Origin of the sequence: Pseudomonas sessilinigenes (assembly GCF_003850565.1) — a bacterium.
GTDB classification, from domain to species: domain Bacteria; phylum Pseudomonadota; class Gammaproteobacteria; order Pseudomonadales; family Pseudomonadaceae; genus Aquipseudomonas; species Aquipseudomonas sessilinigenes.
The window spans coordinates 3,063,359-3,178,701 of record NZ_CP027706.1 but is presented as its reverse complement, the minus strand read 5'-3'; the positions used below and the strand labels follow the sequence as shown (position 1 = coordinate 3,178,701).

The window sequence follows — 115,343 nt, the reverse complement described above, 5'->3', positions numbered from 1 at the left end:
CATGGCCAGGGCATTGGCGACCCGTCCCAGGGCGACATCCCCCATGTCCTGGTGGCCAGCAAGCCCCGCCAACTCGCTGGCGAGCAAGGCCTTGAGCAGGGCCAGGCCCGCGGCCACGCAGATCGCCTCGCCACAGGCACGCATCGTGGTAAAGATCCCGGTGGCCATGCCCGCCCGCTCCACGGGCACCACACTGACCGACAGATCGTCCATCAGTCCCCATGGCAGTCCGGTACCGATGCCGATCACCAGCAGCGGCCAAAGCAACGCCGCGCCCGGCTGCCCCACAGGGACCAGGCTCAACCAGAACAGACCGAGTGCGGCAATCACCAGGCCCAGGCACGCCAGGCCAGCGGCGCTGTACCAACGCACCAGCCAGCCTGCGGCAAACGGCACGATGGCCATCGGGGCCGACAAGGCAATCATCATCGCCCCGGCCCGCCAGGGTCCCAGCCCTTCGATACCAATCAGGCGCAACGGCAAGAGAATCAACAGCACGATGAAACAGACCGCCGTCGCCACCGGCAGCAGCTGGATGCCAACGAAGCGCCGGTAGCCGAACAGGCTCAGGTCCAGCATTGGCCGCCGGTGCCGCTGCTCCACCCGCACGAACCCCCAGAGACAAGCTGCAGCCCCACCCAGCAACCCCAGGACTGGCAAGCTGCCCAGGCCATCCTCGGGGACTTGCATGATGGCGAACGTCAGACACACCAGGAAAGCACTGAAGGTCAGGCCCCCCAGCTTATCCAGGGCCTGGGCCTCGGGATCGCGGGTCTCCTGCATATGCGGTACACCGAAGATCAGCACGGCAGCACCGATGATTGCTCCCAGCAGGAAGATCGCCCACCACCCCACCTGTTGCACCAGGGCTCCGGCGATGACCGGCCCGCTAGCGAGGCCAATGCCAAAGGCACTGCCCAACAGGCTGAAGGCACGGGTACGCGCCCGGCCCTCGAATGCCTGGGCCAGGGCCGCCGCACCACCGGCCATGGCCAAGGCGGCCGCGATGCCCTGCAAGCCACGCAACAGATCGAGCATCCAGACATCACGACAAAAACCGATCAGCAACGAGAACAGGGTGAAGCTGGCCATGCCCAGGCTGAAGATACGCTTGCGGCCATAACGGTCGGCCAGGGTCCCGGCCAGCATCACCGAGCTGCCAAAGCTCAGGGCAAAGGCATTGATCACCCAGGCCAGGGCGGTCGGGCTACCACCCAGGGCCTGTTCGATGGCCGGCAGTGCCATGGCCGGGCCGGTGTACTCCAGGGGCAGGATGAGGCCCGCCGCACAAACGGCGAACAACAGCCAGTAACGGTCGGCAGCAGAGGCAGGACGAGAGCTGGAAGGCATGGTGACAGGCTCGGGATTCAAGGAATCCTCGATGCTATTGCTGCACTTTTCGCATTGACATGCCCGCCCGATCAAAAGCAAATTGCACAATGCGCAAAACTCAAGATAACGCCGCCTGGCGTATTTTCTTCCGGGTGGTGGAACGCGGCAGCCTGACCCTGGCGGCCGACGACCTGCACCTGGAGCCCTCCTCCGTCAGCCGCCAGCTCACCGCCCTGGAGCATCGGCTCAATACCCAATTGCTCAATCGCAGTACCCGTAAAGTTAGCCTGACGCCGGCCGGAACCCGGGCTTACGAACACATGCGGCCGTTGCTCGAAGCAATGGACGCCCTGCTTGGCAGCCTCGACCAGAGTGCGACCGAGCTTTCCGGCCGCCTGCGGGTCAGCGCCCCGGTTGCCCTGGGGGAGCATCACGTGAGTGCCTGGCTCGCCGACTTCCAGGGCCAGCATCCACAGCTGACCCTGGACCTGGTGCTTTCCGACCGGGTCCTGGACCTGATGGCAGAAGGCATCGACGTGGCCTTGCGCATCGGCCACCTGCCCGCCTCCTCCCTGGTGGCACGTCCCCTGGGGCAACTGTCCCACGGTGTGTATGCCAGCCCAGGCTACCTGCAAAGCCATGGCACCCCGCTCCAGCCTGCGGACCTCCCGGCCCACCGGGCACTGGTTTACTCGTGGATGACCGAACACAACCCGACGCAGCTCACATTCAAGCACCAGGCAGAAGTGGCGAAGGTCGAACTCGATGCGCGTTTCTTTCTCAACAACCTCGGCGCCATTCACCGCGCCCTGCTTGCCGGCGCCGGGCTGCACGCAGGCCCGGACTGGTTGCTGGGCCCATCGGCCAGGCGCGGCGAACTGGTGCGCCTGCTACCCCAATGGCAGTTGCCGACGCTGCCGGTGAACCTGGTGCGCCTGCACAATCGCTTCGTTCCGCAGCGGATCAGTGCCCTGTGCGATTGGTTGGACCACTGCTGGCAGCAACTGCCGGATGTCCACTGATCGCCTGCACCCTCGGGCTCAGCGCCGATGGGCCAGGGACCGCACCAGGCGATCGCCAACCGACTGTACGCATTGGACCAGCACGACCAGCACCACCACGGTGGCGAACATCACCTGGTTGTTGAAACGCTGGTAGCCATAACGAATAGCCAAGTCCCCCAGGCCGCCGCCACCGATGACCCCAGCCATGGAGGAAAAGCCGATCAGCAGCACCAGGGTCAGGGTCAGCCCCGCCAGGAGGGTCGGCAGCGCCTCGGGCAACAAGGCCTTGAAGATCACATGGCCGATGTGTCCTCCCATCGCCAGCACCGACTCCACCCGGCCCTTGTCCACTTCCTCCAGGGCGTTCTCGACGATCCGGGCAAAGAACGGAAACGCCCCGATGGTGATGGGCACCACGGCAGCCGTACTGCCCAGGGTGGTGCCCACCACCATCCGCGTCAGGGGAATCAGGGCGATCAGCAGCACCACGAAAGGCAAGGAGCGTCCCAGGTTGACCAGGGTGCCCAGCAGGCGATTGAGCCGCACCATTGGCAACAATCCTTGCGGACGGCTGACGAATAGCAGCACCCCCAGTGGCAAGCCGATCAACGCGGTGAACAGCGCCGCCAGCAGCACCATGTACAGGGTTTCGCCCGTGGCCGTCAGCAGCAGCTGCGCCAGCTCTTGCCAATCGAGGCCGCGGTTCACAGGCGCTCACTCCGAATGCCCCGCTGAACCAATGCGCTCAACAGGTGATTGAAGCGACTGGCGTCGGAACCTGCGGCACCGACCCGCAGGCGCCCTATCCGCCGGCCGGCCACGGACTCGACACCCGCTGCCAGGACCCGAAGCGGCACGGCCTGCTGGCCACTGAGCTGCTCGAGCAAGGGCGCGGCGCGCTGGTCGTCGAAAAAGGTCAGTTCGGCCTGGAGCTGATCGCCGGTAACCGGCAGGTTGTAACCTGGTAATAGCGCCCGCCCAAGCACGGACTGCGGGTCCGCCAGCAGCGACCCGATCGGCCCGCACTCCACCAGCCGTCCCTGGTCCAGCGAAGCAGCATGGGTGCAGATCGAGCGCACCACGTCCAGCTCATGGGTAATCAGCACGATGGTCAACCCTAGCTCTCGGTTGATTCGAGCCAGCAGCTGCAGGATCGAGGTGGTGGTTTCCGGGTCCAGGGCGCTGGTGGCTTCGTCCGACAGCAGATAACGCGGGCCAACGGCCAGGGCCCGGGCAATGCCCACGCGCTGTTTCTGCCCCCCGGACAGCTGCGAGGGAAAAGCCTGGGCCTTGTCTTCCAGGCCCACCAGTTCGAGCAGTTCCAGCACCCGGTTGCGGCGCTGCTCGCGGGCCAGGCCGGCGATTTCCAACGGCACCGCGACATTGTCCAGCACCGTGCGCGAATGCAGCAGGTTGAAACCCTGGAAGATCATGCCGATCCCTTGGCGCTGGCGACGCAGCTCAGCCCCGGACAAGCGCCCCAGGTCTCGTCCATCGACCAGCACCCGTCCACTGCTGGGACGCTCCAGCAGGTTCAGGCAGCGCAGCAGGGTCGACTTGCCCGCGCCACTGCGCCCCAGGATGCCGTAGATCGAACCCTCGGGAATGCTCAGCGAGACCTGCTGCAACGCTGGCGCCTGGCCTTCGCCGTACACCTTGCTGACCTGTTCGACCTGGATCATGGCTGCGGCTCCGTGACCGGGATGACCGAGCCGGAATAGGTCTGGGCAATGAACCTGGCCACGTCGGGCGAATTGAGATCCTTGGCCAAGCGGCGAATGCGCGGATCATCCTGGAGCCCGGGGGTGGTCACCAGGATGTTGGCGTAGGGGTTGTGTTCGGCCTTCTCCAACCCCAGGGCATCCTTGGCCGGCACCAGCCCGGCCTCCAGGGCGTAGTTGCCGTTGATCACCGCCAAGTCCACATCCTCGAGGGCCCTGGGGATCTGTGGCGACTCCACTTCCAGGATCTTCAGTTGCCGGGGGTTCTCGGCGATGTCCCTGGGCGTGGCCTGATCGCGCGCCGGATCATTGAAACCCGGCTTGAGACGGATCAATCGATAGTCCTGCAACAGGTACAAGGCACGGCTGAGATTGGTGACGTTGTTAGGCACCGCCACCGTGCCGCCCAGGGGGACCTGCTCGAGCCCCGGGTGGCGGTGTGAATAGATCCCCAGGGGTTCGATATGCACGCTGGCGGCCACCGCGAACGGCTGCCCCAGGGCTTGTTCCTGGGACTTGAGGTATGGCAGGTGCTGGAAGTAGTTGGCGTCCACGTCACCGTGGGCCAGCAACTCATTGGAGTTCACACCGTTGGGGATCTCGATGACCTTCAGCTCCAGCTGCGGATCGAGCTTTTGCACATAAGCCAGGATCTGGGCGTGCGGCACCGGGTCGGCGGCCACCCGCAGCGGCTGGGCAACGGCGGTCGCCAGCAGCGACCCCGAACTGGCCAACAGGGCCAGGGCGAGCAGGTTCTTCTTCAGCATTGGCTAGGTCCTTGTGATCAACGGATTGGCTCAGGCACCCAGCGCGTCGGGCACCAGCACATCGGCATAGAAGCGTCGGGCCACATCAGGATGGGAACGCAAGCGCCCCTTGAGGTAGTTCCAACCGACATCGCGGAACAACGGGTTATCAGGATCGCTGGCAGGCCCGCGGGCCTCGCGCTGCAGGGTTTCGGGCAACGGGTACAACGGCACTCGGGCATCCAGCCGGGCTCCCAGGAAAAACGCGATGGACAGGCGCTCGCGATCCGCTGGCGGCGATAGCACCCTATGCACCGTGGCCCGCAGGTAGCCGTGGGTGGCCAACTCCAGAAGCTCCCCGATGTTGACCACCAGTGTGCCCTCCCGGGGTGGCGCATCGATCCAGCGCCCTTCTTGTACTTCCACTTGCAGGCCATCCTGATGGTCCTGCAGCAGGAAACTCAGGAATCCGGAATCCTTGTGGGCCCCAACGCCCTGGTTGCCCTGTCCCGGAGCCTGGCCCGGGTAGCGAATCAGCTTGATGTGTTCGTTGGGGCTTTCACCGTACAGCCCATCGAAAGCCTGTTCCGGCAGCGCCAAGGCCTGGGCGAATGCCCTGAGCAAGCGCAGGGACATGCTGGTCATCGCCTGCTGCCACTCCAACAGCAATGGCTTGAGTTGCGGTAGCTGTCGCGGCCATTGATTGGGCCCTTGCAGGCGAGCCCAGGGCGGACTTTGCGGGTCCCGGGCCAGGACCTGGCGCTCGGCGCCGAGATCGAACTGCTCACGCAGGTCCGGCCGGCCACGGGTGATTTCCGAGGCGGCACGGGTGTAGCCACGAAAGTGCGGCGAGTGGATCATGTCCACCGCTGCTTTATCGGCCTCGGACAAGGCGAAGAAGGCCCGGGCCTGCTCCTGTACCTGGCTCAGCAGGCGGCTGTCGATGCCATGCCCGGTGAGGTAGAAAAAACCAACGTCCCGCGCGGCCTGGCGCAAGTCATCGAGAAAGGCCTGGCGGCGCTCCCGGGGAGCATCCAGCTGGGCCAGGTCCAGGACAGGCAAGGCGGTGATATCGAGCGAAGGCGGCATGTTCCACTCCCCTGTGAATGACCACGTCCGAAGGCACCGCCTCAGAGCTTGGCGATGGAGACCTCGGTGGACTTGACGAAGGCGATGACCTCACTGCCGACCTTGAGCTCCAGGTCCAGCACCGATCGGGTGGTGATCACTGAGGTGACAATGCCCGAGGCGGTCTGTACGTCGATTTCCGAGACCACCTGGCCCTGGTGGATCTCCTTGATCACACCCTTGAACTGATTGCGTACGTTGATCGCTTGAATGGTCATGCTGGAACTTCCCTTGTTGAGAGCGGACTCAGGACTTGAGCGGCTGGTGCTAAACATGCACCTTCGGCAAAAGCCTTCAAAGGAATAAATAATTAGTATTTTATTCTTTTTGGAAATATAAAATGCCAGGCTGGATTTCTCGGCCTTCCCTGCCAGGGCCCCGGAATGCCGTCTTGACCATTGCCAATCGCTTTGCTTTTCTGTGGCCCTCGCCCACCCGCTTGCCAACGACACCAGGAGGTAGCCATGCGCAAATTGCCGCTCGCAGATAGACAAGTCCCGGTCATTGGCCAGGGCACCTGGCGCATGGGCGAGGATCGCGGACGACGCCAACAGGAAATCGCCGCGCTACGCATGGGTATCGACCTGGGGATGACCCTCATCGATACCGCCGAAATGTATGGCGAAGGTGGCGCCGAAGAAGTCGTCGGCCAGGCCATCAGCGGCCGACGCGATGAAGTATTCCTGGTCAGCAAGGCCTACCCGCACAACGCCAGCGCCAAGGGCCTGCCCCTGGCCTGCGAGCGCAGCCTGAAACGCCTGGGTTGCGAGGTCATCGACCTGTATCTGCTGCATTGGCGCGGCCAGCATCCTCTGGCCGAGACCGTCGAGGCCTTCGAGCGCCTGCGCCAGGACGGCAAGATTCGCCGTTGGGGGGTCTCCAACTTCGATGTGATGGACCTGGATGAGCTCGGCACACCGGCCTGCGCCAGCAACCAGGTGCTGTACAACCTGGAGTCCCGGGGGATCGAGTTCGACTTGTTGCCCATCTGCCAGCAGTTACGGATGCCGATCATGGCTTACTGTCCGATCGGCCAGGGCGGCGCCCTGCTCGCCGAGCCGGCCCTGCAGCAAGTGGCCCAGCGGCACGGGGTGACGACGGCCCAGGTGGCCCTGGCCTGGCTGCTGCGCCAGGAAGGCGTACTGGTCATCCCCAAGGCCGTGCATCCCGAGCATGTCCGACTCAACGCCCAGGCCTGCGAGCTACAGTTGCAGGCAGAGGACTTGCAAACCCTGGACCTGGCCTTCCCCGCCCCCCGACGCAAGCAGCACCTGGAAATGGTCTGACCTCCTACCGGCCCTGGCCAGGGGGTATTGCAGACACTCTGGCCAGCGACACACATGAGCCGTAGCTGTCACTTTTAACAAAACTACTTTGTACCCGACAATTTGAGAATTGTCTGATCCCTGTCTGGCATACCCCCCATTTACAGTGGCGGGCATGAGATTAAAAAGCTATCTGCATCAGATCAATCCACTATTTTCCTCCCCTGAAGCAGTTCGCAGGCTGCTACGTATCGTTGCGCTGGTTTTCCTGATCGGGCTGCTGGGCGCGGTCTACAACTTCATGCGCTCCACCCTCAACAACGAGCTTTCTCAGCGACGCAGCTACATGAGTAGCGCCATTGCCGAGGCCCAGACCTTCTTCACCTCCCGCGAGGCCTTGCTGGAAAGCCTGAGCCTGTCGGCCGTGCACAAGCCTCAGGCAGCCACCGGTTTCGACTCCACCGAAGAAGTCCACCTGAAGCTGGGATCACCAGAAGAAGACCATTGGGGCGTATGGCTCACCCGGCGCATGCGCGACTACCTCAAGAGCAAACAGTTGACGCTGCTCTACGTCCACCCTGGACAAAAACCCGAAGTGCAGTACCTGTTCAACCCGCGCCCCGAAACCTCTCATCTACCGCTGTCGCTACTCGCCAGGCTGACCGCCTTGAAGCCTGGGCAGACACCCCCGGGTGAAGAGGTATGGTTGATGGACCAGACCTCGATCTCTGCCAACCTGTACATCTTCACCCGCCTGGACGAACGCTTCGCCGACTCTGGTTGGTTGGGTCTGGAAATGGACGGCGCCAGCGTTTCTGATGCCCTCAGGAACCGCAGTGCAGGCGAGTTCATGATGTTCAACTCCCTGGGCGGCGTGCTTCTGGGCAGCTCCTCAAGCGCGCCACTGGCCGAGGCCATACGGCAGGTCAAGGGCGATAGTTTCTTCGGCGTCCTGAGTGGCGACTGGTGGTCTGAACACTTGGTGATGCGCAAGCAGCTAGGTTCCTCGGGTTGGCAACTGGTCTATTTCTTCGAGCTGCGAACCCTGCTCGAGAACCTGCTGCCGCAACTGATCGCTGCCGTGCTCATCAGCCTGTTCGGCATGGCACTGATCTGGCTGCTGACCCACTGGATAGAGATACGCGTGCTCGCCCCAGCCATGCACCGGATCCAGGCCCTTATCGAAAGCGAGGCATTCAGCCGCGACGTGATCCAGATTGCCCCGGTAGCCCTTTGTGTCCTGCGCCGCAGCGATGGCCGGCTGGTACTGGAAAACACCCTGTCCCAACAGTGGCTGGGCAACAGCAGCGAACGCGAGCAATTGTGTCCCGGCTGGATCGAGCAAGCCTTCGATCCAGGACGCGCAAACAGCACCGACTACTTTGAAACCGCAGACGGGCGCCACCTCTATCTCAGCTCGGCGCCCACCCGCTACAAGGGCGAAGACGTGTTGTTCTGTGCTTTCAGCGATATCAGTGCGCGCAAGCAAATCGAGGCGACCCTGGAGGAAGCCCGGCGCCTGGCCGACATCGCCAACGAAGCCAAGACCTTGTTCCTGGCGACCATGAGCCATGAGATCCGTACGCCCCTGTACGGAGTCCTCGGCACCCTGGAGCTGCTTTCCCGCACCCCGCTGGACAACCAGCAAAAGGATTACCTGCGGGCCATCGAGGGCTCTTCCGGGACCCTGTTGCAGTTGATCTGCGACGTGCTCGATGTCTCCAAGATCGAAGCCGGACAATTGGCCCTGGAGCTCAGCGAATTCAACGCCCTGGACCTGGTGCACGAGATCGTCCAGGGCTACGCAGCCGCTGCCCAGGCCAAGGGCCTGCAACTCTATGCGTGCATCGATCCACAGTTGCCGGAGTTGCTGGTCGGCGATGTCACGCGGATTCGCCAGATCCTCAGCAATTTGCTGAACAACGCGGTGAAGTTCACCGACTCCGGACGTATCGTCCTGCGCGTTCGGGTCAACCGCCACGAAGACGAGCACGACAGCATCGTCTGGCAGGTTTCCGACACTGGCCGTGGTATCGCCCAGGGCGACCAGGCGTTGATCTTCCAGCCGTTCTACCAGTCCGAGGGCAATACCAACGTCATCGCCGGTACCGGACTGGGGCTTTCGATCTGCCAACGCCTGACCCAGCTGATGAATGGCAACATCCGTACGGTCAGCGAGTTGGGGTTGGGCAGTAGCTTCACCTTGACCCTACCGCTGGAAACTCCCACCACGCCACCCCGCCCCCCGACTATCGGCGCCTTGCTGCCACAGATCATCTATGTCGTGTCGCCAGTACGCGAGCTGGCCGAATCGGTGGCCGGGTGGTTGCGACGCTGGGGCGCTCGGGCCCAGCCTTGCTCGCCCAACGTGGTCGGCATCAATCGCGACACGCTGCTCATCGAATTGCACCCGGGCCCGTTGGAGCGCCGGCTGGAGCCCGACTGGCCAGGCCCACTGGTGCTTGCCAGTGGCGACGGCCATCAGGAGACCCGGAGCCAGGATGGTATCTGGCAAGTCAACTGCAACAATCTGCGCGCCCTCCACCAGGCGGTCGGCCAGGCCCAGGGCCTATGGTCGAAACCGGGCCAGGAACACCCCGACAGCCGCGAACTCAAGCCGCTTCACCTGCATGTGCTGGTAGCCGAGGACAACCTGATCAATCAACTGATCCTCAAGGACCAACTGGAAGAACTCGGTTGCAGCGTAGAGTTGGCACGCAACGGTGAAGAGGCCCTCGCCATCTGGAAAAGCGGCCACTTCGACCTGGTCCTGACCGATGTGAACATGCCCAAGATCAATGGCTATGAACTGGCCAGGGAACTACGCCGGCGGGACGCTGCGATTCCGATCATCGGCGCCACCGCCAACGCCATGCGCGGTGAAGAGGAGAAGTGCGCCGAAGCCGGGATGAACCACTGCCTGGTCAAGCCCTTCGCCCTGAGGGCCTTGTTCAACTATTTGTCGATTTATGCACGAACCGCCCGTGACGCCCCGGGCCTCGCCGACCAGAACCCAACATGACCGACTCCGCCTTCGACTGCGTTCCTGGCCCTGGATAAACCCTCCGGCAGCCACGTCCGAACCTGGCGCCGAATGACCTGCCGCCATCCTGGGTGACGCCACAAGGATGCAGGGCCGGTGGCTCAATGTCCTTTCGCCCTTTACCTGTAGCGCTAAATGCCTTGTTGAAATTGAAGCCGCGATACCTGAGCCCACAAACCTGTTTGGTGAATGAGTGATGAATGACAGCGCAGCCCTCTTGAAAAGCCCGGCTCGCAAGCCATTGTGCGTGTACCCCGTGCTGCTGGCGCCACTGAGCCTGGCACTGCTGCTGGGGACCATGTACTGGACAGTGGCTCGGTCGATCGATGAGCAATCCGGCAACATCAGGTTTCATTTCACCCGGCTGATGGAACACATTCAGGAGCAGGAACTGTTTCTCAGGCGAGTAGCCGCTTATGACCCGATCGACTTGTCGGGCAGAAATACCGGCGACTTGCATGAGCTCAGCCATTTACTGGCGCAATCCCGGGACTGCGAAAACTGGAACATCCCACGCTCGCCGACAACGTCTCTCGCCCTCGATCCGGCGCTGCGCCAGATACCTCGTATCTTCGCCCTCGGCTTGCAGCTCTCGAGCCTCTACCAGGCCTTCTGGTCCTCATCACGCAACCAGACACCGCGAGCCTTTATGTTCAACTCGTGCGGTAACCTCGATATCGCCGCCTTGGCCACACAAAATGACCGCAACGGCTCTGGACACGTGGCCTCGCTGGCGATGCTGGAGTTGGGCCAGGCAACCCTGGAGAAGGGGTGGCCTGCGAGCCACCAGGTTCGCTGGCGACAATACCCCGGTTCCCAGGCGCTGGGTTTGCGCCCAGGCATGCTGGCCTACATCAATTTGCATATGGGCTCCGCTCAGCGCCCTTTCTCTGCAAATCAAGGCGAGACACGAGTCGCCTCGTTGTTGGAGCTCGATGACATCCAGAACGTCGAACGCCTCAAGGATTCGACAGCCTACGACGCACTCACCCTGGTCGATCCCGCGGGTAACATCCTGGTCGGCTCTCGAGAACCGACCGAGTCCCTGCACGAAGGCCTGAACGTTGGCTGGCAAGGCATGACCCTGAAGCTCACCAGTCACACCCCCGCTCTCTGGACCGGCTTCTACAACATCAGCTACCGGGAGCTCTACAGCCAAGCGTTGTGGGCCCTGGCCAGCCTGCTTGGCCTGATGGCCGGAGCCGTGGCCTGTGGCTGGAGTGCCAGTCGCTGGTATCGCGCCTGGGAACAGGCACCTCACCCCCTGGCGCAACAGAGCGTTGCTGAAAGTGAAGCCTTCAACCGCACGGTCATCGAAACCTCGCCCACGGGCCTGTGCGTGCTGGGTCGGGAAGACTTCAAGGTCCTGCTGGAAAATCCCCTGGCCCGGCAGGAAGCCATTACCAGTGACCTGCTGGCACTGCTGGAGCAGGACCCACAGTGCATCGACGGCACGGAATCGTGCCTGATGATCGAAGGGCGGTACCTGCAAGTCAGGTTCGCCGCCACACGCTACCAGGACCAGGAGGCGGTGCTCTGCGTTTTCAATGACATCACCTGGCAAATCAAAAGTGCCCAGGCCCTTGAGCAAGCAAGGAGCTCGGCGGATGCCGCCAATCAAGCCAAGGCCCTGTTCGTGGCCACCATGAGCCATGAGATCCGTACGCCCTTGTACGGCGTGCTCGGGACCCTGGAGCTGTTCGGCCTGACAGCGCTGGACCCACGCCAGGCCGACTACCTGCAAACCATCCAGCGTTCCTCGGGTGACCTGCTGCAATTGATCAGCAACGTCCTGGACCTCTCCAGGATCGAATCAGGGCAGATGAAGATAGAACCGGTGGAGTTCTGTCCCCTGGATCTGTTGGAGGACCTCCTGCGCACCCATGCAGCCCTCGCCGAACATCACGGGATACTGCTTTATGGATGCATCGACCCTGGCCTGCCCGCGCTGCTGCAGGGCGACGCCGAACGGATCCGCCAGATTCTCGGCAACCTGCTGGACAATGCACTGAAGTTCACCGACAGCGGCCGGGTGGTGCTGCGGGCCAGGGTATTGGAACTGGACGAGCAGCAAGCCAGCATCGAATGGCAAGTCACCGATACCGGCATCGGCATCTCGACGGAGCAACAGAAGCATCTATTCGATCCGTTCTATCAAGTGCGCGACACCTCGACACAGGCTGGGGCCGGCCTGGGCCTGGCGATCTCCCGCCACCTCTGCGCCCTGATGGAGGGACACATGCAGGTAACCAGCGAACCCGGCCTGGGCAGCAGTTTTTCCATGCGCCTGCAGCTACCGCGCCTGGCAGGCGCCTTACCCGGCCTCCAGTCATTCCCCGATGGGCCGCCCGTGTATGTCCGGGCACCGATACCCGAGTTGCTCAAGAACACCTGCGAATGGCTCGAGCGCCTGGGCATCCAAGCCTCTGCGGTGCCTACTGATTGGGACGAACAACCGCAGCACCCGTTGCTCATCGACATGCTGCCCCGGGACACCCTGGTCTCGTGGCCCGGCCTGTGCATCAATGCCGTCGGTAACGCGAGCCCGGGCGAGCCAAGGACAGTCGATGCCCACGATATTCGTGCCATTGCCCAAGCGGCCTCGCGTTCCCGGCAAGGCCTGCCCCTGCCCAGCGCCCCCCGCCAGCCTGAAGCCCTACGGCTGTTGAACCTGCATGTACTGGTAGCCGAAGACAACCCGGTCAACCAGGCGATCATCCTGGAGCAGCTACACACCCTGGGCTGCCAAGTCACCCAGGCGAGCAATGGCGCACAGGCGCTGGAACATTGGCAACCGCAATTGTTCGACCTGGTGCTGACCGACGTGAACATGCCCGTGATGAACGGCTATGAACTCGCCCGACAGTTGCGCGGCCAAGACCTGCAACTGCCCATCATCGGTATCACCGCCAACACCTTGCGTGAAGAAGGCCAGCGCTGCCTGGCGGCGGGCATGAACAGCTGGCTGGTCAAGCCCATCGACCTGCAAGGCTTGTACGAGCAGCTCACGCGACTCTGCCCAGTGGGCGCCGAAAAGCCTTCTCACCCCGCCAGCCCGGCACCTTCGCAGACTGCCAGCCCTCCTGAGGAACTCCTCTGCAGCACGACGCTAGCCACTGGTGAACACATTCAGATTTCACAGCGCATGCGCCCGTTGTTTCTCCAGACCATGGACCAGGACCTGCGACAGCTGGATCGGGCGCTGCATCAAGGTGACCTGCAGGCCGCCGCCGAACGCCTGCACAGCATTGCCGGGGGCCTGGGTGCGGTTCGGGCCAGCACCTTGTCCAGGGCCTGTGCCGAAATGGAATGTCGCCTGCTGGAATCCCCATCGAACCCACAACTGGTGGTACAGACCAGGCAACTGATGCGACAGCTATCCGAACTGCTGTCGCTGCTTGCATGACGACCCGCGGTATGCAGGTCGTTTCTCGACCTGTCATTCTTATTCTCTAACGTGTCTATTACACGAGTGCATTTCTCATGGAAAAGCTCAAAGTCATCATTGCTGACGATCACCCTATCGTGCTGCTCGGAGTCCGTGAGCTGATGGAGCGCGACGAGCGTTTCGAAATCGTGGGTGAAGCCGTGTGCTCCAGGGACTTGGTCCAGTTGCTGGAAACCCGACATGTAGACCTGATCATCACCGACTACAACATGCCTGGAAGCTCGCCCTACGGCGACGGCCTGAAGCTGGTGGAATACATCAAGCGCAACTTTCCGCACCCGCAGATCTTGATCCTGACCGTGATTTCCAACTCGTTGATCCTGGCCCGTCTACATGAGCTAGGAGTGGTGGGCGTGATCCAGAAGAACCAACTGCATGAGGAAATCCAGCTCGCCCTGAGGGCCATCGCCCAGAAAAGCGCCCACCGGAGCCACACCTCCCTCATCCGCTCGGTACCAGAATCGAATGTGGCGATCGATGAACGTATCTCTACCCTCTCACCCAAGGAATTCGAGATACTGCGGCTGTTCGTCTCCGGCAAAAGTGTCAGCGACATTGCTCGTACCCAGAATCGCAGCTCGAAGACCATCAGTGCGCAGAAGATATCCGCCATGCGCAAGCTGGACGTGCAAAGTGACCTGGACTTGCTGACCTATTGCATTGGTCGCAACCTCTTCAACTGACCCCTGTCTCTGAAAGGAATCAACCAGCATGAGCTCTACAATGCCCATCACCAGCGACCTGCTGGAACTGCAACGCCTGCAAGGCACCTGGGAGCAGGTCGAAATGGAGGACAGCGGCATACTCAATCCTCCTGACGAGCACAGCGCTCCAGGCGCCCAGACCCGGATCGAGGGCCAGAACTTTCGCGTGGTGACGGTAGACGGCCAGCTGTTGCTGGCTGGCAGCTTCACGCTCGACAGCAGCACCGATCCCAAGTCCATTACCTGGGTCGATTCGATCGGAGCCGATGCCGGGCAACCGCTGCCGGCCAGCTATCAGTTGACCGACGATGAGTTCGTGTTCATTGCCGCCGACACTGGCCAGCCACGCCCGACGCGGTTCCAGACTGGCCCCGGCCAGACCCTGCGTCGTTTTGTCAGGGCTCGCCAGGGCCATTGATACTTGCCGCGAAGCCTGGTGCCAGGCAGTACCGCGCCCATAGGGTTCAACACAACGCCGCCGGCCGGCCATGGGCTGTCCTGCGGCGTTGTCTATGGCGCGATGGCCCACCAGCGCGGCAGCAACCGCCGCACCCTGGGCTCGTTGAAACGATCGTCGATGAGCATCAGCACCCCACTATCGGCCTGGCTGCGAATCACCCGGCCAGCCGCCTGCACCACCTTCTGCAAGCCGGGGTACAGGTACGTGTAGTCATAACCGCAGCCGAACAGTTCGCCCATGCGCTGCTTCATCTGTTCGTTCAATACATTGAGTTGCGGCAGGCCCAGGGTGGCGACAAAGGCACCGATGAGCCTCGAGCCCGGGAGGTCTATGCCTTCACCGAAGGCGCCACCGAGCACCGCAAAACCGATGCCCTGGCCCTCGACCTGGAACTTGCGCAGAAAATCCTCGCGGGCGGCTTCATCCATGCCTCGTGCCTGCAGCCACAAAGGAATGTGTGGATGTTCCCGGGCCAGTAATTCAGCCACCTGTTGCAGGTAATCGAAGCTGCTGAAGAACGCCAGGTAGTTTCCCGGACGTGCCGCGAACTGGCGGGCCATCAGCTCGACAATCGGCCCCAGGGACTGTTGGCGGTGGGCATAGCGCGTGGAGATCCGCTTGACGATATGGACTTCCAACTGCGTGGCCGCGAACGGCGACTCGACATCCACCCACACGCTATCCTCGGGCAGCCCCAGCAGGTCCTGGTAGTAATGCCTTGGATTGAGGGTCGCGGAAAACAGCACCACGCTGCGGGCGGCCTCCATCCGTGGGCGCAGTAGCGCGGCCGGCACCACATTGCGCAGGCTCAGGCATGACAGGCTGCGCCGGGCACTCAAGGTGCGCTTGCTGACATCGAAGATGAATGGCTGCTCATCGAACAACTCCGCCACCCGGGCGAACTGCAACAGCTCGAAGTACCAGCCCTGCAACCCACTTTCCACCCCCTGGGGGTGCTCGGCGAAGTAGTCGCCCAAGGCGGCGATGCACAATCCCAAGGCCTTGAGCCAGGCAGCGGGGATGCCTTGGTAGACCTGGTAAGGCACGAGCTGCTCCTTGTGCAGCGCGTTCCACTCCCGGTTCAACCGTTGCAGGGATGACTTCAACGCTTGTGGGGCGCTCTTGCGCACTTGGGCCAGTTGTTGCTGGTCGAGACTGGCGCTGTACATGCCGCGTCCTCGCTCTACCAGGTTGTGGGCCTCGTCCACCAGTACCGCCAGGCGCTCTTGAGCGGCCTGGGCCAGCCCGAACAACAGGGCGCTGGAGTCAAAGTAGTAGTTGTAGTCAGCCACCACCAGGTCACTCCAGCGCGCCATCTCCTGGCTCAGGTAGTAAGGGCAGACCTGGTGCTCCAGCGCCACTTGGCGCAGGGCCTGGCGATCGAGCAGCGGCACCTGGACCGCCGCCTGGCGGGCAGCGGGCAAGCGCTGGTAGAAGCCCTTGGCCAGGGGGCAGGATTCGCCATGGCAAGCCTTGTCCAGGTATTCACAGGCCTTGTCCCGGGCCACCAGCTCCAAAACTCGCAAGGGCAATCCGGGCTGCTGGGCGAACAGCATTCGCGCACCCTCCAGTGCCAACTGCCGCCCCGGGGTCTTGGCCGTGAGGAACAACAGTTTGTCCAGCCGTTGCGGGGCCATGGCCTTGAGCATGGGAAACAGCGTGCCCAGGGTCTTGCCGATACCGGTGGGAGCCTGGGCCAGCAGGCAACGGCCGGTACTGACCGCCTTGTACACCGACTCGGCCAGGTGCCGCTGGCCGGGGCGAAACTGCCCGTGGGGGAACCGCAGCTCGGCGGTCCCCTGGTCGCGCAGTGCCCGATGTTGCAGTTCCTGTTGCGCCCAACTGAGGAATATTGCGCATTGCTGGTTGAAGAACGCCTGCAACTGCTCGGCACTGTGCTCTTGCACAAAAGCCGTTTCCTCCTCGCTCTGGATATCGAAATACACCAGCGACACCCGGATCGCCGGCAGTTGCAGGCTCTGGCAGAGCAACCAGGCATAGACCCGGGCCTGGGCCCAGTGCAGTTGCCGGTGATTGTCGGGCATGCGCGCCAGGTCGCCGCGGTAGGTCTTGATCTCCTCCAGCAGGTTCTGCTGCGGGTCGTAGCCATCTGCCCGGCCCTTGACCAGCAGCTCGCCATAGCGGCCTTCCACGGGCACTTCGCTTTGGTAATCGGGGCTGCGCCGGGCAGCCACGGTACGGTGCCCGAGCATGCCCTCCTGGGCGCTGGGCGATGGCGTGAAGCGCAGGTCAAGATCACCGCTCTTGGCACTGAACTCGCAAAGCGCCCGCACCGCAACGCGGTAGCTCAAAGACTAGGCTCCCGCCATTGCACGTAGCACACGGCCACCGGCATCCCATGCTCCTGGCAGAAGTCCAGCCAGCGCAATTGGTTGTCCTGCAGGCGATCCCCCGGGCCCTTGACCTCGATCATGCGGTAGGTCCTGTCCTCGGGCCAGAACTGGATCAGGTCCGGCATGCCCGCACGATTGGCCTTGATATCCAGCAACAGGCGCTCGAACCAATGCTTGAGGTGCGCAGCCGGCAGGCAGTCCAGGGCCTGCTCCAGCAGTTCCTCACTCAAGGCGCCCCAGAACACGAAGGGCGATTGCAAGCCCCATTTGCTCGCGAAGCGCTGGCGAATGCTGTCGCGGTAACGACCGTCGTCCAGCTCATCCAGGCAGGCCTGGAACAGCTCGCTGCGGCGCTCGTGGAAGTCCTCGCTCAAGAGATCCACCGGCCCACGCTGGAACGGGTGGAAAAAGGCCCCAGGCAACGGCGCGAAGATCGCCGGCCAGCACAGCAGCCCGAACAGAGAGTTGATCAGGCTGTTCTCCACGTAATGCACCGGTGCATGGGCCTGCTGCAGGTGCGCCTGGACCACCTGCTCCACCGCCAGGCTTTCATCCTCGCGGGGCAGGCACAGGTCCAATCGCGTTACCTCTGGCCTGCTGGGCCGGGCGACCACCGGCCCTCCCAGCTTGCGCCGCAGCCTGGGCAGCACGCGAGCGAGCTGCTGGGCCTCGGCGGCACTGTGCGGCGCGGCCCAGGCCTGCTCGGCCAGCGCCAGGGCCGCGGAGTATTCGTCGCTACGCTCCAGCACCCGGATCAGGCGCAAGCGCGCTCCGGGATAGGTGCACTGCTGGTAGATCTGATGGGCCAGGGGCCAGTGTGCCAGGCGCTCGCAATGCTGGCCCAGCAGGAACAGCAACTTGCTGCGGCGCTTGTGCAGCCAGGGGTTGGCACTCTCGAAGGCAACCACCAGTGCCAGTACCTCGGGCAATGGATGTCCGGCCTCGAATGCCTCCTGGCAGCGGTGCAGGTAGATGAAGCCGTCCACATCGTCGCGGCTGCGCAAGCCGCGAGCCTGGGCATCGATCTCGACCTTTTCGTAGCTGTAGATCCCCAGGTCCGCCAGCACGAATTCCGACCAATCCTGGTAGAGATTGCCGAAGAACATCAGGCGCAGGCGATCACACAGGGTCATGATCGTCAGGCTGAACAGGCGGTCCCCAAGTCCGGGGCACCATTGGGCAAATGCCCGGGGTTGCGGGTACAACGCCTGCAAGATTTCCCGCCACTGATCCTTGCGTGCCTTGGCCGGCAACGCCTGGGCACTGAAGCACTGCTGGAGCTCGGCCTTTTGCAACAGGCCGAACAATTCGTCTACCGCCAGCGGCGCCTGCTCATCGACCCAGCCCAGCTCCAGCAATGGCGCCAGGGCCCGGGCGCTGTCGCCGATCTCCGGGTAGGCTAGCCTGCTCAAGCGAAAGTGGTGCCCCTTGCGCATCACCATGCGGACCAGCAATGCCTGGGAGGGCTGTTCGAGCACGGAGAAGTCGGCGATGAAGCGTTGCTCCTCGGCGCTCAAGACATCGGCATAGCGCTGGTCCAGCCAGCTCAGCACCTGCTGGAAGTTGTGCAGGTAATACAGGGGGTTCTCGAGAGGGTTGGAAGTCACAGGAAAAAGGCGCCACGGCGGGATGGATACTGGTTATGCGTACAGATAACAGCGAGCGCCCCAGCCTGGCAAATAGTATTGGATAAATGGTGGAGAGAAGATTTTTATGGGCAACCAGCGAACTTTCGTCGTCTTCACGACACCAAGGCCCAGGATTATAGTGTCCGATACCGCCCGGATGCCCCATTAGAGATAGAGGTCTGCATGAACATGAAGAAACTGGCCCTGCCCCTGGCCATTGTCGGCACCCTGGCCCTGGCTGGCTGCGCCTCCCCTACGGTGGTCACGCTGCAGAACGGGACCCAGTACCTGACCCGTGACAAACCCAAGACCAAGAGCGCCGATGGCTTCTACGAATTCCAGGACATTTCCGGCAAGACCATCCGGGTCAAGGCGGACGATGTCGCCACGGTCCGCCAGGAAAAATAACACCCGCGCCCGGCTCAGGGCGACCAGGGCAACCCCGCCTGCCCCCGCTCACAAAACACCCCCATGGCCTTGCCACGCCTCACCAGCTCGTCACGCAGTTGTCGACAGCGCGCACGCTCCCTGGCATTGGCGTTGTCGATGCTGATATTGCCGGTGCTCTCCGGAGGCCGGTCGTCTCCCAGGCGTAGCTGCAACGCCGGCTGTTCAGGTTCCAGATGAAAACGTGCGGGGGCCGGAGCCTGGCCCATCGACGACCCCGCCTGCCCGGCCGGCAATTGGTCTGGACTGACACCGAAACGTTGCAGAATCGAACCATGAGGCAGCTCCTCGGCCACTGCCGACAACGCCCATAAGGCCAGCAGCAGGCCGCTCACATACCTCTTGCTGTTACTCACTGTCAAAACTCTCCAACTCCTGGAACCGATTGCACCGTTTGTCCTGCGCCTGTAGTAACGCAGCCACGAAGCAACACTTTAGGGGTATTGGAGTCATCAGCTGACCAAATGGTCACTCAATTGCAAAAAAACAGCGCGCACCCTGGCCGGGCCCGCGCTGCTCGCCCATCAGGCGATGGTGATCCCGGAACCGTTGAGTTGCGCGAGGCTGACGCCCACCAGGGTCACCGAGTCGGTGCCGAAAGTCAGCACCGTGTCGTTGCCATGGCTGCTGGCGTGGGCCCGATAGTCCTGGTCGGGCCGCACATCGCTCACCCCCATGAACACCAGTTTGTCCCCCCCCTGGTAACCGACGATGCGGTCCTCGCCGAAGTGCCCGGTAAACAGGAACGTATTGTTGCCGCCCCCCGACTCCATCAGGTCGTTACCAGCGCCACCGACAAAAATGTCATTGCCCTTGCCGCCAATCAGGTGGTCGTTGCCGTCCAGGCCGAACAGCCAGTCGCCTCCGGCATGGGCCTTGAGCACATTGTCGCCGGCGTCGCCCCGCACCGATGAGGCGTACTGGGTCAACTCGCCCCCCGCCTTCAGGCCCTGCTCGGAAACCTGGTGCAGCACGTCGTCCTTGAACAGGCCCCAGAGGAAACCCGGCTCCTTGCTCTGGATCGCGCCAATGTCGCGGGTGATGCTGATCCCGCCGTTGGCATCGCGCACATACAGGGTGCCGGCGCCATCGCTGGCAAAACTGTAGTCGTTCACCGAATGCTGCAGGTCGAGGACATTGCTGCCCTTGCCGCCCAGGATGATGTTGTAGCCACCCGCATCGCGGAAGGTGTCGTTGCCGTCGCGGCCCTCCAGGTAGTCGTTGCCGCTGCCGCCCTGGATCAGGTCATTGCCGTCGGTGCCGATGATGAAGGTACTGCCCTTGTGGGCCTGGGCATTGCGATTCAGGTCCTGGACCCAGGTATCGGCCCGGGCCGGATCGGACAGGTTGGCCACCACGATGGTGGAGTCCTTGCTGGTGTACTCGTAGAACTTCGAGTCCAGCACCCGGGTCAGGCCATCGCCATAGCCGGTGGGCAGGTGGGAGATCCAGGTGGAAATCTTGAGGATCGAGAACGGCACCACATTCCACAACGTCGAGGCGTAGTGGTCGTTGAAGTTGACGATGTTATTGGTGGCCGATGCCTGGGGAGTGTCGTGGATATGCAGCGAATCCAGGTTGAATTTCGAGCCGTCCAGGGCACGGAACACCGGGTCGTTCTCATAGCCGATGTTCAGCACCTTGTCGCTGGCGCTCTGGGTCGGCGAGGCGTAGGCGATGTAGTTGGCATCCTTGAAGAAGCCGGACCAGCGTCCGCCACTGAGGTCGGCCAGGCTGTTGACCGCCAGTCCGCCCAGGCTGTGGCCGCTGACCAGGATGTCCTTGCCGGACAGGCCGTTGGCCTGGGCGAATGTCGCGACATCGCCCAACAACCTGCCAAAAGCCTCACCCGCATAGTTCTTGGCATAGTCCTTGGGCCCCAGGGCTGCCAGCAGGTCGCTGATCAGGTCGCCGATGGTGTCGCTGATCAGCGATTCCCGCGGACCGCTGGTACCGCGAAAGGAAATACCGATGGAGCTCAGGTGCCCCTGGGCATCGTACTTGCCGAGGATCTCCACCTGGGCCGTCTCATAGCCGTTCTTTTCCCCGAAGAACGTGCCGCGTGCGTCCACCTTGCCGGTGTAGCCCAACTGCTGGGCACTGATGGTGGACCAGCCAGCCTTGTTCAACGCGTCCTTGGCGGCCTTCTCCGAGTCCGGGTTCCAGGGAATGCCAGGGATCACCCCCTGGGAATCGCTACTGCCGATCAAGGCAGTGATCAGGGTCGCCGGCAGGCCAAGGCCGAAGCCATTGTGCTGGTAGCCCACGGCAAAGCCATTGTCGAGGTTGTGGTAGGAATACAGCGTGATGGCCATGGCATCGGTGAACAGCGCCTTGGATTCAGCCGTACTGAGGTTTTTGTAGTCGTAGACACCCATGGTATTGCCTCTCTTTTGTTGGATTTGTCAGAGATAGCGAGTGCCCTGCCGGCCTGTCGCCAGGCTGGCAGGGCTGGTACAACACCTTGCATATCCGTTGCTGGGGCCTCAGAACGCCCAGTCCAGGGTCAGGCCGACCCCATGGCTCTTGTCACGGCTGCCCAGCAATGCGTTGTAGTCCAGGTTGACCCGGGCCTGGCTGTTCAGGGCAATGCCTGCCCGGGCACCGACCACGGCGGCATCGCGATCCAGGGCGACCGCCTGGACCTTGTAGCTGTCGCCCTGGCCGGCGAAGGCCAAGTGCTGCTCGGAACCCACCGAACTCAGGTTGTGCTGCCAGCCCAGGGTGCCGGACAGCTCCACTGTCTGGCCCGTGGACAACTGCAGTTGCTTGCCCGCGCGCAGGCCCAGGGTCGATAGCCAGGCATCGCGATTGTCCTTGGCGCCCTTGAGCGCCGCAGCCCCGCCATGTTCCTTGAAGCTGTCGCTGTCCACATGCACATAGGTCAGGCCAGCGAAGGGTTCCAGGGCGACACTGGGCAACGCGATTTTCCACGCCGCTTCGCCGAACACCTGGGTGCTCTGGGCGTCACGCTTGCTCTTCTGGCGATCGGAGACCTCGTTGTACTGCAGCTCGCGCTTGGTCTCGATCCGGTGCCAGCTGTGGCTGCCGCCCAGGCTCAAGCGCACCTGCTCCAGTTCCTTCCCGGCATAGGCACCCAGGTGGTAGCTGTCGACGGTGGCCGAAGAGTGACGCCCATCGCCCATGTTCAGCGAGCTGTCGCTGTAGCCAGTGAACACCCCCACGCGGGTGTCCTCGCTCATCTGCCCGTCGACGCCCAGCAGCAGGCCAGCGATGGAACTGCTGTAGCGAGCCTGGGCGGAGTCACCATCGGTCTTGCCCCAGGCCCCCAGGGCCTTGACCCACAACCCGGTATCGGCGCCGCTCACCGCAGGCGCGGCCGCTACACCCTGCTGACGGGTTCGTTCACCCACGGCATCGCGCAGATGACGGCTGTCGTTGAGCAACAGGTTGCTCACCGCCGGGTGGATTTCCCCGGAAAGCTGGTCGAAGGCTTGCTGGGCGCTGCTCGCACTGGAGGACAGCAACAGGCTTTCATACACCGGATTGCCTGCCCCCAGGCGGTCGGCAGCCGCCGCCACCGAGCGCTGGTTGGCAGTCAAGCCGACACTGGCAAAGGAGGTAGCATTGCGCTGGACCGCCAACTGCACACCGGTACCGGAATAGGCCAGGCCGCCACCGAGGAACAGCGAGTTGGACGTCACGTTGGCAAAGCTGCCCTGCACTCCGCCTGCGGCATCCAGGATGTCGAACTGGCGCCCCACCAGGCTCGGTGCCTGTTGTGCTGCCAGGGAAACTCCCGGGTTTTGCAGGTCCAGCGCCAGGTTTGCCCCACCCAGCGAGGCCTTGCCATCGCTGACCAGGCGATCGGCACCGCTGGTGGCCACTTCCACGGCATAGGTCGAGCCCGGCTGGAAGGTCACATCGGAGCTCACCTGCAAGGTGCCGATGGAGTTACCGGGCGCCACCACGCCGCCAGCATTGGCGATCAGCGCGCCGATCCGGCCGTTACCACCCACTATGCCGCCGGCATTGACCGTCACCGTCGATTGCAGCGAGCCATTGACCGCCAATCGTCCCTGGTTGACCAGGGTCGGGCCCGAGTAGCTGTTGTTGCCGCTGAGCACCAGGGTACCGACGCCCTGCTTGGTCAGGCCGCCATGGCCGCCGATATCGTTGCTCCACAGGTCCAGCACGCAACTCAGGTCGTTGCAACGCCGCTGGGTCGGCTTGCCGGCGTCCACCAGGGCGCCGATGCCCGGCAAGTCGGCCACGAACTGCGTTGGCCCGTAGCCGCCGGCGATGCGGAACTCCTCGGGAATGTCCTGCTCGGTGACCAGCATGCCCGGGCCGCGGATACCCTTGTCCAGGTTGATCATGCCCCAGCCATACAGGGCATCGATGCCCGGCGCGCCCATGTCAGTGGCAGTGGTGCGCAGCACGCTGGCGATCTGTGCGCCGCTCATGTAGGGGAAGCGCTCCATCAGCACTGCCGCCGCGCCAGCGGCATGGGGCGCCGCCATGGACGTACCGTTCTTGTTGGCGTAGCCCAGGGTCAGGTTTTCCAGGCTGGTGCCGCCAATCACCGCGCTGTAGATCCGGGTACCGGGGGCCGAGACGCAGAAGCTTGCGGTATAGCCGCAACGGGACGAGAACGTACTGATCACGTACGGATTGGCGCTGCTGGTGTCGGGGTTCTGCTGCAACGCCGCCACGGTCATCCAGCTGGGAGCGATTTGCGGGACGAAATAGCCCAGCCCGGCAATCGCATCGGGGTTGTTCAGGTTGTAGTCGTTGCCAGCGGCGAAGATGGTCAGGACCCCACTGCGGGCAGCGGCGATGGCGCCGTCATAGGCACCGCCGGGCAAGGTGCCCAGCAATGGCTGGATCTGCGCGAACTGCGCGCGGGCATCGTCCACGGTGAAATGCGGGAAATCCGGATTGCGCCCACCCTTGGCGAAGCGATCGGTGATGCCGATGCCCCAGCTGTTGTTGATGATCCGTGCGCCGCTGTTCACCAGGCTGTCCCAGCCGGCCTTGTACACCGCGCCATCGTTGCCCAGGACGATGCCATCCTCGGGGCCGGGGTCGCCGTTGTCGGCACTGATGATCTGCGCGTCATAGGCCACGCCATGCATCTCTACGCCATCACGGTTACCGGCGGCGATCCCGCCGACGTGGGTACCGTGGGAGCCGAGCTTGCCATCCGAGCCTACCGACGGGCTGCCGTCATAACGAAAGGCATCACCGGCCTTCACCGGGATATAGGGGTCGGTGTACTGGCGGATGCCACTGGTGATGAGGGTCACGATCTTGTCCTGGCCGGCGAACTCCGGGTGCTTGGCATACACCGGCTGGTCGAAGATCCCCAGCTTGACCCCCTTGCCGCTATAGCCGGCGGCATAGGCGCTGTCGGCATTGATTGCCCCCAGCCCCCAATCAGCCTTGAATTCACTGCTGCGCCAGCTACTGGCATCCCCCAGGCGCCCGCTCTCGACATAGGGCGCGGCCTGGGCGGTACCCGCCAGCACCGCCCAGCCCATCAATGCCCGCCCCAGCGGGCGTAGCACCCTGCCCTGTCCAACCGTACGACCCTCGCTGCATTTGAGTTGCTTCACTACGACCTTCCTTAGCTGCATTGAAAAAACCGCATCAATAAAATGGCGCGAGAAACGCCCAGCCAGCGGGCGTTCCACTCGCCAGCCAGTGACCTTAGAAACGCCACTGGAGATTGAGCCCGGCACCATGCTGTTGCTCACGGCTGGCCAGGCGGCCCTGGTAGTCCAGGCTCAAGTCCAGGTTGCGCGTCAGCCCCAGGCGCGCCTGCGCCCCCACGACCGCTGCATCCCGCAGGGCCGGTGCACTGTCGACCCGAAACGCGCTATCGCTGCCGGCAAACGCCAGGTGTTCACTGTCCTGGGTGCCGCTCAGGCGGTGTTGCCAGCCCAGGCTCGCCGCCACGTCCAGGCTTTGCTGCGAAGACAGCTGCCACTGCTGGCCGGCCCGCAGCCCAAGGGTGCCGAGCCAGGCGTCCCGCCGCTCTTCACCGGCATGCAAGGCGGCCGCACCGCCCTTCTCATGGAAGCTGTCGCGCTCAAGGTTCTGGTAGGTCAGGTTGGCGAAGGGCTCCAGTTGCAGGGGTTGCAACATCAAGCGATAGGCCGCTTCGGCGAACAGCTGCTGGCTACGAGCATCGACCCGGGCCCGCTGGCGCCCGGACACTTCGCCGTAGGCCAGGTCGCGCCGGACCTGCGCACGATGCCAGCTGTAGCTGCCGCCCAGGCTCAGGCGCCACGCGTCCACGTCATGCCGGGCATAGGCCCCCAGGTGATAGCTATCCACCTTGGCTCGGGAATGGGTATCGCCCATGCCCAGGGAACTGTCGCTGTAGCCCGCCGCCAGGCCGGCCCGGGTCTGTTCGTCGAAATCCCGATCGACACCCAGCAGCGCCCCCCCCAGGGAGCTGGTGTAGGACTCGTTGCCGTCCACCCCCTCGATCCGCCCCCAACTGCCCAGGCCCTTGAACCACACCTGGTTCGCCCCCGACTCGCCCGCCGGGGCCAGTGCGGAGCGTTGCAGGCGCTCGCCCAGGGCGTCACGAACCACAGAGCCCTGGCTGAGCAGCATCGAATCCAGGGCCGGATAGATTTCTCCCGCCAGCTGGCGCATGGCCTCCTGGGCACTCGCCTGGGAAGTCGAGAGCAGCAGGCTTTCGTACACCGGGTTACCCGGTCCCAGCCGTTCCACGGCCGCGCCGCTGGAGCGCTGGTTGGCACTGGCACCGACACTGGCAAAACTCGCGGCACTGCGCGTCAGGTCCAGTTGCACGGCGTTGGCCGAGTAATCCAGGCGGGTATCCAGAAACAGATAACCAGGCTGGACACCGGCAAAGCGCCCGCTGACCCCACCTGCCGCTTGCAGGATGTCGTACTGGCGCCCGACCAGGCTCTGCACTGGGCCTGCGCTCAGCAGGTCCGGCCGGCTCTGGGGCAACAGGCTGACATTGGCGCCCTGGACACTGGCCTGGCCGCTGGCCACGATGCGGTCGCTGGCCGTGGGCGACAGCTCCACCCGGTAGCTGGAACCCGGCTGCAGATCCACATTGCCCGCCACATTCAAGGTGCCGATGGAATTGCCCGGAGCGATTCGGGAACCGGCTTGCGCGGTCAGCCCGCCAATCTGCCCGGTCCCTCCCAGGGTGCCTGCGGCCTTGACCGTGACCGTCGATAGCAAGCTGCCATTGACGCTCAGTTGCCCACCTTCGACCGTCGTTGCACCGCGATAGCTATTGGCGCCTCCCAGCACCAGCCAACCGTCCCCGGACTTGACCAGGCTGCCCTGGTAGGACCGCTGCGCTGCGGCGGCATCCCGGGCCATGCCCAGGGCGTAGTCGGTACGGTCCTGCTGGCTGGCCCCCGGCGCCAGGCCATGCTCCCAGCCCCGATCCTTGAGGGTCTGCTGCCAGGCCTGGTGCTCGGCGGCATCCTCGGCCTGGCGCTGGACCAGGGCCTGGTCGGAGATGCCATTGCTCCAGATATCACCCTGCCCGGCCCCCAGGTTGACATTGAACTCACCCAGCAACTGCCCGGGCCCATGCAGCGCCCGTCCCAGGTCCGGCACCCCCCAACCGACCCGCTCGCTGGGGGCCTGGGTGGGCGAGCCATCAAGCTGCCGGGAGGTGGTCAGCAGCACTTGCAAGGCCTGCTGGTTGTTCAGGTACGGATAGCGCTCCATCACCAGGGCCAAGGCCCCGGTGGCATGGGGCGCAGCCATGGACGTGCCGTTGTAGGTCGCGTAGCCGCCACCGGGCACCGTGCTGGTAATCGCTGCGCCCGGTGTCGCCAGGCACCAGTATTTGGCGATGCCGCACTGGTTGTATTTCTGCTGGTTGTTCTTGTCCAGCCCCGAGACGGCCAGCCAATGGCCCTCCAGGTCCGGCTGGAAGTACGGCAGCCCGGCGCGCACGCTGGCATTGGCATAACCGCTGTTGCCGGCGCTGAAGACATTGATCACCCCACGGCGCGAGACCTCGGCCGCGGCATCCAGCCAGGTCCCTTGCTGAAAGTGCTGGGCGTAGGCCGCGCGCAAGCCGTCCAGGGTCTGGTAACTGACATCCTTGGGCTGGCTGCCCCAGCTGTTGTTGATGGCGCGTACCCCGGCGTCGGCCAGGGCCCCATAAGCGGCCGCGAAGTACTTGGGGTCAGAGCCTGGGCCGAACAGGAAACTGTCGTTGTGGTTGGTGTTGCCCACATATACCTGGGCATTGAAGGCCACGCCGTGCATGCCATTGCCATCGCGCGCCGCTCCCATGGTGCCGGTGACATGGGTGCCATGGCTGTCGTTGGCGCCGTTGAGGACACCGGAGACATTGAATGGGCTGCCATCCAGGTATTGGCCACTGGCGGTGACCGCATGAAAACGCTCGGGGCTGGCTTCGGGATGGGTCGGGTCGAACCCGGAATCCAGGGCGCCGATCTTGACCCCGGCACCGGTGATGCCGGCCGCATAGGCTTGGTTCGCCTGCATGCGTTCCAGGCCCCAGTCCTGCTGGTATTCGGCCGAACGCCAACTGGCGGGATCGCCCTGGCGGCCGGTCTCCTGATAAGCCGCCGCAACCGACAGCGGCAGTCCGGTGGCAAACGCCAGGCACAAGGTGCCCGTCAGCGTCTTGAGCTGATCAGATCTCACATCCATGTCGATGACTTCTCTTGTTTTTGTTGTTGGATCGCCCATTCCGGGTCGATCGATATACCGCTGCGTTGCCTGGCCGCAAGCTTGCGGCCCTATCGAACCAGGGGCGCTCACCCGCCCCTGGCCTGTTACCTCGGCTTCAGGCGAAAACGAAGCTTGAGCCGTTGAGTCCCTCAATACCAACGCCCAGCAGCGTCACGGAGTAGTCGCCGACCTTGAGCAAGGTGTCGTTGCCATCCTGGGACACGTGCTGGTTGTAGTCGTAGTGGGCGTCGATCCCCGGTACGCCCATGAACACCAGCTTGTCGCTGGCCTGGTAACCGTGGATCAGGTCATTGCCGAAGTTGCCGCTGAACAAAAAGGTGTTCACCCCGCCACCGCCGGACTGCATCACGTCATTGCCGCTGCCACCGACGAAGGTCACGTTGGGCCTGTCGCTGCCCAGGAAGTCGTTGCCATCATGGCCGAACAACCAGTCGCCATCGACGCCGGCCAGCAGGGTGTTGCCATAGCCATCGCCATTGAGGGAATGGTTGTAGGCGTACCACGCATGGCCATCGAACATGCCGTCGGCGCTAAGGCTGTAGGTGACGTCCCGACCGCCCCACTGCCAGAAGCTGCCCTGCTCGTGGCTGACCAGCGCCCCGATATCGCGGGTCATGCTGATACCGCCGTAGGCATCGCGGATGTACAAGGTGCCGTCGCCGTCGTTGGCGATGGAGAAGTTCTGCAAGGGTTGGCGCAGCTCCAGCACGTTATGGCCCTGGCCACCGTGGATGATGTTGTAGCCGCCGTCATCGCGGAACCGATCATCGCCAGCACCGCCGTCCAGGTAGTCGTTGCCCTTGCCGCCGTGCAGCAGGTCGTTGCCATCGGTGCCGATGATGAAGGTGCTGCCGGTGTGCTGCTCGGCGTAGAGGTTGAGGTCCTTGACCCAGACCTGGTCGCGCTTGCCCTCGGACAGGTTGGAGATCACCACCGTGGAATCGCGACTGGTCAGGTCATAGAAATCCGAGGCGACCAGGCGATTCAGGCCCGCGGCGTAGTCCACTGCACTATGGGCCGACCAGGATGCCGGGTTGAGGATGCTCTGGGGCACCAGCTTGCCCAGCAGCGACGAATAGTGATCGGTGAAGCTGACGATATTGTTGGTCGCCGACTCCTGGGGCCGGTCGTGGGTGCCCAGGGACGAGCCGTTGAAGTGGGTACCGTCCAACACCCGGAATACCGGATCGTTCTCATAGCCGATGTTCAGTACCTGTTGGCTATTGGCGCTCTGGGTCGGCGAGGCGAAGGCCACATAGTTGGCATCCTTGAAGAAACCGCCCCAGTGCTCGCCGCTCATGGCGGCCAGGCTGTTGACCCCCAGCCCGCCCAGGCTGTGCCCGGTGACCAGCACGTCCTTGCCGGCCAGGCCCTGGGCAGCGGCGAAGGCAGCGACCTTGCCCAGCAGGTTGTCGAAGGCCAGGCGGCTGTAGTTGTCGGCAAAGCCCGGGGAGAACGCCGCCTGCAGGTCGTTCACCGCATCGGCGAGGCTGTCGGTGCCACGAAAGCTGATGCCGATGGACAGCAACTGCCCACTGGCGTCGTACTTGCCAAGGATCTCCACCTGGGCATCGCTGACCGACGCCTGTTCGCCGGAAATGGTGCCCTGGGCGCTGACGTTGCCCTCATAGCCCAGCTGCGTCGCGCTGATCGGCCGCCAGGACGTCCCCGGCAACGGTTGCCCCGTGGGGGTCGAGGCATACAGGGCCAGGGTAATGGCGTCGCTGTACTGGGCTTTACCGGCACTGCCAAGGGCGTTCTTGTAATCGAAGATGCTCATCTGCTTTCTCCTTTTTTCATCCCTGTGCCCACGTCCTTCGGCAAAGGCCTAGGGCACTGTACGTTGGCCGAAAGCCTCATCGACCCTGGCCAGGTCTGCTTCACGCAGGGTGCCTGCGTAGTAGTGCAACTTGGTCCAGGCCATCAAGTAGTCGTAACGGGCCTGGGCCAGGTCGCGCCGGGTGGTGTACAGCTGCTGTTCGGCGTTCAGCGCGTCAAGGTTGACCCGCTCGCCCCCGAGGATGCTCTGCTTGGTGGAGACCACCAGCGCCTCGGCCGACGTCAGGGCCTTCTGATAGGCGCGCAACTTGCTCACCCCAGATAGACAGGCACTGAATTGCCGGCGCAGTTCAATCAGGGTTTCCCGGGTCCTGCCGTCCAGCTCGTATTCGGCCTGTTCCATATTGCGGCTGGCCTGGCGGGTCGAGGCCGAGACCCCGCCGCCAGCGTAGAGCGGCATGCTGATCTCGATCCCGATGGTGTTGGTGTCGTAGCGCTGGTTATAGGTGTTGCCACTCTCGGACTCGTTCTGGCGCGAGGTGGCGTAGGCGCTGAGCCTGGGCAGGTGCCCGGCGCGGTTACGCTCCACCTCGTAGCGGGCCACTTCCACCCGCTGGCGCTGGGAGGCCAGCATCGGGTTGTTGCTCAGGGCGATCTCATGCCAACTGTCATAGGTGGCCGGGCTCAGGGCGAACGACTGGAAGCTCTCTTGCAGCGGGTCCAGGTCTCGCACATCGATGGCCGGTTCACCGATCAGCGCCGCCAATTCGCGCAGGGCCGCATCCTGTTCGTCCCGGGCCTGGATCTCCTCGGCAGTGGCCAGCTCGTAACGCGACTCGGCCTCGAGGATATCGGTACGCGTGCCCTCGCCCCGCTCGAACAGGTGGCGATTCTGCTGGAACTGCTGGTCGAAGGCCTTCTTCTTGGCCAGGGCAATGTCGATCTGGTCCTGGGCGAACAGGGCCTTGGTGTAGTAGTCCAGGACCCTGAGCAACAGTTCCTGGCTCTTGCTGCGAAAGTTTTCGTCGGCGAACAACGCCTGGGCTACGCCCTTGCGATAGCTGGCATAGGCCTCGTAGTCGAACAACGGTTGCTGCAGGGTCAGTGACGAGCCGTAGCTGTCGTAGTTGCGCTTGTCGGTCTGGTTGCCGCCCCGAGGGCTGGGGTAGGTCGCCTTGGAGTTGTTGTGGCCCTTGTTGTAGTTGTAGCTGAGCCTGGGCAGCAACCCGGCGCGGCCGATGATGCGGTTTTCAAGCCCGGCATCGCGCTCCTTGATCGCGGCGAGAAACACCGGATCGTTGCGCACGGCCAGTTCGTAGACCTGGAACGGCCCCATGGCCTGGGCCCCCTGGCACACCAGCAAAGCCAAGGTTGCAGCGAGGATGGAAAGCTTACTCATACGACGCGACATCCTTATTCTTCGGTCAGTGCAGAGCCAGCCCGGTCGAGCAGGGGCTTGAACAGGTAGTTGAGCAACGAACGCTCACCGGTGCGAACGAACATCTCCGCCGGCATACCGGGCTTGATCACCAGCCCGTTGAGCTTCTCCATGGCCTGGTCGCTGACGCTGCTGCGCAGCACGTAGTACGGCATGCCGGTACGCTCGTCGATCATCTGGTCGGCGGACACCAGGCTGACCTCGCCGGAGACCCGGGGTGTGCGACTCTGGTTGAACGCGGTAAAGAGAATATCGACGGGCAACTGGCTGCCGACCTTGTCCACCAGGTTCACCGGCAGGCGCCCTTCCACTTCCAGGTGCGTGCCCTGGGGCACGATCTCCAGCAGCGTGTCGCCCTGGCGCACCACCGCGCCCTCGGTATGGACCCCGAGGTTGACTGCAATGCCGTCGGCGGTAGCGATGATCTCGCTGTGCTGCAAGTCGAACCCGGCGGAAGTCAATTGCTGCTCCAGGGTCTGGGTCTTGAGCTGGGCTTCCGCCAGTTGGCTGCGTACCTCCTTCTGGTATTCCTCGCCATGCTGCTGCAGCTTGAGCCGGGACTCGAGGATGCCCTGCTCCACTCGCCCGCTCTCACCGGTGTTCTGCGCCAGTTCCTGTTGAACCTGGGACAGCTGGCGCTGGTATTCCAGCAGGCGGTTGCGGGGAATGTAGCCGTTGTCGGCCAAGGGTTGCAGGTTGCCCAGTTGCTGGCGCAGGGACTCGGCCTGGCTGCCCAGGTCGCTGCGGGCCCGGCGCATGCCGGCCAGTTGCGCGGTAGCGCCCTCTATATTGGCGCGGATTGCCGCTTGCTCGCGCAAAAAGGCCTCGCGCCGGCTGCTGAACAACTGCCGCTGGCCCTCGAGCACCAGGGCCAGGCGCGGATCGTCGCTGTTTGTCAATGACGCGGGAAAATCCACCTGCTTGAGGCCGTCGCGCTCGCTGCGCCAGCGCGCCAGGCTGGCCATGGCCATGCGGTACTGGGCTTGCAGCGATTGCACATCCGCCGCTACCTGGGTCTGGTCCAGGCGGAACAGCGGCTGGCCCTGCTTCACGCTTTCGCCTTCACGTACCAGGATGCGGCTGACCACGCCGCTGCTCATGGACTGCACGGCCTTGCGCTTGCCCGACACCACCACGGTGCCTTGCACCGGTATCCCCTGGTCCAGGGGCGCCAGGGCCGCCCATGCGAAGAAGCTGCCAGCCCCTGCCAATGCCAGGAGCCAACCCATGCGCACAAAAAACCCGGCATCGCGTTCGACCCGCTCCGGCGCGTAGTCCTGTTCGATCATCATGCTGCTGTCCTTGCTCATGCGCCTTGATTGCGCGTAGGGGCCTGATACTGGCGGCTCATGCTCAAGCCGCCGGGAGCTGCTGCCGCGGGTCGCTCCCGAGGCGCATCCTGGGCCTGGGTCTGTTGCGCGCCGGACAGTGCCTTGAGTACTTCCTGGCTGGGGCCGAAGGCTTGCAATCGACCTTCGTTGAGCACCAGCAGCTTGTCGGCCAGGGCCAGTACCGAAGAGCGGTGGGTCACCAGCACCACGCTGGTACCCCGGGCCTTGAGCTGGGCGATTGCTGCCGCCAGGGCACTTTCACCAACGGTGTCGAGATTCGAGTTGGGTTCGTCGAGTACCACCAGGCTGGGGTTGCCGTACAGGGCCCGAGCCAGGGCCACCCGCTGCTTCTGACCGCCGGACAGGCCGCTGCCGTCATCCCCCAGCACCGTGTCGTAGCCCTGGGGCAGGCGCAAGATCAGCTCGTGCACGCCTGCCAGTTGCGCAGCCTGGACCACCTGCTCCGGGTCGGCCTGGCGAAAACGCGCGATGTTCTCGGCAATGCTGCCGGTGAACAGCTCGATATCCTGAGGCAGGTAGCCGATGTAGGGGCCCAACTCATCACGGTTCCAGCGGTGGATGTCAGCGCCGTCCAGGCGCACTACGCCAGCCAGGGTTGGCCACACGCCGACCAGCACCCGGGCCAGGGTCGACTTGCCGGAACCCGAGGCTCCCAGCACCCCCAGTACCTCGCCGGCATGGAGGCTGAAATTGACTTGCTGCAGGGTCGCGACCCGGCGCCCGGGAGGGCCGGCACTGACCTGTTCGAAACTGACCTCGCCCTTGGGGGCTGGCAGCGACATGGCGGTGTCGCTGGGAGGGAACTCGCCCAGCAGCGCATCCAGGCGGCGGTAGGCCAGCTTGGCCGAGCTCCATTGCTTCCAGACGGCGATCAACTGGTCGATAGGGCTCAGCACCCGGCCCATGAGAATCGATCCGGCGATCATCATCCCGGCGGTCATGTCGCCCTTGATCACCAGCAAGGCCCCCAGGCCCAGCACCAAGGATTGCAGGCACAGGCGCAAGGTCTTGCTCAGGGAGCTGATCACCGCGCCGGTATCGCTGGCCTGGTTCTGCAGGCCGAGAAAACGCGAATGCACGCCAAACCAACGCTTGCGCAAGGCGCCCAGCATGCCCATGGCCTGGATAGTCTCGGCGTTGTGCAAATGACTGGTGGCCAGTTGCGTGGACTGCTGCGAAAAACCGCTGGCTTCGCTCAGGGGCTTCTTGGTCAAGCCCTCATTCAGGTAGGCCAGGCCGATCAGCATCACCGCGCCCACCGTGGCCATGACGCCCAGCCAGATATTGAAGGCAAAGATCACCAGCAGATAGATGGGAAACCAGGGCGCATCGAAGAAGGCGAACAACGCCGGCCCGGTGAGGAACTGGCGGATATGGGTCAGATCGCCCAGGGACTGCCCGGCATGGCCTTCGCCCCGGGCCAGGTTACGCTCGAACGCAGCCTGGTAGACCCGCAGGTTGAAGCGTCGCTCCAATTGGCTGCCGATGCGGATCACGATAAAGCTGCGCAGCACCTCCAGCAGGCCGATGAACACGAAGAACCCCACCACCATCAGCGACAGCATCGCCAGGGTGGTTTCGTTCTGCGAAGACAGCACCCGGTCATACACTTGCAGCATATAGATAGAAGGAACCAGCATTAGCAAGTTAATCAACGCGGTAAAACAACCGACGCTGATCAAGATGCCTTTATATTCGCCCAGTGCCTTGAACAGTGGAGGTGCAGGATGAGAGTTCTTCACCATTTTTTAACCATTTCCCTGAGCTGTTAGTCCGCGTCCATTTGCGAAGAACCAATCTAGTACATAACTAGTTAATTGCTCTTTTTAATTCATAAAGCCTGCGGACACAGATAATTCGGACCGCTGTCTGCAACAGCAACCCGAACATACTCCTGTCGTTCAATCGAGAAACAATCCAGCGCCCATCCAATACAGAACGAACAACCTCGACCGTTAATTAGCCGCACGCTGTAGAACTATCAGCTCGTCGGCCTTGAGGCGTGCTTCATACACCCCCTCTTGCTGGCGGCTGAAGAAAATCACTTTCGAACCTTCACGCCCGGTGATGGCGATGCCATCGGGCTCCGGGAACCAGCCGACAACGGCTTCCCCGACCCATTGCGACAGGCAGTCGGCGCCCGCCCCCAGGGCAGCGTTCTGCAACAAGTCCAGGGTGCACGCGGTGCCCGGGCGGGCCTCCTGCTGCAGCTGCCAATGCCCAACCAGTTCCGAGGGGTCCGCCAAACGCAGGCTACTTGCCATGCTCATCGCTCCATAAAACATCATCAACGTCGCCACCAGCCAGATGGCCGCCTTGCGACTCAGGGTGTGTGGGGTCATAAGGTACTCCGTCCGCCCGGTAGACTCGCCCAGTTGCCAGGGCCGATGCAAGAACACAGGGCGCCGCATCGGCAGCGCCCCGCGTCTACTTCACTCAGGCAACGATGTCGCTGACTGCTGCCTGGCCGATGGTGGTGACCAGGAAGTCCGCCACGCCGTGCCCGGAGAAGTCCACCGACAGGGTGCTGACACCACCGGAGGTGCTGAGGATCGCATCACCCGCCGCGCCGCTGAAGGCGTTGACGAAGTGCAGGCCCGCACCCTTGGTGATACCGGTCAGATCGATCTTGTCCTGGCCACTGACGAAATCCATGATCTGGTCGGCCGCACCCGGCTTGGAATCGGTGCTGGCACCGAACACGAAAGTGTCCGCGCCGGAACCGCCCCACAGTTTATCGGCACCGCCACCGCCGTAGATGATGTCGTTGCCGGCACCACCCTTGAGCTCGTTGGCGACGTTGTTACCGATCAACAGGTCGTTGCCCGAACCGCCGATGGCGTTCTCTACGGTCACACCCTTGGCAATGGAAACGTTGCCGATCAGGCCACCAACATCGGAGAACGAAGTCTCATTGAGGTTGATCTTCTGATTCTGGGTGAAACCAGAGAAGTCCAGGGTGTCGTTGCCGCCACCGTCCCATACCGAGAACACCAGCTTGTCGGCCGACGAGGTCGCGCTGTAGAAGTCGCGCCCGGTGTTGGAGTTGAAGCCGTAGGTGGTGTCACCGGCACGGGTGGCGTAGTTGGCACCGTAGAGCTTCTGGATGGCAGCGATATCATCGATCAGCGGACCGGACGAATAGGCTTCGACCCCGCCCTTGCTGAAGTTCTGGCTGGTATTGCTTTCACTCCAGTAGCTCATGATGCTGTAGCCACGGGTGTCCTGCCCGTAGGTGGCATCCTTGTAGGTCGGGTTGCCATTCCCGGCGTTGTAGTCGCCAGGGTGGGCCAGGCCCAGGGTGTGACCGATCTCATGGGTCAGGGTCTGACGGCCATAGTTGTTCAGGTCAGGGGTCTTGTTCGGGGTATAGCTGCTGTTGATCAGGTACCACGAAGTACCGTCATAACCTGCGCCAGTGCCCGGCAGATAGGCAAATGCCGCCGCGCCATCCTGGCCGCTGCTGTAGTTGCCGAAAGTCATGTGGCCGTCACCACCGGAAGCCTTCTCGGTGAAGACCACATTGGCCACGTCGGCCCAGGACTGCATGGACAGCACGGCCTGGGCTTTCTGTTGGGCGCTGAACTGGCTGAACCCGGCGATACCATGCTTGTTCATGGTGGCCTGGGTCGCCGAGGTCAGGAAGGTATAGGTCAGATCGATCTTGCCATTGCCGTTCAGGTCCTTGTAGGAAGCACCGTCACGCAGGATCTGCGTAGCTGCCTGGTCGACCGAGAACGAAGGTTTGCCATTGACCGTGAGATTGCCGCCACGATCATACTGGTGGCTGAAGCTATTGATCTGGTTATACGCCGAACTTGCTGCGGCCAGAGGCACCAGTTGTTGTTCAGCTGCATCAATAGCGTCATTCACTTTTACTTTCGACATAAACACACTTCCTTGTAATCAATGGAACAGTTTTTGTCAGATAGCGACAATCCCTGGCGAGATCGTCCTATCACTCGCCTTAAGCAGGCGCAAGGAAACTGACACAATTCGAAATCAAACGTCCACTACTTTTTTGACGTCAATTTCCACTGTTCCACGAAACTCCCGAAAACAATGACTGCCCAGTCGAAATATTCCTTTTCCAACTGATTGGCGGCAGCCATTGTCCGACAATCTACAATTTAATTATTAAATATCCTCATATGAAGTTATGCCAACTACGTCCCACTTTTCCGCCTCTTACTTCATGCTCCAACCCGTCGCTTGCAGGGCATCCTTGAGTATCTGCGCCGTCAGTGCCGGAACTTGCACACCGTCGGCACTGGTCATCGGCTCGCCGGCCAGCAGGGCATTGATGATCGCCTCCTCCACGGCCTCGGCAGCAGCACTGAACAGCGGAGAGATCTGATCGTTGTTGAGCATCGTCACCGGCGTCGTCCGCCCTGATTCCTCGAGCGTGTAGTCGGCAGTGGGCAAGTCCCGGTTTCCTGTGGCAAAGGCCAGGAAGATGTCGCCGCTGGCATCCTCGGTGCCACCGCCGGTGCGGGCGATGCCGATGGATGCGCGCTGGGCCAGGCGTTGGCACTGGTGCGGCAACAGCGGTGCATCGGTGGCCAGGATCACGATGATCGAACCCATGCCCGGGGTGCCACGCTCAGCGAAGGGCGAGACGATCTCGCTCAGGTGGCGTCCCACGGGATAACCATCGACCCGCAACTCCACGCGCTTGCCGTGGTTGGCCTGGACCAGCGCCCCGACGGTATAGCCACCCTGCTCCGCCGGCAGCCGTCGGGACGCGGTACCGATGCCACCCTTGAACTCGTGGCAGATCATTCCAGTGCCCCCGCCAACCGCCCCTTCGGCGACCGGTCCGGATTCGGCCCTGGACATGGCCTCACGCACTTGCGCGGGCCCCACGTGCTGGCCCCAGATATCGTTCAACAGGCCATCGAAGGTCTCCATCACCACCGGCATGCACCAGTACACCGAAGGATCGGCCAGCGCCTCGCGCTCCAGGGCAATCAGCGTATCGCGCACCACACCCACGCTATGGGTATTGGTAATGGCGATCGGCGTGGTCAGGGTTCCAGCCTCGCGAATCCACTCCAGGCCCGTGGCATCGCCATTGCCATTGAGCACATGGCAACCGGCGAAACACGGCTGCAGACGAGCATGCTCGGCCCGGGGCTCGATCAACGTCACACCAGTGCGCACCTGCTTGCCGCCGATGCTGGTTTTCAGCGTGCTGTGGCCGACCCGGATACCGGCAACATCGGTAATCGCATTGAGCGGGCCGGGAGTTCCCAGGCCCAGACTGATACCCACTTCACGTGCTCGCATAACCACTCCTTACAATTTCTGGAACGCCGGGCTGTACCGGCCATTGGTGCAATAGAGGATCACCGACAGTGCCAGCAAGCCGATGATTACCATGATGTCCCGCAGGGACGCGTCGAGAAACAGATTGACCAGCAGGTACCCGGCACCGACCACCGCCAGCAGCGCCGGCACCGGCCACAGCGGCATGCGATAGGGATGCTCGCGATCGCGCAGCAGGACCCGGCTCATCAGCGCGCTCAGAGCCACCACCAGGTACACCAGCATGATCAGCAGCACGCTGAAGGACGTCAGGTCCGCCAGGTTCGAGCTGAAACTGAGCAGCGCCGAAGGAACCGCCAGGAACAAGGTGGCCAGCCAGGGCGAATCCCAGCGCGGGTGGATACGGGTGAACAGACGATTGATGCCCGGTGTCCACAGGGCATCGCGGCCGCTGCTGAAGACGACCCGGCCGATCTGGATCACGATGGCGACGATGGCATTGAACACCGAGAGGAAGATCCCGGCGCTGACCACCCGGGCCAGGGTTTCGTTGCCATGGCTGGTGAGCAGGTAGCCGATCGGATCGGGGCTGGCGAGCATCTCGCTCAAAGAGGGTGCGCCGATAAGCAGCGCGGTGAGCGGCACCAGCTCGATGATCACCACCAGTACCAGGGACCAGAGCACCGCCTTGTGCACCCCGCGGCCCCCGCACTTCATGTCTTCGGCCAGCAACACCGCCGGGCCGTAGCCGTTATAGGCAAACAGGCCGATGCCCACCGCCCCGATCACCAGGGCCCAGGGCGCCGCTTGCAGCACGCCATGATCGAGGATCTGCGGTTGCAACAGGATGCTCACCGGCTGCGTAGCGTTGCCGAACCCCAGCCAGACGATCACCAGCAACGCCGCTACCTCCAGCAACAGGCAGGTCCCGGTGATCCAGGCATTGAGCTTGATATTGAGGATGCCCAGCAGGTAGCTGCAGGTGACGATCGCCAGGGCCACGGTCTGGGAATCGTACTGAGTGCCCAGGGCGTTGTTCAGGTAGGTAGCGGCACCCGTGGCCAGGACCGGCGGGATGAACAGCAGCATCACCAGCACCGTCAGGAAGGTGGCATAGCCGGCAAGGCCGCCGAACACCCGCTTGGCATACACGTATTCGCCGCCGGCACTGTTGTGGGCCCGGCCCAGCTCGGCATAACAGAAGGCGAACATCAGCGCTAGCAGGCCCGCCATGACGAAGGCCAGGAACACGCCGCTGCCGGCCTGATGGATGGCAAAGGGGGCGATCACGAACACGGAACTGGCGGGAGTCACTGCAGACACGGTGATAGCCACCACGTCGAACACGCTCAAGGTGGGTTTCAATACGCCGTCGGGCGTAGAGGGAGAGCTCATATCGTTATCCTCGTGCTTATTGTTGGTCTGAGGCAGGAACGAGATTCATCGGGCGGGTGCGCTCTGGGTCGCACTTGACGCCTGCCACTCTAGTCAGTGGCTCGCTGGCGAGAAATTCCCCTATTGGAGTACTCCCCCTTGACGGCATCGGGTAAATCGACGAAACCGTGATCACGCATTTTCAGCACATCGGTGGAGCGCAACCTTTGAGTAACCTGTTCGGGGAAGTCGGCCTGCATAGCAGCCTGGGACGAGCCCTCACGCTGATTGGCCAACCGCGATTCTGGAAGCAGCTGGTCCTGCTGCTGCATCAGGCCACGCCGTTCGACAACGCCCTGGTGATGCTCTACCCCCACGAAGGCCTGCCACAGGTTCTCGAGGAGTACGATGCCCAGCCCAACAGCAAGCCCGCCCCGATGGTCACCTACCTGAGTGGCATGTACCTGCTGGACCCGTTTTTCCAGGCCTGCCGCGAGGGCTACCCCAGCGGCCTGTATCGCCTGGAAGAAGTGACACCGGACCACTTCCGCCAGAGCGAGTACTTCCTCAGCTATTTCCACGACAACGTGCTGGAGGACGAAGTGCAGTTCATCCTGCAACTGCCTGAAACCGGCACCCTGTCCTTGTCCCTGGGTAGCCAGCGCCTATTCGGCAACGATGAAGTCGGCCTGCTCACCACCTTCGCCGCCTGGGTGCTACCGCTCATGCAGCAGCACTGGCAGCACACCCAGGCCAAACCCCAGGTGCCAGCCGCCGTCGAGATGGCCAGCCAGGTGCGCGATGCCCTGAGCCAGTTCGGTCATGCCGTGCTATCGGAGCGGGAGCTGGAGATCGCCCGGCTGATCCTGCGCGGGTTCTCCTCCAAGGCCATGGCCGAGCGCCTGAAGATCTCCCCGGACACCGTCAAGGTCCACCGCCGGCATCTCTACGCCAAGCTGGACATCTCCAGCCAGCCGGAGCTGTTCTCGTTGTTCATCCAGTCCCTGGGCCACGACCTGGAAAACCCCTGAGCCTGTCGGCCTTCAACGATCCACCACTGCGCCAACCTTGCGGCCGCTACGCGCCCGGGCGCAGCCTGCGGCAGCGGCTACACACAGCACTGGCCTGTAGCCGCTGCCGAGCTTGGAAGGCTGCGACAAGGCCCGCAGGGCCTTCTGGGAATCGCCTCGCCCCACCGACGCCGGCGGCTACACGCCCTCAGGCATTCAATGAACGCGCACGGAAATCCCGGGGCGACTGTTCGAAATGTTTCTTGAAGGTGCGGCTGAAATGCGCCGAATCGGTAAAGCCCCACTTGAAGGCGATATCGGTGATCGATTCGTTGCGCAGGTGCGGGTTGCTCAAATCCGCCGCACTGCGCTTGAGCCGTGAACGCTGGATGAAACGACAGACGCTGTCGCCCTGCTCCTCGAACAATCGGTACAACTGGCGCACCGAGATATTCAGTTGCCCGGCCAGGGACACCGGGGTCAGGCTCGGCTCGTTGAGCGATTGCTGGATCAATTGCCGCGCCTGCTCCCCAAGACATGGGCCATGCAGGCCCTCGTCGAGGCCGGCAAGGCCTGCGGTATGGCGCAAGGTCGGGCCGAGCAAGGCGATCAGCGCTTCCTGCAAGGCCAGCCCTTCCTGCTGCGCCGCGCAGCCGTGGAGGTCGCCGGCACAGATCTGCTCCACCAGCAGGCGCATCAACCGGCCACTGGCGCAGTTTTGCGACAGCTTGCCGAACTTGCGCTGCTGGGCCGGCAGGTGCCGGTAGACCTCCTCCCGGCACAAATGGAACGAGGCATGCTCGATCAGGCCATGGGGCACGATCTCGCAAGCACCAGCGGAATCGAGCAAGGCCATGTCGCCCGGGGCCAGCTCAACGCTCTCGCCGTCCTGGCTCAGGCGCGCATGGCCGCTGCGCTGGACGATCAGGAAGCAATGGCGATCGTCGTCATGGTCGGCCGTGGTGCTCTGCCGGGAGATCAGCCCGGCGTTGGTACGGATCTGCGCCACCTCCAGCCCGGCGTAGTCCTGCAATCCGACCTCGCCAATGAACAACGCCGGATTGCGCGCCGGACGGGCATCAAATCGACCGCAGACGCCCTGCAGGGCGCCGACCCAGGAACTGAAACTATGCGAAGCAAGCACTGTGCACCTCCGAAAGCCGGTTCAGACCGCCATTGTTGTTATGGCAATATCATTAACATGTTATCTATTTGCCAGGCAAGGCACCTGGCAACCTGGATAACCTGTCGCGGCTCAAGCAGAGGTTGTGCCAGTACGCGGTTCAGTAGCCTCCCAACAAGCGTTGCAGATGGCTGAAACTGCCCAGCAACGCCTCGCGCTGCTCGGTGTTCAAACGGATGTAGCGACGCATTCCCGGTAGCCGGTTGACCACCTCGCTGGCGCCGAAGTGCTCCAGCGTCACCTGCCAGCCCCGCTCGTCACGACACAGTTCCAGGCGCTTGAAATCCAGGGGCAGCAGCACCTCAAGCAGCTGCCGATCCCGACACAGGCGCTGGAGAAGAGGCGCCCAGTCGGCCGAATCGCCCACCTGCAACCGGGCGGCAACCCCCTGGCGCCGGATCGCCCCGGTATGGCGCAGGGTGATTCGGGCCTGCCCCGGGCCGGCACATGGCACCCGCATGGACCATTGGCAAGCCACGATATGCATCAGGAACTGGGCCTGGGGGCACTCCGCCACCTCGAAGGCCAGGCCGCGCTGCAGGCAACGGAAAGTCCCCCGTGCCATGCCCTGCCCATCGAACTCCAGCCCCGCAAGGTCACGCCGCAACTGATTGAGGGTCAGTCCCGGGCGGTAGCCCGAAGGTGGCCGATGCCAGAACTCAAAGAGATTTTGTCGCCAGCTTGAAAGATTCATCGCCCATGCCCTCCCGGGTACCAGGGATCTCGTCTGGAATCATCCCCAACGCCTGCTCCAGCACCTCTTCCACCGGCACCGGGCGAAACGGATTGACCTTCTGCACCAGCAGGGTCCAGGCCAGGGCATAAATCGCCGTCAGGCCCAGCATGCTGCCGAACGGCAAGTAGATGTCCCTCGGGTTCATCCCCGGTGGAGTGATGAACCACATGCCCAGCAGGATGCCCACCGAAGAGAGGATCTGCGGCAGTGGGAACCAGGGCGACTTGTAGGGTCGCGGCAGGTCCGGCCGGCGAATGCGCAGCATCACCACCGACAGCGTGACCAACAGATACGCCGTGCTCCAGGCACAAACCGCCGCCAGCACCAGGTGCATGATGCTGTCGGTGCTGCCACCCAGCCACCAGGCGTGCAGGCAAGGAATCAGCACCGCCACGGCGATGCACAGCAACGGCGTCTTGAAGCGTGGGTGCAGGTAGGTGAATACCTTCGGCAAGGCGCCGTCCTGGGCCATGCCATAGAGGATGCGCGGCAACCCGGCCATCAGCGTATTGATAGTGGCGGCACCGGCGAACAGCAGGCCGATCCCCAGCCAGATACGCCCGAACGGGCCCATGATCTGCTCGGCGAAATGCGGGATGGCCATGGGTGTCTCCAGCAGGTGCACGCTGCCGTCCTCGCTCAGGGCGACGTTGGCCACCTGGCGCTTCATCGCCGCGCCATAGATGAACATGCACACCGCCACCCCCACCAACCCCAGGGCCATGGCCCGGGGAATGGTCCGCGAGGCCTTGCGTACGTCCGGGGTCAGGGGCGTGACGAACTCGCAGCCGACGAACATGAACATCGCCATGCCCACCAGGGACAGGATGGTGGGCAGGTCGGTACCCACCGTGGAAGCACCGAACCAGCCATCGAGCTGCACCGCCGGAGCCTTGAGCACGCCCATTACGCCGAAGATGATCAGGGTGCTCCACATGCCGAAGGTCAGGATCACCTCGGCGCGGCTGAAGGCTGTGATCCCTACGGCGTTGAGCAGACCAAAGAACAGCACCAGCCCCACCCCCACCAGCCAGGCGCTGCCGCTCTGCTCCAGCAGGGTATTGAGGGACTCGAAATTGACCAGGGCCATGACCCCGCTGAGGATGGTTTCCGCGGTGCCGGCAAACACATGGACGATCAGGTAGGCCGACAAGGTGCCGGTAATGGCGAAGAAACGCCCCAGGCCGCAGGCCAGGTAGTCATAGACCGAACCGTTGGTGGGCAACAGGCAGGCCGCCTCGGCGAAGGTGGTGGACTGCGCCAGCATCATCAGCAGGGCGATCACCATGGCCGCGGCGAAGGCCCCGCCGCCGATGCCGAAACCGGTGGTGGCGGTGAGGATCACCGGGCTGGCCATGATCAGGCCCACGGCACTGGCCAGCGCCGTGGGAAAACCGACGACACCCTGGTGCAGGTGCCGGTTGAGTCTGTCGTTGAGCGACATGCTGGTAAACCTCGAAAGCAGGGATTGATGATTGTTGTTCTAGGCATTTCAAGGGCACGCGTGGCCGCCATGCTCGGCTGTCTGGCGCAGCCTGGAGTCGTCCCGCAGGGCTGGCCTGCGGGATGTGGCTCAATAGGCGATGCACACCGACTTGTTCTCGGTGTAGGCCTCGATGGCCGCATGGCCCATTTCCCGACCGATGCCGGACTGCTTGTAGCCACCGAAGGGCATCGAGGGGTCGAGCATGTTGTGGGTGTTGACCCAGACCGTACCGGCCTTGATCTGCGGGATCAGTCGCATGACCTGCCCCAGGTCGTTGGACCAGATGCTCGCGCCCAGGCCGTACTGGTTGTCGTTGGCCAGCGCCACCACCTCTTCCAGGGTGTCGAAAGGCATGGCGACCACCACCGGGCCGAAGATTTCCTCGCGCACCAGCTGCTGCCCGGCCTGCACATCGGCCACCACCGTGGGCCTGACATAGAAGCCGCGCTCGCCAAAGGGCGTACCACCACACAGCACCCGCGCGCCCTCCTCGACTCCGCGCTCGACCATCTGCAGCACCCGGCGCTGCTGCTTGGCCGAGATCAGCGGGTTGATCTGCGCCTGTTCGTCCAGGCCCGGGCCGATGCTCAGCGAGCCGGCAATGGCCACCAACCGGTCGAGCACCTGCTGATAGATGCCGCGCTGGATGTACAGCCGCGAACCAGCAGTACAAACCTGGCCCTGGTTGAAGAAGATCGCCGCACTGGCGCCAGCGGCAGCGGTGTCCGGATCGCAGTCATCGAGCACGATCACCGGCGATTTGCCACCCAGTTCCAGGGAAAATCGGGTCATGTTGTCTACCGCCGCATGACCGATCAGCTTGCCCACCTGGGTCGAACCGGTGAAGGCCAGCTTGTCGATGCCCGGATGGGCCGCCAAGGCCGCCCCGGCCCCGGCCCCAGTGCCGGTCACTACGTTGACCACCCCGGGGGCGATGCCCGCCTCCAGGCACAACTGGCCCAGGCGCAGCGCGGTGAGCGGGGTCTCGTCCGCCGGCTTGAGCACCACGGTGCAACCGCAGGCCAGGGCCGGGACGATCTTCCAGATAGCCATCAGCAGCGGGAAGTTCCACGGCACGATGGCCCCCACCACGCCCACCGGCTCCGGCACCGTGTAGGCCCGGTACTGCGCGCCGGGCACTGCGGCAATGGACACATCCAGGCTCTTGCCCTCGATCTTGGTCGCCCAACCGGCCATGTAGCGGGTGAACTCCGCCGCCGCGCCCACTTCCAGGGCCCGGGCCAGGTGGATCGACTGGCCGTTGTTGAGGGTTTCCAGTTGTGCCAGCTCCTCGCCATTGGCTTCCAGCACATCCGCCAGCTTGAGCAGCAGGCGTTCCCGGTCGGCCGGACGCAGCGTCTTCCACTCTCCCTCGAAGGCCCGGCGCGCGGCCCCCACCGCCAGGTCGATGTCGGCCTGGGCGGCCATGGCCACTTCGGTCAATTGCTCGCCGGTGGCCGGGTTATGGACCGGCATCCGCGCCCCGGAGAGCGCCGGGCGGCTATGACCGTCGATCAGCAGGCCGTGCTGGCTGTCTATGAATGCGGCGACACGTGGGTCGATGGCAACGCTCATCGTCAATCCTCTTGGTTGTACCTGTTGACCGAGACTCTGAGCCCAAAGCCGGGAGTCGTCTTGATCCTGGCTGCCGCAAAACTTGGCGCTGGCTGCCAAGCCCGACAGCCTCGACAAACCCTTGGCAGCCTGGATCAAATGCCCTGGCACACAGAGGCAAGCAACACGTCGGCCAATCGCGCCCTAATGGCCCCAAGCTGTTCGAGCCCTATCAGGAGATCCAACGTGAGCCAAGCAAGCCATTTCTGGCATCCCATGCTGCACCCCAACGAGATGAAGCAACGTGAGCCGATCCGCATCGTGCGCGGCGATGGCTGCTATGTGTACGACGACCAGGGCCGTCAACTGGTGGATGGCGTGGCCGGGTTGTGGAACGTCAACGTTGGCCATAACCGCAAGGAAGTGAAGGCGGCCATCACCGCCCAGCTCGATGAGCTGGAGTACTTCCAGCTGTTCGATGGGGTCAGCCATCCTCGGGCCGAGGAACTGTCGCGGGTCTTGATGAACCTGCTGGAGCCTGAAGACATGCGCCGCGTGGCCTTCAGCTCGGGCGGCTCGGACGCCATCGAAAGCGCCCTGAAGCTGGCTCGCCAGTACTGGAAGCTCGAGGGCCAGGCCGATCGCACCAAGTTCATTTCCCTGCGCCAGGGCTACCATGGCACCCACTTCGGTGGTGCTTCGGTCAACGGCAACACGGTGTTCCGGCGCAACTACGAGCCGCTGCTGCCCGGCTGCTATCACATCGACACCCCCTGGCTGTACCGCAACCCCTACAGCCAGGACCCGGAAGAACTGGGCAAGATCTGCGCCGACCTGCTGGAGCGGGAAATCCAGTTCCAGAGCCCGGACACCGTGGCGGCCTTCATCGCCGAGCCGATCCAGGGCGCGGGCGGGGTCATCGTGCCGCCGGCCAACTACTGGCCATTGATCCGCGAGGTTTGCGACAAGTACGGCGTGCTGCTGATCGCCGACGAAGTGGTCACCGGCTTCGGCCGCAGCGGCTCGATGTTCGGCAGCCGCCTGTGGGGGGTCAAGCCCGACATCATGTGCCTGGCCAAGGGCATCACCTCGGGCTACATCCCCCTGGGCGCCACTGTGGTCAACCGGCGGATCGAGGAAGCGTTCGAGAAGAACGGCAACTTCACCGGCGCCATCATGCACGGCTACACCTACGCCGGGCATCCGGTGGCCTGCGCCGCGGCCCTGGCCTGCCTGGACATCGTGGTCAAGGAAGACCTGCCGGCCAACGCAGCGAAGATGGGCGACTACCTGCTGGCCAAGCTGCAGCCGTTCGTCGAACGCTTCGACAGCGTTGGCGAAGTGCGTGGCCAGGGCCTGATGGTGGCCCTGGACCTGGTGGCCGACAAGAGCACCCGCGAGCCCATCGACCCCACCAGCGGCTACGCCAACCAGGTGGCGCAGATCGCCCGGGAGCACGGGGTCATGGTGCGCCCGGTGGGCACCAAGATCATTCTCTCGCCGCCGCTGGTGATCCAGCCGGCGCAGGTGGATGTCATCGTCGACGCCCTCGCCCAGGGCCTGAGCCAGGCCCGGCGCTGACCGGCCCACCGGTACTGCCCGCATTCGCAGCGGGCAGCGCCGGCACTCTCCAATGGCCGGCCGCCATCGCGCGGCCCGCTACCTGCGCCAGCCCCGAGCCCCTGCCCAGCGGGCAGCCAGGAGTCTTCCATGAACGCAGTCGCCATGCCCCATGAGCTGGGCCAACGCTGCATCGCTGCCTTCACCCGGGTAGTGCCCGCCACCCTCTGCGCCTTCTACCGCATCGACCCACAACTGCAAGCACAAGACTTCGCGCTGTACCGCATGCCCGAGCAAATGCACCAGGCCTACTTGCAACGCTATCGGCGCTACGACCCGCTGCAACCACAGTTGTGTGCGGCCGCCGGGCGCCCGGTGCTGTCGCTGCACATGGGCATGGCCCGCCAGGATCGTCACGACACCCTGGTGTACCAGGGCTTCCTGCAGCGCCACGGAGTGCTGGATGTGGTGGAGATCCTGGCCTGCGACAAACAGCGGCCCATCGCCGGGCTTTCGCTGCTGCGCGACGCCAGCCTGGGGCGCTTCAGCAACGATGAGCTGACCACCCTGCAAGCCTTGCAGGGGCTGCTGGAAATCGCCGCCCGGGCCCCGTGCCCCGAGGCCGACCCGCGCTTGGCCGGGCTGACGCCCCGCGAGCGGGAAATCGCCTGGCTGCTGCGCGACGGCGCGGACAACAAGACCATCGCCCGGCGCCTGGACCTGGGCCTGCCCACGGTCAAGACCCACCTGATCAACCTGTTCCGCAAGGTCGGCGCGGGCAACCGCACCGAACTGGTAAGCACGCTGTTCCTCTGAAACAGCCAGGACTCAACCATCCGGTTGATGGGCAGGCGCCGCACCAGGCCCGAACATGCAGCTCTACGACAACGAACAAGAGCCTTGCCATGAACCTGCAACCTGAATGGATCACCGTCGGCGCCCTGGCCGACGGGTTTGCCGGCGACAACCATATCCTCCCCGCCCTCGACGATTTGGCCGGACGCCACCTGACCCTGCACTTCGACAACGGCTGGCAGATCGAGCATCGCTTCGGCGCCACCACCCTGAGCTGGAACAACATCGGCGAAACCGCCAGCGAGGAACTGGCCTACCGCGCCACCTCCGTGCGCCCCGGCCTGTACCTGGTGGATTTTCTCAAGCAAGACCAGGGCGCCACCCATTCGGTGAGCCTGGTCCTGGACCTGGAGCGCCAGTGCTTCACCGCCGTCCTCGGGCAGATGCCCAGCCGTGAAGAATCCCGTACCGATCTGTTCAGCCGGGCCCTGGCCGGCGGCGAGCTGACCAGCGTCAAGGCGCAGTTCCTGCACGGCGCCATCGACCGCCCGTGCACTGCCGACACGCCACGGCACGCCCCCACCCAGGAACTGGTCGGCCTGCGCAACCAGTACGTCTACAGCGCCAGCGAGGCCTACGAACACGTCTACCTCAATGCCGATTTCTACAGCTGGCAGTGCCTCAAGGGCGTCGAGCAAGGGCTGGCGGACACCGACCGTTGCCACTACTACAAGGTCGCCGAGCAGCTGTACCTGTTCGTCTGGCGGGAAAAGATCGTCCCGACCCTGGGCCTGGTGCTGATCGACCTCGCAGCCGGGCGCAGCGACGGCAAGATCTTCGGCTACCAGGGCGCGGACTTCGAAAGCTTCGCCAACTTCCCGGTGGGCGCCCTGGCCCGGGTGCTCAATCGCACCAGCCATTCCTGAGCCTTTGCCACCGCACACTTTTTACAGGACCTTGCCATGACCCTGGGACTCGACCTGCAACGCGTCGCCGACTGCTACCAGAGCGAACTACAACTGTTTGCCGAGCGCCATCCGCGCTCCGGTGCCTTCTACCGCCAGAACCTCGAGCACTGGCTCTACGGTGCCCCGCTGCACTGGATGCAGCAGTGGCCCGGCTCGTATCCGATCATGGTGGCCGATGCCCAGGGCGCGACCCTGACCGACTGCGACGGCCAGCAGTACGCCGACTTCGCCCTGGGCGATACCGGGGCCATGTTCGGCCACGCCCAACCGGTGGTGGCAGCAGCCATCGCCGAGCAAGCGCGGCATGGCTCGACCCTGATGCTGCCCACCGCAGACAGCCTGTGGGTCGGCCAGGAGCTGAGCCGGCGCTTCAAACTGCCCTATTGGCAGGTCACCACCTCGGCCACCGATGCCAATCGCTTCGCCTTGCGCCTGTGCCGGATGATCACCGGCCGGCAGAAAGTGCTGGTGTTCAACTGCAACTACCACGGCAGCGTCGACGAGTCCCAGGTGGAGCTCGATGCCAGCGGCCAGATGATTCCCCGCGAAGGCGTGCATGCCAACGGCCTGCATCACGAGGCCACCACCCGCCTGGTGGAGTTCAACGACCTGCCGGCCCTGGAGGCGGCCCTGGCCCATGGCGATGTGGCTGCGGTACTCACCGAACCCTTCATGACCAACGTCGGCATGGTGCCGCCGGCGCCGGGCTTCCATGATGGCCTGCGGCAACTGACCCGGCGCTATGACGTGCCGCTGATCATCGACGAGACCCATACCCTGTCCTGCGGCCCTGGCGGCTATTGTGGCGAGCATGGCCTGGAACCGGACTTCTTCGTCCTCGGCAAGTGCATCGCCGGGGGCATTCCCACCGCGGTCTGGGGCGCCAGCCAAGCCATGGCCGAGCGCATCTGGCAGGTGCTGCCGCACTTTGCGCCGGGCCAGGCGATCAACCATTTCGGCTTTGGCGGCACCCTGGCCGGCAACGCCCTGCAGATGGCCGCCATGCGCGCCACCTTCAGCGAGGTGATGAACGAGGCCAACTACCAACGCATGTTCCAGCTGGCCGAACGCCTGCGGGCCGGGGTCGAGGCGATCATCCAGCGCCACCGCCTGCCCTGGCACGTGACCCGCATCGGCGCCCGGGTCGAGTACCTGTTCATGCCCCATGCCCCGCGCAACGGCGGCGAAGCCCACCATGCGCGGCACGGGCTGATCGAGGCCTACCTGCACCTGTACCTGCTCAATCGCGGGGTGCTGCTGACGCCGTTCCACAACATGGCCCTGCTGTGCCCCAGCGCCAGCGAGGAGCAGGTGGACCTGCACAACCACCTGCTGGACCAGTGCCTGGCCCAGGTGCTGCCGGGAGCAGGTTCATGAGCGGCGAACAGGCAGGACGCATCGCCCTGGTCACCGGCTCCGGCCAGGGCATCGGCCGGGCCATCGCCCAGCTGTTCGCCGCCCAGGGCGCCAAGGTGATGCTGGCCACCCGCAGCGCCGCCTCCGGCGCCGAGACCCTGCGCCTGATCCGCGAGGCCGGCGGCTGCGCCGAGCTGCTGGCCATCGACCTGGGTACCCGGGCCGCCGCCGAGCAGGCCGTGGCCGCTACCGAACAGGCCTTCGGCGGCCTCGACCTGCTGCTGCACAACGCCGGGATCTTCCCCATGCAGCGGCTCGCCGAACTGGAGGACGCGACCCTGGACAGCACCCTGGCGGTCAATCTCAAGAGCTGCTTCTGGCTGGCCCGGGCCGCGCTGCCGGCGCTGCGCCGGGCCCAGGACCCGCGGATCGTCGTGACCTCCTCGGTCACCGGGCCGCGCACGGCGATTCCTGGGCTGGCCCACTACGCGGCGTCCAAGGCCGGGGTCAACGGGTTCATCCGTGCTGCGGCGCTGGAGCTGGCGGAATACGGGATCACGGTCAATGGCGTCGAGCCGGGGTTGATCGCCACCCAGGCCACCGACAACCTGGGGGATGCCGGTGCCCTGGCCAGGCACATTCCGCTCAAGCGCCTGGGGGCGCCCCAGGACATCGCCTGGGCCATGGCCTTCCTGGCCTCGCGGCAGGCCGGCTACATCACCGGACAGACCCTGGTGGTGGATGGCGGCGCCGTGCTTCCAGAGAACACCCAGATCTAGCAGGACGTTGAAAAACCACCTGCGGTGCCATCGCGGTATTAAAAACAAGCGGGTGCGCCAGCCCGGTCAAATGCTCATTTAGCACGCGTAAACTGCGCTTTTTCGCCTGTTTTTGCCTTGCGCTGGCTGCCTCGCCTAGGTTTTTTCAAAGGCCTGTTAGCGGCTTGGGTTGTCAGTTGCCGCTGCGGATCTTGTTCCACAAACGGGTACGGAGCCGGTCGATATCCAGCGGCATGGCCTGCAAGGCGAACAGCTTGTCCATCATCGCCGGGCTCGGGTAGATCTTGGGGTCGTCCTTGATCGCCGGATCCACCCGGCTGTCGGCTTGCTGGTTGCCATTGGCGTAATGCACGTAGTTGCTGATATCGGCCATCACCTCTGGACGCAGCAGGTAGTCCATGTAGGCGTAGCCGGCCTTTTCATCCGGGGCATCCACCGGCATGGCCACCATGTCGAACCACAGCGGCGTGCCTTCCCGGGGAATCGAGTAACCGATCTGGATACCGTTGCCGGCCTCCTTGGCGCGGCTTTCGGCTTGCAGGATGTCACCGGAAAAGCCCACTGCCACGCAGATATTGCCGTTGGCCAGGTCGCTGGTGTACTTCGAGGAATGGAAATAGCTCACATAAGGCCGGACCTTCATCAGCAAGGCTTCGGCTTTTTTATAGTCCGCCGGATTCTTGCTGTGGTGCGCCAACCCCAGGTAGTTCAGGGCTGCCGGTATCAGTTCCGGGCCGTTATCCAGGATCGCCACCCCGCACTTCTGCAACTTCTGCATGTACTCGGGCTTGAAGATCAGGTCCCAGGAATCCAATGGTGCATCGTCCCCGAGCACCTCCTTGACCTTGGCCACGTTGTAGCCGATGCCGGTGGAGCCCCACAGATAGGGGAAGCCGTACTGGTTGCCCGGGTCATTGACTTCAAGGGCCTTGAGCAGCACCGGGTTGAGGTTCTGCCAGTTGGGTAATTGGGTCTTGTCGAGCTTCTTCAGGGCCCCGCCCTGGATCTGCCGGGCCATGAAGTGGTTGGAAGGAAAGACCACGTCGTAACCGGATTTTCCGGTCATCAACTTACCGTCCAGGGTTTCGTTGCTGTCATAGACGTCGTAGGTGAAACCGATCCCGGTTGCCTTCTGGAACTGGCGGTTGGTGTCCGGTGCAATGTAGTCGGACCAGTTGTAGATCTTCACCGTATCGGCGGCCTGGGCCAGGGCGGCGGCCAGGCACAACGGGCTCAGCAGCAAAGCGCGAGTCTTGCGGGTCATGGAGCGATACCTGTGGTTGGTTTTGTTATTGGCAGGCAATTGGCGATCAAAAGATCAGGACGTAGGTCTTGCGCACGGTCTCGAGGATGTCCCAGGTCCCGGTGCTGTTGGCCGGCAACATCAAGGCATCGCCGGCCTGGATGTGCACGGTTGCGCCGTTGTCGGGGGTGAAGGTGCAGCGGCCCTGGATGAAGTGGCAGAACTCCTGGGCGACGATCTGTCGCCGCCAGCGTCCTGGCGTGCACTCCCAGATGCCGGTCTCGACCCCGTCGCTGCGCTCCACGGCGGTGACCGAGGTCACGGCCAACGGCTCGCCCAGGGGCACGGCGACCGGAGCCGATTGCTCGAGGATGGCCGTGGCGGTGTTCTTCAATTGCGTGATGCTCATGGTGCTACCTCAGGCGGAAGCGCCGAGCGCACAGCGCCCGGCAGGTGAAGCCGGGTCAGTGCATGAAGCCTTCCATGAACCCGGCGATCCGGCTGGCCATCCTGCGCCGCCAGGGAGCCGTGGCCGGATTGGCCAGGGTCTGGTCTTCGTGAACGAAGCTTTGAATGATCGCGTTGTAGCCCAGCCAGCGGCAGGGCTCGGGCTCCCAGGCCCGCAGTCGGTCCAGGCCGCCTTCGGGCAGGACCCAGGGCTGGCGTACCAACGGGCTGTCGCGCTGCAGAATCAGCTCGGCCAGGGTCCGGCCGCCCAGGTTGCTGGCCCCTACGCCCTCGCCACCGTAGCCGCCAGCCAGGGCGATGCCCTTGCGGCGGTCGCAGAGCATGTGCGGATGGAACTGGCGCGACATGCCCAGGTTGCCGCCCCAGGCATGGGTGATGCGCACGTTCTTGAGTTGTGGAAACAGCTCGCCGAACAGGTAGCGGCGCAGTTGCACTTCGTCCTGGCTCAGGTTGAAGTCGTGGCGCAGCTTGCCAGCGAACTGATAGCCACCCCGGGCGCCGAACACCAGGCGGTCGTCCAGGGTGCGCTGGCCGTAGGTGACCTGGCGACTGCCCTCGCTGAAGGCCTGGCCCTGGCTCAGGCCGATCTCGTCCCAGGTGGACTGGGGCAGCGGCTCGGTGGCCACCAGCAGGCTCTGCACCGGCAGTTGGTAGCGCCCCAGGGGGGCCAGGGTCACCGAATAGCCCTCCACCGCCGGCACTATCCAGCGGCTGCGCACCGCCGCCCGTGGAGTCTGCAGGCTGCCGGACTGCCAATGGGTCACCGGGCTGTTCTCGTAGAGCGCCACCCCCAGGCGCTCCACCGCCCGGGCCAGGCCGCGCACCAGCTTGGCCGGCTGGATGGTGGCGCAATGGGCAGCCTGGATCGCCCCATAGGCATTGGCCACGCGCAGTTGCCCAGCCAGTTGCTCGGGGGTCAGCCAACGGTAGTCGGCCTCGCCAAGGCCCTGGTCATGCAGATGCGCCAGGTACTGGCGCAGGCTGGCGTGCTGCTCCGGATAACGGGCCGCGCAATACAACACGCCGCCCTTGCGGTAGTCGCAGTCGATGCCTTCACGTTCGATGACGTTGGCCACCTCATCGGGTATGCCATGCAGCAGTTCATAGGAGGCCCGGCGCTGTTCGGGCGGCAGCGGCGCCAGCAGGCGGTCCTCGCCCAGCAAGTTGCCCATCAGCCAGCCGCCATTGCGCCCGGAGGCACCGAAACCGGCGATCTGTGCCTCGAACACGGCGATCTTCAACCCAGGATCCAGGCGCTTGAGGTAATAGGCGGTCCACAGGCCGGTGTAGCCGGCGCCGATGATCGCCACGTCCAGGTCCAGGTCCCGTTCCAGGGCTGGCCGGGGGGTTAGCGGCTCGTCGAGCTGGTCCATCCACAAACTGATATTGCGCCACGCAGGCATACCAACACTCCGCCAACCGAACTTTCGATGGCCGATCCTATTGCCCGGCCTCAGGCGCTGTCTTGTGCCCGTGCACGCAAGGAAATTTTCCGGGCATAGGCCTTGGGGGTCTGGCCGGTGTGCTGGCGAAAACAGTTGTAGAACGCCGACAGTGAATTGAAGCCCGCGGCGAAGGCCAGCTCATCGACCCGCACCGGCGGCACGGCCTGTTCCAGGGCCGCCAGCACATGTTGCAGGCGCGCCTGGTTCACATAGCGGTAGAAGCTTTGGCCCAGCACCTGGTTGAGCAGGTAGGAAATCTGGTTGCGGCTGTAGCCGGATTCGCCGGCCACCCGTTGCAGGTCCAGCTCCGGGTCCAGATAGGGTTGCTGGTGCTGGAAATACTGCTCCAGGTCGTCGGCCATGCGCCCCAGCTGGCGCGGCGACAACCCCAGGCGGCTGGTTGCCGGACGCGGGCCGCCGGTAGCCTGGGCCGAAGCCCCTTCGCGCACCAGGGCCGCATATTCGTTGACCCGCCAGATCAGGCCGTCACGCACGGTGATCGCTTCGCTGGCCCGGAACGACACCAGCCCCCGGCTACCCCTCAGGGTCACCTGGTACTGGATGAAGGCCGTGTCGCCATCCAGGCGGATGCGATCGCAATGCTCCAGGGTCTCATCCGGGGCCCGCGGCATGCTGGCCTGCACGTATTCGCGCAGGTCAGCCAGGGCCAGCGTGCGATTCTGGAAGAAATCGTTGTATTGGATCTGCGGGTGATACAGCGCCATCACCCCTTCCAGATCGCGCAGCTTCCAGCACAGGTGGTAGCGCATCACCGTGTCGCCGGTGATTTCGGTTTGCAGGGGCCCGTCGTCAGCGCCAGCCATAGATTTCCCGAAAAGAAAAAGTGCAGCTTGCCGAACTTGCCGACAGGCGGCAATCACCACCCTGATAACCGGGACAAGCCGCGCGCTCGGTCATCCAATGCCTGCAGGGCTGGCATCAAACTTTCATGAACGAACCGCCGGACGGTGGCCAAAAAAACTGCAAGCGGCCATGACCCGGTGCTATTTTTAGAACCTCAACCGAGCGGCTCAGCGACGAGCCCTCGTTCCTACCGCGAGCACAAGGAAGCGCTCAATGAATCAAGGTGGGCCATCGATGAACACAGCCTGGGCCAGCAAAGTCACCTTCCCCAACGCCTGCCAGCTGATGCGCTGGCATTTTCATCCCATGGGTTTCGAAGCCAGCATGGATGCGCCTGGCAGCATGATCGCCCGGCTCTTCGACCGCGCCAGCGGCGAAACCATGATCGCCATCGCCGGCATTCCCTGCGCAACGGTAATGAGCGCCGCGGATGTCGAACGAATAATCGAGGCGGTGGAGGATGAGCTGGAGGCCTTCTCGCCCTCCCTGGTCCTCAAGGCCTGACCCCTTCACCCAGGCCCGCCCAACCGGCGGGCTTTTTCATGGCCGTTGCCGCAGGTCCTGGAAATACGGCTTGTCCTTCGGCACCCGGTCCGACGCCCTCGGAGCATTGCCCGCACTGGAGTCCTGGCGCTCGACATACCAGTAGCAGTGCTTGACCGCCCGAGTGATGCCCACATAGGCCAGGCGCAGGATCTCGTCTTTCTGGGCGCTGTCGTAGGGCGTGGCATCGCCGTCCTTGCCCAGCCCGGCCATGCGATACACCTGGTTCTTGTAAGGGGAGCTACTCAGGTGCTGGCAATCGCCCAGCAGGAATACCACGTCGGCCTGCAAGCCCTTGGCGCTGTGAAAGGTCAACTGCTTGAGCCGCCTGGCCGTTGGTGGCAAGCTAGAGTCAACATTAACTATTTGTGAAATTTCGTTTTCAATCAACAACTTATCACTTGTTTTTCGAAACAACATCAAGATTGAATCACCCTGTCGATAGTGCTCCGTCAAACGCTGGGCCAAGCCCTCGTCGTCCCGATCCAGCACTTGCACCGGCCATGGCTCGCGGGCCTCGCCGCTGGCCTTGGCTTTCTTACCGGCAATCGTCGGGGCCGAGCGGACGATGTGCTCCGCCGCATCAATGACGTACTGGTGGCTGCGGTAGTTCTCGCTGAGCATCACCCGGGTGACGCCCGGGGATGGAAACTCCTTGTTGAACTCGATGAAGTAGCGCGGCGAGCTACCCCGCCAGCCATAGATCGACTGCCAGTCGTCCCCCACGCACAACAACGAGGAATGCTGCGCACCACGCCCGACATGCAGCGTCGCGCCACGACGGCGGATCTCGCCGAGGCTGGCCTTGATCCAGGAGACGATCTGCGGTGAGACATCCTGGAACTCGTCGATCATCAGGTGCGACATCGGCCTCAGGCAGGCGTCGGCCAGCAGTTTGAAGTTCTCCGGCGAACGCTCGCTGAACAGGGCGAACATGCGGTTGTAGGTCATGATCGGTGGCGACTGGTCCAGCAGATGGTCTTCCAGGGCGCGCCAGAACAGGCTCAGGGCCTCGAAGAAGTACCGGTCCGGGTCATCCTGGGCAAAACTCATGCGGCCCACGGCGTCGCCCACATCCAGCCCCAGGTTCTCGATGAACCCGGCAGCGGCGACGAAACAATCCAGCAGCGGTGCCGAAGCCAGCTCGCCCTTGACCCGGTAATCGAAGCCAGGGCCGGCACTGGCCTGGGCCGAAAAAGCGCCGAGGGCGCGTTTTGAGTCTTCATAACTATCAAGCCAAATCAATGACTTACGACAGAAAGCTTGAAACAGGGTGCGCTTTACCGCCCACTCCGCACGGACACTCAGCTTGGCCCCGGGCCGGGTGATCTGCGGGTTTTCCCGCGGGTCGAAGCCCAGCACCACCCAGGCATCGAGTTCGGCGCAGTAACCATGGCAGTGGAACGATGCGCCGTTGATCTCGAAGCGTTGACGCTTGGGTTCGATGCCCTTGATCGGCCAGGCCCCGGCCCTGAACCACAAGTCCTCCACTGCGTCGCACAGTTCCTCGTCGCGCTTGGCCGCCAGCTCGGTGACGGCCATGCGCTTTTGCACATCCGGGTGATCACGCTCCAGCTCCTTGAGCTGCAGGGCATGGCGCAACAGCGGTTTCAAGGCCAGGCGAAAGCGCTCGTCGCTGTTATACAGCCCCTGATAGCAGGCGTTGAGGTGCTTGCGCTGGGCATCGTTGATACGCAGGTCGAAGGGGTTGCTGTCCACCTCGGCGTCGAGGCCCGGCTGCCGCTCGTTGAGGTTCTCGAAGGCCTGCAGCCGTTCGAACCCCGGCAGGCTGCGGACCATGGGCAGGATCCGTGAATGGAAGGTGCGCACCAGGTCCCGGGCCTGCCGGGCATCCAGTTGCCGGCCCCACAGGGCGAACACCTGTATCAGCTTGGCGATGAAATCCTTGCGCGACTCCCGGGTGAAGGTCACCACGGTCATGGAGTCCAGCTCGAACCCCAGGTAGTGATGGAGCAACAGCAGGCGCAGCACCAGCGAGGTCGACTTGCCGGCCCCGGCCCCGGCGATCACCGCGGTGGCTGGAGTATCGCTGAAGATCATTTTCCATTGCGCGGCGCTGGGCTGGGCCTCGGGCGCCAGCAAGCGCGCGACATCGGCCTTGAAGCGCTTCTTCAGCTCGGCCCCCAGGGGCAGGCGCCAATCGTCGAACAGGCGGTCGTCCACGCCCGGGGGCCTGTGCTCGGTATTGCGACTGTCGCGAATCAGCAAGACCTGCCGGCCTTCCTCCAAGCCCTCCAAGCGTCCTTCCCGGTAACCGTACTCCACCCCTGCCGTATGGCCACTGCGAAAGCCATCCGCCTGGCCATGCAGCCAGGACGCCCGATGCTGGGCCCGCAGGCGACTCAGGCCATGACCGAAGAAACGCGCTGCCAGGCGCTTGAGCAACGGCATCTGCGCCAGTGGCATGAGTTCGGGAGGTAGATCGGGGGTGTGTTGCGACACGCGGACTCCAGGGTGTGAGGCTTGAGCGGTTATGGTCGCCGGATTTTCTCGCAGCATCCAGTCAATTGCTTGCAAGTCATCAACTTAAACGATGAACCGGAGATTCGGCACCCTCTTTGTCAGTCTAAAAAATATCTAATTTATCGATTGGATTACGGTATTTTTTGCGCTTTTTATCGATCAATGACTGATAGATGATGCTCGCCATCAACCAACGGTTATCGTTTTTGGCCAGACGCAACGTGCCATGACGAACCCTGACGAGGAGACGATCATGCTTGAACTCAGACCCTTCAGTTCCCTGGGCGGCGCCAACCACGGCTGGCTGGATGCCCATCACCACTTTTCCTTTGCCGAGTACTACGATCCCGAACGCATGCACTGGGGCAACCTGCGGGTCTGGAACGACGATGTGATCGCCCCCGGCACCGGCTTCCCGCAGCATCCGCACCGGGATATGGAGATCATCACCTATGTGCGCGAAGGCGCCATAAGCCATCAGGACAACCTGGGCAACAAGGGGCGTACCGAGGCGGGCGACGTGCAGGTGATGAGTGCCGGCACCGGCATCGCCCACAGCGAGTACAACCTGGAAGACACGCCAACCAAGATCTTCCAGATCTGGATCATCCCCAACCAGGCCGGTTCTGCGCCTTCCTGGGGCGCCAAACCGTTTCCCAAGGGGCAACGTGAAGGCTTCGTGACCCTGGCCAGCGGCAAGGATGGCGACGTGGAGAGCCTGCGTATCCGTGCCGATGCGCGGTTGGTGGCAGCCAACCTCAAGGCCGGTGAAAGCGCCGAGTATCGCCTGGACGCCGGGCGCCGGGCCTACCTGGTGCCGGCCACCGGGATCATCGAGATCAATGGCTTGCGCGCCGAAGCTCGAGACGGCGTCGCCGTGCAGGATGAACAGGTGCTACGGGTAACCGCAGTACAGGACAGCGAGATCGTCCTGGTGGACCTGGCCTGAGACTAGGCGCGACACAGCGGCAAATAAAAAAGGGGCGACCGAGATGGTCGCCCCTTTTTATTTGCCGGCAATCGCCTGATCAGTTGCCACTGATGGCGCCATCCACCAGGGCCTGGGCTTGCTGCACCAATTGCTTGAGGTGATCATCGCCGATGAAGCTTTCGGCGTAGATCTTGTAGATGTCCTCGGTACCGGATGGCCGCGCGGCGAACCAGCCGTTCTCGGTCATTACCTTCAAGCCGCCAATGGCCTGGTCGTTGCCCGGAGCGTGGCTGAGGATCTGCTGGATCGGCTCGCCCGCCAGCTCAGTGGAGGTCACCTGCTGTGGCGACAGCTTGCTGAGCAACGCCTTCTGCTGCGGGTTGGCCTTGGCATCGACCCGCACCGAGAACGGCTCGCCCAGCTCATCGCACAATGCACGATAGGCCTGGCTCGGATCGCGCCCCGTACGGGCGGTCATTTCCGCCGCCAGCAATGCCGGGATCAGGCCGTCCTTGTCGGTGCACCACACACCGCCATCCCTGCGCAGGAACGAAGCCCCAGCGCTTTCTTCGCCGCCAAAGCCCAGGGAGCCATCGAACAAGCCGTCGGCAAACCACTTGAAGCCCACCGGCACTTCATACAAGCGCCGGCCCAGGCGGGCCGCCACACGGTCGATCAAGCCGCTGCTGACCACGGTCTTGCCTACCGCGGCATCAGCGCGCCATTGCGGACGATTCTGGAACAGGTAGTCGATGGATACCGCCAGGTAGTTGTTCGGCGCCAGCAGGCCACCGCTCGGAGTGACGATGCCGTGACGGTCATGGTCCGGGTCGCAGGCGAAGGCCACGTCGAAGCGCTCCTTCAAGCCGATCAGGCCCTGCATGGCGTGGCTGGAGGATGGGTCCATGCGGATCTGCCCGTCCCAGTCCACCGACATGAAGCGGAACGTCGCGTCCACCTCGCGGTTCACCACATCCAGGTCCAGCTTGTAGTGCTCGGCGATCGCCGACCAGTAGCGCACCCCTGCTCCACCCAGCGGGTCCACGCCCAGGCGCAGCTTGGCATTGCGGATGGCATCCAGGTCGATGACGTTGATCAGGTCGGCGACATAGGTATTGACGTAGTCATGGCGATGAGTGGTGTCGGCCTTCAGCGCCTGCTCAAAGCTGATGCGCTTGACCCCGGCCAGCCGGGCCGCCAGCAGTTCGTTGGCCTTGGCCTCGATCCACTTGGTGATGTGGGTATCGGCCGGGCCGCCGTTGGTGGGGTTGTACTTGAAGCCGCCGCTTTGCGGCGGATTGTGCGACGGTGTGATGACGATACCGTCCGCCAGGCCCGAAGTGCGGCCGCGGTTGTAGCAGAGGATGGCATGGGAGACGGCGGGCGTCGGGGTGTATTCGTCGCCTTCGGCGATCATCACGGTCACGCCATTGGCAGCCAGGACCTCCAGGGCGCTGGCACCGGCCGGGGTCGAGAGAGCATGGGTATCGATCCCCAGGAACAGCGGACCATCGATACCCTGGGCTTCGCGGTACAGGCAGATGGCCTGGCTGATGGCCAGGACATGCCACTCGTTGAAACTCAGGTCGAACGAGCTGCCACGATGCCCGGAGGTGCCGAACGCCACGCGCTGGGTAGGGACCGATGCATCAGGCTGACCGGTGTAGTAAGCCGTAACCAGTCGCGGGATATCCACCAACAACTGGGTTGGTGCCGGTTTGCCCGCAAAAGGACTGAGAGTCATGCAAAACCTCAAAAGATGGGTGGTTCGAGAATGCCGCGCAGTTTACTGGCAGTTTGACCGCAGCGCGATGGAATCTATCCGTCGGCCACGGCAACATTTGCCACGAACCCAGGGGGTGCGCAACGCCAGGAAAATGTATGGGCAAGAGCAACAGGCAAGCATTTGCCAGGAAGGCAGGAACAAGAACGCCAGGCTTCGAAAGCGAAGCCTGGCGTCGGGGAATCAGGCCGGTTCGACCTGCAGTGCGACCCGCTCGCGGCATGGACATTCGTCCATATAGCGGTGCGCCTGGACAAACTCGCTGAACGGGAAGACCCGGGTCTTCAATGGCACCAGCACCCGGTCGGTAGTCAACTGGTTGATATCACGCAGCGCCCGTTGCAAGGCCGCCTGGTCCTGGGTGATCCCCAGTTCGGGTTTACCGGTGAAGTTGCCGATGCAGTGCACGAAGAACTGAATGTTCTTCTGGAACGCCGCGCAAGCCGGGAACGGTGTCTGGTTGCCGCCTTGCAGGCCGTACAGCACCAGGCTGCCGCGAGGCGCCAGGACATCGCCGAGCATGGACATCTGCGGCCCGCCGAGGCCATCGAACACCACATCGACGCCACGACTGTCCGTGAGCTTGTTGACCTGCATCAGCAAGTCCTGTTCTTCGGTGACGATCACCTTCTCCGCACCGAGGGACAGCAGGTACTCGCGCTCCTCGGCGGTCTTGGTGACGGCAATCACCCGCACGCCCAGGGCCTTGCCCAGTTGGACGAAGGACGGGCCGGCGCAATGGCTGGCATCGGTAACCAGGGCGAACTGCCCAGGCTTGACCCGCGCCAGGTCGGCATAGGCAAAGTAGGCGATCAGCAGCGGCGTGTAGTGCACGGCCGCCTCGATCGGGCTCAGGACCTCCGGATAACGAGTCAGGGCCGAGCGTGGCAGGACGATCTGCTCGCCATACACCGGGTAGTCATTGGGACTTTCGGCAGGAAAGCTGGCGACCTTGTCGCCCACTGCCAGGTCCTCGACGCCCTCGCCCACGGCGGTGACCACACCGGCCATCTCATGGCCCAGGCCAGAAGGCAACCGGGCATGGGAGGAAGCCAGGTTCTGCCGCCAGAGCACGTCATACCAGCTGATACCGATGGCTTCGACTCGTACCTGCACTTCGCCTGGCGCAGGCAACGAGGCCGCATGCTCTTCGCACTTGAGCACCTCGGCCGGTCCAAACTTGTGAAAACGAATCGCGCGGGACATCGCAAACCTCGTCAAAAAAAACCTCTAATGCCGCGGACTTTATCCGGGCTTTGAAAGCAAGACTATCAGTGCTGATTAATAGTCGACATGCCTGTCATCGATTCCAGGCCCTTGAAAATCGGGGTCGGGCGCTCTCCATGGGGCGATCCAGGCAATTAGCCGGTGCAGAGTAGCAGCCTTTACCCGTAAGATTCACGCCGGCCATTGTTTCGATATGGCCGCTCCCGTCAAGCTCGCTGACTCTGCCAGGACTCCAGATGAATCGTAATGACCTGCGTCGTGTCGACCTGAACCTGTTGATCGTGTTCGAAACATTGATGCACGAACGCAGTGTGACCCGCGCCGCCGAAAAGCTGTTCCTTGGCCAGCCCGCCATCAGCGCGGCCCTCTCGCGCCTGCGCAATCTGTTCGACGACCCGCTGTTCGTGCGCACCGGCCGCAGCATGGAGCCTACCGCCCGAGCCGTGGAGATCTTCGCCCTGTTGTCTCCGGCGCTGGACTCGATCTCCACTGCCGTGAGCCGCGCCGCCGAATTCGACCCGGCCACCAGCACCGCGGTGTTTCGCATCGGCCTGTCCGACGACGTCGAGTTCGCCCTGCTGCCGATGCTGCTCAAGCGCCTGCGCGCCGAGGCCCCGGGCATCGTCCTGGTAGTACGCCGGACCAACTACCTGCTGATGCCCTCGCTGCTGGCTTCCGGGGAGATATCCATCGGCGTCAGCTACACCACCGACCTGCCAGCCAATGCCAAGCGCAAGGTCCTGCGCCGCAGCATGCCCAAGCTGCTGCGCGCCGACACCATGCCCGGCCCCCTGAGCCTGGACGACTTCTGCGCCCGCCCCCACGCCCTGGTGTCGTTCGCCGGCGACCTCAGCGGTTTCATCGATGAAGAGCTGGAGAAACTCGGGCGCAAGCGCCACGTGGTGCTGGCGGTGCCGCAATTCAATGGCCTGAGCACCCTGCTGGCCGGCACCGACATCCTCGCCACCGTCCCCGACTACACCGCCGACGCCCTCACCGCCGCCGGCGGCGTACGTGCCGAAGACCCGCCCCTGCCGGTGCGCAGCTTCGAAATGCACATGACCTGGCGCGGCTCCCAGGACAACGACCCCGGGGAGCGCTGGCTGCGCTCGCGGATCCAAATGTTCTTCGGCGACCCCGACAGTCTGTAAGAGCCCTACCGGCCAGGGTTGAACGACGCAGCGGGCCGGTATCGGCCGCTCGCAACTCAACTGACCACCCATGAGCAAGGCCCGGGCTCCTGCGTTCAATCCCCAAAGAGCAGCTGGCCTCGGCGCCGGCAACCCCACCAGTGCCAACTCAAGAAACGGCCGGGCGTCTTCCAAGACGCTTCTTGTTAACCCTAACGGCCCACCTTCCTAGAATTTCCTTGCGCTGATTCAAGGCGCTTTCTGCCTGATATATACCTGCAAGGAAAGACTCTCCCCATGAAAGCAATCAAGTTCCTGATGATCGCCTCGACTGCCTGTGTTCTGGCCAACTCCGCCCAGGCCGCCGATGGCACCATCAACTTCACCGGCGAAATCACCGCCGCCTCCTGCGTCGCCTCGGCAGGTGCCGGTTCCTCTGTCGGAGGTGGGCAAGGCCAGCAGATCGTCGAGGTCAACCTGGGTAAAGTCAGCATGGATGCCCTGGGCGGCTCCGCCGAGGCAGGACTGGCGGCCGGGACCTCGATCAACCTTAACCTGGACTGCGGCAACACCGCAGCCGGCCTGACCACCGTGAAGTTCGGCTTCGACCCGATGTCCGGCTCCGGCATCGATCCGAACAACAACAGCCTGCTCAAAACCACTGGCAGCGCCGGCGGAGTGGGCATCGGCATGTACGACGAAAACAGCCAGTTGATCAACCTCTCGGCGAACGAGGCCTACAGCGCAGCGTTGACTGCTTCCGGCGAAGGTGAACAGGCCAAGTACTCTGCCGCACTGAACATGCGCGCCTCCTATGTCGCCAACGGCAGCGAGCTCAAGCCGGGCACCGCCAACGGCACCCTGCCGTTCACGCTGACTTACGAATAAGTCGCCCTGGCGGGGGTGTATCGCCCCCGCCCTCCTCTTCGTTTTTTTGCTTTTTCCGAGTCCGTAATGAAACCAGGATTGATTTTGCGTCTCTGCATGCTGCTGACGCTCTCCATGTCCTCCGGGATCTGCCTGGCCGGCATCCAGGTCGGTGGCACGCGAATCATCTTTCCAGCCAGTGACCGCGAAGCTTCCATCCAGGTCAGCAACCTGGGGGCCGAGGACATCATGATCCAGGCTTGGATCGAGGCCGAGCCAGGACATCAGCAAGCAGATGTGCCATTTGCTGTCACACCTTCGCTAGCGCGCCTTGGCCACCGCAAGCAACAGACGCTGCGCATCTTCTACCAAGGCAAAGGCCTTGTGCAGGATCGCGAATCCGTGGTCTGGCTGAGTATCCAGGAAATCCCGCAGGTGTCTGATGCCAACAACAGCCTGCAGGTCGCGTTCCGCCAGCGCCTTAAACTGTTCTACCGGCCCCAGGGCCTGCCCGGCAACGCCGAGGAATCGGCCAAGCAGCTGCAGTGGGCTGCGCTCAAGGCGGGCAACGTACCGGCTCTGCAGGCAATCAACGACACAGCCTTTCACGTCTCACTGGCTCAGGTACGGGTTCTGGCCAACCACCAGGAGTATGCGGTCGAGTCCGCCATGGTCGGACCGCACGACACCCGCAAGATGATCATCAAGGGCCTTCCCTCCGACTTCAGTGGGGTAGCGCAGGTTCGCTGGGAATCCATCAACGACTACGGCGCCCTAGAGAAACACAGCGTTTCTCTCCAGTTCTGACGCGCTTTCCACACCCCTCCCTTCTCAATTCTCGCGGACGCCGAGCGGTCGGCTCGAGTCCGCATGCACAGGAAAGTGCTGTCAATGAACATGAATGATTATCCAAAGAGGCCTGGCAACAAACGAGCCTGGAAATACTCGAATGCCTGTATCCCGTTATTTGCCACCGCCAGCTTTCTTGGTACCACTCCCGCCAGCGCCGCGCAGTTCAACCCCATGTTCCTGCAGAACAAGGGTGCCGAAGTCGACCTTCGCTACTTCGAGCAGAGCAATGGCGTGGTCCCGGGCAGCTACAGCGTCGACCTGTACCTGAACCAGCGCCTGGAGCGACGCGAGGAAATCACCTTCACCCTGGATGACGAGGGTGATTCCACCAACGCACAACCTGTTCTGAGTCTTGGCCTGTTACGCGAGATGGGCATGGATATCGAGCGCCTGAAGCATGAAGGCATCGTCTCGCCAGACAGCTCGGACACCGACCCAGTGGTCCTGCTGCGTATCGAAGGTGCATCCATTGAAATGGACGCCTCAAGGCTCGCGCTGTACGTGAGCGTGCCCCAGGCCTACCTCAAGCGACGCTCACGCGGGTATGTCGACCCTTCGCTATGGGACAACGGGATCACTGCGTTTTTCAGTAACTACCAGTTGAACTACAACCGCAACACCAGTGACGGGTTCAACAGCGATTACGGCTACCTGGGCCTGCGCAATGGCTTCAACATCGGCCAGTGGCGCCTGCGTAACGAAGCAGCGATCAGCCAGAGCACCGGCATGTCGCGCCATTTCTCCAGCAACCGGACCTACCTGGAGCACGACATCACCGAGCTGAAGGGGCGGTTTGCCCTGGGTCAGCTCTATACCAACGGCGATATCTTCGACAGCAGCCGCTTTCGCGGTTTCCAGCTGGGCTCGGACATCGGCATGTTGCCGGACAACGAATCCGGCTATGCACCGGTCGTTCGCGGCATCGCCGAGACCCACGCCACGGTGGAGGTGCGCCAGAACGGCTACGTCATCTATTCCACCACCGTCTCGCCGGGCGCCTTCGAGATTCGCGACATCTACCCGGGTGGTTCCAATGGCGATCTTGAAGTCACCATCATCGAGTCGGACGGCCGTAAACGCTCGTTCAGCCAGGCCTATTCCTACCTGCCGGTGATGGTACGGCGCGGCACTTTCCAGTACAGCCTGTCGCTGGGCAAGTACGACAACGATGGGCAAAAAGCACCGAACCTGCTACAGGGCACCGCGGTCTATGGCGCCACCGACAACCTGACCACCTACGGCGGACTGCTGGGTGCCGACGGCTACAGCGCCGTCAACCTGGGCCTGGGCCTCAACACCACGGTCGGCGGCATGTCGCTGGACGTCACCAATAGCCACTCGCGCCCGGGGCACGGCAAGGCCGCGACCGGACAAAGTGCGCGCTTCCTGTACTCCAAGACGCTCGACAGCACCAACACCACCTTCACCATGGTGGGGTATCGCTACTCCACCTCCGGCTACCGGACACTGAGCGAGCACATCCAGGAGATGGCCGAGGCCAATCGCCAGGACTTCGTCAGTGCCAGGCCCAAGAACCGCCTGGATCTGAGCATCAACCAGTCAATCGGCAACAATGGCTCGGTTTTTCTCAGTGCCGGCGAAACCAACTACTGGGACCGTACCGGCAACACCCGGCGCATCCAGCTGGGCTACAGCGGTAACGTCGGCGAAGTGAGCTTCAGTATTTCTGCATCGCATACCCAGAACGCCGGCACTTCGCGGGCTTCGGACAATCAACTGGCGATGTCGGTGAGCATCCCCTTCGGCTCCAGCACGCGTTCGCAGCGCCTGTACAGCAGCTATACCCACGCAGGCAAGGGCGATGACAGCCTGCAGACGGGGGTTTCAGGCTATCTGGACGACGCTGGCACGCTTTCCTACTCCGCCCAAGCAGGAAGATCCGACCAGGAACGCTCAGGCAGCGTCGGCATGGGTTGGGAAGCGCCTTCGGCCAAGGTCGCCGGGAACTATGCCAAATCCGGCACTTCACGCCACCTGGACCTGACGGCGACCGGCTCGTTAGTCGCCCACAGCGGCGGCGTGACCTTCGGCCAGCCCGTTGGCGAGACCTTCGCGCTGATCGAGGTCCCGGGGGTCAAGGGGGCGCGGCTGGAAGGTGCCAGCGGACGTACCGATGGCGCCGGCTACACCCTCGAAGGCTATGTGCAGCCCTACCGCTACAACAACCTGAGCCTCGATACCCAGACCCTGGGCACGGACGTGGACGTCAACGAGACCTCGACCCGAGTCGTGCCACGCCGCGGAGCGGTGGTCAAGGCACACTTCGCGGCATCTTCCGGACGTCGCGTGCAGTTCAACCTGCTGCAGTCCACCGGGGCCAACCTGCCCTTCGGCGCACAGCTGTTCGAAGGCGAGAAGCTGCTGGCCGTAGTGGACAACCAGTCGCGGGCGCTGGTGTTCGGCATCCCGGACAAGGGCCAGTTGCAGGCGCGCTGGGCCGGCGGCAGTTGCCATATCCCCTACACCCTACCTGAGCGCGACGCGTCCCTGGTGTATGACCAGGTGAACGCGGCATGCAGTGCTCAGCCGCTCACGGAGTCATGAAATGAAACCACAGGTTCTGGCCCTCGCTGCAGCCTTCGCTGCGCTGGCCTTCAATACGGCGCAGGCCGCCAACTCGGATGGATGCTTCTGGTACACCGGAGGCAGCGGCAGCCAAAAAAGGTATTTTTCGATGACTGCGCCAAGCGCCATTGAGCTCAAGAGCGCGCCCGTCGGATCGGTCATGGCCACGGCGCCCAAGGCGACCATCCACACCGAGATCTGGCAGATAAAGTGCCCGTTTCCTGCCACCCCCAACTACCACGGTGAACACTACATCGCCGACGGCGAACTGGCAGACGGCTTCACCGATGTCTACAAGACCGGCATCCCGGGAGTGGGTGTGCGTTTCATGAGCGCGGCCGGCAATACAAGCGGTAGCTTGCCGCTGAAGCAGGACTACCGTAATAGCGCCAGCACCTACATCAACGTGATCAAGTCCATCCAGCTCGAATTCATCCGCACCTCGCGCGATGTCAGCCAGGGAACCGCGACGATGAACTTTCGTATCGAGCAGGACATCAACGGCTGGAACGCAGCGCAGATACTGGTCGCAGGCAGTACCAAGCTTGAAACCCGCAGCTACTTCTCTGGCTGTGCTGGCGTTGAGAAACTCACCATTCCCATGGGGCGGGTGTCGATCGGCGATATCGGCAAGCAACACAAATCATTCAACCTCGACGTACTCTGCGCCGGCATGCCGGCAGGAACGAAGATCCCGGTGCGGGTCTATTTCGAAGGGAACTCCAGCGGTCCTGGCCGCCTCAACCTCGACGCGGGAGGGGCAACAGGGGTGGAGATTTCGTTGAGCAACGGCAGTGGCGCGCTGCTGCCCTTCTCCAGGGGTAGCGCGCTATCCATGGGCTGGATCAACAGTCAACCTGGCGGAGAACTGTATCGCCTGCCCGTCAACGCCGCCTATGCCAGAAAGGCCGGGCAGCAGGTCAAAGCGGGCATGGCGAACGCAACGCTCAACTACATCATCGAATACGATTGACCGGCAGCACTGGGCGGCTGCTCCAGCCAGCCTCCCAGCGCGCCCAGTGACATGGGCCTGGCGCAGAGATAGCCCTGCCCGAAACGAACCCCCAACCCCATGAGGATCGAACGCTGCGCCCGGGTTTCGATACCTTCGACAATCAACTCCATTCCCAGCTCCTCAGCCAGGGTTCGCGCATGGCCCACGATCGCCTGCGCGCGCCCCGGTGTGGTGAGCTGACGCGTGAATTCCCCCGCCAGCTTGATCTCATCGAACGGCAACTGGCACAGGCGCCACAGTGAGGAGTGGCCTGTACCGAAATCATCCATCGACAGGCGCACCCCCAATCGCTTCAGGCGAAGTATCCGTTGAGTCACGACGGGCAAGATGTGGGTCCCTGCATCCTCGGTGATCTCCAGAGTCACCGCCGACAACGACAAGGGATGCGCTTGCAAGCGTGCCTCCAGGCGGTCGACCAGCCCTTCGTCGACCAACTGATGCAAGCTGAGGTTGAAGGCAAAGCCCATTTCGCATCCTTGCCGGTGCAGCTCCAGCTGGCAGGCAAGGCCCTGGTCCAGCAGGCTGCAGAGCAGCTCGTCGAGCAACCATCCGTGCCCCATCAGTGGGAGAAAGGTCGCGGGGCCCAGTAGGCCACGCAGGGGATGGTGCCAGCGGGCAAGTACTTCCACGCAAGGCACTTGATGGCTTCGCAAGTTGAACTTGGGTTGCACATAGGCCTGGAACTCCCGGCGGTGCAGCCCTCTGCGCACCTCGTCGACGGTCAGCAACTGGGGGGATACTGCAATGGACATGTCTGAAGCCCTGGTTCGAATCACCCGCAAAGCCTATGCGTGCGGTGGCTCGGACCCTCAAAGATGCATCTGCGATACAGCCAGGAAAAGTCTTGAAGCAAACCAGGAAGCTTCTTGGTTCATACCGCCTGCAGGGATCCTGTGATCACTTCCAGGGTGTCGAGCAAAATCTGCACCGTTTCACCGAACTCCTCGGTGAGTTCACCTGAGCACAGCTCCTCGACTTCCACGCACTGCTCCAGCAAGGCCTGATGATTGAGCAGGTAGGCAGTGCCCTTCAGCTTGTGGGCAATACGCCCGGCCCCAGGCAAGTCACCCTCCTCCAACGCCCTGCGCAATGCGGCACTTTCCTCCTGGTTGCTGGCCACCACCTGCCGGGCCATTGAGGCGCGGATATCGTTGGTCCATGACAGCCCTTGGCTTGCCCACGATTGATCGGGGCCGAGCTTGGGAATGAAGCGATTGAGCGTGGCCAGATTGGTGGGTTTGGCCAAGGCATGGTCCATACCGGCATCGCGGCAGAGCTGCAGTGCCTCGCGCTGGGCATCTGCGGTGAGGCCGATAATCAGGCAAGGCTTGCCGCCCTGCTGTTGCTCCAGGCGGCGAATGGTCCGGGCCATCTCAAGGCCACCCATTTGCGGCATGTTGCAATCGCTGATGACGATATCGACGGCGTGCTCGCTCCACGTTGCAAGCCCCTCCAGGCCATTGCTGGCAGCCAGAACGCGATGCCCCAGGTATCCGACCTGCTGGACCAGCAAGTACTGGCTGGGCAGGTGGTCCTCGACGACCAGCACGCTCAGCGGCTCATTGATGTGGCTTTTCGGCGCCTCCCCTTCGGGGAGCGTTGCACAATCGGCCATCACCCGTTCCAGCACGACGACGAAGCTCATGCAAGTGCCCGTGCCCTCCTCGCTCTTTACCTCCAGCGTCCCTCCCATCAACAGGCAAAGGGCCTGGCTGATCGCCAGGCCCAGGCCCGCGCCAGCATTAGGATCGCCAACCGCCCCATCGACGACATAGAACGGTTGGAACACCTGCCCCAACTGCGCAGCGGCAATACCCGCCCCAGTGTCAGTAACGCTGACTCGAAAACTCAACGCCGAGTCGCCGGCCGCCTCTACTGAGCAGCGCAGGTCGACGCCCCCCTGCTCGGTGAACTTGATCGCGTTGCTGAGCAAGTTGGAAACGATCTGCTTGACCTTCACCGCGTCCACCCAGACCTGTGCCGAGGCCAGCGCATCGATGTCCAGGGTAAGACGCAACTGCTTCTGCCGGGCAAGCCCCGAAAATACATTGCCCACGGACTCCAGCAACACCGTCATCCTCGCCGGTTCGGGCGCCAACTCCAGCTTTCCCGACTCGATGCGTGAGATGTCCAGGATGTCGCCGATCAGGGCCAGGAGACTGACCGCCGACTCGTAGGCGATATGCATCGACTGGTGATCGAGCTCGGTTTCGCCCCGACGTGTCAGCACCAGCTCCAGCATGCCGATGATCGCGTTCAGCGGCGTGCGGATCTCGTGGCTCATGGTTGCCAGGAATACCGACTTGGCACGACTCGCGTGGTCCGCCGACTCCTTGGCCACTTGCAACTCATCCATCAACAATTGACGCTGCTGCAAGTCCTGGCGCTTGCGCCGAATACGCCGGCGCTGAGCGACAATCAACATGCCTGCCACCAGCAGCATCACTCCCAGCAGTCCGAAGGAGCGCCAGATGAACGATGCGACGCCTTCCCAGTACTTGTCATCGGTGGCCGAGTTGGCACGCCACCGACCGACGATCAGCAGAGACTCCCTGGGGGTGATTTCCAGCATCGCCTTGTCGAGAATGCTGATCAGCTGGGCCTGGTCATGCGGCGCAGCGAACACTATCCGCACGCCGGGCCCGTCGAAGATGCCTCCGACCTTCAAGCTGCTTTCGTATTTGTACGACAAGTAGTAGCGCGCCACATTGGCAGGAGCGAGAACAAGATCGGCGCCGCCGTCTCGTAGCTGCTTGAAGGCTTCGCCCATGGTCTGCGTCTCCTTGAAGACCAGGTAAGGATACTGGGCACGGAACTGCTGTGGCTCGACATACCCCTTGGCGATGATGACCGTGGCCCGGGTCTGTGCATCGAGCGTTTCCTGAGCCTCTTGGCGCTGTATGAAGAGATATGGCGCGGTGGCGAGCGGATCGGAATGAGGATAGGGCAGCTCGACCGGAGAGGTTTCCGGAAGGATGCTCAGGCTCGCCGCTCCATGGTCGAGCAATTCGTTGGCCTGGCTGAGCGAGCTGACACGATCGATTTTGAAATGCAGGCCAGTCTTGCGTCGGATGATGTCCAGCACGTCCGACGCGATGCCGTTGAAGCGCCCACGGTTGTTGAAGAATGCATAGGGCGCCAGGTCTTCGCTGACCGCCAGGCGCACCGTCCCAGCCCTGTCGAGCCAGTCCAGTTCTTGTGCGTCGAGGCGGCTGCGAAAGTCGCTGGTACTGCAGACTTCGTTATCGCCCCAAAGGTGCTGCGCGCGGATCTTCTGGCAGCGGGTCATTCCCCCCAGCGCGCGCTTGAGAATACCTTCGAGTATCGCGTTACCCGGTTTCAGGCCAAAACCGACCTTCACTTCTGGCAGCTTCACACTCTGGTTGACCACCAACTGGTTGCTGAACAGTTGGCTGGACAGGTAGCGGGTCGAGAGTGCATCACCGAGGAACACCTCGTTCTCGCCGGTCAATACCGAGGCCATGGCCAGCAGCGCCGAGGGGTAGTGCTGGAACCTGCCACGCCCACCGGCGCTGCGAAACAGCTCCAGCATCATGCCGTTGGCGACTGCAATGCGTGTCTGGCCATCATCAATGCTGTATTCATGCAGGTCCCCACCTTCGGAGAACAGGGCCAGTTCGGTCAGGACATAAGGTGGGCTCAGGACCAGGCCATGACTTGCGGCCATCAACGGATTGATATTGCTGACCATATCGAGGTCGCCACCACGCAAGGCGGCATACATGGCGTCGCGGGTCAGGAAGCTGCGCAGCCGGATCGGCACCCCCAGCTCGCGTTGCAAGGCCACCACGTAATCGGCCAGCAATCCCTCCAGGCGCGGGCCTTCGACAAAGATGCGAAGCGGCGGCAATGGATCATGCAAGATGCCAACTGTCAGTGACTTTCTTTGCCCTAGCCACTGCCGCTCGGGCGCGGACAGGCTGATTTTCAGCTCATCGAGCGGCTGCCGCGCGACAGGCTGCAAGTCCGCGCCTCCAGCCATCCCAATCCGATGGCACATCAACAGGAGTAGAAAACACCCACAGCGAACCAGAGGCCAACGGGACTTCACGTCTGCAGGCTCAGATCAGATTGTGCCGACGAGCGATATCGGCCAGCTCGATGACCGAGACAACGCCGAGTTTGGTCTGGATATTCACCTTATGGCCGCTGATGGTCTTGTTGCTGAGGCTCAAGCGCTTGGCGATATCGCCGTTGGAAAGTCCCTGCGCCAACATCTTGAGGATTTGCAGCTCCCGATCAGTGAGGTCTTCCAGGTCTCCGGTCAACTCGTGCTTGCCGAGCAACGGCATGAAGTCTTTCGGAAAGAAGATATAGCCGTCGGCGACCGTCTCGACCGCCTTGATCAGCTTGCCTATGGGCTCGCTCTTGCCGACGAAACCAGTCGCACCGGCCTGCAGGCAACGAGTTGCGTAGTTCTCCTTGGCCTGCGCGGTAAATACCAACACACGGGTATCGAGCTTCTCGCGGGTAATGCGCCTGAGCACGCTCAGGCCGTCAAGCTTCTCCAGGCCAATGTCGAGGATGACCACATCAGGCGCCAGCGACTCGATCATGCGCAACGCCTCCACGCCATCGGCGGTCTCCCCTACGGCCTCAAAGCCGATGGTCACTAGTGCTTGGCGAATTGCCTGGCATACCAGGGGATGATCATCAACGATCAAGACTTTCCTACTCATGCAATCACCAAAGTCATCAGGCATAGACGTTCCGAGAGCGACAAGGCCGATCCTGCAGCGTCTCACTAATAGGCTTACCCATATGGTGTAGCCGATTGGCTTGAGCTGACGGATTTTTCTTGCTGCCGGTGTGAATAATTCTGTCCGGCAACCGGGAAAAAAGCCTCAAGACACCTCTCGATATACGACAAGAATATTCTTGGTCCATGACTCTTGCTTGCCTTCGAGAATCCGCCCGACTGGAAACCAGGCGCTTCTTGCACATGCCGATGGCGCACGGGCTTAGGCTTGGACGTTTTGAGGATCTTGCTGTGCATCGTCAATGCAAAGTCGCCGTGTTTGGCAGGTGTTTCAACGGGCTGCTGGAGCTCTGGCGCAAGCTCAACGGGCTGGGCGTGTTCAGCGTTTCAGTGCAAAGCAGCACCCAAGCACTCCTGGAGCGGCTGGAGGCAGGCGAGCGCTTCAATGCACTCTTTTTCGATGGCTTTGACTTAGACCGGGATGACAGCCTCCTGGAGACCATTGCCAAGTACCAAGCTTTCGACCTGCTCGTTCTGCTGGCAGACGTTAATTCCGTCCAGCGCCAGCAATTGTTCCAGCGGACGCATGAGCGCGCCATGGCGCATGTGCAGGTGCTCCCGCTACCGGTTCGGGCCGAGGACCTGGCGCTCGTGGTCGAGCTGCATCCTGCCTGTGGCCAAGTCGGCAACCTGGAGCCACCAACCACCGGTCGGCGTGCCAAAAGGAATAGGAAATTTCCTAACCCGAAGCTGGAAAACCTGAGCATGGGGCAATACCCTGCCACCACCGCCCAAGGTTACGAGCTGAAACATGTCAGGGAATACACCGTTTGAAAGCCCACGTTGGATGCGTGACCTGGTCCGCTTCCTGCCACTCAAGAGCCAGTTTGTCCTATCCGGCAATATCCGCGACTTGCAGGCCAGCGAGGTGGCCCCCGGCACGGTCACGGCCCTGAGCTTCAACCAGACCCTCTGCGACACCCTGCTCGCGGCCGGCTACGCCCATGTGCTGACGTGGGACCCGGTAACCGGCATGCGCGCCATCGGCAAGCCGGACAGCGATCCCGCGGCGGGCCAGACCCTGCTCAAGGAGCTGGGCCTGACCCCGGTGGATGGCGCCGCTCCGGCAGGCCCCGATCTCTTGGCCGCCACCGTGCAGCGCCTGGTGAATCGCGCCGGCCCGCCGATTGCCCTGGTCATCGACTTCGCTTCGCGCCTGGTGGTGCGCAATGACTCTCTCAGCGCCGCCGAACACCAGCTGTTCACCCAGGCCCTGGTGCACTCCCACCAGGCCCGCAGCCGGCCGCTGCCGGAGCTGCGCAAACCCTTCTTCAATACCTTGCTGTGGCTGGTGGAAAAGGAAGGCGACCTGCCCGACTGGCTGCTGGTGGACAACCCGCGGCTACGCCACATTCCGGTATCCCGGCCCGATCAGCTGACCCGCCGCGCCCTGGCCCCGGCCCTGCTCAAGAGCCTGGCCGGCAGCCAGGAAGCCAGCGAGGACAGCACCTGCGAGGCGGTGGATGCCTTCGTGCAGAATACCGAAGGCCTGCTGCTGCTCGATCTGAGCGCCATCGCCCAACTGGCACGGGTCGAGGGCGTGGCCATGGAGCAGATCGCCGATGCCGTGCGCCGCTACAAGATCGGGGTCACCGAAGATCCCTGGCTGCGCATCGACCGCCAGCAGATCCGCCAGGCCGATGAACGAGTGCACCAGCGGGTCAAGGGCCAGGATCATGCGGTGACCCACATGCTGGACATCGTCAAGCGGGCGATGACCGGGGTCGGCGCCAGTCGCAAGGGCAACCGGCCCCGAGGCGTGGCCTTCCTCGCAGGACCCACGGGCGTGGGCAAGACCGAACTGGCCAAGACCATCACCAGCTTGCTGTTCGGCGATGAAAGCGCCTATATCCGCTTCGACATGTCGGAGTTCAGTGCCGAGCACGCCGACCAGCGCCTGATCGGCGCGCCGCCCGGTTATGTCGGCTACGACGTGGGCGGCGAGCTGACCAACGCCATCCGCGAAAAACCCTTCAGCGTGGTGCTGTTCGACGAAATCGAGAAGGCCCACCCGCGCATCCTCGATAAATTCCTGCAGATCCTCGACGACGGCGTGCTCACCTCCGGGCGCGGTGATCGGGTGTATTTTTCCGAGGCGCTGATCGTGTTCACCTCCAACCTGGGCATCTATCGCCAGGGCGATAATGGCGAGCGCGTCGCCAACGTGCTACCCGGCGAACCCTTCGAACAGATGCAGGAGAAGGTCCACAGCGAGATCGACCGCTACTTCAAGCTGGTGCTGAACCGTCCGGAGATCCTCAACCGCATCGGCGAGAACATCATCGTCTTCGACTTCATCCGCGAGGATGTGGCGATCCAGATCTTCGAGCAGATGGTCGACACCACCTTCAAGGACCTGCAACAGCAACAGGCGTTGTTCGTCGAACTGAGCCCCCAGGCCCGCCAAGGCCTGCGCACGCTGTGCCTGCATGACCTGTCCAATGGCGGCCGGGGCATTCGCAACCAGCTCGAGGCGCGCCTGCTCAATCCATTGTCCCGGGCCCTGTTCGATCAGGATGCGCAGCCAGGCGAGCGTTTCTCGATCACCGCGCTGGACGCCGGCGGCCTGCTCATGGAACGCCGCTGAAAATGCAGTTGAGCCTGTCGCGAGTGCATTTCCCGGTCACCACCCTGGGCCCCGGGCGGCGCCTGGGCATCTGGTTCCAGGGCTGCAGCATCCGCTGCCCCGGGTGCATTTCCGCCGATACCTGGGGGCCTGGCCAGCGGCGCCTGGACATCGACCAGTTGCTCACGCAACTGGCGCCCTGGCTGCGCGAAGCCGACGGCATCACCTTGTCCGGCGGCGAGCCCTTCGATCAGTTCGAGGCCCTGCTGCTTTTACTCCAAGGGCTGCGCCGCCAAAGTCCGGTGGACATCCTGGTCTACAGCGGCTATCCGCTGGAGCACCTGCAACCCCAGCTACGCAAGGCCCAGGGCCTGATCGACGGGCTGATCAGCGACCCCTACGAGGAGCGCCTCGAACAATCCCTGGCGCTGCGCGGCAGCGACAACCAGCGCCTGACCCTGCTCACGCCCCTCGGCCATGTGCGCCTGGCGTCCTATGAGCGTCCCCTGGAAGCCGCCGACAAGGCCCTGGACCTGATGTTCGACGCCAACGGCAGCGTCTGGATGGCCGGCATCCCCCGACGTGACGACCTGCTGCACCTGCGCGACCTGCTGCAGGAGCAAGGCCACCAAATACAGACCAGTGCGCACCGCCACTGAATGGAATTCTCCCGATGATTCGCTTCTGCCCCAATTGCCAGACCGAACGCCCACTCCAGGAGCTGTTCTGCGAAGGCACCGTCGACCAGCACCCTTGTAACTGGGACCTGGCCGGCGAACCGCTGCGCGCCGACGGTTGGCGGCCCCAGGTCATCGTCACCCAAGACGCCATGCCCCAAGATCCCGTGCCCCAGCACGGCCCAGGCCAGGACAGCCCGCCGCCAGAGGCCCCGGCCCAGCCCGAGACCACCGCGCCGGGCCTGGTTTGCAGCAACGGCCATGCCATGGAACCAGGCGACCTGATGTGCCTGGAGTGCGACGCGCCCCCGGCCCAGCCCCCTGGCAACGCGGCACCTGGGCCAGCACTTCCTGATGCCGAGGTTGACCCGGCCAGCGCCAGCCAGACCCTGATCGACGGCTGGGCGCTGATCCGCCAGATCAGCAGCACCGACGGCGTGCGCGAACGCTACCTGGCCAGCCACCAGGCAACGCCACTCCAGGCGGTGTTGACGCTCTACCGCCCCGGCGCCGAACCCGACCCGGCGATCTACGACGTGATCCGCCGCCTGCCCCGTGCGCATGTGCCCGAGATCATCGCCACCGGACGCTGGGACGGCCGGGCCTACGAGGTCATCGAAGAGCTCAGCGGCGGCACCCTGGCGGACCTGGGCAGCATCATTCGCGACACCGACAGCGTGCGCCATGTGGTCCGGGAACTGGGCCAGGCGCTGCATGCCTTCAACGAAGCCGGGCTGCGCCATCGCGACCTGCGCCCCGCCAGCCTGCTGGTACGCGCCCACGAGCCGCTGGACCTGGTGATCAGCGGCTTCGGCTCGGCGCGCCTGTCGGAGTTCGACCTGGATATCGTGTCGCCGCTGGAAACCAGCCGCTACATGGCCCCGGAGGCCATCGCCGGTGGGGTAGCCGCGGCCTCGGACTGGTGGAGCCTGGGGATGATCCTGCTCGAGCAGTTGACCCAGGGCGCCTGTTTCGAAGGCATCCATGCCAATGCCTTCCTTATTCATGTACTGGCCAACGGGGTGCCGATCCCCGATGACCTGGACCCGGGGCTCAACCTGTTGCTGCGCGGGCTGCTGGCCCGGGACCGGCACCAGCGCTGGCAGTGGCCCGAGGTCGAGGCCTGGCTCGATGGCCATCCGGTCGCGGCGCCGGCCTCGTCGTTCCAGGAGCGCGACGACGGCGAAGGCGCCACCTTGCAGCTGGGCCAGCGCCACTACCACAAACCCCGGGTGTTCGCCCTGGCCGCGGCCCAGGCCGAACACTGGGCCCAGGCCCTGGACCACCTGCTGCGCGGGGTGATCGTGACCTGGGCCGAACAGCTCGGCCTGCCCTCCTCGCTGCTCGCCGGCCTGCGCCAGGTGGTCCAGCATGACGGCCTGGAAGACGACTTGCGCCTGATGCTGGCGCTCAAGCTGCTCAATCCGCAAGTGCCGCTGATCCATCGCGGCGACATCGTCACCCCAGGCTGGTTGCTCGAACACCCGTTGGAAGGCTACCGGCTGATCAGCGGTTCGGTTCCCGATCTGCTGGAGCAGCTGCAGACCGACAACTGGCTGTCGCGCCTCAAGCTGCGCGCCGAGCAGGTGCGCCAGCGCGCCCTGCACCAGCAGGTCGAACTGGTGGAAGAGACCCTGCGCATCTACCTGCTGTCGACCTCTCGCGCCAGGCTCGCCACCCAGTGGCAGGAGCGCCAGCGCCTGCTGCCGGATACCGAGCATCCTGGCCTGGCCTACCTGTCGGAACGGCGAGTGATCGCCGAAGAAGACCTGATCGTGCTGCTCAGCGCCGCCATCGAGCAATTTCGCTCGGCCGACTCGATCATCCAGGAAGCCACCGAGCTGGCCCAGCGCACCGAGGTCGGCTGGTTCGACAGCGAGCAAGCAAGCACACTGCTTGAGCACCCGCGCCAGGACCTGTACCGCAGCGTCGACGAACGCATCCGTGGTTTCGCCCGCAGCGGCGTGCCGGCGGTGGATGAGTGGGCCGAGCAGTTTCGCCTGGAACGGCGCATGCCCCTGGCCAAGGTACTGGTGCTGCTGGCCATTCCCGAGAGCCAGTGGCTGGAGCCGCAAAAGCAGCACTACGTATCACAGATCCTCGACTTCTTCGAAAAGAAGGTGGTCACCGCGGTGATGCGCGGCCCGCTGGTGCGCATGAACATCGGCAAGACCACCGCCCGCGTCGACCTGGCCGAATTGCACAGCGAGCGCCGCCCCGCCGCCGCCCTGCTCGACCACCTGCTGCAACGCAACGAGCGCGCGGTGAACCTCGACCCGGAATGCTTCCAGGCCGATCCGCGGATCGAGGCCCGACTGCATGCGCTGTACCGCCAGAGCGCGTTGTACAAGCGCGATACCGGCATCGACGGTCTCTACCTGGGCTTCCCCTTCTTGCTCAGCCGCGACCCGCGCGGCAACGCCCGCCCGCGGATCATCCCGTTGCTGCTGTGGCCGGTGAAACTGCTGCTGGAGCTGGGCCAGCGCGGCAACGCGCGGCTGGCCTTCGACGGCGAACGCGAAGAGGTGCGCCTGAACCCCGCGCTGGACAGCGTGCTCGGCGCCGAGACCTGCAAACTCTGGCGCAAGACCGCCGATGAATTGCTCGGCCGCTCGTCCATCCGCACCAGCGACGTGATGGATGCCTTCGGCATGCTGGCCGGCGTACGCTCGCGCACCTTCGCCAGCCTGCCGGCCAGCACGGTAGAGGTCGCGCCCTACCAGGACGAACTGGCCTGTGCGGCGGTGCTGTTCCACGTCACCTTCATGGGCCAGGCCATTGGCGAAGACCTGCGCCAGCTCAAGTCGCTGTCACCCAACGGCACGGGCCTCGAGACCGCCTTGCGTCTCAGGAATGGCGAGGACGAACAGCCACCGGCCGATCCCGGAGAGTTGCAGCGCTATTTCACCGTGGCCAGCGACCCGTCCCAGGAAGCGGCAGTGCTCCAGGCCCGGCAAGGCCCCGGCCTGCTGGTGGAGGGGCCACCCGGCACGGGCAAGAGCCAGACCATCGTCAACATGGTGGCCGACGCCATCGGCCGCCAGCGCAGCCTGCTCATCGTCTGCCAGAAACATGCGGCGCTGGAGGTGGTGCACAAACGCCTGGTGGCCGAAGGGCTTGGCCAGCGCATCATCATGCTCAACGACGTCAACCGCGACCGCGAGCCGATCATCCGCAGTATCCGCGAGCAGCTGGAGGCCCTGTTCGTCGCTGGTGGCGACAGCCAGGGCTGGTTGCGCCAGCGTGAACAGACGGCGGCGCGGATCGAGGCCCTCGAGGGCGAGCTCGATCGCTACCATCAGAGCCTGCATCACCCGGACCCGGCCAGCGGCCTGAGCTATCGCCGCCTGTTGGGCGAGCTGATCGAACTGGAAGATGGCCCCGCGCCCCTGGAGTTCCCGGCCCTGCGCCAGCACCTGGCGCCCCTGGACCCCGCCAGCCTGACCCACCTGGAGGAGCGCTGCGCGCCGCTGGTTCGCCTGTGGTTGCCGACACGCTACGAAGGCAGCCCCCTGGCGCAGCTGCAAGCCTTCGCCGCCGATCGCCCGACCCTGCAAGCCTTCGAAGACAACCTGCGGGACTTCGCCCAGGCCGAGGCCGATCGCCAGGCCACGCTGCAAGCGCATCCGGCCAGTTTCGAGATCAACGACCCCGTGCCCTACCGCGCATGGATGGCGGCGCACGTCGCCACCTTGCTCGCCCTGGAGCCGCAGCAGCGGCTGCGCCTGGCCCGCTGGCTACCGCTGTTCCGCCTGCGCGAGCATGAGCCGCTGCCCCGTGGCGAGGCCATCCTCGACGAGCTGCGGCAATTGCAGCAGCAACTGCGCCAGTTGCCGGAAGATCGCTACCAGGCGGCGCTGTCGCCCGCCCTGGGGCTGATCGACCACAAGCGCCTCGGCAGCCTGGGCCAGGATTGCGCCAAGGTCATGGCCGCCCGTTCCTGGTGGTCGCGGATCAACCCCTTGCACCTGCTGCGCCGTGGCCGGCTGCGCGAGTTCCTGCAGGAACAGGGTGAAAACCGGATCGAGGAAGTCCTGCCCGCACTGCACGCAGCCATCGACCTGGAGCGCCAATGGCGCCCGCTGCGCGCCGAACTCACGGCCCTGCAACGGGAGCTGGGACTGGACGCCCCGGCCCCCGAAGCCGGCCTGGAGCTGAGCGCGACGGTCACCCACGACATCCGCCAACTGCTGGAGATCCAGGTCCTGGCCCAGGCCCTGGCCCAATCGCCCCGCGCCCACCAGACCGACGCTGCGGTGCTCAGCGGCGACAAGCGCGAGTTCGAAGCGTTGCTCGGTGACCTGGACGCCTCGCTGATTCGCCAGGGCGTACGCCAGACCAGCCTCGACCAGCTCAAGCTGCTCGGCCACTGGCTGGGCGCCGAACTGCTTGGGCAACTGCAACAGGCTATCGAGCACAACCAGAGCAACGAGTTGCCCCTGGCCCGCCTGCAACAAGCCCTGCCCTGCCTCGGCGCCTACCAGGCGTTCCGTGGCCGAGCCAGCCTGCTGGGCGCGGAGGAGCTGGAGCTGCTGGCCCTGCTACGCCAACGCCAGGCGCAATTGGACGCCCTGGCGCCCGAGCAACTGGAAGCTGCCGTGCGCCGTCTGCTGAACCGCGAGGCGCGGCTGGGCTGGAAGCACCGCATCGAACAAACCCATCCCGAGTTGCTGTACGGCCAGGACGAAACCCAGGCCAAGGTCGCCAGCCTGGCCCAGGCCGATACCCGCATGCGCGAGCTCAACCGCGAGCTGCTGGCCAAGGGCATCGACCCCTCGCACCTGGGCAATCGCAAGCAATGGGAAGACGTGACCCGGCTCACCGGCAAGCGCTCGCGGCGTCTGCGCGAATTCATCGAGCTGGGTGCTCCGCTGGGGCTGATGAGCCTGCGCCCGGTGTGGCTGATGAACCCGGACGTGGCCAGTCGCGTGCTGCCGCTCAAGGCCGGCCTGTTCGATACCGTGATCTACGACGAAGCCTCGCAGATGCCGGTGGAGTTCGCCCTGCCGACCCTGTTTCGCGGGCAGGTCACGGTGGTCAGCGGCGACGAGAAGCAGATGCCGCCGACGGCGTTCTTCTCCAGCCGGGTGGAAAGCGACGAAGCCGAACTGTTCGACGGCGACGAACCCGACGCAGAAGCCGACCAGGAGCAACGCGAGGCCTTCGAAGACACCTGGAACCGCCGGGAGATCAAGGACTGCCCCGACCTGCTGCAACTGGCACGCAATGCCCTGCCCAGCACCACGTTGCAGATCCACTATCGCTCCGCCTACCGCGAGCTGATCGGCTTCTCCAATGCCTCGTTCTATGGCAACCGCCTGAATGTGCCCGTGCGCCATCCACAAGCCAGCATCGAGCGGGTCAAGCCGCTGGAGCTGATCCAGGTCGAAGGCCTGTACCAGAACCAGAGCAACGCCCAGGAAGCCGAGCGTGTCGTGCAGTACCTGGCCGAGCTGTGGCGCCAACCCTACGAGCAGCGCCCCTCGGTCGGCGTGGTGACCTTCAACCGCAAGCAGGCCGAGCTGATCGAGGAACACCTGGAGGCCCACGCCGCCCAGGACGAGCTGTTCCGCAGCGCCTACGCCCAGGAGCGCGAACGCAGCGAGGACGGCGAGGACATGTCGGTGTTCGTCAAGAACGTGGAGAACGTCCAGGGTGACGAGCGCGACGTGATCGTCTTCTCCTCGACCTTCGGCCGCAACAGCCAGGGCACCTTCCGCCGCAGCTTCGGGGTGCTTGGCCAGACCGGCGGCGAACGGCGCCTGAACGTGGCAGTCACCCGCGCACGGCACAAGGTGGTGATGATCACCTCGATGCCCATCGGCGACATCTCCGACATGCTCAATACCCACCGTGCGCCGGCCAGCCCCAGGGACTACCTGCAAGGCTACCTGGAATACGCCCGGGCGCTGTGCGCCGGGGAGTTCGACTACACCGGCAAGCTGCTCGACCGGCTGCAGACCGACCGCGGCGACCTGCAACGCGGACAGGGCCAGGATCGCGACGGCTTCGCCAGGATCGTCGGCCAATACCTCCAGGCCCAGGGCTGGCAGGCCGCGCCGGCCAGCGAGGGCGACGCCTTCGGCCTGGACTTTGCCATCGAAAACCCCGGTACCGGCACCTACGCCATCGGCATCGAATGCGACGCCCCCAGCCACACCTTGCTGGAACGCGCCCGCGCCCGGGAGATCTGGCGCCCCTCGGTCCTGCGCCGGGCGATCCCGCATATCCACCGGGTGTCGTCCCAGGCCTGGTACCACGATGGCGACAACGAACGCGCCCGCCTGCGCGAGGCCATCGAACGGGCACTGCCGGCCGCCCAGCCAGATCCGGTCACGGCCCCTTCCAGCGATACGGAGATCTGCCCATGAGTGGTCCCAAGGTAGTACGGATCGTCACCCGCGAAGAAATCATCGCCCTGTGCGAGGGGCATCTGCAGCGCCTGGAACAGGCCGTGGCCCGCTGGGAAGCCCAGGCCGCCAGGCTCGGCGAATTGAACGAGGAACAACGCAACGCTACCCGTGCCCGCGCTGAGCGCCTGCGCGCCCTGCTCGGCCAGGAACAGTTCGCCCAATTGCAGAAAGCCGTGCCGATCGAGATCGAGTACCTGCGCCGCGACCAGACAGAACGTGAGGAACGCGCGGTGCTGCGTGCGACCGAGCAACGCCAGCGCCAGCGCCGCCAGCAAGAAAATGCCGCGACCCTGCTCGGCGCCCTGCGCGCCGCACAGGCAGCGGTTGCGCCCGAGCTGTTGCAAGACGTGGCGCGCCTGGCCGAAGGCGCCGACCTCGACCATGCGCAGCAGGTCCTGGCCCAGGGCTTCAGCCAGCTGGCCAGGGTCGACGAGACGGACAGCTTGAGCGAGCGCCAACGCGAACTGGCCCGGCAACTGCGCGAAGAGACACCCCAAGCCAGCCTCGAACAGTGGATCGCCGCGCAACAGCCAGCCGAGCGTGATCCGCGCCTGCAACGCATCGACCGGCATATCGCCGAACTGCAACTGCTCCAGGGCGCGCCAGCCGCGACCCCGTTCCTGCGACGGCTGGCCCGGGCCGAAGCCCAGGAGCAGGCGCAGCAGCGCAACCTGTTGCTCGACAGCCTGGTGATCGAACTGGCCGAGGCCACGCGCGACTTCCAGCAGCGCCGCGAACTGCTCGGCCAGGTGCAGGACCTGGCCAGCGAACTCCATCCCCACGCCGCGGCCGATCACGCAACCCTGCTGCGCCAGGTCGCCGAGTGCCACGAGCACAGCGACCTGGCGCTGCTGCAAGCGCTGAAGTCCGAATGCGAGGCCGCGCTCACCGCTGTGCTACAGGCCCAGGCTGCACTGGCCCGGCGCCAGGCCATGCTCGAGGGGCTGGCCCGGCTCGGCTACGAGGTTCGCGAAGGCATGGCCACCGCCTGGGCCGAGTCCGGCAAGGTGGTGCTGCGCAAGAGCGCCACCCCAGGTTACGGCGTCGAAGTCGGTGGCAAGGCCGACAACGGCCGCCTGCAGGTGCGCGCAGTGGCCCTCGACCCACAGCGGGACAAGGGGCGCGATCGGGATATCGAGACGATCTGGTGCAACGAATTCCAGCGCCTGCAAGCGCTGCTCAAGGACAGCGGCGGCGAACTGCTGATCGAACGCGCCTTGGGGGTGGGCGAGGTGCCGCTCAAGGAAGCCACGGTCATGGGCGAGGAACGAGAGGCGGCGAACCTCCAGCAGCGGACGCTTTGAGCCGATCGCCCAGCAGCGCTTGGGTTTCCCGCCTCCTGGCACGCCCCCTAACCCTCCAGCAACAGGTGCCGGGGCGGGGCCTTGGCCACATGCTGCAGCACCGCCAGGGTCGCGGAGATCGCCTCCTGCGGGTGCGGGTTGTCATGCAGGCATTCATACAACAGGCCGGTAATGGCGATGCAACAGAACTCCAGCACCCCCGGCACATCGAGGCTGGGCGGCAGTTCCTGGCGCGACACGGCGGTTTCCAGCAGCCGCCGCAGATGCAGCTGGAGCAGCCCCCTGACCCAGTCCAGCCGCCGCTGATGGGTGCTGGGGTCGCTGCCGCAGGCGCCCTGGTACAGCATGATTTCCGAAAGACGGCGCGGCCCCTCGCCACTGACGGTGGCCACCAGGTCGTCGTGCAGCCGTTGCCAGCCGCGGTGGAAATCCACGGCTTGCGGCCGGTCGTTCTCCAGGGGCAGGGTCTGTTCGCTGAACAGCGCATCGAGCAGGTCCTGCTTGCCCTTGAAATGCCAGTAGATCGCCCCCCGCGTGACCCCGGCCTGCCGGGCGATCTGATCCAGGGTGGTGCTGGACACCCCTTCCCGGGAGAACAGTTCACTGGCGGCCTCCAGGATCCGGCGACGGGTGCGCGCGGCCTCGGCTGCGGTCTTCCTGGCCATGGCCGGGCTAGTCCTGGGCCACGCGAGGAGTTCGGCCGATCATCTCCTCGATCTTCTGCTTGCACGCTTGCAAGGCCTGCTGGAACGCCTCGCCCCTGGCCGCCGCCCGTGAATTGGGGGCAACGATGGAGATCGAGTAATGGCCAAGGTAGGTGTCCAGCAGCACCGCGTAGGAACACAGGCCCTCGATGTACTCGTCCTGGTCATTGGCTGCGCCACGACCCTTGATGGCCCGCAACTGTTCCAGCAACGCCGCACGCCCCAGGCTCTTGGGGGTGCACACGGGCAACGGATCGGGCAGCAGCGCCTGCTGGGCCTCGCTCGACAACTGCGCCAGTAGCACCTTGCCGCCGGAAGTGGCCGTGGCCGGCACATGGATGCCGATGGGGAACACCACGCGCAACTCACGCTCGGCGACGATGCGATCCAGCACATAGACCTTGTCGCCAGACAGCGACGCCAGGCAAGTCGACTCCTGCACTTCCTCGGACAGGGCGCTCAGGTATGGCCTGACCAGGGAAATGATATCGACCTGGGCCTGGGTCACCAGTTGGCCGAAGGCCGGGCCCAGGCGAAAGCCGCCAGCCGGGCCCAGGGTCTCGACCAGATGCTCCACGCACAGGGCATTGATGATGCGCTGCACCGTCGAGCGCGGCAGTTCCACCACCTGGGCGATGGCTCCCAGGCTCAAGCCCTGGGGGTTGCTGCCCAAGGCCCGCATGACCGACGCGGCCCGCGCGATGACCTGTATCCCGCCGTGCTTGGCGCTGCTTTCTTCCGAATCATTCATACGACTCCTTGGGGCTGGCCGCGAGGCCGTCGTGCCGGGTTCTGTGAATTGGCCGCCACTCTAGTGGCAAGCGGCCGATCAGGCCAGCCGAGCAAATCCGAGCTTGCATTAGCTGAATCTCATGGTGGTACACTGTATCGCAATACGGACCACAAGTCGTAATTTTTGACTATTCAGTCCCACAACAGGAGACGAGCGTGAGACTCAAGCAAGCTTTGTGTGCGCGGCCATTCATTCCCCTGGCGGCCTTGTGCCTACTGGCCGGTTGCGGCGCCAAGGAGACGGAAATGGCTGCCGCCCCCGCGCCGGAGGTCGGCGTCTATACCGCCAAGGCCCAGGCACTGACCCTGACCACCGACCTGCCGGGCCGGACCTCGGCCTATCGCGTCTCGGAAGTCCGGCCCCAGGTGTCCGGGATCCTCCAGCGCCGGCTGTTCGTCGAAGGCGCCGAAGTCAAGGACGGCCAGCAGCTGTACCAGATCGATCCGCGCACCTACCAGGCCCGCCTGGCCCGGGCCGAGGCCAGCCTGCTCACCGCGCAGAACCTGGCCCAGCGCTACGAGCGCCTGCTCAAGACCAACGCTGTCAGCCAGCAGCAGTACGACGATGCCCTGGCCACCTGGAAACAAGCCCAGGCGGACGCACAGATGGCCCGTATCGACGTGCAATACACCAAGGTCCTGGCGCCGATCTCCGGACGTATCGGGCGTTCGGCCGTCACCGAGGGCGCACTGGTGACCAACGGCCAGGAACAGGCCCTGGCCACGGTGACCCAGCTCGATCCGATCTATGTCGACGTCAACCAGCCCATCACCAAGCTGCTGGGCCTCAAGCAGGCCCTGGAGTCCGGGCGTTTGCAGGCCAGCGGCCCGGACCAGGCGCAAGTCAGCCTGACCCTGGACGACGGCACCCCCTACCCGCTCAAGGGCACCTTGAAGTTCTCCGAGGTCAGCGTCGATCCCACCACCGGCTCGGTGACCCTGCGCGCCGAGTTCCCCAACCCCGACCGCAAGCTGCTGCCGGGCATGTTCGTCCATGCCCAGCTCAAGGAAGGCGAGCAACAGGCCGCCATCCTGATCCCGCAACAAGCGGTCGGCCGGGATGCCCGCGGCGTACCCACTGCCTGGGTGGTCAAGGCCGACGACACCGTCGAACAACGCGAACTGCAGACCCTGCGCACCGTGGGCAACGCCTGGCTGATCGGCGCCGGCATCGCCGATGGCGAGCGGGTGATCACCGAAGGCGTACAGCGCGTGCGCAGTGGCCTGGCCGTCAAGCCGGTGGCGGCCGGCAACGTCAAGCTGGTGGCCGAGTTCGGTGCCGCCGCTGGCCCCCAGGCCCATTGAGGAGTCACTGATCCATGTCTCGTTTTTTCATCGACCGGCCGATCTTCGCCTGGGTGCTGGCCATCGTCGCGATGCTCGCCGGCGCCCTGTCGCTGCTGAAGATGCCCGTCAGCCAGTACCCCAACATCGCCGCACCCGCGGTCTCGATCCAGGTCAGCTACCCCGGCGCCTCGGCCAAGACCGTGCAAGACACCGTGGTCCAGGTCATCGAACAGCAGCTGGCCGGGCTTGACGGCTTTCGCTACATGTCCGCCGAAAGCAACGCCGATGGCAGCATGAACATCATCGTCACCTTCGAGCAGGGCACCAACCCCGACATCGCCCAGGTCCAGGTGCAGAACAAGCTGCAACTGGCCACCCCGCGCCTGCCCGAGGAGGTCCAGCGCCAGGGCCTGCGCGTGGTGAAGTACCAGATGAACTTCTTCCTCATCGTCGGCCTGGTGGACAACACCGGCAAGCTGGACAACTTCGACCTCGGCAACCTGATCGCCTCGCAGTTGCAAGACCCGATCTCGCGGATCAACGGCGTTGGCGACTTCCAGCTGTTCGGCTCGCCCTATGCCATGCGCATCTGGCTCGACCCCGGCAAGCTCAACAGCTACCAGCTGACCCCGGGCGACGTGGCCCAGGCCATTCGCGAGCAGAACGTGCAGGTCTCCGCCGGCCAGCTCGGCGGCCTGCCGACCCGTTCCGGCGTGCAGCTCAACGCCACGGTGCTGGGCAAGACGCGCATGACCAGCGTCGCCGATTTCGAGGAGATCCTGGTCAAGGTCAAGGCCGACGGCTCGCAAGTGCGGGTCAAGGACCTGGGCAACGTCAGCCTGTCCTCGGACAACTTCGCGATCTCCTCCAAGTACAAGGGCAAGGAATCGGCCGGCCTGGCCCTGCGCCTGGCCAGCGGCGGCAACCTGCTGGAGACGGTCAAGGCGGTCAAGGCGGTGCTGGAGAAGCAGAAGGCCTACCTGCCCGAGGGCGTGGAGGTCATCTACCCCTACGACACCACCCCAGTGGTGCAAGCGTCGATCCATTCGGTGATCCACACCATCTTCGAAGCCGTGGCCCTGGTGTTCCTGGTGATGCTGCTGTTCTTGCAGAGCATCCGCGCCACCCTGATCCCGACCCTGGCGGTGCCGGTGGTGCTGCTGGCGGCCTTCGCCCTGCTGCCCCTGTTCGGCCTGAGCATCAACGTGCTGACCATGTACGCCATGGTCCTGGCGATCGGCCTGCTGGTGGACGATGCCATCGTGGTGGTGGAGAACGTCGAACGCCTGATGCATGAGGAAGGCCTGTCGCCGCTGGAGGCGACACGCAAGTCGATGCAGCAGATCTCCGGCGCGCTGATGGGCATCGGCATGGTGCTCTCGGCGGTATTCGTGCCCATGGCCTTCTTCGGCGGCTCGGCCGGCATCATCTACAAGCAGTTCGCGGTGACCATCGTGGTCTGCATGGGCCTGTCGGTGCTGGTGGCGCTGATCTTCACCCCGGCCCTGTGCGCCACCATCCTCAAGGCCCCCAAGGGCGATGCGCACCACGAGAAGAAAGGCTTCTTCGGCTGGTTCAACCGCACCTTCGAGCGCAGCACCCAGCGCTTCGAGCGGGGCGTGGGCGGCATGCTCAAGCATCGTGGGCGCTACCTGCTGGCCTTCGTGCTGATCACCGGTGGCACGGGCTTTCTGTTCACCCAGATTCCCAAGGCGTTCCTGCCCAACGAAGACCAGGGCCTGATGATGGCCGAGGTGCGCATGCCGCTCAACGCCACGGCCGAACGCACCGAAGCGGTACTCCAGGAGGTCAAGGACTACCTGGTCAACGAGGAAGGCGAGCGCGTCGAGCACGTCATGACCGTCAACGGCTTCAACTTCGCCGGCCGCGGGCAGAACTCCGGCCTGGTGCTGGTGGTGCTCAAGGACTGGGCCGTGCGCAAGGCCGCAGGTGAGGACGTGTTCAGCGTCGCCCGCCGCGCCAACCAGCGCTTCGCCAAGATCAAGGACGCCACGGTGATGGCCTTCGTGCCGCCGGCGATCCTGGAGATGGGCAACGCCATGGGCTTCGACCTCTTCCTGCAGGACAACTCCGGCCTCGGGCACGAGGCGCTGATGGCCGCGCGCAACCAGTTCCTCGCCCTGGCGGCGCAGAACCCCAAGCTGCGCTCGGTACGCCCCAACGGCAAGGACGACGAACCGCAGTTCCAGGTGCGCATCGACGACGAGAAGGCCCGTGCCCTGCAGGTCAGCATCGCGGCGATCAACGAAACCATGAGCGCGGCCTGGGGCTCGATGTACGTCAACGACTTCATCGACCTGGGCCGGGTCAAGCGGGTCTACCTGCAAGGCGTGGACAGCTCGCGGATATCCCCGGAAGACTTCGACAAATGGTACGTGCGCAACAGCCTGGGGCAGATGGTGCCGTTCTCCGCGTTCGCCACCGGCGAGTGGATCTACGGCTCGCCCAAGCTGGAACGCTACGGTGGCATTCCCGCGGTGCAGATCCTCGGTGAACCGGCGCCCGGCTACAGCACCGGCGATGCGATGCTGGCCATCGCCCAGATCATGCAGCAACTGCCGGCGGGTATCGGCCTGAGCTACAACGGCCTGTCCTACGAGGAGATCCAGACCGGCGACCAGGCGCCCATGCTCTACGCCCTGACCGTGCTGATCGTGTTCCTGTGCCTGGCGGCGCTGTACGAGAGCTGGTCGGTGCCGGTGTCGGTGATGCTGGTGGTGCCGCTGGGTATTCTCGGTGCGGTGCTGGCCACCCTGTGGCGCGGGCTGGAGGCCGATGTGTACTTCCAGATCGGCCTGATGACCACGGTCGGCCTGTCGGCGAAGAACGCGATCCTGATCATCGAGTTCGCCAAGGAACTCTACGAGAAGGAAGGCCTGCCCCTGGCCAAGGCTGCCATCGAGGCCGCCAAGCTGCGCCTGCGCCCGATCATCATGACCTCCCTGGCCTTCACCTTCGGCGTACTGCCCATGGCCATCGCCTCGGGTGCCGGCGCCGGCAGCCAGCACTCCATCGCCACCGGTGTGGTCGGCGGGATGATCACCGCCACGGTGCTTGCGGTGTTCTTCGTGCCCCTGTTCTACGTAGTGGTGGTGAAAGTGTTCGAACGCAACAAGCCAGCGGTAGCCGCTGAAGGAGAAACGGCATGAAGCGCACCGGCCTCTCGATCGCCCTGGCCCTAGCCCTGGGCGGTTGCAGCCTGATCCCCGAGTACCAGCGCCCCACTGCCCCCGTGCAAGCGGCCTGGCCCCAGGGCGCGGCCTATGACCAGGCGACCACCGCCAACCAGGCCCAGCCCGAGACCGGCGATACGGCCCTGGACTGGCGGCTGTTCTTGCGCGATCCGTCGCTGCGCACGCTGGTGGCCACGGCCCTGGACAACAACCGCGACCTGCGCCAGGCCGCCTTGAATGTCGAGGCCTACCGTGCCCTGCACCGGATCGAGCGTTCGGCGCTGTTCCCCAGCGTCGATGCCAGCGCCGGCGGCAGTCGCCAGCGCCAGCCCGCCGACCTGTCGCCCAGCGGCAAAGCCGGAATCCAGAGCCAGTACAGCGTGGCCCTGGGCTTGTCCTATGAAGTCGACCTGTTCGGTCGCTTGCGCAGCCTGGAACGGGCGGCGCTGGAGCAATACCTGGCCAGTGCCGAGGCCCAGCGTGGCGTGCAGATCGCCCTGGTGGGCGATGTGGCCATCGCCTACCTGACCTGGCGCAGCGACCAGGAACAACTGGAACTGGCACGCTCGACCCTGGCCAGCTACCGGCAGAGCCTGGAGCTGATCCAGTCGAGTCGCGAAGTCGGCACCGCGTCGGCGCTCGATGTGCGCCAGGCCCGCAGCCTGGTGGAAACCGCGCGAGTGCAGCAAGCGCTGTACACCCGCCAGGTCGCCCAGGACGTCAATGCCTTGCAGTTGCTGCTCGGCACCGCGTTGCCCGCCGGCTTGTCGCGGACCACGGCCTTCGAGCAACCGCTGGCCGCGCCAACCCCGGGCCTGCCGGCCGACCTGCTGCTACGGCGCCCGGATATCCGCGCCGCCGAGCATCGCCTGCTGGCCGCCAATGCCGACATCGGCGCGGCGCGCGCGGCGTTCTTCCCGAGCATCAGCCTGACCGCCGCGGCCGGCACCACCAGCCGCGAGCTGGATGGCCTGTTCGAGGGTGGTTCGGGGCTGTGGAGCTTCGCACCGCAGATCAACCTGCCGATCTTCACGGCCGGGCGCCTGCGCGGCAACCTCGACTACCGCAAGGTGCTCAAGGACGTCAACGTCGCGGCCTACGAGCAAAGCATCCAGACCGCCTTTCGCGAAGTGGCCGACGGCCTCGCGGCCCGGGGCACCTTCGGCGAGCAGTTGCAGGCCCAGCGCGACCTGGTGAACAACGACCAGGCGTACTACGCACTGGCCAACCAGCGTTACGACGAAGGCGTCGACAGCTACCTGGCGGTACTCGACGCCCAGCGTGAGCTGTTCGGCGCGCAACAACAGCTGATCCGCGATCGGCTGAACCAGCTCAGCAGCGAAGTGAAGCTGTTCAAGGCCCTGGGCGGTGGCTGGGACAGCCACGAGCCCCTGGCCCTGGCCACCCAAGGCCAAGGCGGCAAGCAGTAGTTGAGCGGGCGTTCAGGCGAGCGGCCACGCCCCGCTCGCCCGAACGCCCAGGACCAGGTGACACCACGGGTTTCTTCCCGCTTGGCCAGTTCATGCAGTTCCCCACTGCATGGCTGGTCTTTTTTATTGCCCGTCCCATCCCGGCTCGCACCGGCCGAACACATACCGATCAACCAGGGCAATGCCCTGCCCCCCGCGCCTGGCCCGCCTGAGGCCTGCGGCGTCACTCACCACAAACCCATCACCCTGGCCTTTGAAGACCGGGGGGCGCAGTTCAGGGTGCGAGGAACGTGATTTAAAAGTGGCACGGCCCGGTGATCGTGGGCACCGGGCCGCACCATGCCCTCCTGGCGGACGGACAGCGGCCGGCCTGGTGAGCGCCGGCCCTGCCCAGGCTTCCATGCCTGGAACCCTTGAGGACTAGAAGCGGTAGCCCAGGCCCACCGTCAGCATGTGCAGCTCGCCACCGGCCTCGACACCTTCGCTGGCGCCCTCGCCCTTGGTGATGTGCCGTAAGTCGTACATGTAGGCGCCCGTCACCTCCAACTGGTCCGAGACCTGGTAGGTCAGCCCCAGGTGCAGGCTCTTGGGCTGGTTGCAGGGGGCGATGGAGACCAGCGTGGCCTCGCGATCCGGCACCTGGTGATTGGCCAGGGACACACCGGTACGCAACTGCAGGCGTTCGCTGTAGTGGTAGTTGACCCCAAAGCGAAAGACCTGCTGGTCGCGCCAGCCGAACCCCGGCCCGTTGCCGGCTCCCGGTGGCCCGCCCTGGGTCAGTGAATTGGCCAGGGCCTTCTCGCTGCTCCAGTCGATCCACAGGTAGTCGAAGGCGAAGGTCCAGGGTCCCGAGTCATAGGCCAGGCCGAGGCCTGCCTGCTGCGGCATGTTCAGGCGGCCATTGGGGATGATGTCCTCATGGGCCTCGAGCTTCTGGAACCACACCGGGCTCGAGTAGGTCAGGCCCAGGCGCAGCCCGGGGGCGATGGTCCCCAGGTAGCCGATGCCCAGGCCAGCACCCAGGGCATAGTCACGGTCGTTGCTTGCGCCGAAGTTCTCCAGTCCGTGGAGCATCAGGGTTTCATACCCCAGCTTGAGCGACAGGCCGAGGTAGTGCCCCGGCTGGAACTCGTAGGTGGCCGTGGGCGCCACCAGCATCTGCACCAGCTCGGACTTGACCTTCGAGGTGCCGAAGGCCGGCACCGACTTGCCGTAGTCGATACCGGCACCATAGCCGGATACCGCGACGCCGACAGTGATGTCCGGACGGTACTGGTAGTTGGCGCCGAACCCCGGCACGAACACCAGCACGTCATCGCTGTTCTTCGCGCCCTGCACGTTCGAGCGCAACTGCCCGGTGGTGGCGGTCAGGCTGCCATCGATCCGGGTGCCGACCCGGCCCATGCCGGCAGGATTGTTGACCGCCGCTACCGCGTCGGTGGGGTTGGCGATGGCGGCGCCGCCCATGCCCATGGCCTGGGCGCCGTAGCCGGCGTACTGCGGTCCGTTGGAAGCGCCCGCGGTGGTCGCGACCAGCAGCGGACTGGCGAGCAGCAATCGGGAAAATCTGTTCATGACCCTGGCTCCTTGTAGTTGTTGTGATCAGGTCAATGGTTGGCGGTCCTGCGCCGGGCACAGCGTCGCCCGGGGCGCTTGCTGGCGGGCAGGCACCGTCGATAGGCAGACAAGGCAAGCGCGGGCGCCCAGGCGCCCGCTGTCACTCAGCCCCGGGGGCTAGGGGCGGCCCGCACCTTTGCCGATGGCAACGCGGGTGGTGAAGATCGTGGTTTCGGTGCGCAGGTTGACCATGGCCTCGAAGATGTTGTCGCCCTCGACCTTGGTCGCCACCAGGAACAGGGTCTTGCCGTCTTCGCCGCCAAAGGTGCTGGCCACGCATTCGTAGCCCGGCATCGGGATGCGGTGGGTGACTTCGCCCTGGGGGCTGATGCGCATGAACTGCTCGGCGCGCAGCATGCTCAGCCAGATGCCGCCTTCGGCATCGATGGAGATCCCATCGACGCAACCACGCTTGCGGGCACGGTCTTCTGGCGAAGGGAACAGCAGCGTCAGGTCCAGCAGCACGCGGCGGTTGACCAGCTGGCCGTCGACGATGTCCACCGCGCTGAGGCGCTCGGCGAAGGTCTCGACGAATACCAGGGTCTTCTGGTCCGGGGTGATGACGATGCCGTTGGGGAAGTTGCAGTCCTCCACCCCCACCGAGATCTCGCCGTTGGGCTCGACGATCACGATGCGCCCCGGCTTGAGCGGTTCACCCTCGAAGACCCGGGCCCCGACATCGTCGACATAGATCCGACCCTGCGGGTCGATCACCATGTCGCCGACATAACCGGTGAACACAGCGGACAGGTCGGCATAGAGTTCCGGGCCCTGGGGGGTGTAGCGGTACAGCCGGGCTTCGTGCATGGAGCTGAGGATCAGCTCGCCATTGGGCAAGAACCCCATGCCGTTGGGCTTGTGGGGCATTTCGGCGATGACCCGGCGATTGCCGGCGGCATCGATGGCATAGACCTTCTTGCCCAGCATGTCCGAGACATACAGGGTGCCGTCACGCCAGCGCGGGCTTTCACCGAAGTACAGGCCGCGGGTCAGTTCGTTCAGTGCATATTGTTCTTGTTCTACGGTCATTTTGCGTACTACCTCTGGTTTGTTGTCTGGTGGGTGGCGGCCCCGGCCCCAGGCAGGGCCATGGCGCGGGCCGCCACCGTCAAGCGATCTCGAACAACCCCGCTGCGCCCATGCCGCCGCCGACGCACATCGACACCACCACGTAGCGCGCCTTGCGCCGCTTGCCTTCGAGCAGCGCGTGCCCCACCTGGCGCGCACCGGTCATGCCGTAGGGGTGGCCGATGGCGATGGCGCCACCGTTGACGTTGCAGCATTCGGGGTCGATATCCAGCTGGCGCTGGCAATACAGGGCCTGGCAGGCGAACGCCTCGTTGAGCTCCCACAGGTCGATGTCCTGGACCTGCAGGCCGTGCTGCTTGAGCAGCTTGGGAATGGCCAGCAACGGGCCGAGGCCCATCTCCTGTGGCGCCAGCCCGGCCACCGCCATGCCGCGATACAGGCCCAGCGCGCTGTAGCCCCGCTGTTCGGCCAGGCGCCGGTCCACCAGCACGCAGGCACTGGCGCCATCGGACAGCTGGCTGGCATTGCCGGCGGTGATGCTTCCGCCATCGAGCACCGGCGCCAGGCGCGCCAGGCCGTCCAGCGTGGTTTCGGGCCGGTTGCCCTCATCCTGGTGCAGGGTCAGCGCCTGCAAGCGGGAAACCCCGGTGAGCTTGTCGACGATCTGCTGCCGGACCTCGATGGGCACGATCTCATCGGCAAACAGCCCCTGGGCCTGGGCCCGGGCGGTACGCAACTGCGAGACATAGGCGAACTCATCCTGCTGCTCGCGGCTGATGCCGTATTTGCGTGCCACCACCTCCGCCGTTTGCAGCATCGGCATGTAGGCATGGGGTACTGCCTGGATCACCGCGTCATCCTGCTCGTCGGCGACCCACTGGAAATAGCGTTGCTGCACCGCGGAGATATTGTCCTGGCCGCCCGCGGCCACTACGTCCATGCCATCGACGATGATCTGCTTGGCCGCCGTGGCGATCGCCATCAACCCCGAGGAACACTGGCGATCCAGGGTCTGCGCGCTCACCGAGACCGGCAACCCGGCGGCGAACACCGCATTGCGCCCCAGGTTGGAGCCAGCAGTCCCGGCGGCCAGCACCGTGCCGATGACCACATCGTCGATGGCCCCGGGCTCGACCCCTGCGCGCTCGACGGCATGGCGCAGGGCATGGCCCATCAGCGTCGGTGACTTGATGTGGTTCAGCGCGCCACGCCCGGCCTTGCCGATCGGCGTGCGCGCGGTGGAGACGATCAGTGCCTCACGCATGAGCGCCCTCCTTCACCGCCGGATAACGCCCCGAGAGCAACGCCCCGGCACCGGGCACCACAGGCTCCAGGCCCAGGTGGTCGAGCATGCGGCGTACCGTGCACACCGCAGTGGAAGTCACCGGAATGCCCAGGGCATCCTCGGCCGCCTGGATCGACGGCAGCGACTGCATCTGCACGCAGGCCGACAGCACCACCACGTCCACGCCCCGGGTATCCAGGCGCCGCACATCCTCGAGCAACAACGCCGGATCACGCTTGCCCACCTCGAGGTTGTCGGGGATCTCGAAGGCGATCGAATCGACCACCTCGATGCCTTCGCTCTCGATGTATTCCACCACTCGGTCGCACAAGCCGCGCATGTACGGCGCCAGCAAGGAGATGCGCTTGGCGCCCATGATCTTCAGGCCTTCGACCAGGGCCCCGGCCGAAGTCATCACCGGCGCCTGGCACTGGTTGGCCCGGGCGATGGCCGTCAGCTCCTCCTGGACCTTGCGGTGGTAGCCGTTGCCCATGGCCATGATCGCCACCAGGCAGGCGGTGCTCATCACGTCCACCCGGGCGTCCGCCAGCTCGGCCGCGCAACGCAGGGCTTCGCGGTTCATCGCCTCCAGCTCCTCGCGGGTCACCTTGTGCATGCGCATGCGGCTGGAGTGGAAGGTGAAACGTTGCGGCCGGATCAGTTGCCGGGCATGGAGCATCGCCGGGATCTCGGTTTCCATCGTGGTGTTGGAGCTGGGCACGATCTGGCCAATTCGATAGGTCGCGTTCATGGGCGGCCCCCTTCATCAGTGATGTGGTGGAACTGCAGGATGTCTCGCAGGGCAGGCGGGATCGGCACCCCAAGGCGCTCCCGCGGCTCGATGCAGATCGGCGCGAACACGCCTTCGAAGGCCAGGCGCCCGTCCGCCAGCCGGGCATGGGCCAAGAGGTCGAAGCTGCGCTCGCGAATCGCCCCGACCCGGATCACGATGTCCACCGTGGTTTCCGGCGGCAGGCTCACGTGGAAGGTCAGCGCCATGTGCTTGCAAGGCAGGCCGACATTGGCCTCGCCCTTGGCCCCCGGGCCCCAGCCGATATGCCGGTAGAAGTGCATGACGGCACCGATCAGGTACTCGCTGAAACGCCCGGTGAAGGCCACTCCCGCCGGGTCGCAATCGATCCAGCGCACCGTGCGCCGCACCGTGAACGGCTGATGGTCGACGACCATCTCGACACTCTCGTTCATGCCGGGCTCCCGACACGACCCAGGCGCGCCATCAGTTCCGGGTATTCGCGGCGCAGGCGCTGGTCATCCACGCGGCCGGTGCGGGTCATGAACTGGTAGACGAATTGCTCGGCGCTGTAGTCGTCCATCCAGCGCGCCATGTCCTCGTACCACAGGTAGGAGCGCTCCGAGGCGCGGATCAGCTTCTGCTTGCTGGGCTTGTGGCCCTGCTCGTAGGCCGCGAGGCCAGCCAGGGCATCGCCGCTGCAATCGAGCAGCGCCCGGGCCAGGGCAATGGAGTCGTTCATGGCGATGCGCGTGCCCGAGCCGATGGAGAAATGCGCGCTGGCCAGGGCATCGCCCACCAGCACGTGGCGGCCATGGGTCCAGTGGGCATTGCGGATCACCGGGAACTGGCGCCAGACCACCCGGGCGCCACCGTCGAGCAACGGCGCGCCTTGCAACTCGGGGGCGAAGATCTTTTCCATCAGCGCCTGGCGCTGGCCGTCGTTGAGTCTGCCCAGGTCCAGGCGCTGCCAGGTAGCGTCGTCGCACTCGGCGACGAAGGTGCTCATGGTGTCGCTGTAGGCGTAGTAATGGGCCACGAAATGCCCGCCGCCATACTTGCGGAACACCAGCGCCGAGGCGTCGAACACCTTGGGCGTGCCGTACCAGGCGAAGTGGTTGCCCAGGGTGCTGCTGGTGGTGCCGAAACCGCCTTCGAAGGCCCGGCGCACCACCGAGTTGATACCGTCTGCGCCCACCACCACATCGGCGTCGTCCAGCCCCAGGCGGGCCAGGTCGGCGAGGCTTTCCAGGCGTTCGCGGTAATGCACTCGCACTCCCGCGGCTTCGGCTTGCTGCTCGAGGATCTGCAACAGGGTCAGGCGTGGAATGGCCCCGCCCTTGACCGGCAGGCGGATATCGATGGCGGTTTCCGCCTGCACGATCACTTGGTGCTCGTGCTGCTTGGTGGCGGCACACAGGGCATCATAGGACGCCTCGTCGGCCTCGCGCAGTTGCTGCAGCCCGCTGTCGGCCAGCACCACGCCAAAACCGAAGGTCGCGTCCGCCGCGTTCTGCTCCACCACTTCCACTTGCCAGTCCGGCGCGCCGCGCTTGAGCAGCAAGCCCAGGTAGAGCCCCGAAGGGCCGCCACCGACAATCGCGATCTTCATCACTGCTCTCCCCGGCTGATCTGCAACCGATAACGGTCGAATTCACTCACCTGGCCAACGAAGCCACCGGTCAACGCGGCGTTCCACAAGGCCGGCACAAAGCCCAGCTGCTTGCGCTCGAACACCAGGGCGTCTTCGCTGGTGATCTTCCAGTAGCCGTTGCCGAGCTTTTCCAGGTGCACGCCGCTGGCCTGCTGCGCCGCTTGCACCAACGGCGAGAACTCCGGCGCATCGAGCACGTACAAGGCCAGCTCGTCGTCGGCCCCGGGATCGATGGCCCTGGCCTTGGCCCGCCATACCTGGTCGATGCTGGTGAATGCACCGCCACCGGCCTGCAGGCCGTCTTCCAGGGCCATGGCCGCTTCCAGGGTGCGGGTGGCATCCTCGGCGTCCAGGGCGTCCATCGGCCGCTCCTGGATGGTGATCTCCAGGTAGTAGCCGTTCGGGTCGTTGAAGTAGATCGACTCGATCAGCTCGTGGCGAATCTGGAAGATCAACGCGATGCCCTGGCTCTCCAGGCGCTCGCGCCAGGCCAGCAACTCCTCGCGGCTGTCGACGCGCCAGGCGGTGTGGGTGGCCTCGTAGCGGTAGTCCGCTACGGGCTGGGTGTAGTCCGGCTGCTCGGTGTTGATGTAGTAGAAGAACGCGATGGTGCTGTGCTGGCCGCTGTCGAAGAAAAAGTGCAGGAAATCGGGGTGGTTGGACGGTCCCCAACCACGGGCCGAGATCGCATGAACCAGCGGCAGCCCCAATTTGTCGCGGTAGAACTCCACGGTCTCACGAAGTTTCCAGATGGGCCTGGCACTGTGGTGGACGCCTTTGAGAACGGGCTGGTTTGCCATTTTCGGTACTCCTTTGAACGGTCTGTCAGTTCGCTTGCTTGGCCTTTTCATGCAGCACGTTGGCCTTGACCTGCTCGCGCAGTTTTTCCTTGCTGAGCTTGCCGGAGGCGGTCAGCGGGAAGGCCTCCAGCACTTCGATGCGCTCCGGCCACTTGAACTTGGCCAGGCCGTAGTCCTCGAGGAAGGCGCCCAGCTCGGCGACCGTGGGCGCGGCGAAACCGTCGCGCAGCACCAGGGCGGCGCACAGGCGCTCATCGAATACCGGGCATGGGTAACCCACGGCCGCCACCGCAGCGACGGCCGGATGCCCGGCGACCGCCAGTTCGACTTCCTCGCAATTGATCTTTTCGCCACCGCGGCTGACCAGGTCCTTCAGGCGGCCGCAGAACACGAAGTAGGTCTTGCCCTCCAGGACCTTGGTGTACATCAGGTCGCCGGAGCGGTAGTAACCGTCGCGGGTGAAGGTTTCGCGGTTGCGCTCCTCGGCACGGAAATAGCCGTGGATGGTGTACGGCCCCTTGAACGCCGGTTCGCCGATCTCGCCGGGCTTGGCGTCCTGCTCGGTGCCGGGCACCAGGATGCGGATGTCGTCGAAGGCCGAGACTGGCCGGCCATTGGTAGTGTCGTGGGCCTCGGCCCCGTCTTCGCGGTGGCCGAACATGATCACGCCTTCGGTGATGCCGAACACATTGTGGGTCCGCACCCCCAGCAGCTTCTGCAACTTGGCGGCGCTGTTGGCCACCAGCACGCCCCGGGCATTGCCCAGGTCGACCCGGCCATCCTGGATCGCCGATTCCAGGCGGGCGATGATCGGCCCGCCAAGCATCAGCCAGGTCGGCCTGGTCGAGGCGATCAACGCAATCAGGGTTTCCGGCTGCAGGTCGGGGGTCACGGTGATGGTGCCGCCGGTCATCAGGAACGGCCCGAAGCAGCAACCCATGTTGAGGTTGTGCACCATCGGTTGCGGCATGAACAGCACGTCGTCAGCCCGGTAATCGAGCCACTGGGCCACGGCGCGCATGTTGTACAGGTACTCGTTGTGAAAGCGCGGGATGATCTTCGGCACCCCGGTGGTGCCGCCGGACAACTGGTAGACCGCCACCTGGAACGGGTCCAGGCGCACGCCTTGCAACAGCGCTTCGGCACTGGCCAGGTCGATGCCGTCCACCAGCGCATCCTGGTGCAGCACGCCGTCCTGGGCCGGGCCCCGGGCCTGCATGATCAACTGCAACGACGGCGTGGCTTCGCGCATCTTGCGGGCGAAACCGACGCTGTCGAACTTGGCGTCATCGCCCTGGACGATATGCAGCTTGGCCTCGGCCAGGTTGGCCAGGTAGCCGATCTCGCGCTCGCGGTGCGCCGCCAGGGTGCAGATCGGGATCAACCCGGCCTTGAGGCAGGCGAGGAAGGCGATCACCAGCTGCTCGCTGTCGCGCAGCTGGAACACCACCGGGTCCAGCGGTTGCAGGCCCTGCTGCAGGAAGGCCCCCGCCAGGCGGGTGGAGCGCTGGTCCAGCTCGCGATAGGTGATGCGCAGCCCGGGGCCGAGCAGCGCGACGTTGTCCGGGTACTGGCGGACGATGGCGGCAAAACCATCGACCAGGGTCTGGAAACCGAGCACCCCTTCACGCAGGTAGCGCTCGAGCTCGCCCTGGGGCGGATAGACCACCCCGGGAATCGGCGCGGCGACGTGGCGCAGGGGTTCGCCGCGGGTATCCGAGGCAGTGGAGAAAGAGGCTTGAGTTGTTGTAATTGTCATGACTGCACGCTCTTGATCGTTAGGATGCTTGGCCGTTCAGGCTCTTGGTCGTCTAGAAGTGGTCTTGGAGCCACCGTTGCAAATGCCTGCCGGCGAGGATCTGGCCGCTGGTCTCGCCCTCCTCCAGGGCCTGGCCGTGATGGTTGCCGCGCACCCGCTGGCGCTCCTTGCTGGATGCTGGAATGGCGTCGTAGATGGCGTCGGCGTCGCCGGGGAATACGCAGTTGTCACCGCTGTACTCGATCAGCAGCAGGGGCTGCTCCATGGCCCCGGCGCACTTGGCCAGCGAAGCGTTCGAGGACAACCCGGACCAGGTCGACAGCCACGACTCCGGGGTCACCGTGCGGGCAAAGCTGACGCTGCCCAGGTTGGAAATAAACGGGTCGCTGCCCCACAGGGAGCCGACATAGCGGTCGGACGGGTCGAGGCTGGTGTCCCAGCAGCGCAGGTCGGCATCGGTGCGCCACACCTGGAAGATCGGGCCATGGCTGGCCACGGCCTTGTCCTGGCGCGAGCCGCCGTTCTTGAGGCGTTCGCGCGCGGCCTGGCGTTGTTCGACCAGGTGCCGGGCGAAGGTATCGATACGGGCGACCCGCTGGCGCTGCGCGGCGCGATAACGCTCGATGAACTCGGCGCTGTAGCGCGAGCTGTCCGGCGGTGCGCAAAAGCCATTGGCGGCGCTGAACGGGTCCAGCCGAGGATCCACCGAGAACGGGTCCAGCTCATCGGTGACCGAGGGGTCCAGGGCATTCATCAGCAAGATGCCCTGGCCCGGATGCGGCGACACCAGGGCGATGCCGTCCGCCGCGGGCAGGTCGGCACTGGCGAAACGGGTGGGCCGCCCGGCGGGGGTATGGCTGATGCGCTGTGCGGGAGCGCACAGGGCCTGCTGGTTGTAGAAGGCAAACAGCCCGGCGCCCCCCGAATTGCCCAGCAGCACGATGGTCTCGAAACCCTGCGCCCGCAGGTGACGCATGCCGGCGGCGACATCGTAGAGCGCGAACTCGTGCTCCAGGCGCAGGTCGTTGCCGATCGAGCGCGCGCCCTGGACCCAGCAGGCCCAGCCCGCATCCAGGGCATCGGGCACCAGGTAGTGGGTCAGCACCAGCTCGCGAGGATGCATGATGAACAGCACCTTGCGCTCGCCACCCCGGGAAAACAGCATGCCCAGGGCGCCTTGGCCGTCCTCGGTCAGCAACGGGTGCGGGGTGGATCGATACGGCTCGAGCATGCGCTGGGCACTCCAGGATGCACCACGCAGACCGGCGGTCACTGCGACTTTCTTGTTGTTGGGATTAGCCACGACGGGCCCTCCTGCCAGATCCCGAAGGATCGCTTACAAGCAATAATTGAGATGCACTCAATTAAACCTGAAGCCAGACTAGAACAACAATTGAGATAGTGTCAATTATAGCCCTGGAAAAATTTCCCGCCCTCGCCCGAAGGCGCTTGCGGATAGCCGGCCAACACGGCCTCCAGCGCCCCGAGCGCCGGTTGCAGGTCCTCGGCCAGGCGGGTCGCCAAGGGGGTGGGCGCCAGTTGTCGGCCTGCGCGCAGGAACAGCGGATCGTTGAAGCGCCGGCGCAACTTGCCCAGCACATTGCTCACCGCGGGCTGGGTCAGGCCCAGGCAGTGCGCCGCGCGGGAGACGTTGCGCTCGCGGTAGACCGCAACGAAGGCCACCAGGGCGTTGAGGTCCAGGCTGCGCAGCAGGCAGGGATCGAGGGAAGTGGGCGGCATAATTGACAGATCCTCAATTTGAACCCGGCAAAAGCTAGATGCTAATCTGAGAGCCTGTCAATTAGCCCATGGGACATCTGGATGTCTGAGAAACCCGCCTCCCCCGTCACCGCCAAGGCCGCCCCTCGCAAACGTTCGGGACGTCGTCCCAAGGGCGACCAGGACGTCTCGCGCGAGGCCATGATCAACTGCGCCATCGGCATCGCCCAGGGCGAATCCCTGGCGGAAGTCAGCATGGTCAGGATCGGCAAGGAACTGGGGGTCGCTGCCGGCATGGTCCACTATCACCTGGGCAACCGCGACGAGCTGATCAGCGCGGTGATCAACGCCGCATTCAAGGAGCGCCTGCAACAACTGCCGCCGATCACCGGCCACTGGCGCCAGGACATCGAGGCCTTCGCCCACTCGTCGCTGGCGATCCTCGAACGCTGGCCGGGCCTGGCGACCTACATCCTCACCGAGAACAAGTTCCGCCTGTTCCAGCGCGTGCAGCCGGGCGAGATCGACTATGGCCTGGCCTACTTCGATCACATCGGCCGGATCCTCGAACAGGCCGCCCTGCCCCAGCCCTTCGCCGCCATGGCCTATCACCTGTTGCTGCTGTTCATCTCGGTGATCGCCGCGGAAAAGGAAAACCACCAGGCGCCACAAGCCCATGGCGATTTCATCAGCGGCTACCTGGCCAGGTCCGCCGGCGACTACCCGGGCGCGGCCTTTCTCGGCACGCACTTTGTCCAGGTCAATAGCGGCAACACCTTCGAAGCCGGCCTCGGCCTGCTGCTGGATGGTTTCGAAGCCTGGCGCCGGCCAACTGCCTGAGCGGCCAAGTGGGCCGGACCGGTTACATACGCAGCTCGAAGTCGGGGAACAGTTCGCCCAGGGCAGCCCACAAGTCGGGCAACTGGCCTTGGGGCATTGCAGGGGGCAGGTCCTGATCGAGCATCCGGGCAGTGCGTACCCACTGCACGACGAAGCGTTCGACGCCACGCTGTCGCAGGCGTTCGGCCAGGAGCATGAGCCTGGCCGGATCGACCAGGTGCCAGTGCACCGTGGTCCGGCATTCGTAGTCCACGCCACTTTGCAGCAGGTATTCCAGGCTGCGCCAGTTGGCCGCGCCACTGCCGCGCACGCCGGTGATGGCCTGGCAATCCTCGGCCAGGGACTTGACGTCGAAACCCACCCAATCGGCCAATGGCAAGGCCCGGTCCAGGGCTTCGGGCTTGATCCCGGCGCTGTGCAGGCCCACGGCGAAGCCCAGCTCCCGGACCTGGGCCATGGCGTCCGGCAACCCCTCCTGCAAGGTCGGCTCGCCACCACTGAACACCACCGCTTCCAGCAGCCCCTGGCGGCGCCGGAGGAATTCCAGGACCTGCTCCCAGGGACGCTCATCGAGGCCTCGGGGCGGGATCAGTTGCGGGTTGTGGCAGTAGCGGCAGCGCCAGGCGCAGCCCTGGCAGAACAGCACGCAGGCCAGCCGCCCCGGGTAGTCGAGGGTGGTCAGGGGCACCAGGCCCCCGACCCGTAGTGCTCGGTTCAAGGGTGAGTGGCCGTGGCCGCGCGTTCGTTGAAGTGCAGGCGCTCGCGATGCTCGGACTGTTTGCCGGGATTGAACGCGGCGACCGGACGATGGTAGCCCATCACTCGGGTCCAGACTTCGCAGCGCTGGCGTTGGGCGGTAGGCAGGTTGGCTTGTGCAGTCATGGGAGAAACTCCTTGGTCTTCAGGGAAAGTGGCTCAGTGCAGGCTGCCCTGGCGCTGCGCCAGCAACAGGGCCTCATCGCATTTCGGGCAGAACTCGTGCTCGCCATCCAGGTAGCCGTGTACCGGGCAGATGGAGAAGGTCGGGGTGATCGTCAGGTATGGCAGGCGGAACCGCTCCAGCGCCCGGCGCACCAGTTGCTTGCAGGCCTGGGCCGAGGAAATCCGCTCGGCCATGTACAGGTGCAGCACCGTGCCGCCGGTGTACTTGCATTGCAGCTCGTCCTGCAGTTCCAGGGCCTCGAACGGATCGTCGGTGTAGCCCACCGGCAGCTGCGAGGAGTTGGTGTAGTACGGCGCCTCATGGCAGCCGGCCTGGAGGATGCCGGGGAAGCGCTTGCGATCCTCCTTGGCGAAACGGTAGGTGGTGCCCTCGGCCGGCGTGGCTTCGAGGTTGTACAAATGCCCGGTCTCTTCCTGGAAGCGCACCAGGGTGGCGCGCACATGGTCCAGCAGGTTCAGGGCGAAGCGCCGGCCCTGGGCGGTGTGCAGGCCCATCTGGTCGTCGCTGAAGTTGCGCAGCATCTCGTGCAGGCCGTTGACGCCGATGGTGGAGAAGTGATTGCGCAAGGTGCCCAGGTAGCGCTTGGTGTAGGGATACAGGCCGGCGTCCATGTGGTGCTGGATGACCTTGCGCTTGACCTCCAGGCTCTCCATGGCCAGTTCCATGAGCAGGTCCAGGCGCCGCAGCAAGCCGCTGGCATCGCCCTTGTACAGGTAGCCCAGGCGCGCGCAGTTGAGGGTCACCACGCCCAGGGAGCCGGTCTGCTCCGCCGAGCCGAACAGCCCGCCGCCGCGCTTGAGCAGCTCGCGCACGTCCAGTTGCAGGCGGCAGCACATGGAGCGCACCTGGTTGGGTTGCATGTCCGAATTGAGGAAGTTCTGGAAGTACGGCAAGCCATAGCGGGCGGTCATCTGGAACAGCCGCTCGGCGTTGTCGCTGTCCCAGGGAAAGTCATGGGTGATGTTGTAGGTGGGAATCGGGAAGGTGAACACCCGGCCCTTGGCGTCGCCGGCCTGCATGACCTCGATATAGGCGCGGTTGATCAGGTCCATTTCGGCTTGCAGCTCGCCATAGGCGAAAGGCATTTCCTCCCCGCCGATCACCGGGATCTGCTCGCGCAGATCCTGCGGGCATACCCAGTCGAAGGTCAGGTTGGTGAAGGGGGTCTGGGTTCCCCAGCGCGACGGTACGTTGAGGTTGTAGATGAACTCCTGGATGGCCTGGCGCACCTCTTCGAAACCCAGCCGGTCCTTGCGCACATAGGGCGCAAGATAGGTATCGAAGGAACTGAAGGCCTGGGCCCCGGCCCATTCGTTCTGCAAGGTGCCAAGGAAGTTGACCATCTGCCCCAGGGCGCTGCCCAGGTGCTTGGGCGGCGCTGCCTCGACCCGCCCCGGCACGCCGTTGAGGCCCTCGTGCAACAGGGTGCGCAGGGACCAGCCGGCGCAATAGCCGGCAAGCATGTCCAGGTCGTGGATGTGCAGGTCGGCCTCGCGGTGGGCGCGGCCGATGGCTTCGCTGTAGACCTCGTCGAGCCAGTAGTTGGCGGTGACCTTGCCGGATACATTGAGGATCAGCCCGCCCAGGGAATAACCCTGGTTGGCATTGGCCTGGACCCGCCAGTCCTGGCGGTCCAGGTACTCGTTCATCGAGGCCGCCACCTCTACCAGGGTCTTGCGATCGCGGCGCAGGCGCCCGTGCTGTTCGCGGTAGACGATGTAGGCGCGTAGCGAGAGGAAGTGCCCGGCGTCCATCAGCACCCGTTCGACCCGGTCCTGGATCTGCTCCACATGCAGCTGCGGACACCCTTCCAGGTGGGCCAGGACCGCCGCCAAAAGGCCTTCGCTTTCGGCTTCGGCGTACTCGCCAGTGGCCTTGCCGGCAGCGATCAGCGCCTGGCGGATCTTGTCCGCGTCAAAGGCCACCAGGCTGCCATCGCGCTTGTGCAGCCGGTTGTGCCCCACTTCGATCAGTGTGCTGTGCATTCACCCTCCTGACACTACATATAGGTGTTTTGGAATCTCAAAACACAAGATGCAGGAATATTACGGAGCATGAGATTGATTGCCATTGATCGTGATCAAGTATTTTTCCGCTCCCCGGCGACTGCCCAATACCAAACCCCGTAACCGCTGCCGAGCAGCGCGAGGCTGCGTACGAGGCCGCAGGACTCGCCGGGTAGGCAACACGTTTCGCAAGGTTCTGCGGGATGGAAGGCTTGGCGGCAAATGGCGCGTCAACCCCCGCTCATGTTCATGAAGCGCACCAGTTGCACCGCGCCTTGGGGATCGAAGTCATGGCGCAGCGGCTTGCGCCGCAACGCCTGTTGCAGGGCGTCGATCAGCGGCGCATCGTCCAGCGGATAGCGGCGCAGCAGGCCGCGCAAGTCCAGGGAGTCTTCCTGGCCCAGGCACAGCAACAGCTTGCCCTCGACGGTCAGGCGCACCCGGTTGCAGGTGGCGCAGAAGTTGTGGCTGTTGGGTGAAATGAAACCGACGCGGGTTCGCGGATGCTCCACCAGGCGCATGTAGCGCGCCGGGCCGCCACTGTTCTCGGCACTGTCGAGCAAGGCATGGCGGCTGGCGATCAGCCGCCGCACCTGGTCGCTGGCACAGAACGCCTCGCCCCGCGAGCGCCCCACCTCCCCCAGGGGCATTTCCTCGATGAAGGTGATATCGATGCCCTGGTCGATAGCGTATTGCAGCAGCGCCGGCACCTCGTCGAAATTGCGTCCCTGCATCACCACGCAGTTGAGCTTGATGCCTTCGAAGCCGGCCTGCCGCGCGGCCTCGATACCGCGCAGCACCTGGTCCAGGTCACCGTTGCGGGTGATGGCCCGAAAGCGCTGGCCGTCCAGGCTGTCCAGGCTGATATTCAACCGGCGCACCCCGGCGTCGGCCAGGGGCCGGGCCAGGCGCTGCAACTGCGTGCCGTTGGTGGTCATCACCAACTCCCGCAGGCCCGGCAAGGCCGCGATCTGCCGGCACAGCTCGACAATCCCCGGGCGCACCAGCGGTTCGCCGCCGGTCAGGCGGATCTTGCGCACGCCCTGGCCGACGAACAGCGTGGCCAGGCGCAGCAATTCCTCCAGGGTCAGCACCTGCTGGCGCGGCAGGAACGTCATGTCGCTGGCCATGCAATAGACACAACGTAAATCGCAGCGATCGGTCACCGACAGGCGCAGGTAGTCGATCTGCCGCCCGAAGCCATCCTGCATCAGCTTGCCCATGCTCCTGCTCCTATTGCACCAGCGGCGAATCGGCACCCTGCAGGCGGATCCCGCGGATGTCCGCGGCGCCCACCAGGGTCTGCAGGTACTGCACCACCGCCTTCTGCCATACCCCCTGCTGCAGCTGGGTACGGATCGCCGTGGCCACCGCCTCGTAGGGCAAGGGCTGGCCCTCGATCCGCTGGTCGACGCTCAGCACGTGCCAGCCATAACGACTCTCCAAAGGCTTGGCCACCAGGCCCTGGGCCTGGGTGAACAACTGGCGCTCCAGCTCCGGCACGGTCTGGCCCTTGCTGATCTGCCCCAACTCGCCGCCCTGCTCCTTGGACGGACAGGCCGAGTACTTGCGCGCCAGCTCGGCGAACTGCCCGGGGAACTGCACCAACCGCTCGCAGAGAATCTGCGCCTGGGTGAAGGCCTGGGCCCGCGCCTGGGCATCGTCCGGGGCGCACTCGAGCAGGATATGCCGCACCGCCAGCAGCGGCGCGCTGTGGAAGCGCCCGCGGTTGCTGGCGTAGTAGCGCTGGCAGCTGGCCTCGTCACATTCGGGCACCTGCACCTCATGTTCCAGGAGCAAGCGGGTGGCCGCCTCCTCCTGGTTCTCCCCGGCACCGAGCCGGGCCCCAAGGCCCAGCTCGGCGATCCGTTGCTGCAGCAGCTCGCGGATCACCAGCGCCCTGGCGGCCAGGAACACCGCCTCCTGGCGATCGGCCGCCGGATGGTATTGCAGCTCCTGGGCCATGGCCTGGGGCTCGATCAAGATGCCGTTGACACTGACCACCGGCCATTCCTGCTCACTGCTGGCAATCAGCTGCGGCGTTATCTCCACCGCCAGCTCCGGCCCCTGGCCAACCGCCTGGGGCGGGTGCACTGCCGAGGAGGAGCAGCCGCCATTGCCCCCCCCATTACCGCCACATCCGCATCCACTGGTCATGGTCGCCTCCTCAGGCTTTCTGCCGCACGATTTGATAACGCCGGCCCAGGTACCACACCGGGGCACTGACGATGTGCACCAGTCGAGTAAAGGGAAACAGCACGAACAGGCTCAGGCCCAGCAGCACATGCAGCTTGTACACCAGGGCCACCGGGGCGATGGCCGCCGCCGCATCCACCGGCCGCAACAGCACGGTGTACTGCGCCCAGTCGGCGAGCATCACCATCACCGAACCGTCCATGTGCCCGGTGGAGGCGACGATGGTCAGCAAGCCCAGCAGCAACTGGGCCAGCAGCACCAGCAGGATCAGGATGTCCGAAGTGCTGGAAGTCGCCCGCACCCGAGGGTCGGTCAGGCGCCGCTTGATCAGCAGCACCAGGCCCAGCAGGCACAGGAGGCCGAAAAATCCACCGGAGACCATGGCCAGCAGTTGCTTGTGCTCGGTGCTGATCACGTGGTGATAGACCGAGGCCGGGGTCAGCAAGCCGACGAAATGCCCGGCCAGGACGAACAGCACGCCGATGTGAAACAGGTTGCTCGCCAGCCGCATGCCACGGCTGGAGAGCATCTGGCTGGAGCCGGCCTTCCAGGTGTACTGGGACAGGTCGAACCGCGCCCAGCTGCCCAGCAGGCAGATCGCCAGGGCCACATAGGGATACACCCCGAACAACAACAGGTTCCACTTAGACATTACCCACCTCCCCGGCCGGCTTGCGGGCCAGCCCTTGATCCTGAAAATCCACCCAGTGCAGCGGCACCGCGCTTTCCTCCCGGGGCTTGCCCGGCGCACTGGCCTGTCCGGCGCAACGGTCCTGCTGCTGGGCCTGGAGGAAGTCCACCGCCTCCTCCTCCCAGATCTTGTCCAGGGCCTCCAGGGAATCGTCGCGCTGCTCCGCCGCCACCTGCTCACGCACATCGGCCACGGCCTGGTGCGGCTCGGCCCCGGCGATCTGCAACAAGGCGCGGAAGCAGCCGGCATAGAAGCTCTCGCGCTCTTCCAGGCGGGCGGCGAGCAGCGCCAGCAGGTGCGCAACATCGGCCAGGCCCTCGCGCGCCTCCAGCTCATCGCGAGTCGACAGGTACTCCAGGTACAGCGGGATGTAGTCCGGCAGCTCCTTGACGCCCAGGGCGAAACCCGCCGCCTCGTACTGGGCCAGCAAGTCGACCATGGCCTGGCCGCGATCGCGGGACTCGCCGTGCACATGCTCGAACAGCAGCAGCGACAGTGACCGCCCCCGGCCGAACAGCGCCCCGTAGTGCTCCTGGCGGTCCATCAGGTCGTTGTTGCAGATCAGCTCCAGCAGCTCGAACAGCGCCCCGCGCTGGCGCGGGCTGATCTCCCGGGCCTGGATGATCGCCTGCTCCAGTTCATCTCGGCCGGCGACCAGTTCCTGGGTCGGGTAGTCCAGCAGCAGTGAAATCACCTTGAGAATGCGCATGGTCAGTCCTCCCACAGTTGGACGGTCTTGATGATGTCGCGGCGGTTGGCCTTCTTCGCGCCGAACAGGTTGGTGTCGGAACTGCCGCTGCAGCCGCTGCCGAAGCTGAAGCCGCAGCCCGAGCGCTCGGCGAAGGCGTCGCTCATGGCCTCTTCGCGATGGGCGCTGGGCACCACGTAGCGATCTTCATAGTTGGCGATGGCCAGGTAGCGGTACATCTCCTCGACCTGGGCCACGCTCAGGCCGACGTCGGCCAGGACTTGCAGGTCCGGTGTGCCGTCCACCTGTTCCGAGCGCTTGTAGGCACGCATCGCCAGCAGGCGCTTGAGTGCGCGCCGCACCGGTTGCTCGTCACCGGCGGTCAGCAGGTTGGCCAGGTAGCGCAGCGGAATGCGCAGGCTGTCGACATCCGGGATCACCCCGCTCATGCCCACGGTGCCGGCCGCCGCGGCGTTCTGGATCGGCGACAGCGGCGGCACGTACCAGACCATCGGCAAGGTCCGGTATTCCGGGTGCAGTGGCAGCGCCAGTTGCCAGTCCACGGCCATCTTGTACACCGGCGAGCGCTGCGCGGCGTCGATCACCGACTGCGGCACGCCATCGGCCAGGGCCTGGCGGATCACCGCCGGATCGTGGGGGTCGAGGAAGATCTCCAGCTGCTTCTGGTACAGGTCCTGCTCGTCGGCGGTACTGGCCACCTCGCTGATGCGGTCGGCGTCGTAGAGCAGCACGCCGAGGTAGCGAATGCGCCCGACGCAGGTCTCGGCGCACACGGTGGGCATGCCGGCCTCGATCCGTGGGTAGCAGAAGATGCACTTCTCGGACTTGCCGCTCTTCCAGTTGAAATAGATCTTCTTGTACGGGCAGCCGCTGATGCACATGCGCCAGCCACGGCACTTCTCCTGGTCGATCAGGACGATGCCGTCTTCCTCGCGCTTGTAGATCGCCCCGCTCGGGCAGGACGCCGCGCAGGCCGGGTTCAGGCAGTGCTCGCACAGGCGCGGCAGGTACATCATGAAGGTGTTTTCGTACTCACCGTAGATGTCCGCCTGGATCTGGTCGAAGTTGCGATCCTTGCGGCGCTTGGCGAACTCGCTGCCCAGGATCTCCTCCCAGTTGGGTCCCCACTCGATCTTCTCCATGCGCTTGCCCGACACCACCGAGCGTGGTCGAGCGGTGGGCTGGTGGTTGCCCGAAGGCGCGGTGTGCAGGTGCTGGTAGTCGAAGTCGAACGGCTCGTAGTAGTCGTCCAGGCCTGGCAGCTCGGGGTTGGCGAAGATATTGGCCAACACCCGGAACTTGCCGCCGATGCGCGGGTTGATCGAGCCATTGGCGTTGCGCACCCAACCGCCCTTCCACTTGTCCTGGTTCTCCCACTCCTTGGGGTAGCCGATCCCGGGCTTGGTCTCGACGTTGTTGAACCAGGCGTATTCCATGCCCTCGCGGCTGGTCCAGACGTTCTTGCAGGTGACCGAGCAGGTGTGGCAGCCAATGCATTTGTCCAGGTTCAGGACCATGCCGATTTGCGAACGGATCTTCATGACTGCATTCCTCATTCCATCTCGGTGGGCAACGGCTGTGGCAGCTCGTCGCCACGGGAACCGTCGAGCCAGTCGACCTCGGCCATCTTGCGCACCACGACGAACTCGTCGCGGTTGCAACCGACCGTGCCGTAATAGTTGAAACCGTAGGCCTGCTGGGCATAGCCGCCGATCATGTGGGTGGGCTTGAGCACCACCCGGGTCACCGAGTTGTGGTGGCCGCCACGGGTGCCGGTGGTCTCGGAACCGGGCACGTTCACGATCCGTTCCTGGGCGTGGTACATCATCACCATGCCCTCCTTGACCCGCTGGCTGACCACCGCCCGGGCGGTCGCCGCGCCGTTGGCGTTGAAGCACTCGATCCAGTCGTTGTCCTGGATGCCGGCGCGCTTGGCGTCGATCTCCGAGAGCCAGACGATCGGCCCGCCACGGCTCAGGGTGAGCATCAGCAGGTTGTCGCTGTAGGTGCTGTGGATCCCCCACTTCTGGTGCGGGGTGATCCAGTTGAGGACGATCTCCGGGTTGCCGTTGGCGCGCTTGCCCTTCACCGCTTCGATGGTCCGGGTGTCCACCGGTGGCCGGTAGTTCATCAACTGCTCGCCGAAGGCCTGCATCCACGGGTGGTCCTGGTAGAACTGCTGGCGCCCGGTGATGGTGCGCCACGGGATGTTCTCGTGGACGTTGGTGTAGCCGGCGTTGTAGCTCACGTGGTCGTCTTCCAGGCCGGACCAGGTCGGGCTGGAGATGATCTTGCGCGGCTGGGCCTGGATATCGCGGAAGCGGATCGCCTCATGGGCCTTGGATTGCGCCAGGTGGCTGTGGTCGATACCGGTAAACCGCGACAGGGCTTCCCAGGCCTTGAGCGCCACGCGGCCGTTGGTTTCCGGGGCCAGGGACAGCACCACTTCGGCGGCGTCGATGGCGGTGTCGATCTTCGGCCGGCCCTGGCTGATGCCCGCCTCCTGCTCGCGGTAGTTCAACTCGCCCAGCAGTTGGACTTCCTCCTCGGTGTTCCAGTTGATGCCCTTGCCGCCGTTGCCGAGCTTTTCCAGCAACGGGCCCAGGGAGGTGAACTGCTTGTAGATGTTCGGGTAGTTGCGCTCCACCACTTGCAGGTTCGGCGCGTTCTTGCCCGGCTGTGGCGCCACTCCGGCGCTCTTCCAGTCGCTGCCGCCGAAGGGTTGGGCCAGCTCGCCGACGCTGTCATGCAGCAGAGGCACGGTGACCAGGTCCTGCTCGACCCCCAGGTGCCCTTCGCTCATCTCGGAGAAGGCCTTGGCGATGCTCTTGTAGATCTCCCAGTCGGTGCGCGATTCCCAGGCCGGGTCGATGGCCGCCGACAGCGGGTGGATGAAGGGGTGCATGTCCGAGGTGTTCATGTCGTCCTTCTCGTACCAGGTCGCGGTCGGCAGGACGATGTCGGAATACACGCAGGTCGAGGACATGCGGAAATCCAGGGTGGTGACCAGGTCCAGCTTGCCGGTCGGGCCCTGCTCGACCCATTCGGCTTCCTGCGGCTTGCAGTCGCCGGACTGGCCGATGTCCTCGTTCATCACGCCGTTGCGGGTGCCCAGCAGGTACTTGAGCATGTACTCGTGGCCCTTGCCGGAAGAGCCCAGCAGGTTCGAGCGCCAGATGAACATGTTGCGCGGGAAATTGGCCGGATCGTCCGGCTGCTCGCAGGCGAAGCGCAGGCTGCCGTCCTGCCAGGCCTTGACCACGTAGTCCTTGGGCGCCATGCCGGCCGCGGCGGCGTCACGGCAGATGTGCAGCGGGTTGCTGCTGAACTGCGGCGAGCTGGGCAGCCAGCCGGCGCGCTCGGCGCGGATGTTGTAGTCCAGGGCGTGCTCGGGGAACTGGCTCTTGTCGGCCAGGGGCGAGAGCACGTCGTGCATGTTCATCTTCTCGTGGCGCCACTGCGAGCTGTGGGCATAGAAGAAACTGGTGCCGTTCATCTGCCGGGGTGGCCGGCTCCAGTCCAGGCCGAAGGTCAGGGGCAGCCAGCCGCACTGCGGGCGCAGTTTCTCCTGGCCGACGTAGTGGGCCCAGCCGCCACCGGTCTGGCCGATGCAGCCGCAGAGCATGAGCATGTTGATCAGCCCGCGGTAGCTCATGTCCATGTGGTACCAGTGGTTGAGCGCCGCACCGAGGATGATCATCGAGCGGCCACGGGTCTTGTCGGCGTTGTCGGCGAACTCCCGGGCGATCTGGATCGCCTTCTCGCGGCTGACGCCGGTGATCTGCTCCTGCCAGGCCGGGGTCCCGGGTACGTTGGCATCGTCGTAGTCGCGAGCGACGTTGGCGCCGCCCAGGCCGCGGTCGATGGCCAGGTTGGCCGCCGACAGGTCGAACACCGTGGCCACCTTGACCTGGCTGCCGTCGGCCAGGGTCAGACTGCGCACCGGCACCCGGCGAAACTGCACGGCATCGCCCGCCACATGCTCGAAGTGCTCGTGGCCGGCACCGGCGAAGTACGGGAACGCCACCTCGGCGACGTCGCCGCCGATCAGGCTCAGGCGCAGGTCGATCTCGCGCCCGGCGCCGCCCTCGCGGGGCAGGATATTCCACTTGCCCTGCTCGCCCCAGCGATAGCCGATCGAGCCTTGGGGCGAGACCAGCTGGTCATCGGCATCCAGGGCGATGGTCTTCCACTCGGGGTTGTTGTCCTGGCCCAGGTTGTCGGCCAGGTCCGAGGCGCGCAGGAAGCGGTCCGGCTGGTAGCCGGCGCCCGGCGCGGTGCCGAGCATCGGCTTGAGCAGCACCAGCACCGGCAGGTCGGTGTAGCGCTTGGCGTATTCAGTGAAATAGGCGCTGGGCCGCTCCAGGTGGAATTCCTTGAAGATCACATGGTTGAAGGCCTGGGCCAGGGCCGCGTCGGTGCCCTGCTTGGGGTTGAGCCACAGGTCGGTGAGCTTGGCCACCTCCGAATAGTCCGGGGTGATGGCCACGGTCTTGGTGCCCTTGTAGCGCACCTCGGTGAAGAAATGCGCATCGGGGGTACGGGTCTGCGGGACGTTGGAACCCCAGGCGATGATGTAGTTGGAGTTGTACCAATCGGCCGACTCCGGCACGTCGGTCTGCTCGCCCCAGACCATCGGCGAGGCGGGAGGCAGGTCGCAGTACCAGTCGTAGAAGCTCAGGCAGGTGCCGCCGATCAGCGACAGGTAACGGGCGCCGGCGGCGTAGCTGATCATCGACATGGCCGGGATCGGCGAGAACCCCACCACCCGGTCCGGGCCGTACTGCTTCACGGTATAGACGTTGGCGGCGGCGATGATCTGGGTCACCTCGTCCCAGCTGGAACGGATGAAGCCACCCATGCCGCGCTTGCTCTTGTAGGAGTCGGCCTTGGCCCGGTCCTCGACGATGCTGGCCCAGGCCTCCACGGGTGGCAGGGTCTGGCGCGCCTCGCGCCACAGCTTGAGCAGCGCCTTGCGTACCTTGGGGTACTTCAGGCGGTTGGCACTGTAGATGTACCAGCTGTAGCTGGCGCCCCGGGGGCAACCACGGGGCTCGTGGTTGGGCAGGTCGGTGCGGGTGCGCGGGTAGTCGGTCTGCTGGGTTTCCCAGGTGATCAGGCCGTTCTTCACGTAGATCTTCCACGAACACGATCCGGTGCAGTTCACCCCGTGGGTGGAGCGCACAATCTTGTCGTACTGCCAGCGCGAACGGTAGACGTTCTCCCAGTCGCGCGATTCCTTGCGAGTTTCCCCGTGACCGGCGGAAAACTCGCCTTGCTTGCGGTTGAAAAACCGCAGTTGATCCAGCAAGTGACTCATGATGCTGTCCTCTCAGGCGTGCTGCGGGGTTCTGCGCCCCGACTCGGCAAAGGTTGGATACGGGGGCATGTCAGCAAGGGGTCTGGGCGCCCTTGCGGGCGTACCACCACCAGGTCACGACGATGCAGCTCAGGTAGAACACCACGAACATGTAGAAGGCCAGCGCCGGGCTGCCGGTCAGGCTCATCGAGGTGCCGAAGGTCTTGGGAATGAAGAAGGCGCCGAAGGCCCCCATGGCCGAGCTGAAGCCCAGCACCGCGGCCGACTCCTTGCCGGCGTCCTTGAGGGCCTGCTCGCGGGCGGCGCTGCCCTTGCCGCTGGCGGCGCGCTCATGCAGGGTGCGAAAGATCACCGGGATCATGCGAAAGGTCGAACCGTTGCCGATGCCGGTGGTGATGAACAGCAGCATGAACAGGCCGAGGAAGCCGTAGAAGTTGCCGCTCTCCCCCGGCTGCGGGATGAACGCCAGCACGCCGAAGACCATCAGGATCATCAGCACGAAGTTCCACAGGGTCACCCGCGCGCCGCCCAGCTTGTCCGCCAGCCAGCCACCCAGTGGCCGGACCAGGGCGCCCACCAGCGGGCCGAGGAAGGCGAACGTCAGGGCGTTGACCTGGGGAAAGGCCGTCTTGATCAGCAGCGGGAATGCCGCCGAGAAGCCGATGAACGAGCCGAAGGTGGCCAGGTACAACCAGCACATCAGCCAGTTGTGCTTGCGCTTGAAGATCACCGCCTGCTCGCTGAACGAGGCCCTGGCGCTGGACAGGTCGTTCATGCCGAACCAGGCCGCCAGGGTCACCAGCAGGATGAACGGCACCCAGATG

84 protein-coding genes and 1 pseudogene (2 of these 85 running past the window's edge) are annotated in these 115,343 nt (G+C 64.4%); 28 read left to right on the top strand and 57 right to left on the bottom strand.

The features are described from left to right. A protein-coding gene (locus C4K39_RS14670; RefSeq protein ID WP_124346783.1) for an MFS transporter crosses the window boundary here: on the bottom strand, window positions 1-1,350 show its 5' portion. Its footprint begins 183 nt before the window's first position; 1,350 of the gene's 1,533 nt are visible here — the first part of the coding sequence; its start codon is at window positions 1,348-1,350; the stop codon falls past the left edge of the window. 89 nt (window positions 1,351-1,439) lie between these two features. On the opposite strand from C4K39_RS14670, the gene C4K39_RS14665 reads away from it, so the two are divergent. Further along, window positions 1,440-2,354, top strand: a complete 915-nt coding sequence (locus tag C4K39_RS14665) for a LysR family transcriptional regulator (protein WP_124346782.1) — start codon at window positions 1,440-1,442, stop codon at window positions 2,352-2,354. An 18-nt stretch (window positions 2,355-2,372) separates the two neighbouring features. On the opposite strand, the gene C4K39_RS14660 is transcribed toward C4K39_RS14665, so the two are convergent. Genes C4K39_RS14660 through C4K39_RS14640 form a run of 5 tightly spaced genes read right to left on the bottom strand, consistent with a single transcriptional unit; the run spans window position 2,373 to window position 6,149 of the window. Continuing rightward, complete coding sequence (locus C4K39_RS14660) at window positions 2,373-3,044, bottom strand: methionine ABC transporter permease (RefSeq protein ID WP_124346781.1); 672 nt, start codon at window positions 3,042-3,044, stop codon at window positions 2,373-2,375. Then, window positions 3,041-4,018 (bottom strand): methionine ABC transporter ATP-binding protein, encoded by a 978-nt coding sequence (locus C4K39_RS14655; protein WP_068587331.1) that lies wholly within the window; start codon window positions 4,016-4,018, stop codon window positions 3,041-3,043. Before C4K39_RS14655 ends, C4K39_RS14660 begins: the two co-directional genes overlap by 4 nt. Then, a complete protein-coding gene (locus C4K39_RS14650; protein ID WP_124346780.1) occupies window positions 4,015-4,824 on the bottom strand; it encodes a MetQ/NlpA family ABC transporter substrate-binding protein in 810 nt (269 codons plus the stop codon). Before C4K39_RS14650 ends, C4K39_RS14655 begins: the two co-directional genes overlap by 4 nt. A gap of 30 nt (window positions 4,825-4,854) precedes the next feature. Next, the gene (locus C4K39_RS14645) at window positions 4,855-5,892 is read right to left on the bottom strand and encodes an isopenicillin N synthase family dioxygenase (protein ID WP_068587326.1); all 1,038 of its coding nucleotides are present in this window, start codon (window positions 5,890-5,892) and stop codon (window positions 4,855-4,857) included. Between the two features lie 41 nt (window positions 5,893-5,933). Continuing rightward, window positions 5,934-6,149: a TOBE domain-containing protein gene (locus tag C4K39_RS14640; protein WP_068587324.1), complete on the bottom strand. Its 216-nt coding sequence runs from the start codon at window positions 6,147-6,149 to the stop codon at window positions 5,934-5,936. 246 nt (window positions 6,150-6,395) lie between these two features. On the opposite strand from C4K39_RS14640, the gene C4K39_RS14635 reads away from it, so the two are divergent. From C4K39_RS14635 to C4K39_RS14615, 5 genes are all read left to right on the top strand, one after another. Continuing rightward, on the top strand, window positions 6,396-7,217 hold the full coding sequence (locus C4K39_RS14635; protein ID WP_068587321.1) for an aldo/keto reductase: 822 nt from the start codon (window positions 6,396-6,398) through the stop codon (window positions 7,215-7,217). A gap of 154 nt (window positions 7,218-7,371) precedes the next feature. Beyond that, window positions 7,372-10,218 (top strand): ATP-binding protein, encoded by a 2,847-nt coding sequence (locus C4K39_RS14630; RefSeq protein WP_124346779.1) that lies wholly within the window; start codon window positions 7,372-7,374, stop codon window positions 10,216-10,218. A gap of 217 nt (window positions 10,219-10,435) precedes the next feature. Next, window positions 10,436-13,645 (top strand): hybrid sensor histidine kinase/response regulator, encoded by a 3,210-nt coding sequence (locus C4K39_RS14625; RefSeq protein WP_124346778.1) that lies wholly within the window; start codon window positions 10,436-10,438, stop codon window positions 13,643-13,645. A gap of 77 nt (window positions 13,646-13,722) precedes the next feature. Further along, window positions 13,723-14,370: a response regulator gene (locus C4K39_RS14620; protein WP_068587315.1), complete on the top strand. Its 648-nt coding sequence runs from the start codon at window positions 13,723-13,725 to the stop codon at window positions 14,368-14,370. A 28-nt stretch (window positions 14,371-14,398) separates the two neighbouring features. Beyond that, window positions 14,399-14,809, top strand: coding sequence for a TIGR03067 domain-containing protein (locus C4K39_RS14615; protein WP_068587312.1), 411 nt, complete (start codon window positions 14,399-14,401; stop codon window positions 14,807-14,809). Between the two features lie 92 nt (window positions 14,810-14,901). Here the strand turns inward: C4K39_RS14615 and C4K39_RS14610 are convergent, their stop codons facing one another. Together C4K39_RS14610 and C4K39_RS14605 are read right to left on the bottom strand one after the other, a co-directional pair. After that, window positions 14,902-17,163: an ATP-dependent DNA helicase gene (locus tag C4K39_RS14610; RefSeq protein ID WP_124346777.1), complete on the bottom strand. Its 2,262-nt coding sequence runs from the start codon at window positions 17,161-17,163 to the stop codon at window positions 14,902-14,904. After that, the gene (locus C4K39_RS14605) at window positions 17,160-18,812 is read right to left on the bottom strand and encodes a VRR-NUC domain-containing protein (protein WP_068587311.1); all 1,653 of its coding nucleotides are present in this window, start codon (window positions 18,810-18,812) and stop codon (window positions 17,160-17,162) included. The genes C4K39_RS14610 and C4K39_RS14605 overlap by 4 nt, the downstream gene beginning before the upstream one ends. A 204-nt stretch (window positions 18,813-19,016) precedes the next feature. Between C4K39_RS14605 and C4K39_RS14600 the strand changes: the two genes are divergently transcribed. Continuing rightward, complete coding sequence (locus C4K39_RS14600; RefSeq protein WP_068587309.1) at window positions 19,017-19,241, top strand: YgdI/YgdR family lipoprotein; 225 nt, start codon at window positions 19,017-19,019, stop codon at window positions 19,239-19,241. Window positions 19,242-19,255: 14 nt separating this feature from the next. Here C4K39_RS14600 and C4K39_RS14595 read toward each other — a convergent pair whose 3' ends face one another. From C4K39_RS14595 to C4K39_RS14540, 12 genes are all read right to left on the bottom strand, one after another. After that, window positions 19,256-19,636 carry a hypothetical protein gene (locus tag C4K39_RS14595; protein WP_124346776.1) on the bottom strand — a complete coding sequence of 127 codons (381 nt, stop codon included), beginning with the start codon at window positions 19,634-19,636 and terminating at the stop codon, window positions 19,256-19,258. Window positions 19,637-19,804: 168 nt separating this feature from the next. Next, complete coding sequence (locus C4K39_RS14590) at window positions 19,805-21,658, bottom strand: polyurethane esterase (RefSeq protein WP_124346775.1); 1,854 nt, start codon at window positions 21,656-21,658, stop codon at window positions 19,805-19,807. Between the two features lie 108 nt (window positions 21,659-21,766). Next, window positions 21,767-24,784 carry an autotransporter serine protease gene (locus C4K39_RS14585; protein ID WP_225926588.1) on the bottom strand — a complete coding sequence of 1,006 codons (3,018 nt, stop codon included), beginning with the start codon at window positions 24,782-24,784 and terminating at the stop codon, window positions 21,767-21,769. 169 nt (window positions 24,785-24,953) lie between these two features. Beyond that, complete coding sequence (gene eprS, locus C4K39_RS14580; RefSeq protein ID WP_124346773.1) at window positions 24,954-27,935, bottom strand: autotransporter serine peptidase EprS; 2,982 nt, start codon at window positions 27,933-27,935, stop codon at window positions 24,954-24,956. Between the two features lie 136 nt (window positions 27,936-28,071). Continuing rightward, window positions 28,072-29,757 carry a polyurethane esterase gene (locus tag C4K39_RS14575; protein WP_124346772.1) on the bottom strand — a complete coding sequence of 562 codons (1,686 nt, stop codon included), beginning with the start codon at window positions 29,755-29,757 and terminating at the stop codon, window positions 28,072-28,074. Window positions 29,758-29,805: 48 nt separating this feature from the next. Next, window positions 29,806-31,155 (bottom strand): TolC family outer membrane protein, encoded by a 1,350-nt coding sequence (locus C4K39_RS14570; protein WP_496197117.1) that lies wholly within the window; start codon window positions 31,153-31,155, stop codon window positions 29,806-29,808. 14 nt (window positions 31,156-31,169) lie between these two features. Then, window positions 31,170-32,486 carry an HlyD family type I secretion periplasmic adaptor subunit gene (locus tag C4K39_RS14565; protein ID WP_416220665.1) on the bottom strand — a complete coding sequence of 439 codons (1,317 nt, stop codon included), beginning with the start codon at window positions 32,484-32,486 and terminating at the stop codon, window positions 31,170-31,172. Window positions 32,487-32,500: 14 nt separating this feature from the next. Next, complete coding sequence (locus C4K39_RS14560; protein ID WP_068588620.1) at window positions 32,501-34,291, bottom strand: type I secretion system permease/ATPase; 1,791 nt, start codon at window positions 34,289-34,291, stop codon at window positions 32,501-32,503. Between the two features lie 210 nt (window positions 34,292-34,501). Further along, window positions 34,502-34,888: an AprI/Inh family metalloprotease inhibitor gene (locus C4K39_RS14555; protein ID WP_124346770.1), complete on the bottom strand. Its 387-nt coding sequence runs from the start codon at window positions 34,886-34,888 to the stop codon at window positions 34,502-34,504. A gap of 94 nt (window positions 34,889-34,982) precedes the next feature. Then, window positions 34,983-36,434, bottom strand: coding sequence for a serralysin family metalloprotease (locus C4K39_RS14550; protein WP_068588614.1), 1,452 nt, complete (start codon window positions 36,432-36,434; stop codon window positions 34,983-34,985). A 300-nt stretch (window positions 36,435-36,734) separates the two neighbouring features. After that, window positions 36,735-37,835 carry a DmpA family aminopeptidase gene (locus C4K39_RS14545; RefSeq protein ID WP_124346769.1) on the bottom strand — a complete coding sequence of 367 codons (1,101 nt, stop codon included), beginning with the start codon at window positions 37,833-37,835 and terminating at the stop codon, window positions 36,735-36,737. A gap of 9 nt (window positions 37,836-37,844) precedes the next feature. Then, window positions 37,845-39,209, bottom strand: coding sequence for an APC family permease (locus C4K39_RS14540; RefSeq protein ID WP_124346768.1), 1,365 nt, complete (start codon window positions 39,207-39,209; stop codon window positions 37,845-37,847). A 206-nt stretch (window positions 39,210-39,415) separates the two neighbouring features. Here C4K39_RS14540 and C4K39_RS14535 point away from each other — a divergent pair, with 206 nt between their 5' ends. Next, entirely contained in the window at window positions 39,416-40,219 is an 804-nt protein-coding gene (locus tag C4K39_RS14535) for a helix-turn-helix transcriptional regulator (RefSeq protein WP_124346767.1), read from the top strand. Between the two features lie 187 nt (window positions 40,220-40,406). Here the strand turns inward: C4K39_RS14535 and feaR are convergent, their stop codons facing one another. From feaR to C4K39_RS14515, 4 genes are all read right to left on the bottom strand, one after another. Then, window positions 40,407-41,342, bottom strand: coding sequence for a transcriptional regulator FeaR (gene feaR / locus C4K39_RS14530; RefSeq protein ID WP_124346766.1), 936 nt, complete (start codon window positions 41,340-41,342; stop codon window positions 40,407-40,409). Window positions 41,343-41,481: 139 nt separating this feature from the next. Continuing rightward, the gene (locus C4K39_RS14525) at window positions 41,482-42,075 is read right to left on the bottom strand and encodes a DUF3156 family protein (protein WP_124346765.1); all 594 of its coding nucleotides are present in this window, start codon (window positions 42,073-42,075) and stop codon (window positions 41,482-41,484) included. Next, window positions 42,041-43,561: an APC family permease gene (locus tag C4K39_RS14520; RefSeq protein ID WP_124346764.1), complete on the bottom strand. Its 1,521-nt coding sequence runs from the start codon at window positions 43,559-43,561 to the stop codon at window positions 42,041-42,043. The genes C4K39_RS14525 and C4K39_RS14520 overlap by 35 nt, the downstream gene beginning before the upstream one ends. 129 nt (window positions 43,562-43,690) lie before the next feature. Continuing rightward, window positions 43,691-45,178: an aldehyde dehydrogenase family protein gene (locus C4K39_RS14515; RefSeq protein ID WP_124346763.1), complete on the bottom strand. Its 1,488-nt coding sequence runs from the start codon at window positions 45,176-45,178 to the stop codon at window positions 43,691-43,693. A gap of 225 nt (window positions 45,179-45,403) precedes the next feature. Here C4K39_RS14515 and C4K39_RS14510 point away from each other — a divergent pair, with 225 nt between their 5' ends. From C4K39_RS14510 to C4K39_RS14490, 5 genes are all read left to right on the top strand, one after another. Next, window positions 45,404-46,738: an aspartate aminotransferase family protein gene (locus C4K39_RS14510; protein WP_083235972.1), complete on the top strand. Its 1,335-nt coding sequence runs from the start codon at window positions 45,404-45,406 to the stop codon at window positions 46,736-46,738. A gap of 129 nt (window positions 46,739-46,867) precedes the next feature. Beyond that, a complete protein-coding gene (locus C4K39_RS14505) occupies window positions 46,868-47,533 on the top strand; it encodes a helix-turn-helix transcriptional regulator (protein ID WP_068583425.1) in 666 nt (221 codons plus the stop codon). Window positions 47,534-47,622: 89 nt separating this feature from the next. Continuing rightward, entirely contained in the window at window positions 47,623-48,438 is an 816-nt protein-coding gene (locus tag C4K39_RS14500) for a molybdenum cofactor biosynthesis F family protein (RefSeq protein WP_124346762.1), read from the top strand. Window positions 48,439-48,474: 36 nt separating this feature from the next. After that, window positions 48,475-49,857: an aspartate aminotransferase family protein gene (locus C4K39_RS14495; protein WP_124346761.1), complete on the top strand. Its 1,383-nt coding sequence runs from the start codon at window positions 48,475-48,477 to the stop codon at window positions 49,855-49,857. Then, the gene (locus C4K39_RS14490; protein WP_068583417.1) at window positions 49,854-50,615 is read left to right on the top strand and encodes an SDR family oxidoreductase; all 762 of its coding nucleotides are present in this window, start codon (window positions 49,854-49,856) and stop codon (window positions 50,613-50,615) included. The genes C4K39_RS14495 and C4K39_RS14490 overlap by 4 nt, the downstream gene beginning before the upstream one ends. A 172-nt stretch (window positions 50,616-50,787) precedes the next feature. Here the strand turns inward: C4K39_RS14490 and C4K39_RS14485 are convergent, their stop codons facing one another. From C4K39_RS14485 to C4K39_RS14470, 4 genes are read right to left on the bottom strand one after another with little or no spacing between them, the layout of a single operon-like run. Further along, a complete protein-coding gene (locus tag C4K39_RS14485; RefSeq protein WP_124346760.1) occupies window positions 50,788-51,879 on the bottom strand; it encodes a polyamine ABC transporter substrate-binding protein in 1,092 nt (363 codons plus the stop codon). Window positions 51,880-51,925: 46 nt separating this feature from the next. After that, window positions 51,926-52,267: a cupin domain-containing protein gene (locus C4K39_RS14480; RefSeq protein ID WP_022639895.1), complete on the bottom strand. Its 342-nt coding sequence runs from the start codon at window positions 52,265-52,267 to the stop codon at window positions 51,926-51,928. A gap of 55 nt (window positions 52,268-52,322) precedes the next feature. Beyond that, complete coding sequence (locus C4K39_RS14475) at window positions 52,323-53,729, bottom strand: NAD(P)/FAD-dependent oxidoreductase (protein WP_124346759.1); 1,407 nt, start codon at window positions 53,727-53,729, stop codon at window positions 52,323-52,325. Window positions 53,730-53,779: 50 nt separating this feature from the next. Then, window positions 53,780-54,595 carry a helix-turn-helix transcriptional regulator gene (locus C4K39_RS14470; RefSeq protein ID WP_124346758.1) on the bottom strand — a complete coding sequence of 272 codons (816 nt, stop codon included), beginning with the start codon at window positions 54,593-54,595 and terminating at the stop codon, window positions 53,780-53,782. A gap of 274 nt (window positions 54,596-54,869) precedes the next feature. Here C4K39_RS14470 and C4K39_RS14465 point away from each other — a divergent pair, with 274 nt between their 5' ends. Continuing rightward, window positions 54,870-55,139, top strand: a complete 270-nt coding sequence (locus tag C4K39_RS14465; protein ID WP_068583470.1) for a DUF1652 domain-containing protein — start codon at window positions 54,870-54,872, stop codon at window positions 55,137-55,139. Between the two features lie 36 nt (window positions 55,140-55,175). On the opposite strand, the gene C4K39_RS14460 is transcribed toward C4K39_RS14465, so the two are convergent. Continuing rightward, window positions 55,176-57,641 carry a UvrD-helicase domain-containing protein gene (locus C4K39_RS14460; protein ID WP_124346757.1) on the bottom strand — a complete coding sequence of 822 codons (2,466 nt, stop codon included), beginning with the start codon at window positions 57,639-57,641 and terminating at the stop codon, window positions 55,176-55,178. Window positions 57,642-57,915: 274 nt separating this feature from the next. On the opposite strand from C4K39_RS14460, the gene C4K39_RS14455 reads away from it, so the two are divergent. Beyond that, a complete protein-coding gene (locus tag C4K39_RS14455) occupies window positions 57,916-58,611 on the top strand; it encodes a pirin family protein (protein ID WP_068583401.1) in 696 nt (231 codons plus the stop codon). 79 nt (window positions 58,612-58,690) lie between these two features. Here the strand turns inward: C4K39_RS14455 and pgm are convergent, their stop codons facing one another. Both pgm and C4K39_RS14445 read right to left on the bottom strand, forming a co-directional pair. Beyond that, window positions 58,691-60,337 (bottom strand): phosphoglucomutase (alpha-D-glucose-1,6-bisphosphate-dependent), encoded by a 1,647-nt coding sequence (pgm, locus tag C4K39_RS14450; RefSeq protein ID WP_124346756.1) that lies wholly within the window; start codon window positions 60,335-60,337, stop codon window positions 58,691-58,693. Between the two features lie 222 nt (window positions 60,338-60,559). Next, window positions 60,560-61,582 carry a zinc-dependent alcohol dehydrogenase family protein gene (locus C4K39_RS14445; protein WP_068583396.1) on the bottom strand — a complete coding sequence of 341 codons (1,023 nt, stop codon included), beginning with the start codon at window positions 61,580-61,582 and terminating at the stop codon, window positions 60,560-60,562. Between the two features lie 257 nt (window positions 61,583-61,839). On the opposite strand from C4K39_RS14445, the gene C4K39_RS14440 reads away from it, so the two are divergent. The 5 genes from C4K39_RS14440 (at window position 61,840) to C4K39_RS14420 (ending at window position 68,011) form a co-directional block, all read left to right on the top strand. Beyond that, entirely contained in the window at window positions 61,840-62,754 is a 915-nt protein-coding gene (locus C4K39_RS14440; RefSeq protein WP_124346755.1) for a LysR family transcriptional regulator, read from the top strand. A gap of 276 nt (window positions 62,755-63,030) precedes the next feature. Beyond that, entirely contained in the window at window positions 63,031-63,621 is a 591-nt protein-coding gene (locus C4K39_RS14435; RefSeq protein ID WP_068583389.1) for a fimbrial protein, read from the top strand. 66 nt (window positions 63,622-63,687) lie between these two features. Further along, entirely contained in the window at window positions 63,688-64,407 is a 720-nt protein-coding gene (locus C4K39_RS14430; protein WP_068583387.1) for a fimbrial biogenesis chaperone, read from the top strand. A gap of 216 nt (window positions 64,408-64,623) precedes the next feature. Further along, a complete protein-coding gene (locus C4K39_RS14425; RefSeq protein ID WP_225926587.1) occupies window positions 64,624-67,017 on the top strand; it encodes a fimbria/pilus outer membrane usher protein in 2,394 nt (797 codons plus the stop codon). Between the two features lies 1 nt (window position 67,018). Continuing rightward, complete coding sequence (locus C4K39_RS14420; protein WP_124346754.1) at window positions 67,019-68,011, top strand: fimbrial protein; 993 nt, start codon at window positions 67,019-67,021, stop codon at window positions 68,009-68,011. Here C4K39_RS14420 and C4K39_RS14415 read toward each other — a convergent pair. The 4 genes from C4K39_RS14415 to C4K39_RS32240 form a co-directional block, all read right to left on the bottom strand. Continuing rightward, the gene (locus C4K39_RS14415) at window positions 67,990-68,805 is read right to left on the bottom strand and encodes an EAL domain-containing protein (protein ID WP_124346753.1); all 816 of its coding nucleotides are present in this window, start codon (window positions 68,803-68,805) and stop codon (window positions 67,990-67,992) included. The two genes, C4K39_RS14420 and C4K39_RS14415, sit on opposite strands and share 22 nt — an antisense overlap. 119 nt (window positions 68,806-68,924) lie before the next feature. Further along, window positions 68,925-71,936 carry an ATP-binding protein gene (locus C4K39_RS14410; protein ID WP_244935455.1) on the bottom strand — a complete coding sequence of 1,004 codons (3,012 nt, stop codon included), beginning with the start codon at window positions 71,934-71,936 and terminating at the stop codon, window positions 68,925-68,927. A 199-nt stretch (window positions 71,937-72,135) separates the two neighbouring features. Beyond that, window positions 72,136-72,753, bottom strand: coding sequence for a response regulator transcription factor (locus C4K39_RS14405; protein ID WP_068583463.1), 618 nt, complete (start codon window positions 72,751-72,753; stop codon window positions 72,136-72,138). Window positions 72,754-73,244: 491 nt separating this feature from the next. After that, complete coding sequence (locus C4K39_RS32240) at window positions 73,245-73,379, bottom strand: hypothetical protein (RefSeq protein ID WP_416220666.1); 135 nt, start codon at window positions 73,377-73,379, stop codon at window positions 73,245-73,247. A gap of 167 nt (window positions 73,380-73,546) precedes the next feature. Between C4K39_RS32240 and C4K39_RS14395 the strand changes: the two are divergent. The 4 genes and pseudogenes from C4K39_RS14395 (at window position 73,547) to C4K39_RS14380 (ending at window position 83,793) form a co-directional block, all read left to right on the top strand. After that, window positions 73,547-75,420: pseudogene (locus C4K39_RS14395) on the top strand (AAA family ATPase). A gap of 2 nt (window positions 75,421-75,422) precedes the next feature. Next, the gene (locus C4K39_RS14390) at window positions 75,423-76,058 is read left to right on the top strand and encodes a 4Fe-4S single cluster domain-containing protein (RefSeq protein ID WP_124346749.1); all 636 of its coding nucleotides are present in this window, start codon (window positions 75,423-75,425) and stop codon (window positions 76,056-76,058) included. A 14-nt stretch (window positions 76,059-76,072) separates the two neighbouring features. Then, complete coding sequence (locus tag C4K39_RS14385; RefSeq protein ID WP_124346748.1) at window positions 76,073-82,447, top strand: AAA domain-containing protein; 6,375 nt, start codon at window positions 76,073-76,075, stop codon at window positions 82,445-82,447. Continuing rightward, window positions 82,444-83,793, top strand: a complete 1,350-nt coding sequence (locus C4K39_RS14380; RefSeq protein ID WP_124346747.1) for a coiled-coil domain-containing protein — start codon at window positions 82,444-82,446, stop codon at window positions 83,791-83,793. Before C4K39_RS14385 ends, C4K39_RS14380 begins: the two co-directional genes overlap by 4 nt. 47 nt (window positions 83,794-83,840) lie before the next feature. Here the strand turns inward: C4K39_RS14380 and C4K39_RS31980 are convergent, their stop codons facing one another. After that, window positions 83,841-84,458, bottom strand: a complete 618-nt coding sequence (locus C4K39_RS31980) for a TetR family transcriptional regulator (RefSeq protein ID WP_068583362.1) — start codon at window positions 84,456-84,458, stop codon at window positions 83,841-83,843. A 7-nt stretch (window positions 84,459-84,465) separates the two neighbouring features. After that, window positions 84,466-85,248, bottom strand: a complete 783-nt coding sequence (locus C4K39_RS14370; RefSeq protein WP_068583360.1) for an IclR family transcriptional regulator — start codon at window positions 85,246-85,248, stop codon at window positions 84,466-84,468. A 197-nt stretch (window positions 85,249-85,445) separates the two neighbouring features. Between C4K39_RS14370 and C4K39_RS14365 the strand changes: the two genes are divergently transcribed. Genes C4K39_RS14365 through C4K39_RS14355 form a run of 3 tightly spaced genes read left to right on the top strand, consistent with a single transcriptional unit; the run spans window position 85,446 to window position 91,200 of the window. Continuing rightward, window positions 85,446-86,594: an efflux RND transporter periplasmic adaptor subunit gene (locus C4K39_RS14365; RefSeq protein ID WP_164487286.1), complete on the top strand. Its 1,149-nt coding sequence runs from the start codon at window positions 85,446-85,448 to the stop codon at window positions 86,592-86,594. Between the two features lie 14 nt (window positions 86,595-86,608). After that, the gene (locus tag C4K39_RS14360; RefSeq protein ID WP_124346746.1) at window positions 86,609-89,746 is read left to right on the top strand and encodes an efflux RND transporter permease subunit; all 3,138 of its coding nucleotides are present in this window, start codon (window positions 86,609-86,611) and stop codon (window positions 89,744-89,746) included. Continuing rightward, window positions 89,743-91,200, top strand: a complete 1,458-nt coding sequence (locus C4K39_RS14355) for an efflux transporter outer membrane subunit (protein ID WP_124346745.1) — start codon at window positions 89,743-89,745, stop codon at window positions 91,198-91,200. Before C4K39_RS14360 ends, C4K39_RS14355 begins: the two co-directional genes overlap by 4 nt. Before the next feature lie 420 nt (window positions 91,201-91,620). Here C4K39_RS14355 and C4K39_RS14350 read toward each other — a convergent pair whose 3' ends face one another. The 10 genes from C4K39_RS14350 to C4K39_RS14305 form a co-directional block, all read right to left on the bottom strand. Next, window positions 91,621-92,775 carry an OmpP1/FadL family transporter gene (locus C4K39_RS14350; RefSeq protein ID WP_124346744.1) on the bottom strand — a complete coding sequence of 385 codons (1,155 nt, stop codon included), beginning with the start codon at window positions 92,773-92,775 and terminating at the stop codon, window positions 91,621-91,623. A 159-nt stretch (window positions 92,776-92,934) separates the two neighbouring features. Further along, complete coding sequence (locus tag C4K39_RS14345) at window positions 92,935-93,846, bottom strand: SMP-30/gluconolactonase/LRE family protein (protein ID WP_053129384.1); 912 nt, start codon at window positions 93,844-93,846, stop codon at window positions 92,935-92,937. 79 nt (window positions 93,847-93,925) lie between these two features. Next, window positions 93,926-95,110, bottom strand: a complete 1,185-nt coding sequence (locus C4K39_RS14340) for an acetyl-CoA C-acyltransferase (protein ID WP_068583345.1) — start codon at window positions 95,108-95,110, stop codon at window positions 93,926-93,928. Next, on the bottom strand, window positions 95,103-95,882 hold the full coding sequence (locus C4K39_RS14335) for a maleate cis-trans isomerase family protein (RefSeq protein WP_068583343.1): 780 nt from the start codon (window positions 95,880-95,882) through the stop codon (window positions 95,103-95,105). The genes C4K39_RS14340 and C4K39_RS14335 overlap by 8 nt, the downstream gene beginning before the upstream one ends. Next, window positions 95,879-96,337, bottom strand: a complete 459-nt coding sequence (locus C4K39_RS14330; RefSeq protein ID WP_124346743.1) for an acyl-CoA thioesterase — start codon at window positions 96,335-96,337, stop codon at window positions 95,879-95,881. Before C4K39_RS14330 ends, C4K39_RS14335 begins: the two co-directional genes overlap by 4 nt. Next, a complete protein-coding gene (locus C4K39_RS14325) occupies window positions 96,334-97,494 on the bottom strand; it encodes an FAD-dependent monooxygenase (protein ID WP_124346742.1) in 1,161 nt (386 codons plus the stop codon). The genes C4K39_RS14330 and C4K39_RS14325 overlap by 4 nt, the downstream gene beginning before the upstream one ends. Beyond that, the gene (locus tag C4K39_RS14320) at window positions 97,494-98,336 is read right to left on the bottom strand and encodes a VOC family protein (RefSeq protein WP_124346741.1); all 843 of its coding nucleotides are present in this window, start codon (window positions 98,334-98,336) and stop codon (window positions 97,494-97,496) included. Before C4K39_RS14320 ends, C4K39_RS14325 begins: the two co-directional genes overlap by 1 nt. Window positions 98,337-98,361: 25 nt before the next feature. Next, window positions 98,362-100,095: an AMP-binding protein gene (locus tag C4K39_RS14315; RefSeq protein WP_124346740.1), complete on the bottom strand. Its 1,734-nt coding sequence runs from the start codon at window positions 100,093-100,095 to the stop codon at window positions 98,362-98,364. A 52-nt stretch (window positions 100,096-100,147) separates the two neighbouring features. Continuing rightward, on the bottom strand, window positions 100,148-101,398 hold the full coding sequence (locus C4K39_RS14310; RefSeq protein ID WP_178083964.1) for an alpha/beta hydrolase: 1,251 nt from the start codon (window positions 101,396-101,398) through the stop codon (window positions 100,148-100,150). Window positions 101,399-101,499: 101 nt separating this feature from the next. Next, window positions 101,500-101,835 (bottom strand): LysR family transcriptional regulator, encoded by a 336-nt coding sequence (locus tag C4K39_RS14305; RefSeq protein ID WP_068583331.1) that lies wholly within the window; start codon window positions 101,833-101,835, stop codon window positions 101,500-101,502. Window positions 101,836-101,916: 81 nt separating this feature from the next. On the opposite strand from C4K39_RS14305, the gene C4K39_RS14300 reads away from it, so the two are divergent. Continuing rightward, window positions 101,917-102,654, top strand: coding sequence for a TetR/AcrR family transcriptional regulator (locus tag C4K39_RS14300; RefSeq protein ID WP_124346739.1), 738 nt, complete (start codon window positions 101,917-101,919; stop codon window positions 102,652-102,654). A gap of 22 nt (window positions 102,655-102,676) precedes the next feature. On the opposite strand, the gene C4K39_RS14295 is transcribed toward C4K39_RS14300, so the two are convergent. From C4K39_RS14295 to C4K39_RS14250, 10 genes are all read right to left on the bottom strand, one after another. Continuing rightward, window positions 102,677-103,372, bottom strand: a complete 696-nt coding sequence (locus C4K39_RS14295) for an anaerobic ribonucleoside-triphosphate reductase activating protein (RefSeq protein WP_124346738.1) — start codon at window positions 103,370-103,372, stop codon at window positions 102,677-102,679. Beyond that, window positions 103,369-103,536 (bottom strand): anaerobic ribonucleoside-triphosphate reductase, encoded by a 168-nt coding sequence (gene nrdD / locus C4K39_RS32235; protein WP_068583321.1) that lies wholly within the window; start codon window positions 103,534-103,536, stop codon window positions 103,369-103,371. Before nrdD ends, C4K39_RS14295 begins: the two co-directional genes overlap by 4 nt. Window positions 103,537-103,569: 33 nt before the next feature. Next, the gene (locus C4K39_RS14285; protein ID WP_068583317.1) at window positions 103,570-105,582 is read right to left on the bottom strand and encodes a ribonucleoside triphosphate reductase; all 2,013 of its coding nucleotides are present in this window, start codon (window positions 105,580-105,582) and stop codon (window positions 103,570-103,572) included. Window positions 105,583-105,833: 251 nt separating this feature from the next. Next, window positions 105,834-106,826: a GTP 3',8-cyclase MoaA gene (gene moaA, locus C4K39_RS14280; RefSeq protein ID WP_068583314.1), complete on the bottom strand. Its 993-nt coding sequence runs from the start codon at window positions 106,824-106,826 to the stop codon at window positions 105,834-105,836. A gap of 10 nt (window positions 106,827-106,836) precedes the next feature. Then, entirely contained in the window at window positions 106,837-107,760 is a 924-nt protein-coding gene (locus C4K39_RS14275; protein WP_124346737.1) for a peptidylprolyl isomerase, read from the bottom strand. A 10-nt stretch (window positions 107,761-107,770) separates the two neighbouring features. Continuing rightward, complete coding sequence (narI, locus tag C4K39_RS14270; RefSeq protein ID WP_068583307.1) at window positions 107,771-108,451, bottom strand: respiratory nitrate reductase subunit gamma; 681 nt, start codon at window positions 108,449-108,451, stop codon at window positions 107,771-107,773. After that, window positions 108,444-109,199: a nitrate reductase molybdenum cofactor assembly chaperone gene (narJ, locus tag C4K39_RS14265; RefSeq protein WP_068583304.1), complete on the bottom strand. Its 756-nt coding sequence runs from the start codon at window positions 109,197-109,199 to the stop codon at window positions 108,444-108,446. The genes narI and narJ overlap by 8 nt, the downstream gene beginning before the upstream one ends. 2 nt (window positions 109,200-109,201) lie before the next feature. Beyond that, window positions 109,202-110,740 (bottom strand): nitrate reductase subunit beta, encoded by a 1,539-nt coding sequence (gene narH, locus C4K39_RS14260; protein WP_068583302.1) that lies wholly within the window; start codon window positions 110,738-110,740, stop codon window positions 109,202-109,204. Between the two features lie 11 nt (window positions 110,741-110,751). Further along, on the bottom strand, window positions 110,752-114,519 hold the full coding sequence (locus C4K39_RS14255; protein ID WP_124346736.1) for a nitrate reductase subunit alpha: 3,768 nt from the start codon (window positions 114,517-114,519) through the stop codon (window positions 110,752-110,754). Window positions 114,520-114,589: 70 nt separating this feature from the next. Continuing rightward, window positions 114,590-115,343, bottom strand: partial view of a NarK family nitrate/nitrite MFS transporter gene (locus C4K39_RS14250; protein WP_053129315.1) — the 3' portion only. The gene runs 644 nt beyond the window's last position; 754 of the gene's 1,398 nt are visible here — the last part of the coding sequence; the start codon falls outside the window, past its right edge — the gene reads right to left on this strand; it ends in the stop codon at window positions 114,590-114,592.

Coding starts and splice junctions, on each gene's coding strand:
- C4K39_RS14665 (WP_124346782.1), top strand. CDS start 1,440: ATGCGCAAAACTCAAGATAACGCCGCCTGGCGTATTTTCTTCCGGGTG.
- C4K39_RS14655 (WP_068587331.1), bottom strand. CDS start 4,018: ATGATCCAGGTCGAACAGGTCAGCAAGGTGTACGGCGAAGGCCAGGCG.
- C4K39_RS14650 (WP_124346780.1), bottom strand. CDS start 4,824: ATGCTGAAGAAGAACCTGCTCGCCCTGGCCCTGTTGGCCAGTTCGGGG.
- C4K39_RS14645 (WP_068587326.1), bottom strand. CDS start 5,892: ATGCCGCCTTCGCTCGATATCACCGCCTTGCCTGTCCTGGACCTGGCC.
- C4K39_RS14640 (WP_068587324.1), bottom strand. CDS start 6,149: ATGACCATTCAAGCGATCAACGTACGCAATCAGTTCAAGGGTGTGATC.
- C4K39_RS14635 (WP_068587321.1), top strand. CDS start 6,396: ATGCGCAAATTGCCGCTCGCAGATAGACAAGTCCCGGTCATTGGCCAG.
- C4K39_RS14630 (WP_124346779.1), top strand. CDS start 7,372: ATGAGATTAAAAAGCTATCTGCATCAGATCAATCCACTATTTTCCTCC.
- C4K39_RS14625 (WP_124346778.1), top strand. CDS start 10,436: ATGAATGACAGCGCAGCCCTCTTGAAAAGCCCGGCTCGCAAGCCATTG.
- C4K39_RS14620 (WP_068587315.1), top strand. CDS start 13,723: ATGGAAAAGCTCAAAGTCATCATTGCTGACGATCACCCTATCGTGCTG.
- C4K39_RS14615 (WP_068587312.1), top strand. CDS start 14,399: ATGAGCTCTACAATGCCCATCACCAGCGACCTGCTGGAACTGCAACGC.
- C4K39_RS14600 (WP_068587309.1), top strand. CDS start 19,017: ATGAACATGAAGAAACTGGCCCTGCCCCTGGCCATTGTCGGCACCCTG.
- C4K39_RS14590 (WP_124346775.1), bottom strand. CDS start 21,658: ATGGGTGTCTACGACTACAAAAACCTCAGTACGGCTGAATCCAAGGCG.
- C4K39_RS14585 (WP_225926588.1), bottom strand. CDS start 24,784: ATGGGCTGGGCGGTGCTGGCGGGTACCGCCCAGGCCGCGCCCTATGTC.
- eprS (WP_124346773.1), bottom strand. CDS start 27,935: ATGGATGTGAGATCTGATCAGCTCAAGACGCTGACGGGCACCTTGTGC.
- C4K39_RS14575 (WP_124346772.1), bottom strand. CDS start 29,757: ATGAGCATCTTCGATTACAAGAACGCCCTTGGCAGTGCCGGTAAAGCC.
- C4K39_RS14570 (WP_496197117.1), bottom strand. CDS start 31,155: ATGAGTAAGCTTTCCATCCTCGCTGCAACCTTGGCTTTGCTGGTGTGC.
- C4K39_RS14565 (WP_416220665.1), bottom strand. CDS start 32,486: ATGATGATCGAACAGGACTACGCGCCGGAGCGGGTCGAACGCGATGCC.
- C4K39_RS14560 (WP_068588620.1), bottom strand. CDS start 34,291: ATGGTGAAGAACTCTCATCCTGCACCTCCACTGTTCAAGGCACTGGGC.
- C4K39_RS14555 (WP_124346770.1), bottom strand. CDS start 34,888: ATGACCCCACACACCCTGAGTCGCAAGGCGGCCATCTGGCTGGTGGCG.
- C4K39_RS14550 (WP_068588614.1), bottom strand. CDS start 36,434: ATGTCGAAAGTAAAAGTGAATGACGCTATTGATGCAGCTGAACAACAA.
- C4K39_RS14545 (WP_124346769.1), bottom strand. CDS start 37,835: ATGCGAGCACGTGAAGTGGGTATCAGTCTGGGCCTGGGAACTCCCGGC.
- C4K39_RS14540 (WP_124346768.1), bottom strand. CDS start 39,209: ATGAGCTCTCCCTCTACGCCCGACGGCGTATTGAAACCCACCTTGAGC.
- C4K39_RS14525 (WP_124346765.1), bottom strand. CDS start 42,075: ATGAATCTTTCAAGCTGGCGACAAAATCTCTTTGAGTTCTGGCATCGG.
- C4K39_RS14520 (WP_124346764.1), bottom strand. CDS start 43,561: ATGTCGCTCAACGACAGACTCAACCGGCACCTGCACCAGGGTGTCGTC.
- C4K39_RS14515 (WP_124346763.1), bottom strand. CDS start 45,178: ATGAGCGTTGCCATCGACCCACGTGTCGCCGCATTCATAGACAGCCAG.
- C4K39_RS14505 (WP_068583425.1), top strand. CDS start 46,868: ATGAACGCAGTCGCCATGCCCCATGAGCTGGGCCAACGCTGCATCGCT.
- C4K39_RS14500 (WP_124346762.1), top strand. CDS start 47,623: ATGAACCTGCAACCTGAATGGATCACCGTCGGCGCCCTGGCCGACGGG.
- C4K39_RS14495 (WP_124346761.1), top strand. CDS start 48,475: ATGACCCTGGGACTCGACCTGCAACGCGTCGCCGACTGCTACCAGAGC.
- C4K39_RS14490 (WP_068583417.1), top strand. CDS start 49,854: ATGAGCGGCGAACAGGCAGGACGCATCGCCCTGGTCACCGGCTCCGGC.
- C4K39_RS14485 (WP_124346760.1), bottom strand. CDS start 51,879: ATGACCCGCAAGACTCGCGCTTTGCTGCTGAGCCCGTTGTGCCTGGCC.
- C4K39_RS14480 (WP_022639895.1), bottom strand. CDS start 52,267: ATGAGCATCACGCAATTGAAGAACACCGCCACGGCCATCCTCGAGCAA.
- C4K39_RS14475 (WP_124346759.1), bottom strand. CDS start 53,729: ATGCCTGCGTGGCGCAATATCAGTTTGTGGATGGACCAGCTCGACGAG.
- C4K39_RS14470 (WP_124346758.1), bottom strand. CDS start 54,595: ATGGCTGGCGCTGACGACGGGCCCCTGCAAACCGAAATCACCGGCGAC.
- C4K39_RS14465 (WP_068583470.1), top strand. CDS start 54,870: ATGAACACAGCCTGGGCCAGCAAAGTCACCTTCCCCAACGCCTGCCAG.
- C4K39_RS14455 (WP_068583401.1), top strand. CDS start 57,916: ATGCTTGAACTCAGACCCTTCAGTTCCCTGGGCGGCGCCAACCACGGC.
- pgm (WP_124346756.1), bottom strand. CDS start 60,337: ATGACTCTCAGTCCTTTTGCGGGCAAACCGGCACCAACCCAGTTGTTG.
- C4K39_RS14445 (WP_068583396.1), bottom strand. CDS start 61,582: ATGTCCCGCGCGATTCGTTTTCACAAGTTTGGACCGGCCGAGGTGCTC.
- C4K39_RS14440 (WP_124346755.1), top strand. CDS start 61,840: ATGAATCGTAATGACCTGCGTCGTGTCGACCTGAACCTGTTGATCGTG.
- C4K39_RS14435 (WP_068583389.1), top strand. CDS start 63,031: ATGAAAGCAATCAAGTTCCTGATGATCGCCTCGACTGCCTGTGTTCTG.
- C4K39_RS14430 (WP_068583387.1), top strand. CDS start 63,688: ATGAAACCAGGATTGATTTTGCGTCTCTGCATGCTGCTGACGCTCTCC.
- C4K39_RS14425 (WP_225926587.1), top strand. CDS start 64,624: ATGTTCCTGCAGAACAAGGGTGCCGAAGTCGACCTTCGCTACTTCGAG.
- C4K39_RS14420 (WP_124346754.1), top strand. CDS start 67,019: ATGAAACCACAGGTTCTGGCCCTCGCTGCAGCCTTCGCTGCGCTGGCC.
- C4K39_RS14415 (WP_124346753.1), bottom strand. CDS start 68,805: ATGTCCATTGCAGTATCCCCCCAGTTGCTGACCGTCGACGAGGTGCGC.
- C4K39_RS14405 (WP_068583463.1), bottom strand. CDS start 72,753: ATGAGTAGGAAAGTCTTGATCGTTGATGATCATCCCCTGGTATGCCAG.
- C4K39_RS32240 (WP_416220666.1), bottom strand. CDS start 73,379: ATGCGCCATGGCGCGCTCATGCGTCCGCTGGAACAATTGCTGGCGCTG.
- C4K39_RS14390 (WP_124346749.1), top strand. CDS start 75,423: ATGCAGTTGAGCCTGTCGCGAGTGCATTTCCCGGTCACCACCCTGGGC.
- C4K39_RS14385 (WP_124346748.1), top strand. CDS start 76,073: ATGATTCGCTTCTGCCCCAATTGCCAGACCGAACGCCCACTCCAGGAG.
- C4K39_RS14380 (WP_124346747.1), top strand. CDS start 82,444: ATGAGTGGTCCCAAGGTAGTACGGATCGTCACCCGCGAAGAAATCATC.
- C4K39_RS31980 (WP_068583362.1), bottom strand. CDS start 84,458: ATGGCCAGGAAGACCGCAGCCGAGGCCGCGCGCACCCGTCGCCGGATC.
- C4K39_RS14370 (WP_068583360.1), bottom strand. CDS start 85,248: ATGAATGATTCGGAAGAAAGCAGCGCCAAGCACGGCGGGATACAGGTC.
- C4K39_RS14360 (WP_124346746.1), top strand. CDS start 86,609: ATGTCTCGTTTTTTCATCGACCGGCCGATCTTCGCCTGGGTGCTGGCC.
- C4K39_RS14355 (WP_124346745.1), top strand. CDS start 89,743: ATGAAGCGCACCGGCCTCTCGATCGCCCTGGCCCTAGCCCTGGGCGGT.
- C4K39_RS14350 (WP_124346744.1), bottom strand. CDS start 92,775: ATGAACAGATTTTCCCGATTGCTGCTCGCCAGTCCGCTGCTGGTCGCG.
- C4K39_RS14345 (WP_053129384.1), bottom strand. CDS start 93,846: ATGACCGTAGAACAAGAACAATATGCACTGAACGAACTGACCCGCGGC.
- C4K39_RS14340 (WP_068583345.1), bottom strand. CDS start 95,110: ATGCGTGAGGCACTGATCGTCTCCACCGCGCGCACGCCGATCGGCAAG.
- C4K39_RS14335 (WP_068583343.1), bottom strand. CDS start 95,882: ATGAACGCGACCTATCGAATTGGCCAGATCGTGCCCAGCTCCAACACC.
- C4K39_RS14330 (WP_124346743.1), bottom strand. CDS start 96,337: ATGAACGAGAGTGTCGAGATGGTCGTCGACCATCAGCCGTTCACGGTG.
- C4K39_RS14325 (WP_124346742.1), bottom strand. CDS start 97,494: ATGAAGATCGCGATTGTCGGTGGCGGCCCTTCGGGGCTCTACCTGGGC.
- C4K39_RS14320 (WP_124346741.1), bottom strand. CDS start 98,336: ATGGCAAACCAGCCCGTTCTCAAAGGCGTCCACCACAGTGCCAGGCCC.
- C4K39_RS14315 (WP_124346740.1), bottom strand. CDS start 100,095: ATGACAATTACAACAACTCAAGCCTCTTTCTCCACTGCCTCGGATACC.
- C4K39_RS14305 (WP_068583331.1), bottom strand. CDS start 101,835: ATGCCGCCCACTTCCCTCGATCCCTGCCTGCTGCGCAGCCTGGACCTC.
- C4K39_RS14300 (WP_124346739.1), top strand. CDS start 101,917: ATGTCTGAGAAACCCGCCTCCCCCGTCACCGCCAAGGCCGCCCCTCGC.
- nrdD (WP_068583321.1), bottom strand. CDS start 103,536: ATGACTGCACAAGCCAACCTGCCTACCGCCCAACGCCAGCGCTGCGAA.
- C4K39_RS14285 (WP_068583317.1), bottom strand. CDS start 105,582: ATGCACAGCACACTGATCGAAGTGGGGCACAACCGGCTGCACAAGCGC.
- moaA (WP_068583314.1), bottom strand. CDS start 106,826: ATGGGCAAGCTGATGCAGGATGGCTTCGGGCGGCAGATCGACTACCTG.
- C4K39_RS14275 (WP_124346737.1), bottom strand. CDS start 107,760: ATGACCAGTGGATGCGGATGTGGCGGTAATGGGGGGGGCAATGGCGGC.
- narI (WP_068583307.1), bottom strand. CDS start 108,451: ATGTCTAAGTGGAACCTGTTGTTGTTCGGGGTGTATCCCTATGTGGCC.
- narJ (WP_068583304.1), bottom strand. CDS start 109,199: ATGCGCATTCTCAAGGTGATTTCACTGCTGCTGGACTACCCGACCCAG.
- narH (WP_068583302.1), bottom strand. CDS start 110,740: ATGAAGATCCGTTCGCAAATCGGCATGGTCCTGAACCTGGACAAATGC.
- C4K39_RS14255 (WP_124346736.1), bottom strand. CDS start 114,519: ATGAGTCACTTGCTGGATCAACTGCGGTTTTTCAACCGCAAGCAAGGC.